Below are 115,343 nucleotides of genomic sequence, written 5' to 3'. Positions count from 1 at the left end.
TAAGGTAAAAACCTACACCTATCTAGATACCTTTATCTAATTTTATACTCAAGAAGCATACGCAATTCATTCACATACGAACGAGACCCCGTTACAATCAAACGGTCATCAAATTCAAGCTCCGTATCGCCATGAGGTACAATGGAATCTTTGCCTCTAAAGATTCGAACAAAAATCACATCTCCTGTAAACGGGAACTTACGAAGTTCCACCCCCTCATATTTAGGGTTACGCATATTGATTTGATAAAGTGCTGTTTCTTGATTCGTTAAGATATTTAAAATATTTGGCGATTCGATTAAAGCTTTTAGCAATGCCGTGGTAGATAACAGCACAGAAAAAACTTCAATGTTATTTTCTTTCATCTTTTCATCTAATACAGGACTTTCTACGCGGGCAATAACCCGTTCTGTACCATATTCTTTTGCAAATAGAGCAATGTCGCTATTTCTTTCTTCTTCCCCTGTTGTTACAACTAATACATCCGCATCTAAAATCCCCATACGCATTAAAGTTTCCTTACTATATGCATCGATGTCCACGATATTAAAAATGGAATCCGACGTACGGTTTTCAATTTTGTCCTGAGTAGGATGATAAATCGTAACATCATATAAATCAAGATCCATTTCTCGAATAACCGGGAGTGTAAATTGATTTGCACCGAGCATATTAACCTTCAGCTTTCTGTCACTGATTTCTGGCTTTGGAAACAGCTTTCTAAAGATAATAGGTGTAATAATACATGTAATAATCGCCACCAAAATCAGCGCACCGGACATTTGTGAATCAATAACACCAATATTTTCACCAACCGTTGCTGCCGCAATAACGAGTGATAAAGTCGATGTTAAAAGAAAACCCGATGCCAAAACGGTTTTCATATCATACCATTTTCTTAAGATTAACGCTGGGACTAGCTTGGATATCAACAATGCAATGAATAATAAAGGCATTAATATCAGCACTTTTTTATCACTGAACAATGACCAAACATCAAGCTTCACTCCTACCATCACAAAAAAGATAGGAATTAAAAATCCATAGCCAAACGAATCTAGTTTATGAACTAAGTTTTTGTTAGGAGCTAGAAGAGAAACGAGTGATCCCGCTAAAAACGCGCCTAAAATGTTTTCAACACCAATTGACTCCGAAAGGCCCACCAGAATGATAATGAGTGCAAATACGGCGCGCGTGTCGATTTGAATTGTACCTTTAGACATTGTTTCAAGAAACGATCGGTTTTTAAACTGCTTCCCTATGAAGTATAAAATCACTCCTACTCCAAATAAAATTAAAATCAACCACGTATTGCTATTTCCTGATTTATCATAGACGGAAGCAAATACGGCTAGTAAAATCATCGTGACTAAGTCCGCAATAACCGCAATCAATAAAATGGTTTGTCCAATCGGCTTTTTCATAATCTGTGCATCTTTTAATGTCGGCACTACTACTCCTAGTGAAATGGTAGAAATAATAAGCGTCATCAAAAAGGCATTATCAATAAAACCTGTCCATACAAAAACATAGGACAAAAATAGTGAAACGGCAAAGATAGCTGCAAACACTAGTATAGAAATGGAAAAAGCATTTGGCACCTTCGCTCCTGAAGCCTTTTTGTCTTTTGAATTTCCTCCAGCAAAAGCAGAAAAATCAATTTCTAAACCACTTAAAAACATCAAAAAGATAAAGCCTAGAGTGGAAAGTGTTTCAAGCCACATATCCTGCTCCACAAGGTCAAAACCACTTTTCCCTATAATTAATCCCATAATAATTTCAGCCACGACTACAGGTATAATGTTGAGTTTAAACCGATGCAACAGTATAGGCGTTAAAAAGGCCAAACTAATGACGATAACAAGTGATGTAAAGGACGCGTGCTGTTCCATTAGATCCCCCTCCTTTTACCTTCGCTATTTATAAAACGAAGACGTTAGTATTCAAAATTAAAGGTTAATCATAAAAGCTTGAAGGTTCTCTGTCAACTATATGAACTAATAATGAAAATCCGACATGATTACTCATGCCGAATTCTAACGTCCCTTCATTATTTTAAATAACTCATAAATGTTGTCGCTAGACCGAAGTAAATTAAAATACTGATAAGATCATTGATCGTTGTAATAAATGGTCCTGATGCGACTGCAGGGTCAATTTTGAACCTGTGCATGAGAAGCGGGATAAACGCTCCTGCAAGTGTAGCCACAATCAATGTTGAAAATACAGAGACGCCTACCAAAGCGCCTAAAATAAGATCTCCTTGCCAAATATAAACAATTAATACAACTAAAAGTCCGCATGATGCGCCCGTAATCATTCCGGTAGCTGCTTCTCGGATTAACAGCTTAAATTTGCTTTCTTCTTCGATTTCTCCCGTCGCTAGTCCGCGAACCGCAACGGCTAGTGCCTGTGTTCCTGTATTACCAGCCATACCGCCAATCAAAGGTATAAATACAGCTAAAATAGCTACTTGATTCAACGTATCTTCAAAACGTCCAATTAAACTCGCTGTCATCATTCCTAAAAACAGCAAAATGATAAGCCAAGGCAGCCTCTTTTTGGCCGCTACTAAAGGATTGTGGTCAATCGTATCATCTACATCACTAATACCGGCTAATTTAGAATAGTCATCCGATGCCTCTTCATCAAGAACATCCATCACATCATCAACCGTAATAATCCCGAGAAGATGCTGCTGAAAATCAACAACTGGAAGCGCAAGAAAGTTGTAATCGCGCATAATACGCGCAACTTCTTCTTGGTCTTCTGCTACTGATACGGATACGACTCGTTCATTCATAACTTCGCTTATCATCGTATCTTCATCTGCTATAATTAAATCACGAAGAGAAATAACACCTGCTAGATGCTTTTGTTCATCAATAACAAATACATAATAAATTGTTTCCGCTTCTGGAGCTTCCCTGCGTAGAATGTGCATGGCTGAATGTACGGTTTGATTTTCACGAATGGCCACAAATTCAGTCGTCATAATACTTCCAGCGGTATATTCCTCGTAATGAAGCAGCTCTTTAATTTCATCGGCTGCTTCTTCATCCATAATCGTTAAATAGCTCGCCATTTGTTCTTTATCCAATTCATTTAATACGTCAACGGCATCATCCGCCGACATTTTCGACAGCATGTCTGCTGCAAAATTGGGATGCATCTCTGAGAGAATTTCTTGATAATCTTCTTCTCGTATCTCTACATTTTCAAAGATATCCGCCATTTCTTCCGGAGATAACATCTCGTACAGCGCAAATCTAGAAGGCTCATCTAATTCTTCAAAAAATTGAGCTTGGTCATACGTATGCATATGTAAAAATTCTTCACGAAATGCATCGATTTCATTTTTTTCTAAAAGTGATAATAAATGTTCGGCGAACCATGCCTTTTCTTCTTTTTCAATTGAATCTGTCATGTCTTCAACCTCCCTGTCGCACAAAACTTATTTAACTTTATGATGAATTTTGTTTTTTTTCAACTCATAGCTCTTTACTCTTTTCCCAATAATATATAAGTTCTACACATAGTTTGCTCCATATAAGGGTAATTTTATATCGTCAAAGGAAAAACCTTTTAAGGATGTGGATAAAAGATGAAAGTAGATATAATAGGCGATATCCATGGGTGCTATGATGAATTAAAAGCGTTAACAGAAAAACTTGGGTATGAGTGGCAAGACGGGATTCCTGTCCACTCTGACGGACGGCGCCTTGGATTTGTAGGTGATTTAACAGACCGAGGACCTCATTCACTAAAAGTGATTGAGCTCGTATGGTCACTTGTAATAAAGCATCAGCAAGCTTACTACTGTCCAGGCAATCACTGCAATAAGCTATATCGCTTCTTTTGCGGTAACAAAGTGCAAATTACTCATGGATTAGAAACGACCGTTGCCGAGTACGAAGCTTTACCTTCAAGAGAACAGAAATTCATTAAAAAAAAGTTCATTGAGCTTTATGAACAATCACCTCTATATGTGCAGCTTGATCAAAACCAATTAATTATTGCTCACGCCGGTCTTAAAGCTGAATACATCGGCAGAACGGATAAAAAAGTAAAAACCTTTGTGCTATACGGAGACATTACGGGTGAAAAACATCTAAACGGCATGCCTGTCCGACGGGATTGGGCCAAACATTATAACGGAAAACCGTTTATCGTGTATGGGCATACACCCGTAGTAAAAGCCAGAAAAATTCATAATACCATTAATATTGATACAGGCGCAGTTTTTGGAGGGGCTTTAACGGCGTTTCAGTATCCTGAAAGGAATATTATATCGGTGCCTTCATCTATGCCTTACGTAGAGGAAAAATTTAATCACTTCGTGTAAAAAGAAAGTCGCTTTTCATTAAAAAAAGCGACTTTCTTTTACGATTTGAAGTTTCTGCATATCTGGCGGCAAAGGTGCTGTAAAAGACAAAGTTTTTTGTAAAAAAGGATGAAAAAAAGTGAGCTCATAGCTGTGAAGAGCTTGACGAGAAATAAGATGATTCGTTCCTCCATATAAGGTATCTCCAAGCAGTGGATATCCTTTATAAGCCATATGAACACGAATTTGGTGAGTTCTCCCCGTCTCAAGCGAAAGAGCAACTTCTGTAAAAGAAGAATACTGACGAAGCGCCGTATAGTGTGTAATAGCAAACTGCCCATCTTCTCTTACTTCCCGTTCGATGATACTTGACTCTTTTCGGCCAATCGGTGCCTCTATCGTTTCTTTGCCAACAAGCTTCCTATGAACAAAAGCTCGGTACACGCGTTTAATTTCATGTTCTTTTTGTGCTTTAGAGAATAAGTAATGAACGTGCCTATGCTTAGCGACAATAAGCAGCCCAGATGTGTCTCGGTCCAACCTATTTACAAGATGAACAGTCGAGTTAATGTTATTTTTCTCATAATAATAGAGCACAGCATTACTTAGTGACCACGTTAGATGTTCTCGAGAAGGTATACTTGGCATGTTTGGCTGCTTATTCAACACTAATATATACTCATCTTCGTATACAATATCCAAAGGTATAGCTTTAGGAAGAAGACTTTCACTTGCTTTTTCTGGTGGAAACGCCACCTTAATTTCGTCACCTTTTTGCAGAATATATCGAACCGTTGCATGCTTTCCATTTACTTCAATTGCTCCTCCTCTGAACTTAATGTCCGTCAGAGAAGCTTTGGAAATATCATGTTCTTTTAAAAATTCACGAACCGCTACACCCTCGAAAGAATGATCTACGGTCCAACTCAACGTAAAAACTTGTTTCATTCTCTTCCCTGCCTTTAATCATCACATACAAAAGAGTCTCTGACACGCTGCCAGAAAGGAAACGCACGAAAGCGAGCAAATCGAATTTTTTCGCTTGCTACCCGAAATTGAATCGACTTTACATCTTTATGTAAAAGAGTTAAATGATCAATGGTAATTTGAAAGTCTGCGTCGTTGACAGGCTTTAACAGCGCTGTATGATGTCCAGGAAGAACCAATGGAGAACCTATCGTACGGAACACTCGATTGTTAATAGAAGCCATTTCAGCAATTTGAATAGCTTGAAGCGAAGGATGTAAAATCGCGCCTCCAAGGGATTTATTGTAAGCTGTACTTCCCGAGGGAGTGGATACGCAAAGGCCGTCTCCTCGGAATGTCTCAAATCGCTGCCCTTTAATTTCCACATCCATTACTAAAGAACCTTCTACACTTTTTACCGTACATTCATTCAGAGCTAAGTATCGAGCTTCGCGTCCACCGTTGGTGTAGCGAATAATCACTTCGAGCAGTGGATACTCTACAGTCTGATAGGGTGTCTTTGCAATAGCAATCACCAGCTTCTCAATCTCATCAGGTGTCCAATCTGCGTAAAAGCCTAAATGGCCGGTATGAACCCCAATAAAAGCCGTCTTGTCAAGTCGGTTTCGATAGCGGTGAAACGCGTAGAGCAGCGTTCCATCCCCTCCTACTGACACTACAATATCAGGCTGGTTTTCATCATATTCTAAATGAAAATCTAATAAATACGTTTTCATTTTTTGCATAAGCGTATTTGATATTTGGTTGCCTTTTGATGTAATAGCAAATTTTATTTTCTCCACCTAATTCTCTCCCCCTATCCATCCAATGTACAAAGCTGTTGCTGAGTCATACCTAAGATTCTTCCGCTGATTCTTTTTTTCGTGAGAAAATAGCCTGAGCTTCTTGAATCTCACCTCGTATTTGAGACATTTCTTCATCGAGCTGAGTAGCTGCTTCAGAAGCACGCTGAAGTCGCTTTTTGATATTCTCAGGAAATTTCCCGCTGTACTTATAATTTAAAGAATGCTCAATTGTAGCCCAAAAATTCATAGCCAGTGTACGAATTTGAATTTCCACTAAAATTTTCTTTTCACCTTTAATTGTTTGAACAGGATAACATACGACCACATGATATGAACGATAGCCGCTTTCTTTTTTATGAAGAATATAATCTCTTTCTTCAATCAATTCAAAGTCTGTTCGCTGACGAAGAAGCTCTACGACCGCTTTAATATCGTCCGTAAATTGACACATCATACGGAGTCCCGCAATGTCCTGCATCTCTTCCTCTAAGCGATCGAGAGAAATTCCTTTTCGAGCCGCTTTATCCAAAATACTGGCGATAGGCTTTACTCGTCCCGTAACGAATTCAATAGGTGAATGCGTAGATTTCATATCATATTGTGAACGAATTCCTTTTAATTTCACCTTAAGTTCTTCAACGGCTTGTTTATACGGTGCTAAAAATAAATCCCAATGCCTGATCATTAATAACACCCCCCTTTTTTCTCTCTATTACTTATTTTCTTTATCTAAAAAAACTTCCTCTACCCTTGCTACCATCTCGTCTCCATAATTTACATTTCCTTCGATGTTACTGATGAGATAAGATAGCTCTTCTTTAACGGCTGATAGCTCAATTACTTTCTTATTAATTTCTAAAAATACTTTCATATCTTTATGTAAGACGTGCTTTAAATTTGCCCAAATATTATCACTAAGGCCAACATACATAAATTGATCATTAATATCTACAACATATACAAATGACATGTTATCTGAGTCAACAAGCATTTGTTTTGTATCTTCCAATTGTTCAATTTCCGTCTCAATAGGGTCTGCTTTTAAATGTAATTCATTTGATTTCATCACACAGGTAGTGATGTCAATTCGATTGTGCATAAATAAACTCCTTCCAACTATACAATTCGTTACTATTTTAACACATTCCAGGAACGTTTAATAAAGGTAAAACCTAAACAATCCGTATTTCTTCATTTTCCAAGTTCCCCATATGGATATTCCTGTTAGGAAATGTAGTTTGACTGTCTCAAAAAGTGTGATAAATTAAGATGGAAAGTGCCTTACCAAAAGACCTAAATTAAAAGGATGATTTCATTGAAACAAGAAATTGAAATTGAATTTAAAAATATAGTAACGAAAGAAGAGTTTGATCGTCTCCGCTCACACTTTCAACTAACTGAAGATCAGTTTGTCTCTCAAGAAAACCACTATTTTGATACACCTGCTTTCTCATTAAAAGACTGCGGGGCTGCCCTGCGAATTCGAAGCAAAAAAGATAAGTCCGTTCTCACGCTCAAACAGCCTCATCAAGAGGGTCTTTTAGAAACACATGAAGCATTAACAAATGAACAAGCTAAAGAATTGCGAGATGGCAGCGCCAAGATTCCGTCAACAATTCAACAGCTTATTACTGATTTACAAGTCGATAGCCATGCGCTAACTTATTTTGGCACTTTGTGTACAAGTCGAGCAGAAATTCCATATAAAAACGGGTTACTTGTACTCGATCATAGCTTTTATCTAGGTGCTGAAGATTATGAACTTGAATACGAAGTAACCGATGCCAATGAAGGAGCAAAATATTTTGAGCAATTGCTTACGGAGCTTGATATTAAAAAGAAACCAACGGAAAACAAAATTCGACGGTTTTACAAGCGAAAGTATACGTTAATGGATGGAGAATAAATTCATGAGCATGAATATTAACAATTACATGTCTTCCGTTCAATTTCCTGGAACTCAGCCATTTTCAGTTAACAACCAGATGCCAACAGCTAACGTGATGCTTGGTACAACTTTACTCTCTGTATTTGCTCAGCTTTTTCAACACTACGTCAATCAAGAGCCTCAAATGAGTACCAATCTTTACTTGAAGGCAGCGCAGATGTTTCCATCTACGGCGGTTCAAATGCAGTCCAAGCCATCTGTTTCTTCCTCAGGTAAGGCAGCGGCTTCAAATTCTGCCTTACCTGCACAAAAAAATGAAACGGCAAAGGCCAGTTCTCAGGATGTACAAACGATAATTACAGAAGCAGCTGCACGCTACCAGCTGGATCCTAAACTTATTCGTTCTGTTATTAAACAAGAATCAAACTTTAATCCATCTGCCAAAAGTTCTGTAGGAGCGGCTGGGCTTATGCAGCTAATGCCAGCAACCGCTAAAGCTCTTGGTGTAGAAGATCCGTACGACTCCAAGCAAAATGTATTTGGAGGAGCCAAATATCTTCGACAAATGTTAGATAAATACAACGGAAACGTGAAATTAGCATTGGCGGCCTATAATGCTGGACCAGGTAATGTTGATAAATACGGCGGAGTCCCCCCTTTTCAAGAAACGCAAAAATATGTAAATAAAATTATGTCTTCTTATCTTGTGTAAATGAGCCAAATCATTCACTACTCGAACATAGAATGGCTGTAGTTTGTCGAGGTTACACTATATAAATAGAAGGAAACGTTTGTGAAAGCATTCCTTTGTTTCTCATAATTAGTGATTCGCCACAGCATTATAGACTTTTCTTATGTAAAATTCCACTTTATCTCTTTTCCAGTAGAAGAAGTAAGCGGATAGTTTGAGTTAACGAAATGACACTGCTAAAATTAAGGAAAGTAAAAAACACCAAAGAGTTAAAACGTATATTTCTTATAACAAAGGAGTTATCAACATGAGAGAAAAAATCCACTCCCCTTACGAATTATTAGGCGGTGAACATACGATTTCAAAACTTGTTGATGCTTTTTATACACGCGTTGGAAAACATCCTGAGCTCGCGCCAATTTTTCCTGATGATTTAACAGAAACAGCACGAAAGCAAAAGCAATTTCTGACACAATATTTAGGAGGGCCTTCGTTATACACTGAAGAGCATGGTCACCCTATGCTGAGAGCTAGGCATCTTCCTTTTGAAATTACACCGTCAAGAGCCAAAGCCTGGCTGACGTGTATGCATGAAGCAATGGACGAAATTAATTTAGAAGGCCCTGAGAGAGATGAACTTTATCATCGTCTTATTTTAACTGCCCAACACATGATTAATTCACCGGAACAGACAGATGAGAAAGGATTTTCACATTGAGTAATCTAAATAGCCAATACCCATCCTTGCATCAGCTTTGTCAAGGTTCAAATAAAAAACCGCTTGAAATCTATGTATTTGTTGACCCTCTTTGCCCGGAATGCTGGGCACTCGAGCCTATTCTAAAGAAGTTACAAATAGAATATGGTCAGCTGTTATCCCTCAAGCATGTGCTTGGCGGAAACTTACAGCAATTAAATATTGGAGCACAGCAGAAATTTGAACATATTGCAAAATCGTGGGAGAAAACTGGAAGCCGCTCCGGTATGTCATGTGACGGCAATCTGTGGCTTGAAAACCCAATCGATACTCCTTACGCTGCATCAATTGCGATTAAAGCGGCCGGTCTGCAAGGAAAGAAACAGGGCATTCGCTTTTTGAGAAGACTTCAAGAAGTAGTATTTTTAGAAAAACAAAATGTTACAGAAGAATCTGTCTTAATACAATGTGCAAAACATGTGGGGCTAGATGTTGATGAATTTGTAAAAGATTTGCATTCAGATTACGCTGCGAAGGCCTTTCAATGTGATTTAAAAATCACGTCGGAAATGGATGTCGATGAGATTCCAACTCTTGTGTTCTTCAACGAAAAAGTTGAAGAAGAAGGCATTAAGATATCAGGATACTATTCGTACGAAACATATGTACACATCATTAAAGAGATGTTAGAAATTGACCCAGATCCAGCTTGTCTTCCGCCTCTTCGTTCATTTTTAAGCTATTTTCAATTTGTTGCTTCAAAAGAAGTTGCAGTTGTGTATGGTTTATCATTAGAAGAGGCTGAAAAGGAATTGAAAAAACTTCAGCTTCAGCAAGTGGTTGAGAGAGTTCCTGTCAAATACGGCACCTTTTGGAGAAGTACTGAAAAGAGCTGCTAATCATTAAATGTTGATACTTATCCTAAGCATCAACTAAACAAAAAAGACTTGGCTTTCGCCAAGTCTTTTCGTTTGTCTTAAGACAACAAGGGGATGGGAGAAATTTTTCACGGTCAAACAAAGGGGTATATGTTTGTTTTGTGATAAACTTCACGATTAATACTATAGCAAATTATGTCGACTTTTGGCAACCCCTTTTTTCAATTTTATTCACTTTTTTATAAAAAAACTTCATAAACAGCCAGATTCACTCATATAGTACAACCAATTATGCTTTTAATAGAGGTGTTAACTATGAAAATTGCTGGAATTACTCTAGGGGTTGTTATTCTTTTGGTTTCTTTTTTATTCTATATTTTATCTCTTATGCAACTTGTCCCTCTCATTATCGCAGGCCCTCTCTTATTTTTAGCTATCCTTATTATTTTCACATTGCTTAACAATCACAACAAGTTTCGAGGATTTAAAAAATGAAGCAGGATACAGCTCCTGCTTCATTTTAATTTTATTGATTTAATAAACGTTCCATTTCCGTTAATTTCTCTTCAAATACGGCTAGCGCTTCTTCAATAGGCTGAGATGTTGTCATGTCTACTCCTGCTTTTTTCAACACTTCAATTGGATAATCAGAGCTTCCTGACTTTAAGAAACCTACATAGCGCTCAACAGCTGCATTTCCTTCTTCAAGGATTTGCTTGCTTAATGCCGCTGCTGCACTGAACCCTGTAGCATATTGATAAACGTAGTAATTGTAGTAGAAATGCGGAATACGAGCCCATTCTAATCCAATCTCTTCATCAATCACTAAGTTGTCTCCAAAATACTTTTTATTTAAGTCATAATATAATTTTGTTAATAATTCAGGTGTAAGCGGCTCTCCGTTTTGAGCACGCATGTGCACATCATGCTCAAATTCAGCAAACATTGTTTGACGGAATACCGTACCGCGGAATCCTTCTAGATAATGGTTAAGCAAGTACAAGCGCTGCTTTTCATCATCAATTGTTTTTAGTAAATAATCGTTTAGAAGCGCTTCATTACACGTTGAAGCTACTTCTGCCACAAAGATTGAATAATCTCCGTAAGGATATGGCTGCGTTTTTCTTGTGTAATAACTGTGTACAGAATGGCCAAATTCATGGGCTAGTGTAAACAAGTTATTTACATTATCCTGCCAGTTCATTAAGATATAAGGATTGGTGCCATACGTTCCTGAAGAATAAGCACCGCTTCGCTTGCCTTTGTTCTCATGAACGTCTACCCAACGGTTTTCAAATCCTTCTTTTAACACGTTAAGGTAGTCTTCACCTAGTGGTTTCAGGCCTTTTAAAATATAATCTTTTGCTTCTTCATAGGTTACTTCCATTTTTACGTCTTTTACTAAAGGCGTATAGAGATCATACATATGAAGCTCTTCAATTCCCAATACTTTCTTACGTAAATCAATATATCGATGCAATAAATGCAAATTATCGTTCACTGTTTTAACTAAGTTATCGTATACTTCTTCTGGGATGTTATTTGTGCTAAGAGCTGAGTGACGAGCTGAATTATAGTGACGAACGCGGGCGCTAAAATTATCTTTCTTCACCGTGCCGCTTAACGTACTTGCAAACGTATTTTTAAATTTACCGTACCTTTCGTACACCGCTTTAAACGCTTCTTCTCGTACGCGGCGATCGCTGCTTTCTAGGAAACGAATATAGCGCCCGTGCGTAATTTCTACTTCTTCTCCATTTTCATCTTTAATGGAAGGGAATTCTAAATCTGCGTTGTTTAACATTCCAAACGTGTTGCTTGAAGATCCTAGCACTTCAGAAGCCTGAGCAAGAAGCGCTTCTTCGCTTTCTGATAAAATGTGCGGACGCTCGCGAGTAATTTCATCTAATGCATGAGCATATAACTTTAGCTCTTTATGTTCCGCCATGTATTGTTTAATTTTTGATTCTTCAATAGACAAAATTTCTGGTGTTACATATGATAGTGCACTTGCAATTTGGGTATAAAGTGTTTTGATGCGATCATTTAACCCTTGATAAAAAGAGTTAGTGGTATCTTGATCGTAGCGCATATGAGCATATGTATAAAGTTTACTAACGCGCATTGTGAGCTCGTCTTGCTCTTGAAGAGCGTCGTATAAAGTTTGAGCGGACTCTCCAAGTTTCCCTTTGAATTTTTCCATTTGCGGAATAAGAGCTTTTACTTCTTCAAATTCTTTTTCCCATGCGTCATCTGAAGCAAAAATATCCTCTAGTTTCCACGTATCTTCTACTTTTATCTCGCTTCTACTTGGTAACTTTTTCACTTTTGATTGTTCACTCATGGTCATCCCTCCATCTTTTTCTACCTGTCTATAACTGTTCGCTTTTTCTAAGGCGAATCCTTTTTATTTCTTTCGTTATTGTATGTTGTTTTAAAAGAATTAATCAAAAGTCAGTACGCTTTTGAAAAAAGGATTCTTTCTTAAGCGTACTGATTTTCAGTGATTATGTCACTTCTTTTGCTTGATTTAACCACCTTTTCATCATTTGTCCATCTTCTAAAAAAGCATCAGATGTTTGCTTTGGAATCGTGTAGGGCCTTCTGATTTTGTATACCCCAGAAGTTATATACGTTAGCATTCCTAGCCGGCATAATACCTCTATATACTCAAACAGGGGCTGTTCCACAGCGACAGGGGCCATTGGCAAAGACCGAAATACAATATGCCGCTTATGAATTCTGTAGAGCCATAGCCGGCCTAACTCTTTTTCTGTAACTAAATCCCCTACTTGCTTCTGCTGTATTAAATCGAGAAGCAGCCACGTCTGCCATATAATAGCAGACGTTTCAACCATGTATAAAGAAGGCAGCGGCATGCCTGCTTCTGCTGGAATATGGGAGGGAGGAATATTATTTTCATAAAGAGCGTGTAAAAAAGGCTGAAGCTTCTGAGTAGGATAGAGGATATAATGCGTTCGCCATGCCTTCTTTTTCTTTATCCACGAAGAGAAAAATTGAGGTTGTGTATGTGTAGAAAAAAGATCATGAAAGGTATGCTCGTGAGGAGAGAGCACGACAAGCTGTGCATAACAAATCTGAGATGAAAAAGGAATAAGATGTTCAAGTTTCAACAGTTGATTAGTAGAAGGTGAAAAATAAAGAAGTGTGGGCGTATAATCGGAAAGAGTAAGAAACTGCCACTCTTGAAAAGAAAGTTGATACATATAAGTGGATAAGCGCTTCATTCTTTTTGCCCCCATAATCCAAAGGGGCATATAATTTCCTTTCTCATAATGAATAGAACGTTTGGTTAGCGCTGAGGAAGATAAGGAAGCACATTGAAATTCGATTGCATATTTTTGCGAGGGCGTATCTACAAGAAGATCTGGACGCTGCATAATGTCAGGAAGATAACTTTCTAACTCGACTTCAAGATGAGAACTAAACCAGTGAAACAGCTTTCGTTTTCCGTCGAGATGATAATCTGTTTCACCTTCATGCTGAGCGACGCACGTTTTTTTCAGGTGCGCAAAATGAGGAATTTTTTTTGTACCTGCCTTTAACTGTACAGGGGATTGACAAGAGGGACAGTAGAACTGCTTTTCTTTTTTCCACAGCTTAAGCTGTTCAAGCGAAAAGCGCTGAGCTAGTGAAATGAGTCCTTCTTCTGTTTGGGCAACTAACAATCGTACATTTCTCCTTCCTATAATAGCGAGCTATATTCTTGTATTCGACACCTTTCTACTAAACCCTTTTCTTTAAGAAAAAAACCACATTGCACCGTACGCAATGTGGTTTACAACGATTATAATAACGGTGAAAGCAAACGGGCTGTTGATTCAAATAGCCGCTGTATAAATGGACGCTTTTCAAAGTCTTTAAAGTGAAGCTCACTCGTTTCTTCTAAATCTTGCATATATTCATATACGAGCTTTTGAGTACTAGCTGTACGATATAAAAAAGCATTTACTTCAAAATTCAAATGAAAGCTTCTCATGTCCATGTTAGCTGTTCCAATAGAGGCAATTTCTCTATCAACAATCACAATCTTGCTGTGCATAAATCCTTTTTTATACTCGTAAATTTTCACACCTGCTTCTAGCAGCTCCGGAAAATAAGAGCGTGATGCATGAAAAACAATTTTTTTATCGGGCTTCTGAGGTACAAGAAGCCTTACATCTATACCGCTTAAAGCAGCTACTTTGAGGGAAGTAAAAATATCTTCATCAGGTATGAAGTAAGGAGAAGCAATCCAAATGGACTCTTTCGCAGACGTAATCATCGAAAAAAATAAGTGTTTGATAATTTCCCACTCACGGTCTGGTCCGCCGGCAATCATTTGAACACCGCCGCACTTTTCCATATCAATGTCAATTAAATCAGGCGATAGATACGTTTGAGTAAGCATCGTCTGACCTGTCATATAATACCAGTCTTGCAAGAAAATAAGCTGCAATGAACGGACTGCCTCACCCTTCACCATCAAATGAGTGTCTCTCCAAAAGCCAAAATGCCGACTTTTCCCAAGATACTCATCACCAATGTTCAAACCTCCTACAAACCCAATTGTTCCATCAATGACTACAATTTTACGATGATTACGGAAATTGATTTTATTATTGAGAAATGGAAGTCTGACCGGCAAGAATGGAATCATTTCTACGCCCGCGTTTCTTAACTCGTGAATATAATGCGGTGAAAGCTGAAAACTGCCCACGGCATCATACAAGAAGCGTACATAAACTCCTTCTTGTACCTTCTGAATTAAAATATCTTTAATTTGTTCTCCTAAGTGATCATGTCGTACGATGTAATACTCTAAGTGGATATGATGCCTTGCATGCTTTAAAGATTCCATGATTTCGTGAAACGTCTCTTTTCCATTCGTCAATGCGCGCGTATCTGATGAAAAAGAAATTGGACTCTTGCCAAGCCTGACGGCTAGCTTCAGCATTTGCTTTCTACTGGTGCCCAACTGTTCAAAGTGATTTTCTAATATACCGGAATCTCTTTCCATCTTTAAAAGCACCTGTTCATCCAGCTTTGCTTTTTTAGCAAATAAACGCCGTTTTCGCGTATTGCGTCCAAATAACAAATAAAAAAAGAACCCTATTACCGGGAAACCGCCTAATACTACGAGCCACGTTAGCGTTTGAGTTGGATGACGGTTTTCTAATGAAATAACAAGACCGATGAAAACAACACTAATCGTAATTAAGATACTTAGCACGCCAATAAATTTACCGTCCCAATACCCTTTTGTAAAATAAAGCAAAGCAATAATACCAATAACAAAAATTAAAAGCTGTAATCTATTTTTCAACTTGTTTTCACCTATCCTAAAACCAATCTTTCATCATTAATAACAGGTCTCTATACCGTTATTATCCTCAAACTTGTTATTTTAACACTACACTTTCCCGTGTAGGAACCAGCCGCCTGCTTTTTCCACCTAAATTGTTCGATATGAGCGGAGAGCTTTTCCAAAAATGAAGACAAAACAAAGACCGATTTCATATACATGAAATCGGCTGCTATTATCGTAAAGGAAAATACTGCTTTACTTGTTCAAGTGCATTTTCACTGATTAATTCTTTTCCATATTCCATTAAACGATGAACTGTTACATTTGATTCATTTGCATATTCTAAAATGATACTTAAAATGTTATCAATTTCAGCTACAAAGTCTTCATCATCTGTAAACTCAACGTATAAATAATATTTTCCTTCAAACACGTACATGCTGTTGATGATATCATCTAACTCTAAATGGTGACTTAAGGAAATTAAATGTTCTAAGTCTTGAAAGCGTGCGACGAACTGTAGCCCTTCGTCTTCTATAATTTCTTCTTCAAAATCAGCTTTTTTATTTTGATTCGCTTGATGATCAAGCAACGCTTCAATTTTTCCATCTACAGGGATATCGATTTTATCATTTTCACCAACAGGTACTTCGAACTTTTGACCGTCTTTTGAAACTTGTGCTCTTGTTACAATAACCTCTAGCCCCTTCTCAAGCGCATGTACTTGAATCCAAAGAGGACCTTCTGCTACAAACTCTTCTTCTTGATGAATTTCGTCCATCATCTCCCAGAATAGCTCTTCACTGCGCTCTCGGCTAAACCAAATTTCATTGCGATCAAATCCACGTTCTTCAATATCTACGTAAGTGACAAAGAATTTTACTGTGTTTTCATTAATGCGTTCGATTTCCATTATCATCTCTCCCTTCGGAAAAATCAGTGAAGGTAATCCGGCCATTTCGAACATTACCCCTAAACGATGAAGGGACTATTTTACCCCCGTGTTAAAGCAATATTACATGTACTTTCTCACTTTGTAAAGCATTCTAACTTGGGATATACAAGCATACACTATTTGAGTGAACCTTGTATATCTATTTTATGACAAAATGCGAAAGAAAGGAAATAAAAAATACTCTGACAACTCATAGCCACCTTACACCTTACTTTGTTATATACATAATCTCTTTACCCTATGAACGCTTTTTGTTAAAAATGAACACAGATAAAGCAATATGAGCTACTTATCCTTACATATTGGGAGGGAAGACTATTGGATTTAGAATTAATAACCTCCATTCTTCTTATTATCGGTATCGATATTGTATTAGGTGGAGACAACGCTATTGTTATTGCCTTAGCAAGCCGCAACTTACCTGAATATCAGCGAAATAAAGCTATTTTTTTAGGGACTGGCTTAGCTGTGATCGTTCGCATTGTACTTACTATTTTAGCTGTTTATTTACTAACTATTCCTTACTTGCAGCTCATCGGCGGTTTTTTATTAGTGATCATTGCCTTTAAGCTTCTTGTATCAGAAGGTGATGATGCATCTTCAATCCGTGCAGGCGTGACATTAAGCGCCGCTGTAAGAACGATTGTATTTGCTGATATTGTAATGGGACTAGATAATGTAATAGCTGTAGCAGGCGCAGCTCATGGAAATATTATCTTGGTTGTTACCGGATTACTCGTATCCGTCCCCATTATTGTTTGGGGAAGCAAGCTCATTTTGTATTTGATGGAACGATTTCCCCTGCTCGTTTATGGGGGAGCAGCTATTTTAGCTTATACTGCTGGAAATATGATTGGACATGAAAAGAACTTACATTCATTCTTTGCAGCCCATACATCTCTAGGAACATTTATTCCATTTATAACAATTGCTGTTGTGCTGATAAGCGGCATGGTTGTTAATAGCTTTCGTTCAGCTAAACGATAAAGAAAAGGCCATACTAAACATTTTTATTTAGTATGGCCTTTTCTTTAGTTTAATGAGCACAGCAGTCTTTTATTCATAAAACACTTTGTACACTTAAAAAATAATCTCTGTGAGTAAAAAAAGAATAGATGGTACGAGTAAGCAACCAAGACCTGTATAAAATGTAGCTGTCATGGCTCCGTAAGGTACAAGTTTTACATCTGTCGCGGCTAAACCAGCTGCTACACCGCTCGTCGTCCCCATAACTCCTCCATAGATCATTGCTGTACGAGGGTTGTTTAATTTGATTTTCTTAGCAAATATCGGTGTCAAAATCATAACTGAAATGGATTTAATTAATCCTACAGCTATACTTAACGCGATAATATCAGAAGAGGCTCCAATCGCAGTTCCAGAAACCGGCCCCACAATATAGGTTACGGCTCCTCCTCCGATTGTGGTCAAAGCAACGGGATCTCTATATCCAAAACAAAGAGCAATAATTACACCTATTACAAAGGAATAGAAAACCCCAAAAAACAAGGCCGTAATCCCGCTGATTCCCGTTTTTTTGACTTCGCTAAAACTGGCGCCGAACGCAGTAGCAATAATGGCAAAGTCTCGCAGCATCCCTCCGCCCATTAAACCAATTCCTGAAAATAACTGTATATCAGAAATTCCTTTCTCTCCTCCTGTATTCACTCCACCGATATAAGCAAGGATTAACCCAAACATAATAGCAATAGCAGATCCATGAACTCTTCCTTTTGTTAATTTATCTGATAAAAAATAAGCAATATACATGACAATCCCAATAATAGCAAATGCCGTAATCAGCCCGTTATTTTCTAATCCTTCTTTAATCATATTCATCATTTTATCTGCTCCTTAGGTAAAATAGAAAGCTCTATTTCTTGTTCTTTCACCTTCGCTTTCTCTCCTATTCTGCTGATAAATGGTATGGATAAAAAGCCTACTACGACTACTACTACCCCTGCAAGAAGCGCCATGCCTCCTCCATCAAGAGCAGCTACAACATTTTGCTGTGCAGACATTGCTACCACGATAGGAATATAAATACCTCCCCAAAAAGCAATGCCTTCTTCGGATTTTACTTGGAGCTTATTTTTCTTCTTTAAATAATCCACCGCTAGTACAAGAAGAAGCATGGATACCCCTACTCCTCCAACGTTGGCTTCTACTCCCATCAGCCCTCCTAATGCGTCCCCTACAATTACCCCTATCAACATGCAAATAGACAGCAGCGCTACACCGAAGATTATCATATTACTTCCTCCCCACCCCATTATTGAAAGCGTTTACTTTATGGTTTAAAAATAGTGTAAAGGAAAAAAGTTGAATAACCTATGCATTTTTAGTTATATACTTATATCAAAAATGACATAATACAGTTTTTCTCTACTGTTCACTTTAGATTTATTCGAAAAAGAAATAAAAATCATGACATTTAGTCATGATTCTTATATGTATTCATGAGGCATACCGGAGCGTAGATGTTTAAAATAATCAATCACAAACTGCCTGAAGATTTGTTGTAAATCCGTCACATAGCCTCCATTGTTCCAAGCTAGAAAGATAGTACGTTCAAATGTTTCCTCTTCAATTTTCAGCAGTTTTACATCTTTTCCTGTAGAACCTCCCCAAGTTACTTCAGGAATAAAACCTATTCCTTGCTTTGCTCTAATCAAACCTCTTACTGTTGCTGGATCATCGCTTTCAAACGTAATTTGAGGTACAAAATTCTGTTCCTTACAAATTACATCCGTTATTTTCCTTAGCTCTTTCCCTTTCTTCAGCACAATGAATTTCTCATTTTTAAGTTCATTTAACTTTACACGTGATTGCTTGGCTAAAGGATGATCAAGAGGCACTGCAAGCAAAATCGATTCACGAAGCAAAGGAGTATGTTCGATCTGACGGGTTGTTAATGGAAAAGCTGAAATGCATAAATCAAAATCAGGCTGTGAATTGCTATTAGTCAAATGCTGCATCAGTCGAAAACGCACCTGAGGATATTGTTCACGAAACCTGCTTAATAGCTCTGGAAGCAAATGTGAACTAGCTAATACAACAAGGCGAATTTCTTCACATGGATCGTTCGACATATCCTTTAGCTCGTGCTTTGCATGTTCCAATGTTTTTAAAGCAAGTTCTACTTTGGCACAGAATGCTTTACCATATCGATTTAATTTAATGTATTTACCGTTTCGATCAAACAAACGAATGCCTAGCTCTTTTTCTAACTGTGAAATCGTTTTGCTGAGCGCAGGCTGAGATACGTACAGCTCTTCGGCCGCTTTACTTATATGTTCTAGTCTAGCAACTACTTGGAAATATTTTAGCTGTAAAAGCTCCAATCCGTTCACCACCACTTTTATATGTTTAGATACTCTCTTTCTTTACTAATTACATATATACTTCATTTTCCCTGCTATTTCGACAAAAAATAAGCAGCAGAGGCCATCTGGCTCCCTGCTGCTTATTTTTTATATACCAACTTCAAGCAAACGTTACTTGGTTGGTTTCTTATTTAAATCTTAAACAGACAAATATAAAAATTAACCATTCACAAGTCTTTGAGCTTCGCGAAGTTGGAAAGTACGCACTTTACGTGGTAAGAAACGACGGATCTCGTCTTCATTGTAACCAACTTGTAGACGTTTTTCATCAATGATAATCGGACGGCGCAACAAGCCAGGATTTTGCTGAATTAATTCATACAAATCTTGCAAAGGCATAGCGTCTACCTGAACGTCTAGTTTTTGGAAAGTTTTCGAACGTGTTGAAATGATTTCATCTGTTCCATCTTCTGTCATACGTAAAATTTCTTTAATCTCGTCGATTGATAACGGCTCTGAAAAGATATTACGCTCTGTATATCCAATATCATTTTCCTCTAACCAAGCTTTCGCTTTACGACAAGATGTACAACTTGGTGATGTATATAATGTAACCATTTACTCCTTCACTCCTTCTATCATAATCGGTCATAACATTTAAAACATGAACTGTAAATCATGTTGTTTTATACAAACTTCAACGAGTGTAAATATTTAATGACTGATAATGAAAATCGATACTACTTTATAATTACTTTTAAAAAATAATATCTATTTGCATTATACTATAAACTTCATCGGAATGATATACTTTTTGAAGTGAACTAGTACATTAGTTCGTTCCTTCACTGTCATTACTTTCATTGCCGATTTTCTTCATTATTTATTTACCACACTACTATTACGAATAAACCTGTAGATTAGTTTCATTTTTTTTATTATTTTTTTCTTTTACAAATTCCTCAAATTTTTCAGTCACTAAAAAAGCCTTGCAGAAGAACTGACATTCTGCAAAGCTTTTGAAATAACCTCTTATTTATTTAATAGCTGATGTGCTTTTTCCTCGTCTCATTAAGATAGGATACAGTAACAGCCCGATTACAAATAAGCCAATACCTAAGAAAAATGTTTTTAAATCAGCTGTCCCTGTCTTAATCACCCAAAGTGAATAAATAAGTGCTAACGAGGCAATGATTCCGTCTTTTACTCGCGATCCTTTAATCGTGTCGTACGTCTCACCCGTCACAATAAGCTTTAATTGATAAACTGTCGTCACGAAATAAGGAACTAAATAAGCGAGAGTAGCTACAACAATGGCGAAATTATAGGCTTGCGAAACTGTACCTGAAATAGTCGCAAACAAAAACAACTGTGTTAAGCCATTTGTTAATGTTAGTGAGCGGGCTGGACTATTGTTCTGATTTGTTTTAGCAAACCACTGTGGAAACAACCCTGATTTCGCTGCTTGATAAGGAACTTCTGCACTAACAACAATCCATCCAACAGTAGAACCTAATAAAGAAATAAGTGCTAAAATGGCCATTACGTAAGCACCTTTATGTCCAATCACCATTTCTAACGTATCTACCAAAGGTTTTTGAGACTGCTGAAGCTGAGCTGTTGAAAGAATCCCCATAGCTAGAAGCGTAATCCCCACATAGATAACCATTGAGATCAGTAATCCAAGCAGCGTTGCTTTCTTCACTACTTTTTGTGATTTTGCACGGTTAGATAACAGTACAGCCGATTCAATTCCGATAAACGCCCACAGCGTAGCAATGGCTGCCCCATTGACCTGACTTCCCAATCCTACATTTATACCTTTTGAATTAACAAATTCTGTACTGACCAGGTTGGATGCGCTAAATAGCGATAGCGCCACAACAATAAATAAACCGAATCCAATAATTTTAGCTGCCGTTGTGATAAAGTTAATATTACCGGCACTATTAATATCTCGCTGCAAAATAGCTTGAATTCCCCATAGGACAATAGAACATACTAAAAACGTAATGAATTTTCCAGCTTCTAATTGAAAATTTCCGACTGAAAATAAAATATCCTTACTCTCCATTACTGGAAAGAACGTTGTTAAATATCCCGCAAACGATATGATGACAGATGCTGTTGCAGCCCAGTTAGCTGCCCAATAGCCCCAAGCCATGCTATACCCTGCTACTTTACTTGCTTTAGGCGATGAAAAAAGATTTGCCGCATAACTTTGAGGCCCTCCTTTTAATTCGGGCTTTCTCATGACTAAATTCCCGAATACAAGAGCAATCATGAACACGCCAAGACCTGTTGCAATCCAAGCAAGTGTTGAACCGACTGGACTTGATACGTTTGCTAAATTAGAAGGAAGCATAAATACTCCGCCGCCTACCATATTACCAACTACAAAGGCTGTTAAAAACCAAAGTCCCCATTTTTTATCTTTCATTTGCTGTGTCTCCTTTTGCTTTCTAAAAGCTTAAACTTTTGAGATAGAAAGCTCGATGCTAATCTATTAACACGTAAAAATTATTTGTTTCTTCATTCATCTCTTCATTTGTTTAACAATATAATATATTAGCACACTAAAGCAAAAAGTTAAATAATAAATCCTTCATTTTCTTTTGGAAAAAAATGCGGCTGGGACACAACTACATCAATCTAAAGATGAATAAATGGGATATATGAGTTCTTATGGATCCCGCTTGTTACACCGCTGTGGAGAGTCTTCCCCTTGCCCTCCAATTCAATAGCTAGAAGCCCTACATACAGTAAACCTATGTTCACCATAAAAAAATCCGAACGAGTTGAATTCTTGATTAAGAATTCAACTCGTTCGGATCTTTCTTCAACGAAACTACTTTTGTCCGAGCTTTATTTTTTATCTTTTATGAAAACCTTTTGAATAGTAGACAACAATCAATAAAACAAACCATACCGGACCTACAATAAGGGCTATTCTTGTATCAGAGGAAAAGCCCATCACCACTACTACTCCCGCTAAGAAAGCAAGAGAGAGATATGATGTATACGGGAAAAATGGAAGCTTATATTTTAAATCACTTACTTGCTGATCGTTTAATCCCTTGCGGAAGCGAATTTGAGAAAGTAAAATAATTCCCCATGTCCAAATTGCTCCAATAGTGGCAATACTCGTCACCCATGTGAACACCTTATCAGGAACAACATAGTTTAAGCCAACTCCGATTAGCAGTACAACAGCTGAAGCAATAACTGCTGCACCAGGCACGCCGCCTTTTGTTAAGTTAGCATAGCGTTTTGGAGCTTCCCCGTGCTGAGCTAAATTAAATAACATACGGCCTGTACTAAAAATCCCACTGTTACAAGAAGATAAAGCCGCTGTTAACACTACAAAGTTTATAATCCCTGCTGCAGCGGGAATTCCAGCTTTATCAAATGTTAAAACAAATGGACTTCCTTGCGTTCCAATCTCTGGCCAAGGATAAATAGACATAATAACAAACAAAGCTCCGATGTAAAAAATCAAAATTCTCCACAGTACATTATCAATTGCTTTTGTTAGTGTTTTTTCCGGATTTTTCACCTCTCCTGCTGTTACCCCAATCATTTCAATACCAAGGTAAGCAAACATAACCATTTGAAGTGATAAAAGAACACCTTTCATGCCATTCGGGAAAAAGCCCCCGTGACTCCATAAATTACTGATTCCTGTTGCAATACCGCCATTTCCAATTCCAAAGATAATCATGCCTAGGCCCAGCACAATCATAAGGATAATCGTTACTACTTTAATAAGAGAAAACCAAAACTCTAGTTCGCCATATGCTTTTACAGCTAAAAAGTTAACCCCTGTCATGATAACGAGTGCTGCAAGTGCCCATATCCACTGAGGTACACCTGGGAACCAAAACTCCATATATACTCCAACAGCTGTAATTTCAGCCATACATGTAATAATCCACATAAACCAGTAGTTCCAGCCTGTTAAATAACCAGCAAGTGGCCCTAAATAATCGTTAGCATACTTACTAAAAGAACCGGCTACTGGATTTTGTACTGCCATTTCACCTAGCGCTCTCATAATAAAAAACATAATAAGACCACTGATTCCATACATGATAAGAATACCAGGACCCGCTAACCGAATAGCGGATGCAGAACCTAAAAACAGTCCAACTCCGATAGCTGCACCTAAAGACATTAAGCTAATATGTCTTTCCTCAAGTCCACGGCTTAATTCTTTTTCTTGCGTGTTCCCTTGCATAATTCTCTCTCCTAACATATCCATTTCATTTAATAGCGATAGCGGCTACGTGTATAGTATTAACTTATTTTTCAGCCAAATAATTCTAGGCAGTGTATGTACTAAAAATCTGATATTGCAAGTTTCACACCTATACTTTTACCGCTCTCACATCTATAAAATACAATATTAAAAAAACTTCACTTTGTTCATTTTATCAAAAATCACAAAAAATGCGATAGTTTTTTGTGATTTTCACAAATAAACTTACGATTGAAATATAATAAAAACCATTTTTTACATTATATGTTCTTACCCCCCTATAGTTATCTAAATATTAAGAATAATTAATTGATTATTCTTCTATATTTTCAATTATAGATGCTTACTTTTCCCTAAAAAGGGTAAAGATAAGATAACTGTTTAAACACTATTATGAACATCATCATGAAAAGATCAGTAGGAGGGTGCTATGAATTGGTATGAAAAACTAAGTCAATATTTTCCCATTGAAGAAATGAAATCAAAGAAGCATATCGAAACGCTTTTACAAGAACGCAGCGATATTTATCATAAAAACGAAGGACCTCATCACGTATTAATGTACGTGGAAACAGACCAATTTATCTTTATTGATTACCTCTTTGTTTCAAAAGACGCTCGAGGTCAAGGGCTTGGCGGTAAACTAATTGATGAGTTAAAACAGCATAACAAACCAATTATCTTAGAAGTAGAGCCTGTAGACTATAAAGATTCAGACTCAGCAAAACGACTGCATTTTTATAAACGTGCAGACTTTAAGCATGCTCAAACAATTGGCTATAACCGCCGGTCATTAGCTACAAATGAAATCAACCAGATGGAAATTCTATATTGGTCTCCTACCTCTGAAACAGAGGAAAGCATTTTAAATAAAATGAAAAAAACGTACGAGTTAATTCATACGTACAAAGACAAAGAAATATATGGTGCGTCTTATCAGCCGGCAGATCAAGTATTAAAAATTGACAAAAATCGTAAAGACGGCGATATCTTAGCAGATTTATAAAAAGAAGGTAGACGCATGTCTACCTTCTTTTTATAAATATTGAATTATTATTCAATACACAACATTATTAATCACTTATATTCCTTTAGTTATAAGATTTATACATAGATATTTTGTTTTAAATATAAAATTCTGAAAATTTTCAATAGTATTTTTCAATCCTTTACTGTATAATACCTGTAAAGCGCTAATGTTACTTGTTCTTACATGTTTTTTGCAACTTGAAGCTTAGTGTTCTTTGATAACTAAATAAAAAACGACCTCGTTGTGAGATCGTTTTTGTTATGTTGTATATGTGGCAAACTCTGCTTGAGAACAAGACACGTAGTGACCTGGAGATACTTCTCTAAGCTCCGGTTCTTCACCGTTATAGTCATGGATACTTGGATCATAAATTTTGCGCTGACGCGTTTTTTCACTGTCAGGATCGGGAAGCGGAATAGCTGAAAGTAACGCTTTTGTATATGGATGAACAGGGTTTCGATAAAGTTCATCACTTGGTGCAAGCTCTACAATCTTACCTCTGTACATAACGCCGATGCGGTCACTGATGTATTTTACCATTGACAAATCATGGGCGATAAATAAATATGTTAGTCCACGTTCACGCTGTAACTTCTTCATTAAGTTAACAACTTGAGCTTGTATAGACACGTCCAACGCTGAGATTGGTTCATCTGCGATGATAAAATCAGGTTCTACTGCCAGTGCTCTTGCGATACCGATACGCTGACGCTGGCCGCCACTAAACTCATGTGGATAGCGATTTGCATGTTCTTTGTTAAGCCCCACTGTTTCAAGAAGCTCGTGAACCTTTGCCATACGCTCCTTTCTCGTCTTAGCTAAACCGTGAATATCAATGCCTTCTGCTATGATATCTGCTACGGTCATACGAGGGTTAAGCGACGCATATGGATCTTGGAAAATCATTTGCATTTTACGATTGAATTTTTTAAGCTCTGAGCGAGATTTGCGACCATGTACATTTTCGCCATTAAATAGTACCTCACCGCTAGTAGCGTCATATAAACGAATAATCGTTCTGCCTGTCGTTGACTTTCCGCAACCGGATTCACCTACAAGCCCTAATGTTTCTCCGCGGAAGATGTCAAACGTCAGACCATCAACTGCTTTAATTGTTCCTTTACTTGTGAAAAAATGTTGCTTTAAGTCTTTAATCTCTAATAATTTATCTGTCATGTTATTCACCATCCTTCGCTACGAGTACAGGTGTACTGTATACATTATCAACTTTACGCATGCGGCGCTGAACTGAAGCAGGAGGCTCTACTTTTGGTGCATCGGGATGTAACAGCCATGTTTTCGCATAGTGCGTATCAGATATTTTGAACATTGGAGGTTCTTGCTCAAAATCAATTTTCATTGCGTATGGATTTCGCGCTGCAAATGCATCTCCTTTTGGAGGATTCGTTAAATCTGGGGGCGTTCCAGGAATAGCAGCCAGCTCTTCTTCTGCCTCGTTATCTAAGCTTGGCATAGAAGCTAGCAGTCCCCACGTATACGGATGTTTTGGATCGTAAAACACTTCATCCACTGTGCCCATTTCAACAATTTGACCAGCGTACATAACGGCTACTCGATCTGCTACATTTGCTACTACACCAAGATCATGGGTAATAAAGATAATAGAGGTATCCGTTTTTTTCTGAATGTCTTTCATCAACTCTAAAATTTGGGCTTGAATTGTTACATCAAGCGCCGTTGTTGGTTCATCAGCGATCAATAGCTTCGGATTAGAAGCAAGAGCCATCGCAATGACAACACGCTGTCTCATCCCGCCGCTGAATTCATGCGGATATTGATTCACACGCTGTTCTGGAAAAGGAATTCCTACAAGTGTTAATAACTCGACTGCCCGTTTTTTAGCTTCGGCTTTAGACACTTTGGAATGCTTAATTACGACTTCGCCAATTTGAGCCCCAACTTTCATCGTTGGATTCAAGGAAGTCATCGGATCTTGGAAGATCATACCGATATCTTTACCGCGAATAGCTTCCATTTCTTTATCCGTTTTCTTAGCTAAATCAATGCCGTCAAACAGCATTTCACCGCTTTTGATTCGGCCAGGAGGCATCGGAATAAGGCGCATGATCGTTTGTGAAGTTACACTTTTACCAGATCCTGACTCACCAACAATTGCTAAAGTTTCACCTTTATTTAAGTGGAAGTTAACGCCGCGAACAGCTTGAACTTCTCCGCCATATGTTTTAAATGATACAGCTAAATTTTTTACTTCTAATAAACGTGACATATGAGTCCACTTCCTTACTTACGTAGTTTTGGATCTAACGCATCTCGTAATCCATCACCAATTACGTTGAACGCTAAGATTGTTAAACAGATAAACAAACCTGGGAAAAATAAGCGCCAAGGATAGTATTCCAAAGCAGGTAAGCCTTCTGAAGCCATTGTTCCCCAACTTGCAAGCGGTGCCGGAACGCCTAGTCCCAAGTAGCTTAAAAATGCTTCTGTAAAGATTGCTGAAGGAATCGTTAGTGTCATTGTTACTAAAATTGGACCTGTTGCATTAGGAATAAGATGTTTAAATAAAATACGTTTTGTTGTTGCTCCTAATGTTTGTGAAGCCATTACGTACTCTTGGTTTTTCAACTGCAATACTTGTCCACGTACAATACGGGCCATGTTAATCCAGCCGGTAATGGTCATCGCCAAAATCATCGTGCCTAACCCTTGGCCAAGCATAACCATTAAAATAATAACGAGTAAAAGGTAAGGAACACCATATAAGATATCCGCAACACGCATCATTGTTTCATCCGTACGGCCGCCGCGGTATCCAGAGATGCTTCCCCAAACTACGCCAATGAATAAATCAATTAAAGCTGCTGCTAACCCGATAAATAATGAAATACGAGCGCCTTCCCACGTACGAGCAAAAACATCACGCCCTAATTCATCTGTACCGAACCAGTGCTCAGAAGATGGAGCCTGATTAGCATTCAGCAAATCATTGGTTGCATAATCATATTTCACCATCAATGGACCAAATATAGCCATAAAAACAAGGAGAACCATTAGTACTACACCAAACATAGCAAGCTTGTTTTTGCGAAAACGAATAAAAACATCTTGCCAGAATGAAAGACTCGGTTTTTCAATCTTTTCTGCCTGAGCGCGGTCAATCCCTGCTGTTTCAAACATTTTTTTAGGAATTTTTGGAAGTTGCTGCATAGTTACTCTCCTTTCTTAGCACCTGTAAGTTTAATTCGAGGGTCAATGAATCCGTATGCAATATCTACAAGCAAGATACAAAAAAGTAGTAAAATACTGTAGAACACCGTTACGCCCATAATCGTTGTATAATCTCGGTTTGAGATACTGAGTACAAAGTGTGAACCTAATCCCGGGATACCAAATATTTTTTCAATAACAAAGCTTCCCGTTAAAATCCCTGCTACTAAAGGTCCCATATAGGATACGACTGGAAGCATCGCATTTCGCATGGCGTGCTTAACTGTAATAACGCCTCTGCTTAAACCTTTTGCTTTCGCTGTACGAATATAATCATTGCTTAATACTTCAAGCATACTCGAACGAGTTAACCGTGCGATAAATGCCATAGGGGTTGAAGCGAGCGCGAGAGCTGGTAACACCGTGTGTGCCCAAGATTCCCAGCGTGCAACCGGAAAAATTTGTAGTTTCATAGCCAGAACGTATTGTAATACCGCTGCCATAATAAAACTCGGAACTGAGATTCCTAGAACTGCAATAACCATCGCCGTGTAATCTTGCCACTTATTATGTTTTAAAGCAGCAATAACACCAAGTACTACACCAATAGCAATTGCTATTAAAATAGCTTCCATCCCTAGCATGAATGAAACAGGGAATCCGCCGTTGATCAAATCGTTTACCGTTTGGCCTTTATATTTGAAAGATGGACCAAAATCCCACTTTAAAATTGATGTTAAATAATCAAAGTACTGATGGTACCAAGGCTGGTCTAAACCGTAATACTGATTTAGATTTTTTTGAATTTCAGGGGGAAGCTGCTTTTCTGATGTGAATGGACCTCCCGGAACAGCACGCATTAAGAAAAAGGTTGCTGTTACGATCAGCCATAATGATAGAAACATATAAATAAGTCGTTTTCCTATATATTTGAACACCCTGACACACCTCCATATTTTTACAAAATTCGCGCACAAGAAAGAAAAGTATATGGAGCACCAGGCCCCATATACCCTTTGTCACAATTGATGTTACTTACTCAAAATGAGCCCACTTAATCTGAATGTCTCCAAGTCCAGACATCACAACATCTTTCAGCTGCTTGTCTTGTACCCAAGCGTTTGTGTAGAAGTAGATTGGTGCCACTGGCATTTCATCCATGAAGATACCTTCTGCTTTTTTCAACATTGCCTGACGTTTTTTAGGATCTGTTTCTTTTTGAGAGTCAATTAATAACTTTTTATATTCTGGGTTTTCCCAGTTTGTATCATTGTTTCCGCCTTTTTTATCACGGAACAATTCTAAGAAGTTAATTGGATCGTTAAAATCTCCTAGCCAGCCCATACGTCCAACTTGATAATCTCCTTGGTGTAACTTTTCAATGTAAACAGCCCACTCAGAGTTGTCTAACTGTACTTTAATGCCAAGGTTTTTCTTCCACATATCTTGAACAGCTTGTGCAATTTTTGCATGTTTTTCATCCGTGTTGTATGAAACCTTAATTGCTGGTAGTTCTGAAGCATCTTTAAGGCCCATTTCTTTCAAGCCTTTTTCTAAATATTCTTTTGCTTTTTTCACATCATTGTCTTTGAAGTAACCTTTTTTGTTATCTTCAAACATTGTTGGTGGTACAGCCGCCATCGCTGGAACTGAACCGTCTTTTGTAATTTGTTCTGTAATACCTTTACGATCAATTGCATAAGCTAATGCTTTACGAATGTTCACGTTGTCTAAAGGTTTTTGTTCTGTATTAAACTTGTACCAGTAAGTACCTGCAATCTCTTGAATGTTTAATGAACCGTCTTTCTTTAATTCAGGAAGTGCATCAGCCGGTAATTGACCAGTAGGCATACCCGCCCAGTCTAATTCACCGTTTTTGAACATTGAAAGTTCAGTGTTGTTATCATTGATCATGTACATTTCAACTTTTTTAAGTTTTACAGCATCTTTATCCCAATAGTTTTCATTAGGAACTAACTCGATTTTGTCATTATGTTTCCAAGCTTTAAGCTTGAAAGGACCGTTTGACGTATAGTTTTCGCCTGCATTTGTGTACCATTTTTCATTTGATTCAGCAATTTTCGTATTCACTGGGAAGTACGTATAGAAAGCTGTTAATTCTAAGAAATATGGCGTTGGGTTTTCTAATGTTACCTCAAGCGTTTTATCATCTGTTGCTTTAACGGCAACATCATCTAATGAACCTTTTCCTTCATTGGCAGCTTGTGCATTTTTAACATAGTATAATTGATATGCATATTGAGATTCGTTTTTAGGATCTAACGCCCATTTCCATGCATATTCGAAATCTTTTGCTGTTACAGGGTCACCATTTGACCATTTTGCATCGTCGCGAATCGTAAACGTATATTTAGTTTGATCATCGCTGACCTTCACATCTTTCGCCATTGCATTTTCAGGTTTTCCATCTTTACCGATACGAGTTAAACCCTCAAATGTTTGTAATAATACGTTTGATGACGTTGAATCATTAGCTAAGCCTGGGTTTAATGAAAAAGGCTCAGTTTTAATGTTTACGCGAAGCTCTTGCTCTTTTTTCTTTTCGCCGCCATCACTGCTAGCATTTTCACTGCCACCAGATTCTTTGTTAAATCCACATGCAGCTAAAAACAAGCTCATTACAAGCAGCAAACTGAAAAGAATCGACAACCTTTTCTTCATTGCGTGTTACCCCCTATTAAATTTTGTTTGTGTGGCAACCATATTTTTTTGATATGCACTAATTTCTTAATCCTCTTTCAATACAAAATAATCAGTTATTTTTTCGCGTAGTAGAGCATTAAAGACCTCACTGCAAAATTATTCTTCTACTCTATGAAACTGTCATCAATTGTTTACATGCTGTAAATCCAATGTATGCGCTTAATATGTAGAAGACTCATTCATTACAAAATTCGCTAATTGAAACAAAACATTGTCTATTTTGTGTTTTCTGAAAAATTAAGAAATTGTAATACCTTTGTAAAAAATATGTTTGTTACGCCTATTATAAATATTTTAAAAATTTATTGCAATACTATTATTTAATGGTATTTTTTTGTCATGGGGGAAAAAACCTTATCTTATAAGGATTGTGCCTACTTGTCAGACTTCTAAAATCTTTTTTGTAGTATAGGTATTACGATAGTATTACAAAGCCATTAGAAATATTAAATAAAAGATTTTTACCAAATCCTCCACCAAATTTTCATCAAGAAATGCTTTAATTAAAAGGTTCTTGTCTTTTTTTGCCGCTGAAAAATTCCAGTAAATTGTCTTATAAAACTTTTTAGCGATAAGATGTTTAAATTCCTGCTTTTTCGCGTTATAATAACGAATAACTATATAATTAAAGCTGTGAAAAAGAGTAGTATGCAGAATTTTCATTTTCAGAGAGTTTGTGGCTGGTGAGAACAAACATTGAAACCTGCAGAATGGACTTTGGAGCTTTCAAGTGCAAAGCTTGAACGTTGACCTCAACGTTACATGAATAAAGATAGTTCACAATTATGTGTACTAATTAGGGTGGCAACGCGGTCCATTCGCCCCTAGCTTATGCTAGGAGCGGATGGGCCTTTTTATGTTGTATCCGTAAATTAGCATCATATATGTGCAGATGAAAGGAAGATTTGATGAAAACAATTTTTTCAGGTATTCAACCAAGCGGTACAATCACTTTAGGTAACTACATTGGAGCGATGAAGCAATTTGTTGAACTTCAACATGACTATAACTGTCATTTTTGTATTGTAGATCAGCATGCGATTACAACGCCTCAAGATCGTTTAGCACTTCGTAAAAACATTCGCAGCCTTGCTGCTCTGTATGTAGCGGTAGGAATTGATCCAGCAAAATCGACTTTATTTATTCAATCGGAAGTGCCTGCCCACACAGAAGCGGGATGGATGTTACAGTGCGTAGCGTATATCGGTGAACTTGAACGTATGACTCAGTTTAAAGATAAGTCCGCTGGAAAAGAAGCAGTATCAGCAGGATTACTAACTTATCCTCCATTAATGGCAGCGGATATTCTTTTATACAACACCGATTTGGTTCCAGTTGGGGAAGATCAAAAGCAGCATTTAGAATTAACGCGTGACTTAGCTGAGCGCTTTAACAAAAAATACAATGATATCTTCACTATTCCTGAAGTACGTATTCCAAAAGTGGGCGCACGCGTCATGTCTCTTCAAGATCCTACGAAAAAAATGAGCAAGTCCGATCCAAACCAAAAAGCTTTCATTACGCTTTTGGATGACGCTAAAACAATTGAAAAGAAAATCAAAAGTGCCGTAACGGATTCAGAAGGTATTGTTCGCTACGATAAAGAAAATAAGCCAGGCATTTCAAACTTATTAAGTATTTATTCGATCCTAGCCAATAAATCAATCGAAGACATTGAAGCGATGTACGAAGGCAAAGGTTATGGTGACTTTAAAGCTGACACAGCCAAAGTGGTAGCTGAAGCACTCGCTCCAATTCAAAAAAGATATTATGAATTAGTTGATTCTAGCGAGCTAGATGATATTTTAGATCAAGGTGCCGATAAAGCAAATGCAACAGCTAATAAAATGCTTCGCAAAATGCGAAACGCAATGGGAATTGGCCGTAAACGTTAAAAAAAACGACTGCTATGCAGTCGTTTTTTTTAATTAACTTTTGGCTCTTGTTCAATTTCCCAAAGTTTTTCAAAGAAAGGTTGTCCTTTTACTAAGCGCTCGCATAATAATTTATGCTTCGGTGACCACCCTGACTTCGTTTCATCGTATAGCTGACTCCACACGTCTTGAAACGGCATCTCTTGAATGTCTTCGTACTTCGTTGGATTCCACTCCGTGTACCAGTAGCGGATTTGAGCTGTATTTTTTGTGGTATGTAGCTGATCAAGTGCCATAAATAACAGCTGTTTTAGCTGACGTTCTTTACGTGTTAGTCCTCTCATCGTTTCAGGAGACGGTGAAAGAATATGATGCTCTTTTTTATTCAGCTCGTCTTCACTGAACTTATATTCTAGCTCTTCTTGATCCGCAATCATCTCATAGACTAACTGTTCCTGTCTTGGAATTAAGCGGCTTTTTCGAATCGGAATATGATATCCCATCGTATCAATTGCTAAAATATTCGTTCCATCTGTAACAATAAAACAATATTCAACCTGCGTGCGTTCATGATTTTTCCGAATGTATGCTTTCTGATAGACATCTTGTAGTAGTTGTTGAGGTAGCTCGGAAAGATCATTTTCAATGTAATGAAATAAAAGCGGATTTACTTTTAATAACGGTGCTTGATCGAGCAGTTCTACACAATCGTCTTTTCTCCACTCATGGAAATGACACACATTATAACCGTTTTCTTCGCCTTCAAACCAATTAACCCATACATCATGAAGATATAGCATAATTTACCCCTCACTTACTATCTGTTTGTTATCCATCAGTATAGGCAGAGAAAGGAATTTTTATTCCAAATGATGTTATTTTTCTAAAAATTAATTGTAAAATGCCTTCGTTTTTGGTCATTATTCAAATGCACTTGTTTCGAAGCTCAGATATAACGCCAGTGCTAATGATTGCTAAAGGCTTCATGAGCTATATTCACCCCTATAAGCAGAAAAAAATCCGAGTTTCTTCTATATTAATAGGTTTGTCAGGAGGTCTGACAAACCTAAAAAAATCTATCACACTTTTGTGATAGATTTTTAACGAAGAGATTTGGGATTCAAAGCATCTTTTAATCCTTCACCAATGAAGTTGATAGCTAGGATCGTAAATGTAATAGCTAAACCTGGCGGAACCCACATCCAAGGCTTATTCTGCAGCACATCTGATTCCCTTGCTTCTGTCAGCATATTCCCCCAGCTTGGCGTATCAGCCGGCACGCCAAAACCGATAAAGCTAATCGCTGACTCAAACACAATAAGGATCGCCATCTGCAAACTGGCTTGAACCACAATCGTTGAAAACACATTTGGCAGCAAATGTTTAAAGATGATTTTAAACGGGCTGCACCCAATGGAAACGGCTGAAAGCACATATTCATTTTCTTTTTCAGCCAAGACTTTGCTTCGCACCAGCCGGGCCGTACTTCCCCAGCTTAAGAAACTAACAACTAGGATGAGCGTCCAAACGCCTGAGATCTTTCCAATTAGGATTGTATTTAACACTACAACGAAAACAATTAGCGGAAAGTTTAATACAAAGTCTGTAAAACGCATTAAGAATTGATCCACTTTGCCTCCGTAATAACCCGCAATCGAACCAATAAGAGTTCCGATTAAAATAACGAGTGTTGTACAGGCAACTCCAATCAGTAACGAAGTTCTCCCTCCATACAATGTACGTGCAAATACGTCTCGCCCATTTGTATCCGTTCCAAACCAATGCTCACTAGAAGGCGCTGCATTCATCGCCATATAGTCGATACGTGTAATATCTGCTTTTGTAAGCAGCGGTGCAAAAATGGCAAGAAGCGTAATCACAATCATGAAAGCTAAACTTATCATGGCTAGTTTATTTTTAACAAACTTCTTTCGCGCAATCGCCCATGGAGAAAGGTTTTTAGGAGCTTTCATATTCACTTCTGGCTGTACATCTTTTTTCGTTACAATTTCCATACTTTCTCCTCCTAATCCAAACGAATACGCGGATCTGCTACGCCGTATAACAAATCAGCAACCAGATTCCCAACCAGTGTTAAAATTGAAAACAACATTGTAAGCGACATCATAACTGAGTAGTCACGAGTTGCTACAGAGTCAACAAACAATTTTCCAATTCCCGGATACGTAAAAATCGTCTCTGTAATGATAGAACCGCTAATGATTGTTACAAGATCAAACCCTAAAAACGTAATAAGCGGAATCATTGAGTTGCGTAGGATATGAACATTATAAATTTTAGATTCTTTTGTCCCTTTTGCTCTAGCAGTGCGCACAAAATCTTTGCGACTGTTTTCAATAATATCATTGCGCAAAAATTGGGTATACTGCGCGGTCGACATCAAGCCAAGAATCAGCGCGGGTAATATAACGTGATGAATTCTACTTTGAATAAATTCCCATGATCCCTCTTTCAATCCTACTTCAACAGAACCGCTAAATGGAAACCAACCTAACTGAAAGGAAAATAAATAAATGCCTACGATCCCTGCGATAAACGATGGAACCGCTAATGCAAAGTAATTATATCCTGCAATAAAGTTATCTGCTAAGGTATACGGTTTTCTTCCTGCATACATACCTAAAATAAATGCAAACACATACGTAATCAAAAGCGAAGTCAAAGCTAAAAAGATAGTATTAGGCATACGCTCTAAAATAATATCTAATGTCGGTAACTTATGAGTTGTTGACTTTCCTAAATCTCCTTGTGCCACTCCCTTTACCCAGTTCCAATATTGAACGTAGATAGGATCGTTATATCCTAGCTTATCACGCATTTCCTCAATGTATTTTGGATCTGTATTACTAGGGTTGATTTCTCCCCCAAAAGGGTCCCCTGGCATCATTTTTGCCAGGGAAAACACAACAAAGGAGATCAGAATCAACATTGGAATCATCCCTAAAATACGTCTTAGTGAGTATTGCAGCATCGTTGACTCTCCTTTACATGTAAAATACTTATTCCGTTACAGACCATTTCTCCGGATCTACAACTACCGTTGATGGATCTAGAGTTACGTTTTTCACACGCTTATTCACAGCATAAATATTGATATTTTCCCATAAAGGAAGTGCTGGCAGCTGCTCATTAAAGAATTTTTGCCATTTTACATATACATCTTTACGGTATTTATCATCAAATGATTTTTCACTCAAACCGTCTTTAAGCATTTCATCAGATTCCTTATTTACCCAACGTCCATAGTTCCATTCAGCATCAGAGCTCCATAATCCTGTAGGATCTGGATCTGAACCAGTGTCCCAAGAACCAAAGAACGCTTCTAACGCCTTATCGTCGTTATCTTTCATTTCATTGTACAAGTTAAATTCAACAAGTGAACCCGTTGCTAATTTTGTTTTAATACCAATATCATTCCATGCTTGCATAATAGCCTTCGCACGCCCCTCGAAGTTGGCTGGACCAGCATAGTGACCGAATGAAATCGTAAATGGTTTTCCGTTTGGATCTTCTACAAAACCGTCATTATTCTTGTCTTTATAACCAGCTTCAGCTAATAATTTTTTAGCTTTTTCAGGACTATACTTGTACTTTGTTAAATCTTTTTGGTCAGCAGCAATCCAGAATACAGACGGAATAACTGTGTTAGAAACAACCGCTTTGTCGTTCATAAATGCTTTTACCATTGCTTTTCTATCTATTGCATAAAGCAATGCTTGACGAAATTTTAGATCTTTGAACTTTTCGTAATCATCTACGTTTTTACCAGCTTTTTGATCACGATGTCCAAATCGTAGACCAATATACGAATAACTAGTTGATTTCCCTTCCAAAAAGTCTAAGTTTTCTGCTTTTTCAACTTGCCCTAGATCAGCTGGGCGAACATCCATAATGTCGACATCGCCTTTTTTCAATGCTCCGGCGGAAACAGATGGATCCAGTACTTTTACAACAACACCATCAAGGTGAGGTTTACCTTTCCAATAATCATCATTACGTTCCATTTGGACATATTCACTTGCTACTACTTTTTTCACTTTAAACGGTCCAACACCAATAGGCTCTTTACGAACTTGTTTGGACTCTGCAAGATCTTTTACAGCAATTCCTTCGTAGTACTTTTTCGGCATTGGATACGGCCATAGATTGTCTAAGTTATTTACACGAACTTCTTTAAACGTTACTTTAAATGTTTGTGGATCTACTACTTCAACTCCGGAAATAGAATCCGCTTTGCCGTCGTGATATTCTTGAGCGCCTTTAATGTGCTCAACGTTTACATAGCGTGGACCTGTATAGTCTTTATCGGCAATCGTTTCATACGTATATTTAAAATCATCTGCAGTTAATGGATCTCCGTTATGCCACTTAATCCCCTTTTTTAATTTAAACGTGTAAGTTAGTTTATCACCACTCACGTTCCAAGTAGCTAAGTCAGATTTAATTTTTAATTTCTTATCATAAGTAAAGAGACCTTCATTGATAAATTCTAAGATTTGGCTATCATATGCACTACCATACAATGCGTACTCAAAAAGCCCTTCCGGCGCTCCGTCAATCCCATACGTAATCGTTCCCCCATCTTTTGGCTTGTCTGTTTTTGCACCTTCAGTTTTTGTTTCTCCGCCTTCTTTATTACTAGAAGATGAAGAACTGCTTCCACCGCTGCATGCCGCTAGAAAAAGCGATAGCACAAGCAAAATGGAAACAAGTGATAAAAACGATTTCTTTTTCATCATGACGTTCCCCCTATTTAACTAATAATCTGTTCGTATGTAGCTTTTACGAGTTATATAAATGGCAAGCTACTTGATGGCCAGGTCTCACCTCCTTTAAGGCAGGTTTCGTTTGGCTGCACTCCGCCATTGCATGTATACAGCGAGGATGAAACGCACAGCCTTTTGGCGGATCAATTGGACTTGGCACATCTCCCTGTAAAATAATACGCTGTTTTTTCTTTCGCGGATCTGGTTCAGGTATAGCCGATACAAGCGCTTGCGTATAAGGGTGCAATGGCTCTGCGTACAGACTTTTCTTATCAGCAATTTCCACTAAACCGCCTAGGTACATAACACCGATACGATCACTCATATGTTTAACAACACTCAAATCATGGGCAATAAATAAAAAGGTTAGGTCGAATTCTTGTTGAAGTTCTTTTAGAAGGTTTAAAACTTGTGATTGGACAGAAACGTCGAGTGCCGATACCGGTTCATCAGCAATAATAAGTTTTGGACGAAGTGCAAGTGCACGTGCAATTCCAATCCGCTGACGCTGTCCACCGGAAAATTCGTGAGGATATTTATAGTATGCATCTTCCGGTAACCCTACTTTTGTAAGTAGATTCATAACTTCTGATTTTAATTGATTGGTTGATTTTCCTGTGAAATTCCGAATTGGTTCAGAAATAACATTTCCAACCATTTGCATTGGGTTGAGGGAAGCATAGGGATCTTGAAAAACCATTTGAAAATCTTGTCTAATTTTACGGAGAGAAGTTCCTTTTGCTTCTGTGATATCTTTACCATCGAAAATAATTTTTCCGCTAGTTGGTTCCAACAGTCTTAGAATCGTTCTTCCTGCCGTGGATTTTCCACAGCCAGATTCTCCTACTAGACCGAGCGTTTCTCCTTTTCGAATAGCAAAAGAAATACCGTCAACTGCTTTTACATCACCAATTTTCTTTCGGAAAAATCCGCCGTGAATAGGATAGTAGGTTTTTAAATGCTGAACTTCTAGCAATACATCTTTCACTGCTTTAGTCATTAGCTTGTCTTCACTCCTTTTGACGGATAGCTATTTTTATACAGCAGACATGCGACATCATGCCCCTGTGAATCCTGGCGAAGAACAGGCGTAACGGAACTGCAGTCTTCCATTGCATGAGGACATCGGTTAACGAAACGACAGCCTGTCCGCGGCATGTTTACAAGAGAAGGCACAATTCCTTTGATCGTATTTAATACTTCTACATCATCTTCCATGCGTGGAATTGAGTGAAGAAGCGCTTTCGTGTACGGATGTTTTGGGGCATAAAATAACGTATCAACATCTGTATGCTCCACAATTTTTCCGCCATACATGACAATCACTTCATCACACATCTCAGCAACTACTCCTAAATCATGTGTAATCATAATAATAGACATATCATTGCTTTCTTGAATTTCTTTTAGCAATTCTAAAATTTGAGCTTGAACCGTAACATCTAGGGCCGTTGTCGGCTCATCAGCAATTAAAAGTTTAGGCCGACAAGCTACCGCCATGGCAATCATGACACGCTGCCTCATTCCTCCTGACAGCTGATGCGGATATTCATCGATGAGCTTTTCGGATCTCGAAATACCAACGCTTTTTAAAAGCGCAATGCTTTTTTCACGCGCTTCCGCTTTCGATATATTCATATGGTTAAACAATACTTCCTGCAGCTGATACCCAATGGTTAACACAGGATTAAGGGATGTCATTGGTTCTTGGAAAATCATTGAGATATCTTTCCCCCGAACATCATTCATCTCATCTTCTGATAAGTGCGTAAGATTCTTTCCGTTAAATAAAACGCTTCCGCTTCTAATTTGACTATTTACTTTAGGTAATAGCCCAATGACGGATAAAGACAATACGCTTTTTCCACAGCCAGATTCTCCTACAACCCCTATAATTCGCTTTCGTCCGACTTGAAACGACACGTCGTCCACAGCATTATGCCAGGAATCATTAATGGAAAAAGCAGTTTGTAAATTTTTCACTTCTAGTAAAGGTGTTAATTCGACGGGCTTTTTATCCATTTATAGTGCACACCTCATTTTTCTAAAAATTGTTATATTTGAATAAGATATTATTACAATTTCATTACAAAATCAATATTTTTTGAAAATTAATTATATTTTTTATTTTTAAAATAATGATTTCTGAATATCTCTTCGGCAATTTAACGCATAAACCTCCTAATTTTTTGTTGGAAATAGGATAAAATTTACTATTTTTAACTTTAGGTATATAGAACTTGTTTTTTTACAGTTGGAACGCAGATTTTTTTAAGATAGTATTGGTGCTAAGAGGAAGCAGCTGGGTAGTAGTTAAAGTGTGAGGCTTCATACATGAAGTAACAAGATGATAACCAATATTGTAGCCCATCATTTCTGGATACCAATTTTGGCCGAATAACAGTTGATCATATTTCTTTTCGTCGGCGCGCAGATTGTAATAAGATTTAACATGCTTTTCCCACATTTTTTTAGCTTCTTCAATGGTATAATAATTTGTCCACGGAGCTAAATATTTTTTACCACAATACTCCTCTACAGCTCTTTCAGCTAACCCTTCCATCATCATAGCGTCTAACAAAGTAATCGTTTCATCAGATTTATTAATGGCTTTTAGCCTGCAAACGTGATGGTATTCATGGGTAAGCACCGCTAACATTTCTTCATCGGATGTATGACTTGTCATAAACACAAATAATTTATCGGTAAAAGCGACACCTGCTCTTCCATTAAATTCACGCTGCATTTTTCGATTTCTAGGATTGCTTGGAAGCACTAGCACCGCTACATCGGGCCCATTCCATGCTTTTTTAAGCTTCTCATAATGTGCTTTAACTTTCTTCCAAACCTGTCTTTTCTTCATTTCTTCTAATTCTTTTATAAACATTAAAGAAGGCGGACACATTCCATAGTTAAAAAGTAATTCCATATATTCTTTTTCTTTTAATTTCTTAAAATAGCGCGCAAGATAACGGCTTATTTCTTTCGGCTCTGTCCAAGTAGAAGTTGAAACAATCGGCATTTTTTCCCCTCACTTTCTTCTTCCTTTTGTTTCATGATATGTTCACAGCTACTCTTTTGGTTATTAAAAATAAAAAAAATTCTAGGCATCAGCCTAGAATTTTTCATTATGCTTCGTATTTTTTAAAGATGATTGTTGCATTGTGACCGCCAAATCCAAGTGAGTTGCTTAGCACCGCTTTTACTTCTTGCTTACGCGCTTTGTTTGGAATGTAGTCTAAATCGCACTCTTCATCAGGTGTTTGATAGTTAATTGTTGGAGGAAGAATACCGTCTTGAATTGCCTTCACACTAAAAATAGCTTCTACTCCGCCAGCAGCTCCTAACAAGTGGCCAGTCATTGACTTTGTTGAACTAATTGCTACTTTTTGAGCGTGGTCGCCAAATACTTCTTTAATAGCCATTGTTTCAAATTTATCATTGTATCCTGTACTTGTACCGTGAGCATTGATGTAATCAATATCACTTGGCTGTAGGCCTGCATCTTCAATCGCATGACGCATTGCACGAACGCCGCCTTCTCCTCCTGGAGCTGGCGCTGTGATATGGTGAGCATCTCCTGTTGAACCATAGCCCACAATTTCAGCATAAATACGTGCGCCGCGCGCTAGTGCATGTTCAAGCTCTTCAAGCACAATAACACCCGCACCTTCTCCCATAACGAAGCCGTCGCGGTCTTTATCAAACGGACGAGATGCTGTTGCAGGATCTGGATTTGTAGAAAGTGCTTTATTCGCACAGAAACCAGCAATAGATAAACGCGTGATTGGCGCTTCCGTACCGCCCGTCACCATCACGTCTGCATCTCCGCGTTGAATGACTTTAAACGCATCACCAATAGAGTTTGTACCTGTTGCACATGCCGTTACCGTACAAGAGTTCACGCCTTTCGCCCCTAAAGCAATCGAAACTTGTCCTGTTGCCATATCAGGAATCATCATCGGAATGAAGAATGGACTTACACGGCGGGCACCTTTTTCTAATAACGTTGAATATTGGTTTTCAAACGTTTCCATACCGCCAATTCCAGAACCAATCCAAACGCCGACGTTTGGAGCAATTTCTTCTGTAATAGTCAAATCCGCATCTTTAACAGCCGCCAATGCAGCTACCATTGCATATTGAGTAAAGCGATCCATCTTACGAGCCTCTTTGCGGTCAATAAAATCTTCCACGTTAAAATCTTTTACTTCAGCCGCTACTTTAGCCGGGAATTCATCTGCATCTAGTCTTGTTAAAGGACCAACGCCAGACACGCCTGCTACTGCGTTTTTCCAAGCTGTTTCTACGTCATTTCCAATTGGTGTAAGCCCACCAAGTCCTGTTACAACTACACGTTTTTTATTCATCGTACATTCATCTCCTTCAGTTGCTTTAAAAATGTAGTGTTATTTTCCCCATCTAATAGCAATAGCTCCCCATGTTAAGCCGCCTCCGAAGCCAACCATTACAATTAAATCATCATCTTGAATTTTCCCTGCTTCAAGCTCATGAACAATTGAAATTGGAATCGATGCTGCTGATGTATTGCCGTAGTATTGGATTGTTTTAGACATTTTTTCTTCTGGCAAGTCTAATCGCTGTCTTGCAGCTTCCATAATACGAATATTCGCTTGATGAGGTACGAGAAAATCAACATCCTCTTTTGTTAAACCTGCTTTTTCAATTACATTAACAGCAGATTCCCCCATTTGTCGAACAGCAAACTTAAATACTTCACGTCCGTTCATGACAATATGATCAAGCTCGTTTTGATACAAGTGCTTGCCTCCCGTACCGTCCGACCCTAGTTCAAAGGATAAAATACCTCGTCCTTCTGATACAGGTCCCATTACAACTGCACCTGCTCCGTCTCCGAATAAAACAGCCGTGTTACGGTCGTCCCAATCTGTAATCTTAGAAAGCTTTTCTACACCGACCACTAATATATGCTTGTAAGCATTGGTTTCAATAAATTGCTTAGCTGTAATCATGCCGTACATAAACCCTGCACATGCGGCACTCACATCGTAAGAAGCTGCTTTTTTTGCTCCCAATTTTTCTTGTAGCATACATGATACTGTAGGAAACGGTTGATCTGGCGTTACCGTAGCAACAATGATCATGTCAATATCTTCTGCCTCGACGTTAGCTTTATGTAAAGCTTCAACTGCTGCTTTATAAGCTAAATCAGATGTGTCCTCGTTATCGGCTGCAATTCGGCGCTCTTGAATACCTGTGCGCGTACGAATCCACTCATCTGATGTATCCATTACTTTTTCAAGATCTAAATTTGTTACAACTTTCTCTGGTACATAACGTCCAATTCCTAGAACACCAGCGTTCATATCAACCTCTCCTTTAAATAAAAGGCTTATATTCCTATAAAACCTATATCCGTCATTTCATTTATCGATTATATAATCAATTATTATGAGTTGGTACTAATTTTACTTCATTTTTTATTTTTTGTCTATATAGGTGTTCGTCCTACTCAGGTATCTATCATGCTACATATAGTAATCATACGGGACCCTCTTACTCTAGTATGGGACATTAGGTAAGAACTTACCCGCCATTAAAATAGTGAAAGGAATGAGTATCATGGCAAGAAGACAAAGAAATGAAGGTTTTTCTGATTTTATGTTTGGAGCTGGGCGCAGAAAATCAAAAGAAGAAAGAGAGCGAGAGGAGTGGGAACGATTATTTAAACAAATCGATGAAATTGTACTCGCCGTCGAAGAACTAGCTCCTCTTCTTAAACAGTTTGCCCCTTTAGTCGATTTATTTTCCAAACAAAAATAACAGCTCGGATTCTACCGAGCTGTTTTCTTTAGTTGTTTTCATTTTCAGCTAATGCATCTTGCTTGCCAAGCTCATAGGCATCGTTCATTACTTTTGTTAGTAATGTCAATACCGGCTGTACGTGTTCCATTGATAACTCAACGCCTGTTTCATCTAAGATCTGTTTTGCTTCTGGCAAGTACTTCATTGCAATTTGCATGAATTGCATATTTTGCTCTTCCATAGTGAAATCTCCTTTATTAAAAACATTTATTCCTCCTTATATTAGCGAATCTATTCTATAAGTACAACTTTCTCCTTTTAATGAAGAGGTAAAAAGAATGTTCTCATATGTTTTTTTTGCAGATAAATGCCTTCTTTAGCCGTTACTTTTGAAGAAAAATGCAGCAGTTCTTTCGCTTTCCTGCTGATTTCATATTTTTCTTGAGCCGCTTCCTCCTTCACCTCCATATGAGTAATGTTTGCTCCTGCGCTCCAAGGCTGTAACTTTTCTTCAACTAAATGAACCACTTCATATGAATATGCAGCAGTTTTACAGCGTCTAAGTGCACTGACGGCATCTTCAATATAAATAATAAAATCCGTGCCTTCCATAATGTCAAAAGCCTCTTCGTACCCGGCAATATTTTTGGAATAGCACATTGACAAAGGCTGCCAAGGTCCGTAAAGAGTCGGCGTTCTGACAATTATAATGGGCCATCCATCATCTTTATATTTTTCTATCATTCGCTCAAAATGAACGTATAGCCTTCCTTCACTACTGTCCGGTTCTGGAATCGTTGTTTCTTCAATCTTTCGCTGCTGGTCTCCAAATACGCGCATGGTAGAAACAAACACAAATCGAATGTTGAATTGACGGCATTTGTTAAGCGCTTGAATGAGCACTTGCTGCGCTTTTTGCATTTCTTGTCTTAAAAAATCAGGATGATAAAAGTCTCCTCCATCGAAATACGTAAAGTAGACAACATCCGTTTCTGAGGTAATCATATCTAATGACTCTCCTACTTCAGTCGATGCATAATTAGCGTTTCGCCCTAAGAAAAATTTCATCTCTTCCTGCAAATCATCTTCTTCTTTATGAGCAGAATGTGTATACCCTTTTACTTCTGTACCTTCATCTAAAAAAGCCATACATAAATGAAAACCAATAAAGCGGTTTGCCCCTATTACTACTACATTTCCCATATCGCTTCCTCCAATTCTTCATTCATCATTTATTTAACAAAAAGCTTAAATCCCTATAGTTATAGAGGGCACTCATTCCTTATTTCAAAGAAGCTCATCTGTAAAAGCATCATGAACTCTTTTTTCATTTTATCTCTTATACAAAAAGCCCCTATGATATGTATAATCATAGAAGCTTTGCTTATAACACTTTTTCATGCTGTTTATAAAATTGGAGAAGGGACCGTTCAAACAAATAGTTTTTTTCCGGTAAATAAAGTGAAAGCATAATCGGAGAGTGAAGTTCTTCACGATGTAGTTCATATTTTTTACTGTGTGCAATTGGATAATGAGTAGAGGCATTAGGCGCCGTCCATATCTTCACGGGCAGCGTTGATTTTAATTCTGTAACAGAAGGGTACTCCTTAATTAACTTTGATACTTGCTTCCGCTCCACTTTATAAGCTTGAGTCAAGTCCTTCGTGAATTGTTTATAAAAGAATTTATTGTTTTTTTCATGTTCTGCATGCGTATGAAGATCAATACATGGATTTAGTAAACCAGCTGATCGAACGAACGTATTCCCGTCATTTTCCATTAGCTGCAGCGCTAACAGAGCCCCCATTCCTTCAGCTAAAATATGAATTCGTTTATTTAAAATTTCTTGTTTCATTACTAAATGATAAAGTTGTTTTGCAAGGTGATATGCTTCAGGAGACCCCCAATGCCGGCCATATAAATTGGAATAAAATACTGTGTATCCTTCATCTTGTAAACATTGCAACAGCTGTGACCTTCCGCCGTGCTGAATCCATAAGCTAGTTGAACTTTCAACAAAATGATCTTTATCACCCAATACTAACACACCGAAACCATTCGGTCGTTCAGGGACATGTACGACATTCCATTGCGTATCTAAGCTAAAAAAGCGTCGATGTATCATAGCTCTTCCTCCGTAACTTACTAGTTGTTCCATACAGTGTATGATAGAACCATCAAAAAGCGCACTAGAATAATGCCTATTTCTGACTTATTGCTCTTTTGTTTCTGCATGGGAACACGCCCCTTATTTATTCATAAAAAATTCAATTTCTTATTTGACTGCTATATGCTAAAATGAAATCAAACTGTACTGTAAACGAGGTGAATAGAATGCGTGTCGTAATGGCTTTTGTTTGGGGCTTTTTACTAATGAATATGGCAGTGTACGTAATCTCTGCAATGACGGGCGGTACTTACAGTTTCGCAACCGCTTCCATCCTTGGAGTAGTTTTCACGCTAGTTGTAATTTTGATTGGAGAACTGGGTGTACCGAATAAACCAGCAAATAATCATCACTAAAAAGTGTTGGCTGTAAAGCCAGCGCTTTTTTTATCTTTTGGCATAAGCTCTTCTCAGCAATTTCTTTCGTTAACTCGTATTCAAAACGAATGATTGAAGCTTTTTTACATTTATATACATTCATAATCATTGATTATCCTAACCTTTAACTATATAATTTTAGAATAATCAAACTATTAATTATAGGAGTGAATACTGCTGTGACTAAAGAAAAAATTGGTTTTATCGGAACAGGCGTTATGGGTCAAAGCATGGCCGAGCATTTAATTGACGCAGGATATGAAGTCCTTGTTTATACGCGAACAAAAGCTCGTGCTCAAGCACTACTTGAAAAAGGGGCCAACTGGAAAGAAACCGTTCAAGAAGTCGCCGAACAATCTGATGTTATTATCACCATGGTAGGCTATCCTCACGATGTAAAAGAGATTTATTTAGGCAAAGACGGCATTATACATAATGCAAAGAAAGGCTGCTATACAATTGATATGACGACATCAAGCCCTATACTTGCTCGTGAGATTTATCAAGCAGCAAAAGAGAAGCACATTCATGCACTTGACGCTCCTGTTTCAGGAGGGGATATTGGGGCTCAGAAAGCAACATTAGCGATTATGGTAGGAGGGGATTCTGAAGCATTCTCTGCCGTTACGCCTATTCTTGAAAAAATGGGAACAAATATCGTTCTTCAAGGAAGTTCTGGTGCTGGTCAACATACAAAAATGTGCAATCAAATTGCTATTGCCTCTAATATGATGGGCGTGTGTGAAGCGATACTCTATGCTGAAAGAGCTGGGTTAGATCCAAACACCGTTTTAAAAAGTATTGAAACAGGAGCAGCTGGAAGCTGGTCGTTAAGCAATTTAGCTCCTCGCATGATTAAAGGAGACTTCGAACCAGGTTTTTATATTAAACACTTTATTAAAGATATGAAAATTGCCATTGAATCAGCTGAAGAAATGGAGCTGTATACACCAGGGCTAAAGTTAGCAAAATCGCTTTATGAACAGCTCGAAAAACAAGGCGATGATAATAAAGGAACACAGGCTCTGTATACCCTTTTAAAACAGCATGCCCTAACTGTATAAAAGCAGGCAGCTCATTACGAGCTGCCTGTTTTTATTAATGATTTACGCTTCATTTAACGAATTCATAAAACGACTGAATGCGAGCTGCCCTTCAGTGTTTTGTTTAAACACACCTGCATGTTCTAAAATAGTTGCAAAGACCAAACCGAGCTCTTGTTGGAGAATGCTTTGGACATTTTGCTCTTCAATATGTGGATATTTTTTCTCGATTTGTTCGGCCCATTTTACGTGTTTTTGCACTTGATCATGTCTGCTGGCTAACTCGTTCAGGTTATTCTGAACTAACCCTTTGGCCACTAGACTCATTTCGTCTTTCAAACGACCGGGTAAAACCGCAAGCCCCATTACTTCGATTAAACCTATGTTCTCTTTTTTGATATGATGAACTTCTGCATGCGGATGATAAATGCCACCTGGATGTTTGCCGTTTGTTCGATTGTTTCGCAGTACTAAATCTAATTCGTATAAATCCCCTCTTTTCCTAGCAATAGGCGTGACCGTGTTGTGAGGAGTTTGATCTGTAAAAGCTAAAATATCAGCACTTTGATCACTATATGATTTCCATTTCTTCAAAATGAAATCCGCTGCTTCTACTAATGGTGTAAGGTGCGAACTTTGAAGACGAACGACCGACATCGGCCAATGAACAATTCCAGCTTTCACGTCTGGATATGCTTTAAGAGAGAACAATTTATTTATTTTTGCTTTAGCCATAGGAAAATCATGATAGCCGCCTTGAAAGTGGTCATGAGTTAAAATAGATCCTCCTACGATGGGTAGATCTGCATTTGATCCTAAAAAATAATGTGGAAATTGTTCAACGAAGGCAAGCAGCCGCTTAAACGTTTGCTTTGAAATATGCATGGGTGTATGTTCACTCGCAAAAACAATGGCATGTTCATTATAATAAACATAAGGTGAAAACTGCATGTACCACAGCTCTTCCTGTAATTCCACAGGAATAATCCGATGATTTTGACGAGCTGGGTGGTTAATACGACCTGCATAACCAGCATTTTCTTTACAGAGCAGACACAGCGGATAGTTGCTTTCCTTCAATGATTTGCTTGCTGCAATTGCTTTTGGATCTTTTTCCGGCTTGGATAAGTTGATAGTAATTTCAAGTTCTCCAAAGTCAGTGTTTGTTACCCATCTTTCGTTTTTAGCAATTCGGTCTCTGCGAATATAGTGAATGTCTTTTGACAGCTTATAATAATAGCTTGTGGCTTTTTGGGGGCTTTGCTGATAGTGTTCATAAAATGTCCGATTAACCTCTGAAGGCATGCTTGCAAAGCATCCCATTATTTTGGTATCGAATAAATCTCTATACGTGATAGAATTCTCGGCGATTCGATTGTTTTCTGCAGCCCAATCAAGCATGTTGTCTAAAATAGCAGCTGGATGTTCCAGACGTTCTTCTTTGACTTCTACTATAATACATTCGTCGAGCTTTAACACTTCCAGCAGTTTATTTCTCACCACATCTATATCCCATTTTGTTAATAGATTCTTTTGTAAACCATATTGAATAAGTCGGGCGATTTCTTCATGAATGTTGACTGACATACACTCGTTCCTTTCTCTATCTGTGTTTTCTCTTATACTGCTTCTAATGTGAGTTCACGCGCTCCTTCTCCAACGGTAACCACATAAAATTCAGCTTCTAAACTCGTTTTCTCATAATAGGTATCCCTTACTTGTTCAATAAACCTATCAACCTGTGCTTTTTGTACGATGCTAATTGTACAGCCGCCAAAGCCTGCACCCGTCATGCGTGATCCAATCACACCTTCTTGCAACCAAGCTGCTTCTACAAGAGCATCTAGTTCTTTCCCGCTTACTTCATAGTCATCTCGCAGTGAGCAGTGCGATTCATTCATCAATTGACCAAACCCTTTTAAATCACCGTTTTGCAATTTAGCAACCGCTTCTTTTGTCCGTTCATTTTCATATACCGCATGTTTAGCGCGCTTACAATCTACTTCATTTTGTATCAAAAACTTGTACTTTTCAAATTGCTCTTTGGTTAAATCACCAAGCGAATTAATAGAAAGTGACGTTTGCAAATCTGACAGCGCTCTTTCACACTCCATGCGGCGTTCATTATATTTTGAGTCTGCCAGTCCTCTTCGCTTATTTGTATTAGAAATAACGAGCACAGCATCTGTTAATTGCAGCGGGCTATACTGGTATTCAAGAGTTTGACAGTTTAACAATACGGCTTGATTTTCCTTTCCCATTCCAATTGCAAACTGATCCATAATCCCGCAGCTTACGCCGATAAATTCATTTTCAGCTTGCTGCGCCATTTTTACAAGGTCCATCATATCAATATTCAATTCAAGAATTTTATTTAAAAGTACGCATGTGACTAACTCAATTGATGCTGATGATGAAAGCCCTGCTCCGTTAGGAATATTGCCAAAAAACAAGATATCAAAACCAAAAGGAAGATCATATCCGTACTTTTTAAAGGTGTCCATTACTCCTTTTGGATAATTAGCCCAATCATCTTCGGTTTTGTACGTTAATTGCTCTAAAGAGGATTCAATAACTCCTGCTTCAGAGAAGTTTTTAGAGTACATACGTATTTTTCGATCATGACGTTTTTGTACTACCGCATACGTTCCTATACTCAATGAACAAGGAAAAACATGCCCTCCATTATAATCAGTATGTTCTCCAATTAAATTGACACGCCCTGGCGCAAAAAAGCAGCGAATAGCTTCTGACGAATGAAATATTTGTTTGAACTCTTCGATTAATTTTCCCAGCATTTATTATCACCTATTTTAAGTAGTTTTTTGGAAACGGATTCATATGTACATTGTAAAGTCCATTTTTCTTTGCCTCAATGGTAAAATTACTATTGATAATCGGTACTTTTTTGCTTATCACTTTAAAAATGATTCTTTTGAATTGACGATGAACTACTCTTACGCCAAAAAGGTGTTATCTTTATGTAAGCCTTGACTTGCAAATGATATGAAAATAATAGATTTAGAGACATCCCCTAAAAATAATCACGATATTTTCAAAAAATTATAGAAAAATGAAAGCGATTACGTTAAAGTAAGAATTAAGTACTACTTTATTTCAAAAAGAAGGTGAAAATTTGCTCTCACATTTCCAAGCTCAAGAATATTCAACGTACGCATACAGGTTTTTAGAATCCCGCACAAATGTAGTTGCGCAGCTATGGTCTGTTGGGTGGGATGAAGTTTTCTCTCCCCTTTATAACTGGAGCGGAAATCAGCGAAAAGACGTAGGGAAATATATTTTTCAATACACGGTTTCTGGGTACGGAATGATTGAAATAGATGGACAAGAATATAAAGTGGATGCTGGGAAAGCATTCATCGTCAATATACCTGGAAATTATCGCTATTACTTACCAAAGGAAAGTGAAAACTGGGAGTTTATTTTTCTTACATTATACGGAGATGAAGTACAAAAATGCTGGGATTATATTCAGTCAACCCACTCCCCTGTAATACGGTTTCATCCTGAATCAGCACCTGTTCAGCTGCTTGCTCAAATATATAAGCGGGCAAGTGAAAAACATATAGCAGATCCATTTCATGCCTCAAGCTTATCTTACCGCTTTGTAATGGAGCTGTACCAATATATTAAAAGCATGGACAGTTTTACAGAAGATTGGCCTGAAAGTATTATTAGCTCTATTTTATTTGCCCGTAATCATTATCATGAAGAAATCGGTCCGGATGAAATGGCAGATGCAGCTCATTTATCTCGCTATCATTTTAGCCGGTTATTCAAACAAACGACTGGGATTACGCCGATTCAATACTTAACGAAGCTTCGCATTCAAAAAGCGGCCGAGCTATTGCATCAAACCAAGTACTCAATCGAAGAAATTGCTGAAAACGTCGGCTATGCAAATGCCAATTATTTAACAAAAGTATTTCGTAAAACGACCAATATGACACCCGGGCAGTATCGAAAAAGTGATGCATCCATTGATGAGCACTTTGCATTGCCAAAATAAAAACGACTTCCATAAAAGGAAGTCGTTTTTATTTTTTATCGGGAATTTCTACTACCACAGAACCTTTTTCGTAAATAAAAGTCAATTTTTTACCCGGGATAATCATATTTTCTAAAATATCTCGTGCAGCTTGAAGTGCAAACTCTGTCCGTTCTGCCTTTTCCTGCACTTCTTCATTTTCAGCTTGAAGATCATTTTTATCCAGCGCTCTTATTTTAGTTAATGCCTGATCTATAAAATCGTATGCTTCGTCATATATAAGCTCTATACGGTCCTTCATGTGCTCATTCATGCTCCTTTGCCCATTTTGTATTATCATAAATGAATTAGATATATTCTACAACCTAAAACTGAATAAGTTTTTACGCTTAGCTCTCACGTATTTTCTTTCATTTCTTTTCATTTTTTTTAAAAGAAGAGCTGCTTTTAATAGCAAAAAAAGACCATTCAATTTATCATGAATGATCTTTTTAGGAAACTTATACGCTGACAACAAACTCATCATCTTTTACATCAACTGTCACTTGACTATAATCTTCAATTTGTCCTGCAATTAATTCTCTGGCAATTTTTGTTTCAATATATTTTTGAATAAACCTTTTTAAAGGGCGAGCTCCGTATACCGGATCAAATCCGGAGGCTGCAATATAATTTTTTGCTTCTTCTGTTAACGTTAACGAAATATGACGATCGGATAAACGCTTTTCAAGCTGAACCAATAGCTTATCAATAATCCCTTTTACTTCATGAACAGTTAGCGGTTTGAATAAAATCGTGTCGTCTACTCGATTTAAGAATTCTGGACGAAAATGCTGTCTTAATTGAGCCATCACTTGCTCTCTGGCTTTTTCAGTAATCTCGCCTTCACTTGTTAAACCGTCTAATAAAAATTGAGAACCGATATTCGACGTCATAATAATAACTGTATTTTTAAAATCAATGACTTTTCCTTTTGAATCTGTTGCTCTTCCATCATCTAGTATTTGAAGGAGAACATTAAATACTTCGGGATGGGCTTTTTCAATTTCATCTAACAAAACGACTGAATAAGGCTTGCGTCTCACCGCTTCCGTTAGCTGGCCGCCTTCTTCGTATCCTACATAGCCAGGAGGCGCTCCTATAAGCCTAGAGACCGCATGCTTTTCCATGTACTCAGACATATCAATACGAACCATTTGTTCTTCACTGTCAAATAAAGAATGTGCCAGCGTTTTGGCTAGCTCCGTTTTTCCTACTCCGGTAGGTCCTAGGAAAATAAATGACCCAATCGGACGGTTCGGGTCTTTAATGCCTGCCCGTGCGCGAATCACAGCATCCGTCACTAAGGATACAGCTGCATCTTGTCCAATCACACGCTGCTGTAAAATTGACTCAAGCTTCAACAGCTTTTCTCTTTCCCCTTCAACTAGTTTTGATACCGGAATTCCCGTCCATCTTCCTACAATTTCAGCAATTTCTTCTTCTGTTACTTCTTCTCTTAGCAAACGGTTTTCTTGTGCTTTTTCAGCAGCTGTTTCTTCCAGCTGTTTTAGTTCTTTTTCAAGAGCTGGAATGCGTCCGTGGCGAAGTTCAGCTGCTTTATTTAAATCATATTTCCCTTCAGCTTCTTCTAGGTCTCGCTTCGCTTTTTCAAGCTGCTCCCGGACATCTTGCACCGTTTGAATCGACTGCTTTTCTTTTTCCCACTGCAGCTTCATTGTATCTGCACGTTCTCTTAAATCAGAGACTTCTTTTCGAATTGCCTCTAACCTTGTGATGCTTGCTTGATCTGTTTCTTTACTTAATGCCGCTTCTTCAATTTCAAGCTGCATGACACGTCGTGTAACTTCATCTAATTCTGATGGCATCGAATCAATTTCTGTTCGAATAGTTGCGCATGCTTCATCAATTAAATCAATTGCTTTATCAGGTAAAAAGCGGTCTGAGATATAACGATCAGACATAACCGCTGCTGAAACAATCGCTCGGTCGTGAATATTCACGCCGTGATGAATTTCAAATCGTTCTTTTAAACCACGTAAAATAGAGATTGTATCTTCTACTGAAGGTTCTTCAACCAGTACCTGTTGAAAGCGTCTTTCAAGCGCTGGATCTTTTTCAATATACTGACGATACTCATCAAGAGTTGTAGCTCCTATACAGTGAAGTTCTCCTCTAGCAAGCATTGGTTTTAAAATATTCCCTGCATCCATCGCTCCATCCGTACGGCCTGCTCCAACGATTGTATGAAGCTCGTCAATGAATAAAAGAATTTGACCGTTGCTTTTCTTAACTTCTTGAAGAACAGCTTTTAAACGCTCTTCAAATTCTCCCCTGAATTTCGCTCCTGCTACTAAAGCTCCCATATCTAATGAAAAGATGGTTTTATCTTTTAATCCTTCAGGCACATCTCGGCGAACAATACGCTGTGCTAGACCTTCAACAATCGCTGTTTTACCCACGCCAGGTTCTCCTATCAAAACTGGATTGTTTTTTGTTTTTCGCGATAAAATGCGGATAACGCGGCGAATTTCTCCGTCTCGTCCAATGACTGGATCAATGTTGCCTGCTCGTACTTCTGCTACTAAGTCTCTTCCATATTTAGCTAACGCTTCATATGTGACTTCGGGATTTTGACTTGTAATTCGCTGATTTCCTCGAAGGCTGGTAAGCACATCTTGCAGAGCTTTTTTTGTTATACCGTGACTTGAAAATAACTTGCCATATTCACTAGAAGACGGTTCCTGTGCTAATGCTAAAAAGATGTGCTCAACTGAAACGTAATCATCTTGCAAACGAGATGCTTCTTCTTGAGCTTTAACAAACAGCTGCTGAAGTTTATTCGTAATATAAACCTTCCCTGCTTCAGCACCACTTCCTGTAACGGCTGGTTTTTTCGCAAGCAATTGATTTACCTGCTGCTGAAAAGATTGATGATCTATATGTAAATGATCTAATATGCGAGGAGCAATACCATCTTGCTGATGAATGAGCGTATAAAGCAAATGAGCAATATCCACTTCCTGCTGATTTCGTTTAATAGCTTCGGACTGCGCTTCCATCACGCCTTCTTGCAATTTTTGGGTCATTTTATTTATATCCATTGAACATCCTCCTTCGATACATTTGACCTTTATTGACCTTTACTTCATTATACCCAGCAATAGGAAAACAAGTAAAGCCATTCAATTTAGAATGGCTTCTTTATTTTTTACTATTTAAGGCTTACGCATGTACGTCCAGTGGCGATCATCGTTGGCCGTCTCTGGAAAACGCTCTCCTGCTTTTAATTTAACCTTTTGAGGATTATTTACGTTACTTCCTGTTTCACCAATTTCAATATACACTCCGTTATTAGGAGCTTTTTGACCCGGTGTGAAATGACGATTTTGTCCCATTGTCCTGCCTCCTCATTCCTGAAATGAAATGTTCTCCTATACTATTCCCTTAAGATTTCTGTTTCATAATGGAGATGTTTTCATATTAGGCAGAGAAAAAGAGCAGACCTTTAGATCCGCCCTTTTATATTAATGAGTAAATTTGATAGCTTGTTCGATTTCAGTTTCTCCAGCTAGCATTTCAAACGTTTTTCCTATCGTAGCTTCTTCGTTTAGACATTCTACAAGCACGGCTGCTACATCTGCTCGGGGAATCGTCTGAGATTTATCTTCAATATCATTATTGATATCAATTTTCCCAGTAGCTTGATCATTCGATAAAGTTCCTGGTCGTACAATTGTATACTGTAGATTAGACTGCTTTAAGTATTCATCCGCTATCGCTTTCGCACGCAGGTAAAGCTGTAAGCCTTCTGGTCCTTGTTCAGGTGCGTCTGTTCCCATTGAACTTAACATAACAAAGCGCTTTGCACCTTGATTTTTTGCTTCATCAATGATATTTTTAGCGCCGTTTTGATCCACAGCGATTGTTTTTTCGTCTCCCGTATGTCCTCCAGAACCTGCTGCAAATATGACAGCGTCCATACCTCTTAAAGCATCTGAAACATCTTGCTCCAAGTCACCAAGCACAACGTTGGCACCCAGCTTCTTTAACGCGTCTGCTTGCTTTTCGTCGCGAATCATCGCATAAGCTTCGTGGTGCTTGCTGTTTGCAACTTTTTCTACCACTTGTTTTCCCGTTGTTCCGTTTGCTCCAACAACTAATACTTTCATCATAAATCACCTTTCGTTCTGTTTAGTATACAGTTGGTGTTCCCTCAATTAATTCCCTTTAAACAAAAAAACCCTTCTGATATTCTCAGAAAGGGTTTTTCTCTTAAGCTAAAATGGCTTGCAGCAAAGCTTTTTGTACATGCATACGATTTCCAGCCTGCTGAAAAACAACAGAATTTGGTCCGTCAATAATGCTTGCTGTTACTTCTTCTTCACGATGCGCAGGCAAACAGTGCAGAAATAAATAGTCTGACTTAGCATAGGCAGCTAGTTCTCCATTTACTTGATAAGGAGCAAATATTTTCAAGCGCTGCTGTGCTTCTTCTTCCTGTCCCATACTTGTCCATACGTCTGCATAAATAGCATCGGCATTTTTCACAGCCTCTACAGGATCTTTTGTAATCGTAACCTTCGCACCTGTTGTAGCAGCTATTTCATGAACATAAGCTGTTACAAAGTCTTTTGGCTCATATCCATCAGGGCATCCAATTGAAATATCTATTCCCATTTTTGCACAGGCAATCATCAACGAATGCGCTACATTATTTCCGTCTCCAACATAAGCTACTTTTAGCCCTTCAAATGATTTCTTGTGCTCGTAAATCGTTAATAAATCAGCTAGAGCCTGGCAAGGATGATAATCATCTGTCAAACCATTAATAACGGGAATGGATGCGTAATCTGCAAGCTCTTCGATCTTGCTGTGTTCAAACGTACGAATCATTATAGCATCGATGAATTCAGATAGTACGCGTGCTGTATCAGCAATCGTTTCTCCGCGTCCGATCTGTAAATCTTGGCTGCTTAAAAAGAGGGCGTTTCCTCCAAGCTGCATCATTCCCGCTTCAAATGAGACTCTTGTTCTTGTTGAAGATTTTTCAAAAATGAGCCCCAGCGTTTTTCCTTTTAACGATGTTACGATTTCACCATTTTTATGCTTTTCTTTCAGCTCAATGGCGCTTTCCAAAAGTGACATAATATCGTCTGATGATAAATCTTTAAGTGTAAGCAAATCTTTTCCTTTTAAATTCGTATTTACCGAGACTGTACTCATGATACTGTCACTTCCTTTTTAGTTTTTTGAAACCATTCTTGCAGTGATGAAACGTGATATTCATCGACTTGGAACGATTGAAAAAATAGCGAAGCCGTTTCTGCCTCCGTCATAACCATTAAACCGTGTTTTAATGCTGACATACGGCTTTCTTTATCTTCAGGCTGCAAGCTTACATATAATAAAGCTTCTTTCGTTTTTACCCATTCACTAACTTCTTTATCTTTAACAAGAGTTAAGCCGGCGCTTTGCACAAGTTCTTCAAGGCCCTGCGCTTCTCCGTTGATATACACTTCTGCAGCACCTTTTTTACTTAACACATACTGATGGAATACTTTTTTTGCTGCTTCTTCAATCGTTGAAGAAATCGCAATTCCTTCACCAGTAGACTTCATTTCCGGTCCAACAAGTGGATCAACTCCTGATAATTTACTTGTCGAAAATACTGGAAACTTGATAGTTGTGTAAGCTGGATCCGGCAATAAACCTAGCTTTTCACTAATTTCCGACAATGATTTTCCAAGCAATATTTGAGTTGATAGCGAAATAAGCGGCGTGTTGCACACTTTGCTTACTACAGGCACTGTACGGCTGGCACGCGGATTAACTTCCAGCATGTAGACTTCATCGTTGTAAATAACATATTGGATATTCATAATCCCTTTATATTGAAGTTTGTTTACAATTTTTTGAGCGTAGCTCACCATTTTCTCTTTATGTGCTGCTTCTACTGTTTTTGCTGGTAAAAGCGCATAGCTGTCTCCTGAATGAACGCCGGCTTTTTCAATATGTTCAACGATTGTCGGAATCAACACATCTTTTCCGTCTGCTACCACGTCAACTTCTGCTTCTTTTCCAGGGAAGTAAGCATCAATAAGCATTGGGAAATGAGACGCTTTAATAGCCGGTAAACAAGACTGAAGCTCCGTTTCGTTTTGAATTGTCAGCATTCCTTTTCCGCCAATCACGTAAGAAGGACGAATAAGTAATGGGAAGCCCATAGCTTTTGCTTTTTGTACAAGTTCTTTAGCGTCTTTCGCCATTTCACCTGGGATATGCGGAATATCACAGTCATCTAAGAGCTTATAAAACAGGTCACGATCTTCAAGTGCATCAATGACATCATTTGTAATCCCTAGTAAATTGACGCCAGCTTCTTCTAGCCCTTTAACAAGCGAAATAGCCGTTTGACCTCCGTATTGAACAATTACATCCGTTACATTTTCAGCATCAAGAACATTTAATACGTCTTCTACTGTTACAGGTTCAAAATATAAGCGATCTGCTACTTCAAAATCCGTACTTACCGTTTCTGGATTATTGTTAATTAAAATCGTTTCGTATCCTTCTTTTTCAAGAGCTAGCACACCGTGTACAGAACTGTAGTCGAACTCTACTCCTTGCCCGATACGAATTGGTCCAGAACCGATAATCGCAACTTTTTTATTGGTTGATGGTTCAATCTCACTTTCGCCGTAGTAACTAGAGTAGAAATAAGCCGTTGAAGATTCAAACTCGGCTGCACATGTATCCACCATTTTATAGCTTGGCGTAATATGTAGTGCTTTACGTTTCGCTCTTACGTCAAGCTCCGGCACATTCCATACGTTTGCTAGATACGCATCTGTAAAACCATGCTCTTTCACTTGCTTGAAGTGTTCAGCTGTAATCGAATCAAAACGCACTTCTTTTAAAGATGCTTCCATTTTAATCAGCTGTGCAAAGTGTGTTAAATAGAAATAATCAATTTGTGTTACTTCATGGATATACTCAGGCGTTGTGCCGCGGCGTAAAAGCTCAAGGATAACAAAAATACGCTCATCGCTTTGTTCGCTAAGCTTGCTTTTTAATTCATCCGTTGAAAGTTCTTGCAGTTCTTCTACTTCTAATCCTTGTAAGTCAATTTCTAAAGAAGATAATGCTTTTTGGAAGCTACGTGTAAAGTTACGGTCAATAGCCATTACTTCTCCAGTTGCTTTCATTTGCGTACCAAGCGTTCTTTCAGCGTAGAAAAACTTGTCAAACGGCCATCTTGGAAATTTCACTACTACATAGTCAAGAGCAGGTTCAAAGCTTGCATACGTGTCTCCCGTCACAGGATTTAATAACTCATGAAGCGTGTAGCCTACCGATAGCTTTGCAGCAATTTTAGCAATCGGATAGCCAGTTGCTTTTGATGCAAGAGCAGACGAACGGCTCACACGCGGATTTACTTCAATTAGATAATACTGCTTGCTTTTTGGATCAAGCGCAAACTGGATGTTGCACCCCCCAATAATGCCGAGCGATGAAATAATTTTAACTGAAGCAGAGCGAAGCATTTGATATTCCACGTCTGTTAACGTTTGAGAAGGAGCAACGACTACCGAATCTCCAGTATGAACACCTACGGGATCAATATTTTCCATATTACAAATGGTAATGCACGTATTGTTTACGTCGCGCATAACCTCGTACTCAACCTCTTTAAATCCGGCGATGCTTTTTTCAATTAAGCACTGAGTAATAGCACTTTCACGTAAACCTGACGCTGAAAGTTTTTCAAGCTCTTCCATAGAATGAGCAATTCCTCCGCCTGTTCCGCCTAACGTATAAGCAGGACGTACAATAACAGGAAAACCAATTTTCTCGGCAAAAGCTAGCGCTTCTTCTACTTTTGTAACAACTTCACTTTCCGGCACCGGTTCATTCAGTTCATTCATCAATGCACGGAACTCTTCACGGCTTTCACCTTTTTTGATTGATTCAATCGGCGTTCCTAAAAGCTTCACATCGTATTTCGGCAAAATGTTTTGTTCATGAAGCTCAAGGGCTAAGTTTAAACCCGTCTGTCCACCTAATGTTGCTAACAAACCGTCCGGCTTTTCTTTTGCAATAATTTTCTCCACGCAGTCTACTGTTAATGGTTCAAAATAGATTCGATCTGCTACGTGAGTATCCGTCATAATTGTAGCTGGATTATTATTGATTAAGATAACTTCATAACCTTCTTCTTTTAATGACAAGCATGCCTGAGTTCCTGAATAATCAAATTCTGCTGCTTGCCCGATTACAATTGGTCCTGATCCGATTACTAAAATCTTTTTTAACGTTTGGTCTTTAGGCATATACTTTTCCGCTCCCTACTTGCTGTACTTTCGTCATAAATTCATCAAAGATATACGTGCTGTCACTTGGTCCAGGATGTGCTTCTGGATGATATTGAACGGACATAACAGGAAGGTCTTTATGCATTAAACCTTCAACCGATCCGTCATTCACATTTTTAAATCGAACGTTTAATGGCGTAGACGTAATCGTCTGTTCATCTACGACATAGCTATGGTTTTGAGACGTCATACATACTTTGTTATTCGTTAAATCAATTACAGGCTGATTAGCTCCTCGGTGACCGAACGCCAGCTTTTTGGTTTGTGCCCCAAAAGCAAGCCCAATTAACTGATGTCCAAAGCAAATTCCCAAAGTTGGATACGATGAAATAATTTCTTTTAATTCATCCAGCTGACTGCTCACTTGAGTTGGATCTCCAGGTCCGTTTGATAAGACAATGCCATCCGGCTGCAGCTCTTTTACTTTTGAAGAGCTTGTAGAATAAGGAACAACTGTTACTTTGCACTCTCGATTTAACAGCTCTTGTAAAATTGATTTTTTATAGCCAAAGTCCATTAATACAACGTGTTTTTCACCGTTTCCGTAAGTAACAGGCTCTTTTGTTGATACTTCTTTTACTACATACCCATCGCATTCAGCAGTAAATGCTGGCGGCTCAGCAGATGTCGAAAAGGCAGATTGCATCGTACCTTCTTTTCGAATTCGTTTTACGACCGCTCTCGTATCCACATGTGTAATAAGCGGAATGTTCCATTTCTTTAAATATTGTTTAAAGCTGTACATCGCTTCGTAATGGAACCCTTCATCTGAACATTCGTATACGACAACGCCTGCTACGTGAGGCTTTTTGCTTTCATAATCTTTTTCATTGATACCATAGTTCCCAATCAAAGGGTACGTAAAGACGATAATTTGATCTTTGTAAGATGGATCAGTCACAACTTCTTGATAACCAGTCATTCCAGTAAAGAAAACAATTTCTCCTTCTGCCTGGTGCGTTGCTGTATGTTCAATGTGTCCGGCGAACGAATCGCCGTTTGCTAAGTGTAAATATCCGTTCATTGTGCATCCCTCTTCGAATAATTATTTATAAAACAGAATTTTTATACAAACATATTCAAAAAAATTTGTATTATGAAGTAATTTTTGTTTGGCTAAACGCTTCTTCAATGATATGAACCGCTTGGTCCAACTCTTTTTTTGTTACAGTTAAAGGCGGCAGCAATCGTACTACGTGCGGTCCTGCTCCCAGTGCTAGCAATCCTTTTTCACGCATAGCTGCAAGCAATGCCGACTGATGTTCCCCGCATTCAATTCCAATCATAAAACCTTTTCCGCGAACATCCGTTACAAATGAATAATCTGCTATGCTATTTTTCAAAGCATTGGTAAAATAAAGGCTTTTTTCTGTAACCTCTGCCAAAAATGCTTCATTAAAAATAATGTTTAAGGTTGCTTTGGCTGAAGCTAATGCAATTGGGTTTCCTCCAAAGGTTGTTCCGTGGGTACCGGGTCCAAACGCTTCTTTGAGGTAGCCTTTTCCAATCATTGCACCAACCGGCATTCCGCTTCCTAATCCTTTAGCTGCTGTAATAATATCTGGTGAAACGTTAAAATGCTGATAAGCAAATGGGTTTCCTGTTCTGCCGATTCCAGTTTGCACTTCATCGACTATAAAGAGTGCTTCGTTCTTTTTACACAGCTCTTGAATGGTTAATAAAAATGCTTCGGTTCCTGGAACCACTCCGCCTTCTCCTTGAATGACTTCAACCATAATTGCTGCTACGCTGTCGTCCATTTCTTGTTTTAATGCTTCTTCATCATTGTATGGCACGTAAACAAACTCATTAACAAGAGGACCGAAGCCATCATGAATTTTCGCCTGCCCTGTAGCTGTCATTGTAGCAAATGTACGTCCATGAAATGATTTTGTAAACGTAATAATTTTGTGTTTTTGTGTGTACTTGCGCGCTAATTTAATCGCCGCTTCGTTGGCTTCTGCACCGCTGTTACAGAAAAATACTGCATCACCGTTTGAGTGTTCCACAAGCTTACCTGCTACGTCTTCTTGAATCGATTGATGAAATAAATTTGACACGTGCCACACTTTATTTAACTGCTCTTCGACCGCTTTTTGAACATCAGGATGACGATGACCTACGTTACAAACAGCGATACCTGAAATAAAATCTAAATACTCATTTCCTTTGTTATCTATTAATTTTGTTCCTTGCGCCTCTTCCACATGGATATCAAACCGTTGATATGTTGGAAACAATGAACTCATCGCTATCTTCTCCACCTTTTCCACTATATTTAATTGCTGTACCAATAAGCTTCCCTTCCTTATCTAAAAATCCATCAGTTCCGCTAATAATATGAACTTCTTCAAGCAAAGGAGATAACGCATTTACCGCTGATGTTACTTTCGGAATCATTCCGCCGTAAATTACTTTTTCTTCAATAAGTGCATCAATCTCTGACTTTGTAAGCTCAGAAAGCAATGCTCCATCCTTTAACACACCTTTTACATCCGTTACAAACATCAGCTTTTCGGCATTTACTGCTTGTGCAACGGCTCCGGCTGCCACGTCAGCATTAATATTATAGCTATTACCTTCTTCATCTGCTCCAATGGAAGAAACAACTGGAATATACTGACTGTCGGTTAGTTGTTTTAATAATGTATCGTTTACGCCTTTTACTTCTCCAACATAGCCTAGACGTTCCACATCAATTGCCTCTGCTTTAAGCAATAATCCATCAATTCCTGATAGTCCTACCGCTTTTAAGTTCGATTTTTGTAGATCTTTTACAAGCTGCTTATTAACCTTGCCTGCTAATACCATCGTCACAACTTCTAATGCTTCTTTGGACGTTTTTCGAAGCCCATCTACAAATTCCGTTTCAATGTGAAGTTTGGTAAGCGTATCTTGAATATCAGGTCCGCCTCCGTGCACAACAATGATCTGATATCCATTTGCTTTTAACTGCTGAATGCTTTCAAAAAAAGCGCTTGTTAACTGATTGACAATGCTGCCTCCGCATTTTACAACGACGATTTTTTCATTGCTCATTTCACTCTCTCCTTACGTTCGATAACTGGCATTGATTTTGACATAATCGTAAGTCAAATCGCAGCCCCACGCTTTGCCGATCCCACTTCCCTGCTGTAAGTCCACATAGACTTCGACCGTATCATTTTCTAAATAAGCCTTTGCTTCTTCTTCACTAAATGAAACAGGCTGACTGTTTTTTAACATCTGGATATCACCTAACGAAACATTCACTGTTTCTGGATTAAGCGCTACTCCGCTGTATCCAACTGAACAAATAATTCGTCCCCAATTAGCATCGGCTCCATACATGGCCGTTTTCACTAGGTTCGAGCCCACAATTTGTTTAGCAATCACATTTGCTTCTTCGTTTGTATGGGCACCAGATACGTTTACTTCAATTAGTTTTGTTGCTCCTTCACCGTCGCGTGCAATTTGTTTGGCTAAATCTTCACACGTCAAGCGCAGTGCTTCATAAAACGAATTCCATTCAGGATGATCTGGTGTAAGCGACTGGTGATCAGCTTTTCCATTTGCTAAAACAACAACCATATCGTTGGTGGACGTATCACCATCCACTGTAATTTGATTAAAGCTTTTATTTGTAATAGAACCTAGCGCATCTTGTAGCACTGAAGCTTCAACCTTAGCATCCGTTGTGATAAAGCTAAGCATCGTAGCCATATTTGGGTGAATCATGCCTGATCCTTTCGCTGTACCGCCAATGGTGACTACTTTGCCGTCAATTTTTGTTTCATAGCAAGCTGATTTCATCACTGTATCTGTTGTTAAAATAGCCGTTTGAAATTCTTCTGCTTTTTCTTTGTTCGACGAAGGACTTAACAACCCAATGCCTTTCACGATTTTTTCCATATCTAGAAGCTCTCCAATTACCCCTGTAGAAGCTACCGCTACATGATGAGGTAGGATATTAAGCTTTTCTGCACATGTATTTCGCATTTGGTATGCATCTTTTAATCCTTGTTCTCCAGTACATGCATTTGCACATGCGCTGTTCACAACGATCGCTTGCAGCTTCTGCTCCACTGCTACACTTTCTTTTGTAACAGCTAAAGGCGCCGCTTGAAAGGCGTTAAGCGTGTAAACAGCTGCGCAATTAGCTGGCACATCGCTTACAATAACTCCTAAATCTTTTTTAGCATAACGTAAACCAGCGTGAACGCCGTCTGCTGAAAAACCTAGCGGCGTTACAATTGTACCGTTCTCTATTTTCTTTATCTTTTCTTTCGTTTGTTTAACCGTAATCACTATACGTTCCCTCCTGCTTTTATCGTGATTAGTGATGCTGTTGACTTTATGGGAAGACAGGCAGTAGCCCGATACCCGCTTGCTGTTCAAATCCCATCATGATATTGGCATTTTGAATGGCCTGACCGGCTGCCCCTTTAACTAAGTTATCAATGACAGAAACAATCGTGACACGCTTTGTTCGTTCGTCAAATGCAACACCGATATCGCAATAATTTGATGCACTTACTTCTTTAGTAGACGGAAATTCACCAGCTTTTCGAACGCGAACGAACGGGGTGTTTTGATATGTATCTACATATAGCTGATGAAGCTCTTGTACTGAGCTTTCTTCAGAAAGTTCAGCGTATATTGTACTCATAATCCCTCGCGTCATTGGAACTAAGTGCGTACTGAACGTAACATGGCCAATTTCTTCATCCCACTTTTCTAAAATAGATTCGATTTCTGGGATATGCTGATGTTGATTAACTTTGTATATTTTCATATTTTCATTGATTTCAGCATAATGAGCCATTTGCGAAAGACCGCGTCCTGCTCCTGAGATCCCGGACTTTGCATCAATGATAATAGAGTTTGATTTCACCATTTGTTTACTAACGAGGGGAGCTAGCCCAAGCAGTGTAGCTGTTGGATAACAACCCGGATTCGCAACGAACGTACTGCTTTCAACTTCATCTGCAAACCATTCTGATAATCCATACACAGACTGCTGTAAAAATGCTCCATCTGCGGCGGGCTTTTTGTACCATTTTTCATAAAGCGCTTCTGTTTTTAATCTAAAATCTCCAGATAGATCTACCACTTTTATTCCTTCTTCTATTAATTGAGGTACAAGTTTGCTAGAAACACCGGATGGAGTTGCTGTAAACACTAAATCTAATTCTTCAGCCATCTTCTTAGGGTTTATATCTTGCAGTGTATATACAGTATTAGAAAGGTGAGGATAAACTTCTGCTAGTTCCATCCCATCCTGAGAGGATGAATAAACTGCATAAACATGAAAATGTGGGTGATTCGCTAACAAACGAATCAGTTCTACTCCTCCATACCCTGTTGCTCCAACAATTCCTACCTTGTATTCTTTCATTTTAAAACTCCTTTTTCCACGTATCTATTTGAATTATTTATCATTATAATACCGTATAAAAATAAAATCAAATGAATATTTAAAAAATCCAATACTTTATTCTATATTTTTAAACATTTTTATTTATTCATAAGTTTTTATTTTTATAACTATCTTTCTATTTTTGTTTAGAAATTGTTCACAGATAGTTTTGGAAAACACTGGTTGTTTTTGTGTATAATAAGAATATCGATAAAATCATCCGTATGACATTTTTTTATACGGCTAGTGGACGTACAGCATATACAGACTGTTCTAACTTAATAGATTAATAAGTAGCAGTCGCAAAAATTTTAATTAAAAGGTGATAACATGATGAACATCACAACGGATTCTTTTTCGAATGAGCTGCAGCAATTTTTTATGAGCTTTGATCATAAAATTTCGTTTAAAAAAGGTGACTTTCTCTTTCAAGAAGGTTCGACTTCAACTCATTTATTTTTTATTACATCAGGGGCCGTGCAAGTAGGTAAAGTGACACCGGAAGGACGCGAGCTGACGCTTCAGCTCGCGAGTTCAGGAGACTTAGTCGGGGAAGTCATGCTGTTTTGCGGATCTACTCCCCATATGCTTCAAGCAAAAGCTATTGAACCTTGTACGGCAATCAGTATTCAAAAACGGGTGTTAGAAAACGAACTAGCACAATACCCTGCTCTTTCTATGGAGTACATGAAGTGGATGGGACTACAAATTAAACGAATGCAGACAAAATTTAGAGACTTAATTCTAAATGGAAAAAAAGGTGCTCTCTATTCTACTCTGATCCGCATGTCTAATAGCTTTGGAGTAATGAAGCCAGATGGTATTTTATTAAACGTAACGTTGACCAATCAAGAAATCGCCAATCTATGCGGGACATCTCGAGAAGTGGTCAATCGCATGCTCGCTGAGTTGCGAAAAAACGAAGTGATTTCAATGGCAGATGGAAAAATCATCATTCATAAGCTTTCTTTTTTAAAGAAAGAAATAGACTGTGAGGACTGCCCTGTGGAATTGTGCAGAATTGAATAAGAAAAAAGCCATCGTTGATGGCTTTTTTCTTATTGAACACCTAATGCAATTTTAGCGTAGCGCGTCATGCGATCTTTATCCCATGGCGGATTAAATGTGATATTCACTTCTACATTTTCTACTTCCTCAAGCGAAATTAATTGTTTTTTCACTTGTTCGCCAATCACACCAGCCAGCGGGCAGCCGATAGAAGTTAACGTCATCGTCACAATAACCGTGTTGTTTTCTTCCATTTCTACACCGTACACTAAGCCTAAATTTACGATATCAACGCCAAGCTCTGGATCAATTACTTCTTCTAGTGATTCCATGATTTTATCTTCTAACTGTTTATCCATATTCATTCTCCTTTCTTTTACTTCCGTAATTATCTTCACGTATTAAATATACCCTTAAACAATTTATCGTAAGCAATCAATAACTATGTCTTACACCGTAACAAGACAGCTTTTGCATGTCAATCGTTCTGCTTTGCTCCTAAGGAAAAGTTGTGTAAAATATGGGAATACAAGCATGAATATTAGTAGAATTCAATATAATCGTATAACTACTTTAATTTAAAAGGAGCCCTATATGAGAAACGATCAACACTTAATCGCCTTAGATCTGGATGGAACATTGTTAACGAATGAAAAAACCATTTCACCTACAACGAAACGGGTAATAGAAAAAGCCAAACAAGAAGGACATATTGTAATGATTGCAACTGGAAGACCTTATCGTTCCAGTGCTATGTATTACAGCCAATTAGATTTATCCACGCCTATCGTAAACTTTAACGGAGCGCTTGTCCATCACCCCCTTCAGCCTGATTTCGGCACGCATCACGAACCTTTAAACCGCCGCACTGTCCATGACATTGTGACAGCTATGCAAGACTATCGCATCAACAATATCATGGCAGAAGTACAAGATGATGTGTATCTTCATTTTGAAGATCGAAAATTAATGGATGTACTTAGCCTAGGGGATCCTAAATTACAAACGGGTGATTTGCGTCATACGCTGCAGCACGATCCAACGTCTATTTTAATTCACGCAGATGAAGAACATGTACAAGATATACGCTCTCACCTTTCAGATGTTCATGCAGAAGTACTAGAACATAGACGCTGGGGAGCACCTTGGCATGTCGTTGAAATTGTAAAAAAAGGACTTAATAAAGCTGTAGGTCTTGAGCGCGTAGCTAATCATTATCAAATTCCACGCGAACGAATTATTGCGTTTGGAGATGAAGACAATGATTTTGAAATGATTAAATTTGCAGGACACGGTATCGCCATGGAAAATGGTATTAGCGAATTAAAACAGCTAGCGCGTGAAGTAACAAAATCGAATGAAAATGATGGTATTGCTTATTATTTGGAAAAAACGTTAAATTTATAACTTAGCTTTTTTTGAAAAGCAAGGTAAATTTTTATCGCTATCATTTTTTTTATTTAGCACACACTATAACCGACACTTCTTAAGGTGTCGGTTTTATTTATATTACGAGGAGGAATTTATGATGGGCAGAGGCAATCGATCAAAACGTTTTGTGAAACAAGGTGCAGACGCAGTTCAAAAACATGATGAACGAATTCCTTATCATATGACTATGGCAGAGGCAGAAGCATTTCAAGCTCAGCAGCGCCAAACTCCTCATGGAGGACAGTAACTTATGAAAAATTCACTTTTTGGTCAAGTAAAAGATGCGATTCGAAATGCAGTATCCGGCCATTCAGAAGATCAGCTTCACCGTCAAAAGCACGGCAACGGTGAACTTGATATTTCAGAAGGTGTATTAAATAGCATTGCTTCTAACGCTTCTCCTGAGGAGCAAGAGCAGCTGAAGCAATTCCAAAACTCATTGCATCAAGCGTACGATACAGATCGAGAATCACATTCACAAGAGAAAAGCGCAGACATTACGTCTGATACGCTGTCTCATATCGTTCAGAATGCTTCTTCCGAAGAGAAGGCACAGCTTGAACAGCTTCAAAATACTTTAGAAGGCGGTCAGTCTCACGCTCACGGTAAAGCTCACACGTCCAGTGAAAGCGTAGCAGCTGACATATTATCTCATGCACAGCAAAATGCTTCTCCTGAAGAAAAGAGCCAGCTTGAACAGCTTCAAAGCACTTTAGAAGGCGGTCAGTCTCATGCTCACGGTGAAGCTCACACGTCTAGTGAAAGCGTAGCAGCTGATATGCTGTCTCATGCACAGCAAAGCGCTTCTCCTGAAGAACAAGCTCAGCTTCAGCAGCTTCAGAATACATTAGGAGCTGCTGGTCAAAATCATCAAACGTCTCAGGCTCATACGTCTGCAGCTTCTGATGAAAACATTGCAGCTGATATGCTGTCTCATGCGCAGCAAAATGCTTCTCCTGAAGAACAAGCTCAGCTTCAAGAACTTTCTAATGACTTAAAAGGTACACATTAATAAAAAAGGTCCAGGTAATGAATACCTGGACCTTTTTTAATCCTTGCGAAACAAACCAAAGATTCCTGTTGTCTGAACGATATTGGTAAATGCTTTAGGATCTACCTCTTTAATCACGCGTTCTAAGTCAAATAATTCATATCTGGTCAAAACAATCATCAGCATTTCTTTATCTTCGTTTGTAAAGCCGCCTTTAGCCGGTACCGCCGTAATCCCTCGCACGAGTTTGGCGTGAATCGCCTTTCTTAGCTCCACTCCTTTTTTCGTTACAATCATTGCTGTGAGTTTGACATGACGCGTATGAATAACATCAATGACGCGAGTAGTTGTATAAAGCGTCACAAGCGTATAGAGTGACTTCTCAGCACCATATAAAAGACCTGCTAGCACGATAATGATTGCGTTTAATACGAACATATAAGTGCCAATTGGTCGGTCTTTTACTCGAGACAAAATCAGGGCAATAATATCGAGCCCACCAGTTGAAGCTCCAAATTTTAATGTAATTCCCACCCCTACCGCTAAAATAACGCCTCCAAAAACTGCGTTAAGGATGATGTCTTTAGAAAGTGCTTGAATAGGAATAATTCCAAGAAACAAAGTTGTTGCAGCAACGCTGATAAAGCTGTAAACAGTAAATGACTTCCCAACTTTTTTCCACCCTAAAATAGTTACAGGAATATTTAACAACAACAGCAGCACTCCAGTGGAAATAGTAAAAGGTGTGTAATCTGTCACGATACTCGAAACAAGCTGCGCTACTCCTGTAAAGCCGCTCGAATATACATTAGCAGGTATCAAAAACAAGTTGAGCGTAAGCGCATTCAATAATGCTCCTACCAAGACGACTATCGCTTTTTTTGTTTCAAGCCACATATTCAAATGACCGACCTCCGCTTTTTTAAAACTTCTTACTCTCCTATACCCATTTATAAAATGAATAAAGTCAGCATCTTTAAAATAGTTAGTACATATAGTATGTACGATTTGGCAGAATTAAAAAAACTTATTCAAAAATTGTATTTTTCTCAAAGTGCTTATACACTAATACTATGTCGTATATAACGCTTCTCAATGTTTATACATCAAATTCATTTAATGTTTTATAAATGCAATTAGGAAGGTGACATTTATGTCAATTAAACTTTTAACCGATAGTGCAAGCGATTTGCCTTTATCCTTTTTTCAAGAAAATAACGTTGGCTTTTTACCACTTCGCGTAAGCCTGGATAATCAAGAATTTTTAGATCTACAAACAATTGAGCCAGCTTCTGTCTACGAAGCCATCCGTAAAGGCAAGATGCCAAAAACATCTCAAGCGGCTCCAACTACTATGTATGAAGTCTTTGAAGACATAGCTAAATCAGGTGATTCGTGCGTTTATTTAGCTTTTTCTTCAGCATTATCCGGTACATATCAAACAGCAATGATGATTCGAGAAGAACTCCTAGAAAAGTATCCCGATTTTCAATTAGAGATAATCGATACGAAATGTGCATCTCTTGGCCAAGGAGTAGTTACTTATTATGCAGCACAATTACTACAACAAAACCTCTCACTAGTAGAGATGACAGAAAAAATAAAGCAATACGCCCTGCATATGGAACATATTTTTACGGTCGATGACTTAGATTTTCTTGCTCAAGGAGGACGCGTGAGCAAAGCTTCTGCTTTTGTAGGAGGTCTGCTTAATATTAAGCCGCTGCTTCATGTGGAAGATGGAAAATTGATTCCAATCGAAAAAATCCGCGGCCGTAAAAAAGTATTTAAGCGCATGCTTGATGTAATGGAAGAGCGAGGAAAAAACCTCTCTTCTCAAACCATTGGAATTAGCCATGGAGATGATTTAGAAACAGCTCTTCAGCTGAAAGAGATGATTCAAGAACGTTTTGGAACCAAACATTTTATTATTAATATTATTGGTGCAGCCATAGGTTCTCACTCTGGCCCAGGGACGATTGCAGTCTTCTTTTTGAACGAAACCATCGAATAATTTAAAGAGGTCAGGGCATTCTAAAGGTACGACCAAAAAGGGGTGTATCATAATGCCAAAAACGAGCGATAACGATAAAAAAGCAAAAGATAATAACGCAAAGCTTCACGAAAAGAATCTGCAAGCTAAGCATAACCGTGAGCTTGGAAAACATTCATTTTCTAAAAAAACTGATCACTTATAAAAAGAAGCCGCTGAATTTTCAGCGGCTTCTCCTTTTAGTTTTCTTCTTTTTTAAAATATGTCCATCCTTCTTCTTGATAAACTTTTCCTTCTTTCATCAGTTTACCAAGCGCACGTTTGAACGCAGCTTTACTCATATTAAAGCGCTCACGAATATCTTCCGGATAGCTTTTATCCCAAAATGGCATAACGCCACCGCGGCTTTCCATGTAATCGTATAGTACTTGTGCATCTTCATCCATGCTTTCTTGCTTGCGCGGAAGAAGCGATACGTTTAGCGTTCCGTCTTCTTTTACATTAATTACGCGGCCTGTTACATACGTACCAAGCTTTGGTTCTTTGCGTCTCTCGCTTTCATGAATAAATCCAACATATCCTTCATCTGTCATAATAAATGAACCTACGCGCAGTACGCGATAGATGTATCCGCTCACTTCACGATTAAAAAGTTCGGGCGGAGCATCTAATGCCATTGCTTTCATCACATCGTCTGTAGCAATTTTTCCGTACATCTTACCGCGCTTTGAAATCTTCATTGTACAGTAAACCTTGTTTCCGACTTCTGGCCACAGATCTTCTAGCGCAGGTAAGTCTGTTGAACCAATTAACATATCTTTGTTCATGCCGATATTTACAAACACGCCCAAACCTGGATTAACATCTACGACCTCGACCCACTCATAAACACCTTCTTCAACAAGAGGTAAGTGCATCGTTGCCGTTAAGCGGTCATGCTGATCAAGGTATAGAAAAACTTCTACTTCTTCTCCTTCAGCAAGTTCTCTTGTTGTTTCATTTTTATGTAGCAAAATTTCTTCTTCACCCTCTGCTAACATATAACCAATCGGCGTTTCCCGGTTTACTGTTAAATACGCTTTCATCCCAGCTTCTACATTCATCGTTCTATCCATCCTTTATATAAATTAGTAGTGACTATTCCGTCACCACATACCTTCTCACTTTGCATCGAACAGCATTTTAAATTTCAAATCAACTTAAATGCATGCATTGTTTAAAAAAGCTGCTTCTATAGCTTACAACAAAAAGCATAACTTGTATTGTATCAATTACCGGCTCTCTATTCAATATCAGTTGTATACAGTTTGTGTTTTATTTATAATAAAAGAACAAACTCTTTACATATGGAGGTTACTATGGCTAAAGATAGTTCATTTGACATTGTGTCACAAGTCGATTTATCAGAAGTAACAAACGGCATTACCATGGCAACAAAAGAAATTAAAACCCGCTACGATTTTAAAGGCAGTAAAAGCGAAATCTCGCTTGAAAACGAAGAGCTTGTTCTTATTTCTGATGATGAATTTAAGCTTGAACAGTTAAAAGACGTACTGATCTCCAAGCTTATTAAACGCGGCGTACCTACACGCAATATCTCATATGGAAAAATTGAGAACGCCTCTGGAGGAACGGTTAGACAACGCGCCAAGCTAATTCAAGGTATCGACAAAGACAACGCTAAAAAGCTAAATACAATTATTAAAAATACCGGTTTAAAAGTAAAAAGCCAGATTCAAGATGATCAGCTTCGCGTAAGCGGTAAAAATCGTGATGACCTGCAGCAAATTATTTCAGCTATTCGCAGCGCTGATTTACCTATTGACGTACAATTTATTAATTACCGCTAAAAAATGGATGCTCCGGCATTCATTTTTTCTTTTAAAGCCTTTTTTTATTCATTCAGGCTTATTCCTATGCATAGATACACTTTCTTAACAAATACTAGTATACGCTTACATACTCATATTAATTAAGGAGTGTATACCAATGAATCAAAATCAAAAACAAAACTTCCCTCCTCAGCATCAGCAAACTCAGCCAGGTATTGAGAAAGATATGCATCCAATCCCTACCTCTATCGCTCCAGATTATAAGGCAAGCGGAAAATTACAGAACAAAGTAGCTGTTATCACCGGAGGAGACAGCGGTATCGGACGTTCTGTCGCTTATCATTACGCTAAAGAAGGCGCAAATGTTGTCATAACCTACCTTAATGAACACGATGATGCAAATGAAACCAAAAAACAAGTTGAACGAATGGAAGCTTCTTGTTTATTGCTTGCTGGCGATATAGGAGATGAGCATTTTTGTCAAGAAGTCGTCTCAAAGGCGATTCAGACTTTCGGAAAAATAGACATCTTAGTCAATAATGCAGCTGAACAGCATCCTCAAAAAAGTATTACGGATATTACGACTGAACAGCTTACTCGTACGTTTCAAACGAATATTTTTTCAATTTTTCATCTGACCAAAGCTGCATTGCCTCATTTAAAACAAGGAAGCGCTATTATTAATACAACGTCTGTGACAGCTTACCATGGACATGATCAGCTGATTGATTACTCTTCAACCAAAGGTGCTATCGTTGCTTTTACACGTTCTTTATCAGCTTCGCTCGCAACAAAAGGCATTCGCGTAAACGGCGTAGCTCCGGGACCCATTTGGACACCTCTTATTCCGTCTACGTTCGACGAACAGCAAGTTGCGACATTTGGGTCTAATACACCTATGAAACGGGCAGGACAGCCTTCTGAGCTCGGACCGGCCTATGTATACTTGGCAAGCTCTGATTCTTCTTATATGTCCGGGCAAGTTCTGCACATTAATGGGGGATCCATTGTAAACGGATAACATTTCTCTTCGGTCATTCATTTATTTTTATGTGGAAACACTATCAGAATTCAGCTATTTTTGTTTAAATAGAGATATGAACACCGCTAAAGGAGAGTATTTGAATGACCGATACATTAAGCACTCTTAAACATATATACGAAACCATTTTAAATAAAGTCGATGCCGGTATCCATGCGGTCGATGAAACAGGAAAAACTATTATTTATAATGAAAAGATGACAAAGATGGAGCTGATGGATGAACAAGACGTTTTACATAAAAACTTGTTAGATGTGTTTATGTTCAAAGAAAATCAGCAAAGCACGCTTGTACAGGCGCTGCAAAAAGGAAAAGAAACGGTTAACGTCAAGCAAACGTATTTCAACAATCAAGGACAAGAAATCACGACGATTAATAATACCTTCCCTATTTTAAAAGACGGGGTCATTCAAGGAGCGGTTGAAATTGCTCAGGACGTGACGAAACTAGAGCGTCTAATCCGGCAAAACATTAGGCAAAAAGGAAACACACGCTTTACGTTTGATAGCATCATCGGAAACAGTCAAGCGGTTCATGATGTGATTGAAGACGCCAAGCGCGCTACTAGAACTCCTTCTTATGTCTTAATTATTGGAGAAACAGGCACGGGAAAAGAACTGTTTGCTCAAAGCATACATAATGGCAGCAGCCGCTCTTCTGCGCCTTTTATTTCACAAAACTGTGCTGCGCTACCGGATAATTTAATTGAAAGCCTTTTGTTCGGTACGAAACGCGGAGCTTTTACAGGTGCAATGGATAATCCTGGTCTTTTCGAACAAGCGCAAGGAGGCACATTACTGCTAGATGAAATCAACTCGTTAAACCCAAATCTTCAGGCTAAGCTTCTTCGAGTGCTGCAGGAAAAAACCGTACGAAGAATTGGGGATACAGTGGACAAACCGGTTAACGTTCGAGTGATCGCGAACATGAATGAAGATCCAATCGATGCAATTGCAGAAAACCGATTACGCAAAGACTTATATTATCGACTTGGCGTCGTGACGCTTTTTATTCCTCCTCTTCGCAAACGAAAAGAAGATATTATTGAATTAACAAAGTTTTTCATCAAAAAATACAATGATTTGTTTCAGATGAATGTAAAAACCGTAGATCACCAAGTCATGTCTTCTTTTCTCTCTTATGACTGGCCAGGGAACGTACGGGAATTAGAACACATTATTGAAGGTGCAATGAACTTGGTAATGGACGAAGATGTTATTCACTATTCTCACCTTCCTTTCCAATACAGAACGAAGTTCCAGCTAAAGCAGCATGAACATTTTGAAAATAAAGCAAGCAGTGACGCACCTTCTTATACAAGCGCTTTTCACCCTTCTCTTCCTTTAAAGGAACAGCTGTTAGCGTTCGAAGCAGAATGTATTAAACAAACGCTTGAACAACACAGCCACAACATCTCAAAAAGTGCTAAGATACTAGGGCTGACCAGACAAAGCTTGCAGTATCGTATGAAACGATTAAACATCCGCTCTAAATAAAAAAGAAGTGCACTGTGCACTTCTTTTTTATTTTGCTTTATAAACCGGTGAATCCGATTGTTTTTGATCAATATTTTTCTTGATTCCTGCGTGATAATACACGTAGAGTACAATGATTAAAGGGACACCACAGTAAAGACCAATTCGTTGATCCGGAATAAAAATTAAGCTGATTAATACAAGTCCATACAAACAAAAACCTAGAATAGGAACGAACGGATAAAGCGGCGTTTTAAATTTCAATTCCTTTATGTCTCCTCCTTCCGCTAAAAAACGACGGCGGAACATAAATTGAGAGGCACAAATGGACATCCAAACAATAATGGTCACCATTCCTGAAATCGAAATAAACCAAAGATATACGGTTTCAGCAGCCACGACGCTTGTAATCAACGAGCACCCTGAAATAATCATTGTCACAATTAATGCGTTAATTGGAACACCTTTTGAAGATAATTTCTTCAAAGGTTTTGGCCCCATATTGCTGTTTGACAGTGACCAAAGCATACGAGAAGCAGCATAAACGCCGGAGTTCGCCACTGATAGAACGGCTGTTAAAATGACAAAGTTCATGATATCCGCTGCGTATGGAATGCCAATTTGATCTAATACGGCAACAAACGGACTTTCAATGACGCCTGCTGTTTTGTATGGCAGAATAGAGACTAAAACAAACATAGCTAACACAAAGAAAAACAGCGTTCTCCAAATGACGTTTCGAATAGATCTCGGCAACGTTTTCTCAGGACTTTCACTTTCTCCTGCTGCAATGCCGACAAGCTCCGTTCCTTGAAACGAAAAGTTAACCGTTACTAAAGTCAATAAAACTGCCAGTATTCCATTTGGAAAAAGACCTGCGCCTTGGGTGAAATGTGAAAGAAACGGGGCGGGTTCTCCTCCCTTGAAATCGATAAAACCAAAAACAGCAGCTCCTCCAATTAAAATAAATAGAATAATAGCCGTAACTTTAATACTCGAAAACCAAAACTCAGTTTCAGCATAGCTTCGAGCAGAAAGAGCGTTAATTAAAAATGTAATGACACCAAAAATCAAGCACCATGACCATATAGGTACATCAGGAAACCACCTCTGCATTAAAATTCCTGCTGACGTAAATTCAAGCCCCGTGGTATTTGCCCAGCTGAACCAGTACAGCCATCCAATCATAAAGCCTGTAGAAGGTCCTAAAAACCTTGTAGCGTATTCTTGAAAGGAACCTGAAACCGGCATTGCTACCGCTAGCTCTCCTAAACAAAGCATAACTAAGTACATGAGGAAGCCGCCTATTATATATGCAAGAATGGCTCCTCCCGGCCCTGCCTGGCTAATAGTAAAACCCGAACCTAAAAATAGGCCTGTTCCAATCACGCCTCCTAACGCAATCATAAATAAATGTCTGCTTTTCATTGTTCTCTGTAATTGGTTTTGTTCTGTATGTCTATTCATCGGTACCTCCGTTCTTCATTTTCTTATATGTGGTTTGTACAAGCATGCCTACTTTTTAGCATCTGAACAGTTGTTTCTTGAATCAACTTAGGAAGAACTCCGAACGAATAAGGCTTATACACTCGCTCTGTCCACTTATGTCCGTCTTTCCCATATACTCCTATATTGATGGACGGAATATTTAACTCTCGAATTTCACGGAAAGGAATCGCCCCTGCAATCCCCCACCCCGGAAAGTTACGTGTAAAAGCATCGATTTCCTCATCTGTCTCATGAAGAGATAAAAAGCTGCCATCCGCTAAGTAGGGAAAAAATTTTTTAAACTGAAACGTCTCTCCCGTCTGTTTTCCAACCTTCTCCACAGCTGCTTGTAAGGGATAAAGAAGCTGCTGATCTCTGCTTTCGTCTTTCTTCAAGTGATTATGAGGCAAGTAAGGCGGTGCAAAAAAGACAATTACGCGCGGACTTTGATGCGGATCTAACTTTTGAAGTTCTTCAATTACTTTAAAGCACCTTGTTCTAAGTTCTAAATGCGCATACTGTTCGAAAGCTCGTTCAATACAATCCTGAGCATTTATCCCTTTTTGATCCAATTCTTCCAGGTAATCTTCCAAACTCACAACATCCACTTTCCAAGACAAGTTTCGCTTTGGTAAATTCGTTCTCTGAACAAAAAGTTCGTAATAATCAGAAAGTTTTTTCTCCACTTTTTCACATGCTTCGATTGATAATCCAATTAATTGACTCATCACTTCTTTTGCCGTTCGTTCATAGATGAAATAGTTAAAATACAAATGACTGCTTACAGCAGTTTGCACATTATAAGCCTCTTTATTATCTCGTTGATACAGACAGGAAGGTGGCAGTACCAGCTCTCCTTCAATATTTTCAGCTAGATTAATATTGTTATGGATGCTTCCTGTAATCTCAGATGCAATCAAATTAGGATCTATACCAGCAAGCGTATCTCCTACGTGTACCTCCCTTCCGTAAATATAAAAACATGGAAGCAGTTTCCCAGCGGCTCCTGTATAAATATAGCGCGTGGAATCTCCATCGTAAAGAGGTGTAATAAAGTCGGTATTAATCGCTGCTACATATGAAAGATTTTTTTCTTTTTTCAAACGGTTCAGTTCAGAAACTGCAGAAATAATTCCAGCATGCTGGCTTTCCTCATCTGGGTTGACCATAAAAAGGACGTTTCCTTCTAATTTATTTGGATGCTTAGTAAAATGCAGCACATTGGCTAAATGTACAGCGATTCCACTTTGCATATCAACGGCTCCTCTTCCAAACATCCATTCACCTGAGCGAGCATCTCGCTGTACATCTTCATTAATGTTATGCGTAGAGAAATAGCGCTGAAGTTCTTCTGGATCTAATGCTATGTCTTTTAATGGACCAAAATCTTCAATGCCAACCGTATCTAAGTGAGCGTGATAAATCATTGTTTGAGCATTTTTTTTGCTGCCTTGAATAAAAGCAAATACATTTTTTCTACCTAGCGTATCGCCATTAACTTTCTGTTCCCAAACGTGGAGGGGATTTTCTTTGAAATAAGGAAAACTTTGAAGCGTGTTTTTAATGAAATCAGCAATCTTTACTTCGCCGCTTGTCCCATTGATACTTTTGATTTTCACTAACGCTTTTGTTAAACATTCAACTTGCTCTTCCATGCTTAGCTGTGAGAGTTGGATATACACTTCTATTCCTCCTGCCTATCAAATAAAAACGTTATTTAGCTGCATATGAATAAAAATAGTACGATATATACATATCGTACTATTTTTATTTATTTTAAACCGATTACTCAGCAAATACTTTTTCAATTCGTTCAATTGCCCAGTCTAACTCTTCTTTTGAAATCGTTAGCGGCGGAGCAAAACGAATAACCGTACTGTGCGTTTCTTTACAAAGCAAACCTTGGTCTTTTAATTTTTCACAATAAGGACGAGCTTCTTCGTGTAATTCTACCCCGATGAATAGACCTCGGCCGCGCACTTCTTTAATAACTGGATTGCTTAAGCTTTGGAGCTTCTGCTTGAAATAAGAACCTAATTCTAATGAACGCGCTGGAAGTTCTTCATCTTCAATTACTTCCAAAGCAGCTAATGATACGGCACAAGCAAGCGGGTTTCCTCCAAATGTTGAACCATGAGAGCCAGGGTTAAAGACACTTAAAATGTCTTCGTTAGCGACTACGCAAGAAATAGGGAAAACTCCTCCTCCAAGCGCTTTACCTAAAATCAGCATATCTGGTTCTACGCCTTCCCAATCACAAGCAAACATTTTGCCTGTACGCGCTAAGCCAACTTGGATTTCATCAGCAATAAATAGCACATTATGTTCTTTACATAAATCAGCTGCAGCTTTTAAGAAGCCTTCTGGAGGTAAAACGATACCTGCTTCACCTTGAATTGGCTCAATTAAAAATGCGGCTGTATTTGGTGTAATAGCAGCTTTTAACGCTTCTAAATCACCATAAGGAATGGTTTGAAGCCCTGGAAGCATCGGTCCAAAGCCACGTTGATATTCTGCTTCAGACGATAAGGAAACAGCTGTCATTGTACGACCGTGGAAGTTGCCCACACATGCGATGATTTGTGCTTGATTTTCAGCAACGCCTTTCACATCGTAAGCCCAGCGGCGTGCAGCTTTAATGGCTGTTTCCACCGCTTCTGCTCCCGTATTCATTGGAAGAGCCATATTTTTATTTGTTAATTTACAAATCTTTTCATACCATGGACCAAGCTGATCATTATGAAACGCTCGTGACGTTAACGTTACTTTATCAGCTTGACGTTTTAATGCTTCAATAATTCTTGGATGACGATGTCCTTGGTTAACAGCGGAATAAGCACTTAGCATATCCATATATTTATTATTTTCTGGATCGTGTACCCATACGCCTTCTGCCTTTTCAATTACAATCGGCAGCGGATGATAGTTGTGTGCCCCAAATTTTTCTGTTTGCTCAATGATTTTCACCGTTTTTTGTGTTTCAGTTGTCATATTTACTCCTCCTTATTTTCTAATTAGAATGTTTCAGATGTTGTTTTTGCTTGCATGTGAAGAACAAGATAATCCGGTCCGCCTGCTTTTGAATCCGTTCCTGACATATTAAATCCGCCAAAAGGCTGGTAACCAACAATCGCTCCTGTACATCCTCTGTTAAAATACAAATTTCCAACATGGAACTCTTCACGAGCGCGCTCAATATGCTCGCGGTTGTTTGATAATAAAGCGCCTGTTAATGCATATTCTGTATTGTTTGCAATCTCCATCATATGATCAAAATCTCGCGCTTTAGAGAATGCTACTACCGGACCAAAAATTTCTTCTTGCATGAGACGAGCTTTTTCATCTACATCCGCAAAAATAGTTGGCTGAATAAAGTATCCAGTTGAATTGTCTGCTTCTCCTCCCGCAACAAGCCGTCCTTCTTCTTTTCCAATTTCAATATACGATAATACTTTGTTATACGACGCCTCATGAATAACAGGTCCCATATAAGTTGAAACTTCTTCCGGGTTTCCAACGGTTAATGTTTTTGTTAGCGCAACTGCTTTTTCAAGCACTTCATCATACACATCTTGATGCACAACAGCACGAGAACCAGCGGAGCACTTTTGCCCTGCAAAACCAAATGCAGAGTATACAATTGAAGAAGCAGCTAAATCCAGATCCGCATCTTTGTCTACAACCACCGTATCTTTTCCGCCCATTTCAGCAATAACGCGTTTTAGCCATTTTTGGCCCGGCTGTACTTTTGCTGCTCTTTCGTAAATGCGGCAACCTACTGCGCGCGAGCCGGTAAACGAAACAAAACGTGTTTTTGGATGTTCAACTAAGTAGTCACCGATTTCAGGTGTAGCACCAGGAATAAAGTTTAATACGCCTTTCGGTAAACCTGCTTCTTCCATTACTTCTACAAATTTCGCTGCTACTACAGGAGTGGCATCAGCTGGTTTTAATAAAATCGTGTTGCCTGTTACGATAGCTGCTGCTGCTGTTCCAGCCATGATAGCTAACGGGAAGTTAAATGGTGAAATAATAATACCTACGCCAAGCGGAATATAATTGTACTGATTATACTCACCTTCTCGACTCTGTACTGGAGAACCATCTTTTAACGTCAGGACTTGGCGTGCGTAGTACTCTAAAAAATCAATTGCTTCTGCTGTATCAGCATCTGCTTCGTTCCAAGGCTTTCCTGCTTCTTTTACAAGATAACTAGAAAATTCATGCTTTCTGCGACGGATGATGGCCGCTGCACGGAAAAGAATATCCGCGCGATGTTCTACTTTCCATTTTTTCCACGTTTCAAAAGCTTTTAAAGCTGACTGCATCGCTTGCTCTGCTAGATCTTTATTTACTGTAGAGACATATCCAATCACTTCTTTTATATTCGCTGGGTTAACAGACGTAATTTTCTCTTCAGTTTCCACTTTTTCACCGTTGATCACAAGCGGGTACGTTTTGCCCAGCTGTGTATTTACATATGTTAATGCTTCTTGAAATTCCTTTTTATTGTTTTCGTCCTTAAAATTTGTAAATGGTTCATGAGAATAAGAAACTACCATGATATATACCTCCTAGTATGCAAATCTTTGTTTACTTTATAGTTATGCAAATAGCGTGCCAACTTTTAATAAAACTTTACAGCCTATTTGTCATCAAGGTTTTCACCACTTATATCATTCTTTCTTTTTGATAAAGAAAAAAATAATTTGCAGGTGTTTATTTTTTTTGCACTTCAAACGCCAATATATTTTGCATAAGAATATATTGAGACATACTTAAATCAACAGCTAAGAAGCAGCTACCTACGTTTACGCTACAAACGAAAAAATCCGAACGAGTTTGATTCTCCATCAAGAATCAAACTCGTTCGGATCTTCCTTCAACTACAATGCTTTTGTTCCAGCCTCTTTCTATTCGTTTATAAAGTTATCTCTTCGTCATTTGAATGGTTTTACAGGATTGTCTTTTAATCATTTTGTGAGGAACGCGCACTTGTTCTGCAACAGCATATGGCGTTTCAATCTGCTTAATCAAGCAGCGTACAGCCTGATAACCAAGTTCAAAAATATTAATATCAATAGATGTGAGAGCAGGTCTAGCCATTTCGGCGATCAGAACATTATTAAAACTGACAATCGAAATGTCTTCAGGAACCGAAATCCCCATTTCATCCAATGTATTTAAAACGCCTAATGCCATTAGATCGTCTGCTACTACCAGAGCCGTTGGACGTTCTTTTAGAGATAAAAGTTCGCAAACAGCTTCTTTTCCTCCCTTCTGTAGAAATTCTTCATGAATTACATACTCGTCCCGGTAAGGAATGTTTGCTTTTTGAATCGCTTTATCATAGCCTGTTAAACGGTCAATGGTAACGACTAATTCAAGACTTCCGCCAATAAAAGCAATACGCTCATGTCCAGATTCAATTAAATATTCCGTCGCTTCTTTTCCAGCTTTAAAATTATCATTATCAACAAACGTGATGCTTTCACTATGTTTAAACGGCTTTCCAATAACTACAAATGGCACGCTCTGTTCTTGCAAATAAGAAAGTACTTGATCATCAACTTTGGAGTACAGCAAAATTAATCCATCCACTCGTCTTCCCTGTACCATTTGAACAACTTCTGCAAAAATCTCTTCTTCCGTTTCTCCAGTGGACATATAAATCGCTCTTTTGTTTTCGTGAGCTCCGGTGCTGATTCCTCTTAGCACTTCGGGAAAGAATGGATTCTGAAACACCTTGTCTGCTGAGCTCGGCATCACTAGGCCGACTGCCTCTGTCGTTTGATTTGCTAGACTTCGCGCAATAATATTTGGGTGATAACCAAGTTCTTTCATAGCCGATCGCACGCGCTGTTTTGTTTTTTCACTAATTCTTGAGCTGTCTGCAATGACGCGAGATACCGTCGAAGGGGCTACATTTGCTAAATTTGCCACATCTTTTATTGTTACACCCATAATTCCACCTCTTAATTATGTTTTCTTCATTAATACTTATCCAATATAATTTGACAACTACGACGCGCTGTCCTTTTTACGAGATTGAGAAATTTTCTTTTCTTTTCTTCTTTTTGAAGATGCTTTGTACAAAAAGATGCCAAATCCCGTATAAACAGCAGCAACCGCTGCGATATATCCAATATTAAACCCTGACTTTTTCACTACTTTATATACATTTGTGGTCTCAGGCTCCAATGAAATGTTGTATACATCGTCAACGGGTCGTATAATTCCTTCCGTTATTAACCCTCTTAGTTCATTTTCTTTTCCAACTTTTTCAAGCGGGACATTAATGGCCGACGTTTCCTTTGTATTATTAATCACAACAAACGTCGTTTCGTCCTTATACCTTCTCTTGTATACAGCCACACCTTTTTGCTCAGACACAAGGGTAAAGCTTCCTTTTCGAAGAGAAGGCGACTTTGCTCTAAGTTCAGACAGTTTTTTTAAATGATCTATAATATCGGGATTAGCTAAAAAATTCATCATGCCATAATTTTCTGCTCCCTTTCCCCCATTCAGCGCAATTTCCGTTCCATAAAAAACGATTGGTACACTCGGCGAAGTATAAAGATAGGAAAGCCCTTGCTTTGTTCGGGCTCCAGGATGATTTTCACTCTTTAATGCTTGTGCTGTAAAACGTGTGCTATGAACATCATCTAAAAAATTGGCTAAAGGCTGATTACTTTCTTTTCCCCACTTGTCATACAACATTTTCTGCGGACGATTAGTACCGCTAAACGTAGCAGCAGTGGCTTCGGCTAGCGTTCTATCTACAAGCAAATCTACTCCTAACGAATCAGCCTGCTCATTTTTTTTTAATGGTTGCCCGTTTATTTCTCCTATTAATAGAAAAGAAGGATCCATGCTTTTTAGCGTCTTAGAAAAGGATGAAATAAATGCAGAAGGAGCTTGATCGATATCTTTAACGTAATATCCGTCAATATCTGCTTGTTTGCTCCACCAAGCAGCATTTTTAATAAGGTATTTCTGCACAGCGCTTTCTTTTAAATTAAGGTGAGGCAATGCTTTAATTACTTCGTTATCTGTACCCGATTCATTACTTATCCATGTTTGTTTTTCTTTATCTGCTACCCAGGGATGATTGTTACTGATTGTCAAAGGAAATTCGACCATAATTTTTATATTGCGCTCATGTGCTTTCTTCACAAGATTTTGTAAGTCTTTTAACGTTCCAAAATGATCGTCTATTTTATAATGGTCGGTCACCGCATATCCATGATAGCCTGTCTCATCATTTTCTATAAAAGGAGTTAATAAAACAGCGGTAAATCCCATCTCTTGAATATAGTCTAACTTTTGTGCTATTCCCTGTAAATCGCCTCCATAATAGGCATCTGAACGTTCATAGTTAACATTTCGATCATTCTGTTCACTTCCGTTATAAAAACGGTTGATCATCAATGAGTATATTACCTCATCACGTATATCTTTATGATCTTGCGCTGAGGCACTGCTTCCAAAAAGCAATAATAGTATAAGCAGCATACTTGTCCTTTTCCATTTCATCTATTCCCCTCCTATAGACGAACTGTTTCAAACTCACTTTTGTTTCCATTATAACGTTAACGCTTACATTATTGTTAAATAAGTTGATAAAAACAAAAAAAGTGATTAAAAGTTTTTACTTTTAATCACTTTTTTCCATCTATATACTGCTATACCGTCTCATTTACGTTCGAGATATGAGGTTTATCCGATACTTTAACAACTTTATTTAATCGATCAATCAATCCAACACCAAATTCAGGATGAAGGTTACCATCTTCTGTCGCTACGAAACTTTCACGAAATTCGTATGCGGATGAACCGTGTTCAGCAAAATCTAAACTAGCAATTTCTTCTTGGCTGAGACTTTTTTCTTATTTACATAATAGTTAACGTTTTCATATCTTTTCAAAAAAAAGTAACGCAAAGGAAAAGTAATTCCTTTGCGTTACCCCGTAGAAATAGATGTCATAATTTTCTTTTTCACTTGGCTTGTGACAAAGTGCTTTTCTGTAAATACGTCATAATTTTCTTTTCGAATTTTATCAAGAATCGCTCGGTATAAATGCGCCGCTCCTGTAAGAGGCAAACGAGAAGCGACCGGATATTTATGAATCGACTGAAGTCCTTTTATATAATACATCTCCGCTTCTTTGGCCAGGTGCTCCCACATCTCTATAAATTCAGAAGTGACCCACCGGTTCTCTAATAGCATGCGCGTATATCCGTAAGAATTCATAAAATCTTTCGGTAAATAAATGCGCCCTCGCTCTAAGTCTTCCCCAACGTCTCTTAAAATGTTGGTCAGCTGCATCGCAATGCCTAATGCAACTGCTTCTTCTTCTAATTCTTTATGAGTAGTTGGAGCTAAAATCGGTAAAAGCATTAACCCTACCGTACTCGCTACATGATAAGAGTATGTTTTCACTTCATCAAGCGTATCGTATTCTTTTTTTACTAAATCCATTCTCTGGCCGGTAATCATATCATCAAACGCTTGAACATTCATCTCATATTGTTCAAATACATTGCGCAGAGCTACCCACATGGCGCTTTCGTTTAATAGTTCTCCATTTTTAAATCGGGCAAATTCTGATTCGAATTGCTGCAGCTCTATTTCAGGGTTGCATCCTTCATCTACAATATCATCGACTTGACGGCAAAATGCATATACTGCCCATACTGCCTTTCTTTGTTTTGACGGCAGCATGGAAAAAGCTTTGTAAAACGTTTTTGAGTTTTCTTTAATAATTTCTTCACACTGATTGTACGCTTTGTCTAACGAAATGTTCATCATATAGGACCCCTTTCTCTATTAAAGGATAAACCATCATTTCCTTATGGCTTACAAGATCTTAAGAAAGCTTTGCAACCGTTTGAACAGATGATTGTTCAATAAGATGATCAGCTAACATTTTTGCCCCTTGCATAACAATTGGCACGCCTCCGCCTGGATGAATAGATGCTCCGACCGCAAAAACATTTTTATATTCGTACGGCTGGTACTGGGGTCTGAATACGCCTGATTGAAATAGCTCAGGAGCAATACCAAAGCTTCCTCCTTCGTAAAGTCCAAATGCTTGAGCATCATTTGGCGTGCGTACTTTTACCCACTCTATTTTTTTACGAAGCTCTTCAAACCCTTTTTCTTCTAAAGTTCGAATGATTCCATCAACAAAACCTTGCTGATTGCTCCAATCAATGTGGTCACCTGATGGAACCGGTATAAGTGCATATAGCACACTTTTCCCTTCAGGGGCTAACGATGGATCAATAACAGAGGGATTAAATGTATAAATAGCGGGATCTTCAGGAATCATTTTATGCTTAAACACTGATTCCATATGTTTAGCTAAATCATTGCCCATAAAGTATTGATGCACATTGTGATGATCATATTTTCTCTTCAAACCAAGATAAAGCAATAGACAGCTGGACGAAGGCACATACTTCTTTTCTTTTTTTCGAGCAATTTTCGCCATATTAGGAAAGTCGCCATTTAAAACAACTTGATCAAATGGATAAAGTTTTTCGTCAACAATAACCCCTTCCGTTTTGTCTCCTGATATAGAAAGCTCTTGAACCGCCTTATTCAAATGAATGTTTACACCTTGCTCTATCAGCGCCTTTTCAAGAAGTGGCACAAGACTTGCGTATCCGCCTTTTACGTAATAGATGCCATGAGCATGCTCACTGTAAGGAACAAGGGAATAAATAGCTGGCGCCGAATAAGGATTTCCTCCAATATAGAGAGATTGCAGGGAATAGGCATCTACTAGACGCTCATCACGGAAATACGTTGAAACAAATTTTCTCATTGATTTATTTGCATCCATTTTTTTTAATGCCTTGATGTTTTGCCATGTCCAAAAATCTCGTTTATTTACAAATGTTTTTTCCAAAAATGCCTTACTTCCTAATTCAAATCGCTTTTTTAATTCAGTCATAAAACGCCGGTAGTTTTGCTGTTCGCCTGGGAACAAACGGCTAATTTCCTCTAACTGATCTTTTTCAGTCGCTTTTTTTGTATAGGTCGTACCGTCTGGAAAATGAATATCATAAAGTGGATCACAGCGTATTAGTTCATATTGAGAAGCGGAAATGCCTGCTTCATCTAAAATACGTTCAAGCATTAAAGGCAGTAAGACAATCGTGGGACCTTCATCAATTTTATAACCGTCTTTTTCTACAAACGCCAACCGGCCGCCAAGCTTGTTTTCTTTTTCGAAAATATCAACAGAAAATCCTCGTTTGCTTAATAACAAAGCGGTAATCAAACCGCCTATGCCGCCTCCAACAATTGCTGTTCTCATAATGCACTCCCCATTTCCTTCATGGTTTTAAACGGCTCATTCAGTAATTGTCCGTCTCTTTTTAAGATGAGCTTTGTCGTAATGCGAGATGATTCCAGAATAGTTGGTAGACCGCTTCCTGGATGAGTTCCTCCTCCAACTAGCCAGCAGTTTTCTAATTCTTCAAATTTATTATGCGGACGCAGCACCATCATTTGAGTGAGCTGATGTCCAAGGTTAAACGTCGCTCCTTTATAGACCAGCACGTCTTCTTCCCACTGCTTTGGTGAAATGATTTTTTCAACTTCAATATGACTCTCTAAATCCTTGAAACCCGTTTTCTTTTCTACAATTTTTAATACTGCATCCCGAAAATCTTTTTGTTTTTCATCCCAGTTTACACCGCTGAAATTATTTGGAACCGGGGCTAAAATATAAAGAGCAGACTTTCCTTCTGGTGCTAAAGTTGGGTCTGTTACACCTGGGTTTTGGATGTAGATAGAAGGGTCCTCTGAAAGAGCTAGCGTTTTTGTGATCTCTTCTACATTTTTTTTATAATCTTCAGCGAACACAATCGTGTGATGAGGCAGATCTTTGTACTGTTTGTCTATGCCTAGATAAATCATGAAAGTAGAACAAGAGTATTTTTTCTTTTCAAGTTTTTTAACTGCATATTTTTTAAGGGTACCTTCATCTATTAAATTCGTCATGGCATGAGCAAAATCTCCATTGATAATGACGTCGTCTGCCCCTATTTGCTCTCCATTTTCTAGAATAATTCCTTTTACTCTCTTATTTTCAATCCATAGTTTTTGGACACCTTGGTTTAAGTGGATGTGCCCTTGATGTTCTTCCACTACTTTTGCCATTGCTTGAGATAGTTGGTTTACTCCTCCTATTGGATGGAAGATACCGTAAGCGTGTTCCATAAACGATAAAATAGAAAAGGCTCCTGGACATTCCCAAGGGGACATTCCCAAGTACTTCGATTGAAAAGTAAAAGCTAATTTCAATTTCTCATCGGTGAAATACTTGCCAAGTACATCATAGAGCGTTTTACCTAAGGATAAATGCGGCAGTGCTCGAATTGCTTCAGGCTTTAAATAGTGATGAAAACGATCCATCTCGCCCTGCAATAAAGGCAGCAAAGCCGCCATCTTTGCTTCGGTGTCTTTCATAAAGCGCTCATAGCCTTCTCCGTTTCCTGGGTATAAACGTTCGATTTCTTCTTTCATCTTTTTATGGTTATCCGTCATCTGAATCTGCGCATCATCGAAAATAAGCTCATACATGGAATTTAGACGCTTTAAGTCCATATATTCATGCGCATTGCGATTAGCAGCTTGAAATAATTCTTCAAAAATCTGTGGCATGCTCAAAAATGTAGGACCCATATCAAACGTATAACCCGACATTTTAATCGCTGAATTTCGCCCGCCCACGTATCCTTGCTTTTCATATACATCTACTTTATAGCCATGACTTGCTAACAGCATCGCTGCCGCTAGTCCTCCTGGACCTGCTCCAATCACGATTACGTTTTTTTGCATACATACACTCCTAACCCTATACAATAGTTATACAAACATTATACAAAGCTTTATTATTAAACACAACGATAAACTGCTTGTCTTTATTCGAATCATAAAATTATCAATAAATTACCAATAACTAAACCATTAAAATATGACGTTTGTACTATTTTTCCAGGGTTTCAGTACACTTTCCCTTTATTCGGTGCTTTCAAGCTTTTATTTTATATCTATGTAAAGTTATACAAAAATAGACTGCGGTCTTCTTCTCTAGTTAAACGTACAAAAAAGAGAAACAGATGACTTTATTTCATAAAAAAAAACCCTCTGTACTGAGAGGGTTCTGTCATTCCACAATTTGAATATTATTGTGATTAAACCAGACGTGAATTTGAGCTAGATGAGCTAGTAGCTGAGGTCCTGTCATTAATTGACCAAACCACGGTGCTTTAAATCCTTCTCCGCCTGTATCAATAATATGCTTTAACTGTTGCTTATCAAAAAATTCATAAAGAGGTGACTGTTTATCTTGTAAAAGAGATTGAAGCCATACAGTTACAGCTTTTGTATAAGCTGGGTTATGCGTTTTAGGATAAGGGCTTTTCTTGCGATAAAGAACGTCATGAGGCAAAATTCCTTCAAGCGCTTTTCGTAAAATCCCCTTCTCTTTATTGCCCGTCATTTTCATCTCCCACGGAATATTCCATGCATATTCCACAAGGCGATGATCTGCAAAAGGTACGCGTACTTCTAAGCTCGCGCCCATGCTCATACGATCTTTACGATCTAATAAAGTTGTCATAAACCAAATCTGATTTAAATAAAACAGCTTTCTCCGCTGCGCATCTTCTAACGATTCACCTTCTAATTCAGGCACTTCCTTTAATGTTTCTTCATATCTTGCACGCACATAATCTTCTAACTGTAATTTCTTTCTCCATGAACTTTGCAGCAAATCAATTCGAGCGTCTAATGAACGCATCCACGGGAAGGTATCCGAAGACAAATCATGTTTTCGGTGAAACCACGGATATCCTCCAAAAATTTCATCCGCACATTCTCCTGATAAGCTCACAACAAAATCTTGTTTGATTTCACGGCAAAACCAAAGCAGCGATGAATCTACATCAGCCATTCCAGGAAGGTCTCTCACCTCTACAGCCTCTGTTAAATGCTGCACAAGGTCCTCCGTTGAAATAATGCAGCGGTGATGATTTGTTTGAAACGTATCCGACATGAGCTTGATATAAGTTCCATCAGAATTTGGCTGAAACTCATTTGCTTTAAAAAATTTATCATTATCTTCATAATCGATAGAATACGTATGAAGAGAGCCCTTGCCGCTTTCTTTGAACGCATTTGCAGCAATTGCTGTAATGGCACTTGAATCTACTCCACCTGATAAAAATGTACAAACCGGGACATCCGACACTAGCTGTCTTACAATCGCGTCTTGCACTAAAAATTTAACTTTTTCTGTAGTTTCACCTAAATCATCTGTATGCTGCTCACTTTTCACGTTCCAGTATCGCCAAATTTTCAACCCGTTACGAGTAAGTGTGAGCGCGTGAGCCGGGCGCAATTCATTTATTTCTTTAAATACGCCGTGGCCGGGAGAACGAGAAGGTCCTAAGCCAAACACTTCTGCTAATCCATCTAATCCTACTTCCGCTTTCACCTCAGGATGAGCTAATATCGCTTTTAATTCCGATGCAAATTGAATTCCACCTTCATAAGATCGATAGAATAAAGGCTTCACTCCCATTCTGTCGCGTGCTATAAATAACTTTTCATTGGCTTCATCCCAGATTGAAAAAGCAAAGATACCGTTAAAATGATCTACGCATGATTCTTTCCATTCTATATAAGATGTTAAAAGTACTTCCGTATCTGAATGTCCCTGAAATTGATAACCTCTTTTTAGTAATTCTTTCCGAATATCTTCCGTGTTGTAAAGCTCTCCATTATAGCAAAGCGTATAGAGCTGTTCATTTTTTTCTCTTGTCATGGGCTGTCTTCCGCCTTGAGGATCTACTACAACTAAGCGTTTGTGCCCAAAAGCAACATGCTGCTGTGTCCATACGTTGGTGTCATCAGGACCTCTTTTCGATAAAGTGTCAGCCATTTTTGTTATTGTTGCTGTTTCATTTAAAAGCGATCGCTTTAAGTCGACCCAACCCGTTATACCACACATCGTTTATCATCCTTTCTTTCACGCTCTTGTTTATGAATGAAATAATGCCATTGTATGCACGCAATAGTTACAGTTGAATTGTCCTTATATTTTATTTTCACTTTCGAGTTATAAAGAGAGCTTTTTTAGGCAATAAAAAAATATGGATAAATTTCACACGGAGGTTTGATTATGAATCATTATTTTAAACAACAAGCTCTGAACAATCAGCCGCGTTCCTTCGTGATTGGTACGGTTGAATGTGTTGATTCACAGTGGATTTTCTTTGAAGATGAAAGTGACGAAGCTTCCATGCTCCATGAAGTAATGGATGATACCTTAGAACTTCTTATTGATACACGCTGGGAAAAAGCCATTATGGTTGATGACCGTCAAATAAAGCTTCACGATGGAACGTATTTATTGCGAAATGGGGATAAGCTAAGACTGACTAAAAAGCTACCTTATGCATACGAACAGCTTCTTCAATCACTACCGAAAGAGACCTTTTTATCATTCACTCAGCACTTAAATTCATTAAAATTCTCTCTTTATGATTGTATTTACTGTCACAACACATTATGTTTTTTACCGACAGACGGTGATACAAAAGGTGCTAATTTTATCATTTATGACAATGAGGAAAAAATTTGTGCCGTTCAGCATTTATTCGAACGAGGCACGCATCACCTAGATCGATTTGAATATACCGTTAATGATGGAGAACGTTCAATGAATCTTTTTTTAGATTAAAGCAAAAGAAAAAGCTATCTTATCCAAGATAGCTTTTTTCTTATCCTAGTACGACATATCCGTAATAGAATACTAAGATAAGCGCAATTACAAGCACTCCCCAGGCAACGCCTGTACGCTTTCTTTTTTCAGTACGAACAAGTACCATTTCCATTCCCACAAGCACTAACACTCCGGCAATTCCTTTAATGAGCGCTGCGCCTTGAAAATGGTACCAAGCTGCTAACATATGCAGACCTGATACTAATACTAATAAGTATAGGAGTCTCGCCACCATATGTAGGATTTTTTGACCTTTAGCTTTACCTGCTCGATGTAAAATCAACGAAACCACAAACGAGATAATTAATAATGTCCAAAGCGTTACATGAATATGTAGTGGAGCCATTCATCTCACGTCCTTTCTGAAAATATCATATCATGAAAACCTTTCCTTCACCAATAATATAAGGAAGGAAAAGGATTTTTAGCGGCTGCGTCCATAAGTAGCATACCGAATGAATTTTTCAAGGGGTCCATCTGAAAATAGGCTCATCCATATCCGGCTTCCCAGCAGTTGAATAAAAATGATAATCCCCGCAATAGCCAAGCCTTCTACAATTGAAATATGTCCGTAGTATCCTAACCCATATGAGTAAAAAAGAAATGTGCATACAATGGACTGGACAATATAATTAGTTAAAATCATTCTCCCCAAAAGGGCAAATGGCTGCATGACTTTTTGAATAGATACACTTCGCATAGCTAATGCGACCAACGTTACAATAAAAATTGCTCCTGCCGTTCCTCCGATTGTATCGTGAATATACGATGTCGCTACATTGTGATCTAAAACATACGGCAATACAGATGATGCTGCATACACGATGAATGAAATAAGACAAAGCCACTTTGTCTCCACTATATATTCTTCTATTTCTTCGAACCACTCGCTTTTTGCCATAAAACCGCCTAATAAAAACAGTGGAAATAGCGATAAAAACAGAAAAGGAACCGTATTTAAATTATACGCGTAGTACCAATCAAGCAAGCGCTGATGAAAGATTGACGCAAAACTTCCGTGTCTATATGCTTGAAGCGCCTGGTCAATAATAGGCTGGTGAATTCCCGCTGCTGTCTCTCCTTCGTTAACAAAAGCCGCTGCTGTTAAAATAACAATCATAATCACAGCATAAATGCTAAATATTCCGATTCCCCACGCTAATAACACTTCTTTCTTTGCTTCTTGAAAAAATAGCATCATCAAAGCGAAGAAGCTGTACATCACAATCATATCACCGTGCCAAATAAATAAAGCATGAATAGCACCAACAAGAAGCAAAGCCGTGATTCTTCGTACATAAAAAGGAGTAAAGCTTACTTGCCTTTCGTATGTACGCTGGAACATTTTCATAAAACCAAATCCAAACAAAATAGCGAGCAGCGCGTAGCCTGTCTGCCCTACAACTACATCAACTAATCCATTAGCAACATAATTCATTCTTGAACCGTCTAACAAATTATGGTCGTAATAGGAAGCAGGTGAATAAAAATTCGGCATGTTCATGAGCAAAATACCAATAAGCGCGATTCCTTTTAATACATCTGCTGCCTCAATGCGCTGTTCTTTATCAGCTGCCTTCATTTTGAAACGTTTCATTCTTTCACACCTTACATTATTTCATTATTGCTTTCACATTATATCGAACGCAAAAGTTTTTCTTCAATGTTTACTATTTCCATTCCTCTCTTTAATGTTTTGCTTACTTTCGGCATATAGATAAAGAAAAAGCATTAATCACCTTTTTGTCTAGGCTTCATATGCTGTTACTAGACTAAATTAAAAGGGTGTTTGCCTATGCCTGCCATTGTTGGTGTTGTTAATCTTAACAGTGTTGGTTCAGCCAGCGTCTTTCATATTGGAGATGTTTATACAATAGCCCCTATTTCCACTGCTAAAACATTTGCTGGCGCAGGTTCGTTTAATACAGGTGACGGATTATATGTTGTGAATCAGCAGAGCTCAACCAATACGTCAGACAATGACGTAAATGATCAAAATGTCGCTGGAAATCTATAATAGAAATGAAGCTCATACAGGAGGATGCTTATGAACTTTTATGTGAATCAAAGTATCTGTATTCAAAGTATGAAAATCAGTGCTGTAAGTAACTCTTCGGTACTTCAAATTGGAAGCGTCGGTGTCATTAAACCAAACTCAAATCTCTTTAATACAGGAGGGTTTACAGGCGCTGCACCTACTGAAACAAAAAAAGGCATTCTTGGATCTGTTTCCCCTTCTACCTTTACTCCCGGAACCGGCGCGGGCACTGCCCCAGCTCCTTTCTCACAGTCGTTAACTCCCCCAGTTCGAGACAACGACTGACATGTTACAACCTTCATCGCCATATGTATATATATAACTATTTTCTTTATCAGAAGATAAGGGAATCGAGGTGATTGAAGGTGGATAACATGGACTATATTCAGCAGGTACATCAGTATGTTCAGCAAATGTCTTCGTATATTGAGCAGCAAGAAGGACGCATTGCTCAGCTTGAAAAAAACGTACAAGAACTTCAGAAAAAAATAAAAGAGTTAGGTGAACAGCCACCTATTAAAATTGATAAAATTGAATATAAATTTGAACAGTTAAAAATTGATTCATTAGATGGAACATTAAATATTGGATTAAACCCTCTTACGCCTGATAATTTAGAAGATATCATTATCAATGAGAAACCAGAAGTAACGTTTTCGCAAGAAGCTCAGCCACAAGGGCAGCCGCCTCAAGGTGAGCAGCCGGGACAACCCGGAGGTCCTGGACCACAAAATCCTAGCTTAAAACCATTGGACCGCCAGCTAGAAAAACAGTGGGTCTCTGATATCCACGAAACGATTTTAGCTGAGCTTAATCAATATGGATTTTCTATGGTTCAACATGTGCTTGATGAGCGCTCGATGATGATTGATGAATCGTACTACGAGTTTATTTTAGAAGATATTAAAAAGCAGCTGCAGCAGCGGATTACTTTTTATATACAGCAAGTTCAGCCGGAAGAAATGGAACGAAATTTTGAACAAATTAAACCTCAAATTATCGGTAAACTTTATGAAGATATGAAAAAAGGAATTGATGCATTTTTAACGTATTTACCTGAATCTTTAAAGAAAGGTGGACCCCCTTCATGAACTTTAACGTTGTAAACCGCGAATTGCTTGTTGGAGACGTTAGTATTACAGGCGTATCTTCTTCTTCTCTTTTTTTAATTGGTGATGCCAATTACATCTCTCTATCCTCAACATTTGATACGCCGGCTGAATCTTTGATTATCGGCCCTTATGTTCCACTATCGTTATCATAAAGGAGCTTACCTATGCTTTCACGCACATCTTCTGTTAATTATATAGAAATTAATTCCTTGTCGGCGAGCTCCTTTTGCCAAATTGGAGATTCAACAGAAATTCATCTACTTAATAAAGCTTTAGCTGATCGGAGACAGTATCCGTTTTTCTACGGTCGAGAAGGAAACTTTGATGATTACGCTATCTTTAATGAGCCTATTCCTCATGGCGATCACGAACCTATTCCCGTTCAAACATGGAATGAAATACCTTTGATCCGCGTTAACAGAATTGATATAAAAGGGTGCTCATTCTCGTCAGTTATTCATATTGGATCAACGTGTAATGTTTATGCAGAAGCCCGCATTAAGCATATTCGCGAACTGATCAACGATGAACCTTCAAAGGAAGCTGAAACAGGAACATCAAGCAGTGCTTCTTCACAAGCTAGCAGCAGTGAGCGAACCTTTTAAAAAGCTGCTCATATACTAAATTAATATCACGAAAAAAGGGTGTGAATCTCATGCCAGCAATAATTGGACCCGTTAGTATCATGAGCGTCGGAGGCGGTGTCGTAACGTTTGGAGATACGTTTTATGTTTCTCCAAAAAGTTCCGCTAAAACAGCGTCAGGCTCTGGTTCTTTAAATACAGGTAACTTTGTTAATACAAATAACGGCATTTCAGGAACAAATACGTTAGATCCAGATTTATTCGATCAAAATATAGCAGCAAACGCTTAAAAAAACCCCTTATCTTTGCTACTAAAGCAGATAAGGGGTTTTTTATTCACTTGGATTTTCGGCTGTTTGATTTCTTTGTTTTAGGTAATTTAGAAGAAGGCTGTTTACGAATCCATTTAATAAAAGAGCTAATTTTAGAATCAGCTTGTAATAAAGAAATCGTATTAAGACGAATGGCTAATTCATCATTTGTATATAATGCATGAATTTGTTTATGACACGGAATACATAAGTTTGCCGTTGGTTCAAACGCTCCGCCCATTTCCTTTGGCGTTAAATGATGTACGGTCGTCAAGACCTCCTGCCTTCCGCATAATTCGCATGTTCCTATCCGCCTGTCTTTTTTCTTCATATAGATTTCCTTCCCTATAAAGTTTCTACTCTTACACTAGTTCCTTTGCCAGAAGGCTCGGATGGCTCAACAATCAAACGTTTTGGCAGACGAGCGCGAAGTTCTTGAACGTGACTGATGACTCCAATTGATAAATTATTTGATTGAAGCTTTTCAAGCGCTGTAACAACCGTATCAAGAAGCTCTCCATCAAGTGTTCCAAATCCTTCATCTAAAAAGAAAAACTGCAGTGGATATTCTCCTCTTAGCTGAATTTGTGCAGATAATGAAAGGGCTAAAGCCAGCGAAGTTAAAAACGTCTCTCCACCAGATAAAGTTGAAACCGGACGTTTTACGCCTCCATTGGCATCATCTCTCATAATAAAGCCGCCTTGGGAATCAACTTCAATGGCATAACGCTGACGTGTTAATATACCCAGACGCTCTGAAGCATCTCGGCTAACGGACATCAGCTGTTCTTCAGCAATATATTCCACGAAAGCATTTCCTTTAAATACTGTTTGAAGCTTTTGATACTGTTCAAATAACGCTTGTTTTTCTTCACGGTCTTGTTCAAGCACTAAAAATCGCTCATGTCGTTCTTTAACGCTTTTTAACGTTTGCTCAGCTGCTCCCTTGAGCTGAACGGCTTCTTTCACAGCCGCTTTTATATCATGAAGCAGCTGCTGAGTTTCTTCAAATTGCTGCTCTTCTATGGACTGGTGATTCAGCTGGATATTTAACTTTTCAATTGATGACTTCATCTGTTTTATGTTGTCCCAATAAGCCTGGACAGTTTCATCCAACAATTTCATCTCATCATGTGATAACAAAGCTTGCTGAACTTCTTTTCCTTCGCTGAATAAAGAATTCCCTATAGCTTCTTCCCATTTTTCAGCTGCTTTTTTATACTGCATATAAGCTGTTTCTAGAGATTCGCTCGCTGCTTTTTCATCCATTTGCAGCGTTTGATACGCTTTTTGAACAGTCTGCCAATGTTGATATGCCTGCTGTTCATTCGTCTCTAACTCCCCAAGTAAAAGAAGTGTTTTTTGCAACGCCTGTTCAATATCTTCTTGATCTGTAAGCGTACGCAAGCGTTCAATTTGCGAGTGAACAAGAGATTGTTTATGAGACAGCATTGCTTTTAATTCTGTAAATTCTTTTTCGCCCGCATATTTCTCTTCTTTTAGACGTTCGATTTTCTTTTGCTGATTTTCAAAAAATACGCTGCTTTTTTCAATTCGAGCCTTTATTGTCTGCTCTTCTTTTTCTCTTTCAGTCAGCCTTTCATTAATTTTTTCCATCTCTTCAAATACAAAGGAAGGATAGTCTTGTTGAAAAGCTTCTTTTCCTTCTTGTAGCACCTGTTTTTGCTGATTTACTTTCCCTTCTAATTCAGCTTGTTCTTTTTGATAATGAGCAAGCTCTAATTCAATCTTTTCAAGACTTTGCTGGACCTTTTGTATCTGCCCGAGAATTGCTTGCTGTTTTTCACTTACCTGCAAATAATCCTGCTCAAGAGATTTGATTTCAACTTCTATTTTCTTAGCATAATGCCCAAAGGCATCTGTATCCATTTCTCCTAAAGCAGGAACTTCGCCAGCTTCGTTCATAAACTCAGCTAACTCAGGTATTTTTTCAACAAGAGGTTTAGCTAGCTGTTCAAGCTGCATTTTGAGCGAAGAATAGCTAAATCGCTGTTCACGCAATTGATTAACTTGATCTTCGAACTGATCCGCTGATTCAGTTGTGATTTCATCTTCATGTTGGTGTAATACGGGGTTAGGGTGATTCTCAGAGCCACAAACTGGACAAGGCTCACCTTGGGTCAGCTGCTCAGCTAATTGATGAGCCAGACGGCGCGACCATTCTTTTTCTTTGCGTCTTTTTAGATCGCTCATTAAACGATCTGCTTGTTGAAAAAGCTGCTGAAACTCTTTTTCCCGCTCACATACGGTGTGATACAAGCCTTGAATATCTGAAAATAACCCTTTACTTTGTTCTATTGTTTGCTGATGTCTCTCTTGGTGTGTTTGTTTTTGTGTGTGCAAATGCTTAAGCTGTTCGGCTTTTTCTTTATACGTTTTTTGACCTTCATCTAGATTTTTTTTATCGTTATTCCATACTTGATAACGATAAAACGCTTGCTGAACTGCCTGCCGATAATCAGGTTGAATTTCCACTTTTGTTAATGCTTCTTTTAACTCTTTTTGAAGAGTCAAGCCTTGCTGATACCGCTTATCTGCTTCCATTAATTCATCATTTTTCGCTTGAAGTGCCTGCTGCTTTTGCTGAAGAGAAACTTCCGCTTCTTTTATTTCTTGCTGTCCTTCTTTAATTTGTTTTTGAAGATCAGAAGCTTGTTGAAGCTGTTCTTTTTGAACAACTAATTTGGGCTGCTGTTCATTTTTTTGTAAGCGAGCCTGCTCATATAAATTATTTGATCGCTTATATTCCTCACTTTTTTGAACAATTTGTGCTTTTAATTTTTCTACTTTATCTTCGTAAAGCTTCTGCTGCTTTTCAGCTTGTTCAAATGTTTCTAAATAGGGAAAAAGACGTTCTGCCTGCTGAGCTTTCGTCACCACATCTTGCTTTTGTCTAATCTCCTCTTCCTGCTTAGAAGCATGCACTAGTTTTTCTTCTATCAGTGCTTTTTCCTGCTGCGCTTTCCAAAGAGACGCCTGCTGATCGTATCTTTCCTGCAAATCAGACGCTTCTTTTTCTCGTTTTTCCAAAAGTATAATGCTATCACTTACAAGCTGCTCCGCTTCCGTTACTTTCTCTGTTGAAGCGTCACCTAATCCCGTTTGTTCTGCCGTGATTTTATCTAGGTCTGTCTTTAGCTGCTGAACTTGATAGCGTATTTTCTTACTAAGCTGATCTCCGTACTGCTCGAGATTAAAAAGACGCTGAAGCATTTGACGACGCTCCGTTCCTTTTAACGATAAAAACTCCGCAAATTTTCCTTGCGGTAATACAACAGCTCTTGTAAAATCATCAATTGTTAAACCAAGAAGCTCCTGTACCTGCTGGTTTACATCATTTGTTTTATCTGCTAATACGTACGTTTCATCTTCGATTTCAATCAATCGACTTGAAGCTGATTTTACACGAAGCTCATCAGTCCGTTTAAAGCTTCGTTCAACAGTATAGCGTTTTTTATGACTAGCGTTTTCCAGCTCGAACGTAAACGATACTTTCAGTTCATTTTCCCCGTGATTTAAAATTCCTTGTGTATTATTGGCTGCACGCTCTACTTTTCCGTATAAAGCTAGTGTAATGGCATCCAAAATGGAGGATTTCCCGCTTCCTGTAGGACCAAATATTCCAAACACACCGCCTGAACACAGCGCTTCAAAATCGACAGTTTGTTTTTCTCTAAAACTGTGAAGCCCCGAAACGGTCAAGTTAATAGGTTTCATTTTTCATCCTCCTTTTCCGATACTTCTTCATCGTTAATCAAGGTTAAAAACAGTTTGACTAATTCAGTATCAGGTGCCCCTCCGCCGGTTTGCCTGCTGTAGAACTTTGTAAACAGTTCTTCGATCGGCACTTCGCGCTGTGAACTTGTTTCAAGTGCTAGTTTTTCTGCTTTGAATACCGGACGGATATGAATAAAGCCTGGATGAAGCTTGCGAAGGCGATGGATTTCTTCTAGTGAAAGTGCATCTTCTACGTGAACTTCTAAATCAACCCATGCCTGCGTATCTTTTTGCTCATCAAGCCACGTATATACTTCTGACAATCCGTTTTTCGCTTTCCAACGTGTCAAAGGCTTTCCGCTGGATAATGGAATTTCAGTCATCTCAATCTCTTTTCCTGGCTTAGCGTCTAAAATGGTAACGGACTTTGCATAGCCTGACTCTGAAAAACTATAGGCAAGAGGTGAACCGGAATATCTTGCAAAGGTGCTGGCGCGATTGATCATTTGCGGGCGATGCAAATGTCCTAATGCTACATATTGAGCATTAGCAGGTAAACTAGTTGCCGCCACCGTATAAGCTCCTCCTACTTCAATTGGACGTTCTGAGTCCGTTGAACTTCCGCCTGCTACGTAAATATGACTCATGGCAATATTAACGCTATCTGTGGTGAACTGCTCACTCATTTTGTCGAAAATACCTTTTACTCTGGCATCATATGAGTTTCGAAGAACCAGCTCATCATTTTCTTCTGCTAACAGTTCCTTTAACCTTGATTCAGATGGGTAAGGAAGAGCCGCAACCTTTAACATTTCATCTGATGTAGGAATGTAAATGCCCTCTACATCGGTAGTAGGCAAACCAAGAAGCGTAATATTTTGATGAACAGCTAATGGAGAAGCCGCCGACAGCCGATCTGGGTTATCATGATTACCTGCAATAACAATAATCGGACGTTTTCCATTGTTGCTCAACCTAGACATACTTTCGTAAAAAAGCTGCTCTGCCGCTGCTGGAGGGTTAACCGTATCAAAGGCATCTCCCGCCATAAGAATAGCATCTATCTTTTCTTCTTCCACAATGTCTGCCAGTTCATCTAAAAACTGTGCTTGCTCAGCCAGGCGGCTTCGACCTTCTAACGTTCGCCCCAAATGCCAATCCGCTGTATGTAATAAACGCATGTCACTCTCTCCTTATTGGTGAAAAAGAAGAAGACTATCGCCTTCTTCTTTTTTTATATTTCAACAGCATGTCCACCATCTAAAAAGTACAGATAGCGATGCTGCACAGGTTGTTTTACAATCCGCTCAATGGCCTTTGCGTAAAGCTCTAACTGAATGCGGTATCTGTCAATTAGAAATGGTTTTGCTCGTTCAAAATCCCCTTGAAAACGATCCGAAATGTTATCGGTTTTAAAATCAAGTAAAACGAGGCCTTCTTCCGTTTCATACAAACAATCAATAATACCTTGCACTAAAATTGTTTCGTCTTCCTGCTCCCAATGATCATAGATTTCTTTAGCGGAGACACCTAAACTAAAAGGCATCTCTCTATAAACCGTGCGAGCCGTTCGAATACCTTGTGCAATGTCACTGTCTAAAAAGTCTGCTACATCATTTGCATCAACAGCATCCGCTTGTTCTTGCGTCAATAATTCTTTGGTAACCATTGATTGAATAAAGTCTTGAACCATTTCAAGGGTATAAGCTTTATTTAATGGAAGCTGCTGCATAACGGCATGTGTAGCTGTTCCTCTTTCAGCTCCTGTGAGAGATTTCTCTTGAAGAAACAGCGGACGATTTTCAAGAGGTGCTTTAGATCCCCGAACGAGATCGTCGCTTCCACCTGCGTCCGTCAGCTGCTGCTGCCTTTTTAGTTCAGAAACAGATTGCTTCGAACGATGAACGGAAGCTACACGATAATCATAAGACCAATTTAAGCGTCTATACACTTCGTCTTTATAATCGCTCGATTCTGAAACTGGCTCATGCTTTTGAAGAGCGTTTAAAAGCTCTTCATGATGCTGCTGCTCTTCAAGAGGCTGTTCGGCTAAATCACCTGCTAATAACGTTGAAAGTTTCCAGCTTGAAGCATGCTGATGAATCATCTCAGCCGGCTGGACCTCTCCTTCAACCATATGACTAACATTTTGGTGACGAATTAAAGAAGGTCCAATCCAGTCTAAATAACATTTTGCATCTCTTCTCACGTGAGCTGGAAGCGTCCAATCTTCATGTGCCATAACGGAGCTCCATTGTCTGAGCTTTTCTGGTGCATCTTTTACTGTTCCAACTAAAATAAGTTTTTCTTTCGCACGCGTCAAAGCTACGTATAATACCCGCATCTCCTCTGCCATGCTTTCTTTTTTCATTTTTTTCTTCATGGTCTGCTGAAGAAGAGTAGGGTACGTAATACGCAGTTTTGGATCAATATATTTAGATCCAAAACCTAGTTCCTTATCGAGTAAATATGCTTTATTCAAGTCCATTAAGTTAAACTGACGAGCAAGACCAGCTACAAAAACAACAGGAAACTCAAGACCTTTACTGCTGTGGATCGTCATCAAACGCACCACATCTTCTTGTTCTCCCAGTGCTCGAGCAGCTCCTAAATCGTTCCCTCGGTCCTGCATGCGTTCAATAAAGCGTAAAAATCGAAACAGACCTCTAAATGAAGTTGCCTCGTACTGTCGAGCGCGATCGTAAAGAGCACGTAAATTGGCTTGACGCTGTTTCCCGCCAGGAAGTCCGCCAACAAATTCAAAGAAACCCGTATCGCGGTAAATTTGCCATACCAGTTCTGACAAAGAGCTTTGTCTAGCTTGTGTTCTCCATGCTTTTAACTGCTCATAGAAATACTTTACTTTATCGCGAAGTTCTTCATCATCTGAAACCGCTAAGTACGTTTTTAACGCATCGTAATACGTTCCTTTCTTTTGCTCTGCTCTCAGTGTAGCTAACTCTTCATCTGAAAGCCCTACTACCGGTGAGCGAAGAACAGAAGCTAACGGAATGTCTTGATGCGGGTTATCTACTACTTTTAATAAAGACATCATAATCATCACTTCAGTAGCATCAAAATAACCTGTTGATAAATCGGCATAAATGGGCACGCCTTCTTGCTTAAATTCATCCATAATCTGCGCAGCCCAAGGCATGGAACGAAGCAAAATAACAAAGTCACGATACGTCACATTTCTCATGATATCGAGCTTGCGATCATATATTTGAAAGCGGTTTTGAACGAGTTCTTTGATTTTACGCGCCATTGCTCTTGCCTCTAACTGAGCCGTTTCAAGCTCTGCTTCTGAAAAAGCGACGAGAGAAGAATCCGATTCTTCTTCCCCTCCTTCTTCTGCATTTTCTTTTGCAATGAGCAGAAGCTCCGTTTCCATTCCTTCCACTTTTGGATACGATGCTCCTAATTTTAAAGAAGCATCATCGTCATATGCAATTTCTCCTACTTCTTCATCCATCAGCTGATTAAAAATAAAGTTTGTAGCATCAAGCACTTGAGAACGACTACGGAAGTTTTTATTCAAATCGATACGTTTTCCGAACTGGCGACCATCTTGTGTAAAGCGCTTGTACTTTGTTAAAAACAAAAATGGCTCCGCTAAACGAAAGCGGTAAATGGATTGTTTTACATCTCCAACCATAAATAAATTCCCTTGTTCTTCACTATCTCTCGTCACTAATTTAATCAGTGTTTCTTGAACCATATTTGTATCTTGATATTCGTCAACAAGCACCTCTTCAAACTGAGTACGATATTTTTGGGCAATGGACGAAGGCTTAAGCACTCCATCTTCTTTTACACTCAAGATTTGCAGGCAATAATGTTCTAAATCAGAAAAGTCCACTAACCCTTTCTCTTTTTTCATATTTTCATATCGTTCACCGAAGCGCTGAACTAAAAAGATTAGCGTTTCAATAACGGGTTTCATTTTCTCAAAATCAGCCATGTAGCCGTGCAAAGGCCTAGAAAACAAATCAGCATGAAGTTTTTCAAGACTTGTTTTAGCTTTTTTGCGAAGCTCTCCGAAATCATCTAAAAGCTGCGAGTCGTATGCTTCTCCTTTACATGGCTTTAAACGAGTAAAATTCAAATTCTGCATTTCCTCATGCAAATCAGCAAAAGAATGCTTAGAAGCGCTGATCAGCCGATGAATTTGAGCCAGGTCTTCCTCTGCATTAACGGCGCGAGGAGCAGGCCCTCCTGGCAGCTTTGTTAACTCTAAGCCCTGTTTTAAAATCGACTCAATGCCCATCAGCTGCGTTGTTACTTCTTGTAAAAGAAAAGATAGAAACGGAAGTGAATCAATAGAAGAGTCTTCTGTCACATCATATTGACTCACGATCATTTCAAGCCAGCCGTTTGGGTCAGGGTTAGATCTTGCAAAGTCATACAGCTTTCTTACCATAAGCTGAATATCTAAGTCATTTCTGTCACTTGTATAACGATCAATTAAATCAAAGAATCGCTCGTTCTGTTCAATACTGTACTGTTCTTCAAACAATTCTTCTAATACTTCTTCACGCAGAAGATCCGCTTCCGTATCATCTGCAATCCGAAAACCAGGGTCTACATCGATCAAATAATAATACGTTCGAATGACTTCTAAACAAAAAGAATGGAGCGTAGAAATCGACGCACGGTTTAATAAATTAAGCTGTCTGCGCAAGTGCAAAGAAGATGGATTCTTTTTTAACTCTTTTTCCAATGCTTCTCCAATTCGATTTCTCATTTCGGCTGCAGAAGCATTTGTGAACGTAGCAACGAGTAATCTATCAACATCGATTGGCTCATCACCCATCGTAATCTTTTTAATAATACGTTCAACTAAAACCGCTGTTTTTCCTGAGCCAGCCGCCGCGGCTACTAATATATCTTGACCGGATGAAACAATGGCGTTCCACTGATCATCCGTCCACTGGGAGTCGGCCGGTTTTACGTGTATATCTTCACTCATCTCGTTTGGCCTCCTCTCGAATTTTATCTAAAATAACACTTTGACTCTCTGTACTAAGCTGACGATATTCGTTGTTTTCCATTGATTCATCGAACTGACAAATTGAGCGGTATTCACAAAACGCACATGGTGTTTTATCTTTTAGTTTATAAGGCGAAATATCAATTTTCCCATTTGTAATCTCTGTACCTGCCTCCACAAATTTACCTCGCACATACTGACGGAGATGTGTAAAATCTTCTTCGCTGGCAACCGAAGAATTGGAATAAAAGCCCCCTGTCTTTTTAATGCCAGCTGATATAACCTGTGAGTGCCCTGATTCTAACGTTTCGTCCATTAACCTTACTGCTTCCTCGTCTCCTACAAGCAGTCCCTTCATTTTAAACTTCTTGAAGATTTCAGCTTCAATTTGATCAGGCTGTAATGCTTTAGTACTGTTGATCATTGGATTATGAACGTGGAAATAAAGAACGCCAGCAGGCAATGCTCCTCTATTATCATGAAGAAGCTGTTCAGCATACGTCACGACTATGTCTAAATAAGCTAAAATTTGAAGAGATAAACCGTAGTACACTTCCACTAAGTTTAATGCTTTATCGCTTGATTTATAGTCGACAATACGCAGTAAAAGTCCTTTTGAGCTTTCCGCTTTATCTACCCTGTCAATTCGGCCAACGAGTTCCATCGTATGGCCATTTGGCAGTGTGAACTGCATAGAAGGCAGCTCTGCACTAGGTCCAAATCCAAGCTCCAATCCAACAGGAACAAAGCCGCTCATCTTAGCGTGCTCACTTAACACAAGCGACGCACGTTCAATAATTTGCTGCAGCTTATGTGTTAAATAGTGGTGGCGATTCGAGCTCAATAAAATCTCATTTTGCAAGCGCGGAGCAAGTTCATGCACTGCAGCCGTAGAAAGCTGCTGACAGTCTTTTCTCGTTAAGTTCTTCCATTCTTTTTGACCGCCGCGAAGTTCGTCTGAAATCATTTTCAACGCCGCGTGAAATAACTCGCCTATGTCAGGAGCCGCCAATTTGAAAACTTTTCGTTCTTTAAGCTTGAGCCCGTGAGAAGCAAAATGTGCATATGGACAGGCTTCAAATTTTTCCATTCTCGATACGCTTGCTTGAATATGCTTTCCATACAGACGTTGACTCGTTTTCTTTGTTAAGCGTTTTGCTTCATTTTTATAAAATAAGCTGCTTAGTACTTTCCCACTGTATGAGTTCCAATCTGGATTTTCCACATAAAAATTATACACATCCCACCAAGCGGAACTCATCGGATAATGGCGTTTCCATCCTTGCAGCTGGCTGGCTAAATGCGCGATGCTTGTTAAAGGATTTGTGATATAATCAACTTGCTTTTCTTCTTCTAAATCTGTAGGTTCCGTCATTAACAGCTTTTCCTGCAGGAGCGGAAATAGCTCTTTTACTCGATTAATAACGAGTGAAGGCAGCATGGTCTTCCCTTCCTCATTGGCAAGAGGATACGAAACATAAAGTTTTTCCGAAGAGCTAGAAAGTGCTAAATAAATGAGAAATTGTTCGTCAAACAGCTTTTGTCTTCCAGTTGGCGCAAGTAATAAACCTGATTCAAGCAGCTGCTCTCTCTCCTTCTCAGATAACAGGCCATCGCTTTTTGGTTTAGCTGGAATCACACCATCATTTACACCTAACACAAAGCTTGCTTTGATATCGGATAAACGCGAACGCTCAAAACTTGCCACAACCACTTGATCCAGTGCAGGCGGAACAAGTGCAAACTGCATGCTGTCAAGCCCTGTCTCAAATAGATCTGCGAACAAAGAAATCGATACTTTCTCTTCTCCCATCATTTCAACAAACTGATCAAATAAGTGAAGAATTGCTTTCCATACCTGCTCGTGCTCTCTGGCTTCCTGAAGCTTTCCTTCTTCTTCACATCGATTGCGCAGCGCTTCTATCTTTTGTGGAATATCTAAATTCGTTAAAAAACGATAGAGCGCTTCTGCTTTTTCTTTTCCTATTTTCCCTTGTTTTAATTTTTGCTGAAGCGAATAAATAGGAGGAACAATCATATTTTTTAATTCATTTATTTTTTGCTCAAAAGCAAGCTCTTCGTCCGTTTTCCCAAGGTTCATGTCTTCAAGTGAACGATATTTTCTGTAGGTAAATGGTTCCTTGCTCGTCCACTTAGATCCTTGAATACCGTAAGCAAGTACATAGTTTTCTAATTCATCCATCTCTTCGCGAAGCTGGTGCACATCAGATGACAAAGGAAATAAAAGATCTGTTTTCACTACTCGAAAGATGGTTTCATATCGCCATGACCCGCTTACCACTTCTAAGACTGAGCGAACAAATTCAACGAGTGGATGGTGAAACATCGCTCGCTTTTGGTCAATAAAGTACGGAATTTCATAATCTTGAAAAATGGTTTGAAGCAAGTCATGGTAGTCTTCTGCATTTCTAACAATCAAGGCAATATCACGATAGCGATAGCCGCGATCGCGCACAAGTGAAAGCACTTCTCTTGCAATCCCTTCAACTTCTGCTCTTCGGCTAACAGCCGGCAGAAGCTGAATGTTCTCGGGCTCTGACTGAAATTCCGGCGTTGGCCGTTCATCATAATATCGTTCTAAATAGGCAAGCTCTGGACTGTTTTGATGCCTTTTTTGTTCGTTAAATACGATTGGCTCTTGAATCTCTATCCCGTTTTCAGCCGCAAGGCCCATTAGTTCTTGGTACGTTTCGCTCGTTAATCGAAACAAGTGCAAGTCATTTGGAATAAAATCTTGATATGAATAATCAGAAGTCACCGCTATTTTTACTTCTCTACAAACTTTCATCAGCTCTACTAATACGGTTAATTCTTGAGGAGTATAGTGATGAAATCCATCCACATAAATCGTTGCTTGAGCAAGGTAGGCAGAAGACGCTACTTTTTCACTCAGCAGCTTCAAATAATCTTCCCCATCTACATATTTCGTCATCAGCTGTTTTTCTAATTCTCCGTAAATGAGATGTAAATCATGTAATTTATCAGCAAGAACTTTCTCATCTTCTGCTTGAAGCTTTTTCTTCATCTCTTCGAGAGACGGGGCATCTACTGTGTACTGTTTAAATTCTTTAACCATTTTTTCTAGTTCTTCAATAAACCCTGCTTGTTCTGAAGAATTCGCAAACAGTCGAAGCTCTTCCTTTTGATGTTCGATAATTTTTTTAAGCATCATATGAATACCTGTTTGATCCACATGATAGCGGCTAATACCTCCCACTTCTTGCAGGATACGCCATGCAAGACGTGTAAAACTATAAACTTGAGCACGCATCATGCCTTCTAACCCAGGTGTTTGAACAAGCGCATACTCCGACTGAAATGTCATCTGTTCAGGTACAATATAAATAAGTGGATGCCCAAGCGGAGCATTTAACAGCTCTTGGCGCATGCTATTTAAAAGATATTCCGTTTTCCCGCTTCCTGAACGTCCTAATAAAAACTGTAGCCCCACGTTTTCACCCCTTCATTTTTTTCTCTATGTTTTCATTTCTTTAAGTACAAAATGGATAAACGCCACGTAAACACGTGACGCAGTCGTCAAAATTTTATAGTGATCATCATCTAAATCTCTCTATCTCTCTCCTTATTATTTTACTGAACTTGCAGACAAAATTCCACTTTGCCGATATGTGAAATGCTGGATGCAACAAAAAAACTTTTCAGTAGTCAAAAGACCACTGAAAAGTTTTAGAAAAGCGAATTATTTTCTACTTTTACATCATGATTCCACCATCTACATGAAGTGTTGTACCGTTAATATAGTTGGACTCATCAGATGCTAAATACAGATAAGCATAACCAATGTCAGAAGGCTGACCTAATCTTTGTAAAGGAATAGTGGATTTCATTTGATCAATGATTTTGTCTGGCATCGCCTTCACCATATCCGTCTCAATAAACCCGGGAGCTACAGCGTTTACATTAATTCCTTTTCGTCCCAGCTCTTTAGCCCATGTTTTTGTCATTCCTACTACGCCTGCCTTTGTCGCCGCATAGTTTGTTTGACCAACATTTCCATATACGCCAGATACCGAAGATGTGCTAATAATTTTCCCTTTACCTTGAGCAATCATATGCGGTACCACTGCTTGTGTACAGTGAAAAACGCCTGTAAGGTTTACGTTGATTACTGCTTGAAAATTTTCAACTGATAATTTGGTTAGCATTCCATCTCTGGTGATACCTGCATTGTTAATTAAAATATCTATTTTAGAGTAGTGTTTCACTACTTCTTCTACCATTGCATCTACACTCTCTCGATCCGCTACGTTCACTTGAAAAAATGCTACATCTCCGCCTTCTTCTTTTAGCTGAGCTGCTCGTTCTTCTCCAGTTTTTGCATCGTAGTCAACCATAGCGACCTTTGCACCCTCTTGTGCGAATATTCGAGAAGCTTCGAACCCTAATCCATTTGCTGCACCCGTAATAATTGCCACTTTATCTTTTAATCTCATGTCACCCGCGCTATAAGACGCTTACTAACAACGATTAATCAGCAAGTCGCTTGAATCTTAGTAGCGCATTCCCCTCCTCAAAACGACGCCAAGCACGTCTTAATGATCATTCGGTGCTTTTCTAGTAATGATCCCTCTACTTACATCTTAGTAGCCAAGCTCAAAAATCATTCATATAATTTTTAAGAAAACGTTTTGAAATACATGAGGTGATAATACATGTTGAGAAAAAACATGTATATTTCTAGAAAACAAAGGGTTCATTACTTAGGTGCAACTAGGAATAGACGTCTAATTTATTCCCAGTTTTTTCTTTTACTTTAGCATATTTCTCACAATTGATAAACAAAAAACTTGTTCATTACTGGACAGATACTCTGTATATGCATTGTTCTGCCAACCGAATAAACAGACAAATAACTTCTTTAAGAAAAATTTTAAGATCCTTTCAAAAATGCTGTTGTATCCCTATAAGAAAAGGCTTTTCTATAGTTTACAATACCCCTTTTGGCTGTATGTATAACAAAAGACTACCTATTAAAAAGCAGTCTTTCATCACTATTTGTTATATATAAACAAACTATTTGTCATACTGTTTCACTTTAGATTTTTCATTTAATCTTCGTTCAATTTGTTTTCCAACAAGCCATAGAACAAAAATGATGACCAAAACAAGTACTGCTTTTAGAGGCTGTTTCACAAATGAAACAAAATCGGCCCCAATAAAGCTCATCATAAATATCATCACCATTTTACCGGCTAATACAGCAAGCATAAACTGAGCCATACTAACACGTGATAGTCCTGCTACTACATTAATTGCCGAAGACGGGGTAAAAGGGAAACAAAGCATAATAAACAGCGGTCCGAACCCGTGTCTTTCTACCCAAATCATAATCTTTCGAATTTGCGCATGCCGGCTGATGAAATGTAAAAACCTCGCCTGTCCATATTTTCTAAAAATCAAAAAGACAAGCAGTGATCCAACGCAGCTGCCAACCCATGAAATTAAAAAACCTAACCATAAGCCAAAAGCAGCAGCATTGGCCATTACAAACGCAAAAAGCGGCAAGATGGGGATGAACGCTTCTAAAATAGGCAACAGCAGCCCTGGAATGATTCCAAATGATTGATATTGTTTTAATAACTCGAGGACGCCGTCTAATGTCAAATAATGCTTTAATGTTTCAAAATCCATCGAATGTTCTCCTTATTTAAACAACTGTGCTACTTTTCACTTATTGTACTACTTTCCTTTACCAAACAAAAGTTTTACAGCGTTTTACCTTTCCTGTTCTTTTACGTTTGCCATACAGCCTTTATTTGCACACACATTTTTGGTTGAACAGCCATGCACTTTTTACTGAGACTGTTTTAAATAACGTTTAAACCAGCTTGTTAAATATTTTAGTCTTGCCGTTCGTAAATTAGGCTTACCGCTTCTAGAAAGTTCATGATTAGACTGGGGAAAACGAATAAATTCTACTTCCTTGTCTTTTCTTTTCAGTGCCACATAAAGCTGTTCAGCTTGTTCAATTGGACATCTATAATCCTGTTCGCTATGCAAGATTAACAGCGGTGTTTTAACGTTCTCCGCTAAACGAAGCGGCGAGTGGTTCCAAAGTTTTTCCGGATTTTCATAAATATCAGCTTTTAATTCCCATTCGGTAAAATAATAGCCAATATCACTAACGCCGTAAAAACTTGTCCAATTTGAAATAGACCGTTGCGTTACCGCTGCTTTAAATCGATTTGTACTTCCTACAATCCAGTTTGTCATAAACCCTCCGTAGCTTCCTCCTGTTACGCCAAGCTTATCTTCATTAATATAAGAGTAGCGCTTAACTGCTTCGTCGGTCACTGCCATCAAATCCGTATAATCCATGCCTCCGTAATCCCCTCGAACCGCATCTGTAAATGCTTGACCATATCCTCTGCCGCCTCTTGGATTAGAAAAGAGGATATTGAACCCTTTTGATGCAAGTACTTGGAATTCAAGCATAAATGTATGACCATACATAAGATGCGGACCTCCATGGATTTCTAAAATGGTTGGAGATACATCATTGGTAGCAGCAGCTTTTACTACCCAACTGTGGATATGTATACCGTTCGTAGAAGTCGCGTAAAAAGATTCTGCTTGTGTGAGCTGCACATGCTTTAAAAATGAGTCATTAACGTTTGTCAGCTTCACTAATTCCTCTGTTTTTAAATTTAGAGAATAAAGATCTCCGGGACGTGTAAATGTACTGATTGCCACGATAGCTTCCTCACAATTTGGAAGAACAGATATCCCATATACGTGAGCATTATCCATAAATACAGGGTCTAACTTTCCATTCACATTTCCTTTATATATGCCTACAGACCCCTTTTCACTTACGACAAAATAAAATTCTTCATTACTGCCCCACATAATTCCCGATGCGGTTCTGCCAAAGTGCAAATCTCCTGCTACCATATCTCCTACTTCTAAGTCTATACCAGCAGTGATACAAGCTGTTTTTTGGTTAGAGATCTGATAAATGTATATGTCATTCATTGAAGCTGATCCATATGTACGTTCATTTCCAATGTATGCTATGTATGACCCATCCGGTGACCACGAAACTTGATGAAAATATCCTGTTTCTCCTGTAATAGATGTTACTTTTTTAGTATCGCGATGCAAAATAAACACGTCCATAGTTAATGATAAATCCGGATTCTCTCCTCGGCTGCTGCAAAATACAATTGAGTTTGTATCAGGGGACCAGCACCCAACAGAGTGATGATAAGGTCCATCCGTTAAAAACGTCACTTTTTTGTTTTTAAGTTTAACGACGGCAACTTGAGCATATTCACCTTTTAAATAACCGCTGGCATCGGATTTGTACAATAGACGCTCCACTTCGTAAGGCTGAGGATATTCATGATTTTGTTCAACTCTTACAGCTTTTTCTCCTACTTTTGTAGAAAACATGATTTCGTCACTATAAGGAGACCACACCGGATTACTAACGCCTTTTTCAAGATCTGTGAGTGCTTCTGCTTCTCCTCCTGCCACTGCTAATAGGTAGAGCTGAACGGCTTGACTGCGATCGGATAAAAAAGCAATCCACTTGCCGTCCGGGGACCAGGCGGGAGAATGATTATTTCCTTTGTAGTACGTTAATTGCTTAGTTTCTTTCGTTTCAAGATCTAACATAAACAGCTGCGTTTCATACGCATTTTCTATTTTCTTCGTTTTTCGAACCGTATAAACTACACTTTTTCCATCTGGAGAAATCTGAGGATTATAAACAGACTTCAATTCATACAAATCCTCTATCATTACCGTACGCTTTTTTAAATCATTCAATTTCTTCGCCCCCAAGGATTCATTTTTAAATCAAATAGTCAATCGATAAAAACGAAAATAGCGTTTCCCTCTTACTTTATCATTTCTAAAAATAAAAATCTAAAAATTTAGAAAATTAGTTGTTTTTTCTTCTTTTAATCTATATAATAATAAAAAGGGTGCAGAGGTGATGAGGTATGAACAATGAAAAATCGTACACGGAAATGATGAAGTCCCTCGCTCGCAAGAAAAAAGTAATTGATACTGTGAGTATGTTGGATGTTTATATCGAAATGGTAATTGATGAATCGCTTTTTAAGCGTCAAAAAGAACTGTTAGAAACAAACATTAACACGGCATTAGATCAACGTGATGAAATTGCTTTTTATGAGTTATCAGCACAGTACCAATCCCTGCTTCAAACATCTACTTAATATTTTAAGAACTTAATTCATGTTAATGATTTATATGTACGTTTAACAGGCAGATCCTTTCTTCTCAGGAAGAACAGCTGTCTGTTAAATCGTGTTTACTACATAAAAAAAGATTCTTACATCTGTAAGAATCTTTTTTAGTAGAATCTTTCCTATGAGTGGACGTAACCGACCATTCCACTCATAGATTTTTTTGTTATTTATGCGTCTGAAACTGCTCTTCTTCTGTGGAACCTTTTAAAGCTGTTGTAGAAGAAGTCCCACCAGAAACTACTTGTGCCACTTCATCAAAATAACCCGTTCCTACTTCACGCTGATGTCTTGTAGCTGTATATCCATTTACTTCACTAGCAAACTCTCTTTCTTGTAACTCTGAATAAGCTGCCATTCCTCTTGTTTTATATCCTCGTGCCAGCTCAAACATGCTATGGTTTAAAGCGTGGAAGCCAGCAAGCGTAACGAATTGGAACTTGTAGCCCATTTTTGCGATTTCTCTTTGGAATTTTTCAATCGTTTTCTTATCTAATTTTTTCTTCCAGTTGAAAGATGGTGAACAGTTATAAGCAAGCATTTTACCTGGGAATTTTTCATGAATAGCATCTGCAAATTTTTGTGCTTGTTCCAAGTTTGGTGCAGACGTCTCACACCATACTAAATCAGCATACGGAGCATATGCTAAGCCACGAGCAATAGCTTGATCGATTCCCGCTCTCGTACGATAAAAACCTTCAGCGGTGCGTTCACCTGTAATAAACTGGCGATCTACAGGATCAACATCACTTGTAATTAAATCAGCGGCATCAGCATCGGTACGAGCAATCAGAAGTGTTGGAACACCCATTACATCAGCAGCTAGACGAGCAGCAATCAAATTTTTCACAGCGGTTTGAGTTGGAAGCAATACCTTGCCGCCGAGATGACCACACTTTTTCTCAGAGGATAATTGATCTTCAAAGTGTACGGCAGATGCTCCCGACTCAATCATTCCTTTCATGAGTTCAAATACATTTAACTGTCCTCCAAACCCTGCTTCTGCATCTGCTACAATTGGAGCAAAGTAATCGATATCCCCTTCTCCTTCTAAATGCTGAATTTGATCGGCACGCTGGAGCGCTTGATTGATTCGTTTAACAACATGCGGCACGCTGTTTGCCGGGTATAAACTTTGATCAGGATACATGTTTCCTGAAAGATTTGCATCTGCAGCTACTTGCCATCCGCTTAAGTAAATTGCTTTTAATCCTGCTTTTACCTGTTGTACTGCTTGATTCCCTGTTAAAGCTCCTAATGCATGAACGTATGGCTCTGTTTTTAATAAGTTCCAGAACTTTTCGGCTCCTCTTCTAGCAAGCGTGTGTTCAATATCAATGGACCCTCTTAGCCCAATGACTTTTTCTGCAGAATATGGACGTTCAATTCCTTTCCAACGCTCATCGCTTTTCCAGTTCTCTTCAAGGTTTTTTACACGAATGTCTTTCATTCTTTATACCCCCTAATGAATTTAAAATTCTATATTCATAAAAATATAAAACGCAGCAGTTAGAATATGTCTGTTTCATGATGAAGTAAATTAGCAGTTTGCCATAATATTAGCAAGAACGTAGATGAAATAAGTAAGTAGTTGAAGGACATGTAGCAAGACTTAGCTGAGGTGAATATACGCTGAAAATTTAGACTGCTATCTTTTCAATCACAAATAACTATTCCTCCCTATTGTTATAAAACAGTTTTTATTTTACATACGTTATTATATAACAGTACTTCCGAAAATGAAACCTCCTTTTAGAATTTTTTTCCTACTCGCAAGGAGGCTTTTCTATTAATACCTACGTATAAAAGGCTTCATATATCCTTTACTTTTTCTTATATCACTTATTCATTTCTTTCATACTTCTCAACAAATGAAATTCTTTCCAGTATTGTTGGGTGACCATATCGGAAAATCTTCACTAAATACGGCGGATTTACCTGGGACAGTCCTGATTTCGTTAAGTCCTGAAACGTTTTAATAGCAGCTTGCTTATCTCCTGTTAGGTTCATAGCGTACGTGTCAGATTGAAGTTCATGATGACGCGACTGCATATTTGTTAACGGACTCACAGCAAATGTAAGAATAGAAAAAATAAGTAGAATAAGCGGTAAAGAATTTAAATCACTAAGAGAAGTAATTTTTAATGCTTTCCCCCATCTCTTAATCACAAAGCCGGCTAAATGTTTCGTTAGCCATAGGCCTACGATCGATAAAACTAATGCTGAAGCAATCCCCACATAAATATGTTTCTTTACATAATGACCCATTTCATGCGCCATGATAAACAAAATTTCACGTTCCGTTAATTTATTAAGAGTGGTATCCCATAACACAATTCTTGAATTAGAACCTATTCCCGTCACATATGCATTAAGGGAGTTCGTTTTTTCAGACATGTTTACTTCATATACATGCTTAGCAGGTATATGAGCTTCGTCTGCTAAATGTAAAATTTTCGTCTCCAGCTCTTTATTCTTTAATGGATAAAAATCGTTATATAACGGATCGATAACCACCGGTTGAATAAACGTCAAAAATAGCGTAAATGGAATAGATACTAGCCATGCATACAGCCACCATCTTTTTGAAAACTTACGAATGAATGCATATAACACAGCAATCACTAAAAACATGGTGGCATAGTTTACCCAAAAATCTGTAAAAAGATCTTTCATCCATCCTTGGAAAGGTTGCGTCGTAATATGATAAGCTGTTGAAAGCTTATAGCTAATCCAGTCCATAGGGAAAGAATAGATCAGCAGCAGAACGGATAACCAAAATACATAAATAGCAGTTTGGAGAAGACTGAAACGGCTGACGTCTTTAGACCACTTATTAACTTTCTTAGACACACCTAACACTAAAATTAAAATAAACCCTAGCCACTCATATGGAATTCGGATAAAAAAGAGCGCATCTCTAATTTTTGAATATTTTTCGGTTAACATAAGTTCTCGTCCATTCATAAACGTAGCCGGGTCTACGCTGGTGCCTTTTAATGATTGTGGAATAGAGGTATCGCTTATATAGAATAAATACACCCAAATACACGCTCCATACACAAGAAAAACTCCGATGGACCACCAAACAATTTTTTTCACGCATTCCCCTCCTTTTGTACAAACAGTATGCCGCTATTACTATTGTAGGTTTTTTTTCGGAATTTAGAACAAGCGTTTATAGATGTGCTATAAGAAATGCAATTTGGGGCGAGGAAATCATAGAAAAACGGAAAATAAAGTTTAGACAAAAGAATAAACTCTGTTTACAAACAAAAAAAGCAGTTTGCATATGCAAACTGCTTTTAAGATGACCCGTACGGGATTCGAACCCGTGTTACCGCCGTGAAAGGGCGGTGTCTTAACCGCTTGACCAACGGGCCAG

Annotated in this window: 100 protein-coding genes, 1 tRNA gene and 1 other annotated feature; of the genes, 29 read left to right on the top strand and 72 right to left on the bottom strand. The window is 38.4% G+C overall.

The window, feature by feature from the left end:
- Window positions 1–32: 32 nt before the first annotated feature.
- On the bottom strand, window positions 33–1,892 hold the full coding sequence (locus POF52_RS16675; protein WP_258356978.1) for a monovalent cation:proton antiporter family protein: 1,860 nt from the start codon (window positions 1,890–1,892) through the stop codon (window positions 33–35).
- 158 nt (window positions 1,893–2,050) lie between these two features.
- A complete protein-coding gene (mgtE, locus tag POF52_RS16670) occupies window positions 2,051–3,427 on the bottom strand; it encodes a magnesium transporter (protein ID WP_271993488.1) in 1,377 nt (458 codons plus the stop codon).
- 177 nt (window positions 3,428–3,604) lie between these two features.
- Between mgtE and prpE the strand changes: the two genes are divergently transcribed.
- Window positions 3,605–4,345 (top strand): bis(5'-nucleosyl)-tetraphosphatase PrpE, encoded by a 741-nt coding sequence (prpE, locus tag POF52_RS16665; protein WP_043980458.1) that lies wholly within the window; start codon window positions 3,605–3,607, stop codon window positions 4,343–4,345.
- A gap of 18 nt (window positions 4,346–4,363) precedes the next feature.
- Here prpE and POF52_RS16660 read toward each other — a convergent pair whose 3' ends face one another.
- The 4 genes from POF52_RS16660 to POF52_RS16645 all read right to left on the bottom strand — a co-directional run bounded on the left by POF52_RS16660 (window position 4,364) and on the right by POF52_RS16645 (window position 7,195).
- Window positions 4,364–5,272: an RluA family pseudouridine synthase gene (locus POF52_RS16660; protein ID WP_271993487.1), complete on the bottom strand. Its 909-nt coding sequence runs from the start codon at window positions 5,270–5,272 to the stop codon at window positions 4,364–4,366.
- 14 nt (window positions 5,273–5,286) lie between these two features.
- On the bottom strand, window positions 5,287–6,084 hold the full coding sequence (locus POF52_RS16655) for an NAD kinase (protein WP_025749877.1): 798 nt from the start codon (window positions 6,082–6,084) through the stop codon (window positions 5,287–5,289).
- 61 nt (window positions 6,085–6,145) lie between these two features.
- Window positions 6,146–6,781: a GTP pyrophosphokinase gene (locus tag POF52_RS16650; protein WP_271993486.1), complete on the bottom strand. Its 636-nt coding sequence runs from the start codon at window positions 6,779–6,781 to the stop codon at window positions 6,146–6,148.
- 27 nt (window positions 6,782–6,808) lie between these two features.
- Complete coding sequence (locus POF52_RS16645; RefSeq protein WP_013055436.1) at window positions 6,809–7,195, bottom strand: hypothetical protein; 387 nt, start codon at window positions 7,193–7,195, stop codon at window positions 6,809–6,811.
- 216 nt (window positions 7,196–7,411) lie between these two features.
- Here POF52_RS16645 and POF52_RS16640 point away from each other — a divergent pair, with 216 nt between their 5' ends.
- The 4 genes from POF52_RS16640 to POF52_RS16625 all read left to right on the top strand — a co-directional run bounded on the left by POF52_RS16640 (window position 7,412) and on the right by POF52_RS16625 (window position 10,271).
- Window positions 7,412–8,002, top strand: a complete 591-nt coding sequence (locus POF52_RS16640) for a CYTH domain-containing protein (protein WP_013081770.1) — start codon at window positions 7,412–7,414, stop codon at window positions 8,000–8,002.
- 4 nt (window positions 8,003–8,006) lie between these two features.
- Window positions 8,007–8,696, top strand: coding sequence for a lytic transglycosylase domain-containing protein (locus POF52_RS16635; protein ID WP_271993485.1), 690 nt, complete (start codon window positions 8,007–8,009; stop codon window positions 8,694–8,696).
- Window positions 8,697–8,982: 286 nt separating this feature from the next.
- Window positions 8,983–9,393 (top strand): globin domain-containing protein, encoded by a 411-nt coding sequence (locus POF52_RS16630; protein WP_013081768.1) that lies wholly within the window; start codon window positions 8,983–8,985, stop codon window positions 9,391–9,393.
- Window positions 9,394–9,419: 26 nt separating this feature from the next.
- Window positions 9,420–10,271 carry a ClpXP adapter SpxH family protein gene (locus POF52_RS16625; RefSeq protein ID WP_013081767.1) on the top strand — a complete coding sequence of 284 codons (852 nt, stop codon included), beginning with the start codon at window positions 9,420–9,422 and terminating at the stop codon, window positions 10,269–10,271.
- Window positions 10,272–10,776: 505 nt separating this feature from the next.
- On the opposite strand, the gene pepF is transcribed toward POF52_RS16625, so the two are convergent.
- The 4 genes from pepF to mecA form a co-directional block, all read right to left on the bottom strand.
- A complete protein-coding gene (pepF, locus tag POF52_RS16620) occupies window positions 10,777–12,594 on the bottom strand; it encodes an oligoendopeptidase F (protein WP_271993484.1) in 1,818 nt (605 codons plus the stop codon).
- A gap of 163 nt (window positions 12,595–12,757) precedes the next feature.
- Window positions 12,758–13,939 carry a competence protein CoiA gene (locus tag POF52_RS16615; RefSeq protein ID WP_271993483.1) on the bottom strand — a complete coding sequence of 394 codons (1,182 nt, stop codon included), beginning with the start codon at window positions 13,937–13,939 and terminating at the stop codon, window positions 12,758–12,760.
- Between the two features lie 119 nt (window positions 13,940–14,058).
- Window positions 14,059–15,576: a cardiolipin synthase gene (gene cls / locus POF52_RS16610; RefSeq protein WP_013081764.1), complete on the bottom strand. Its 1,518-nt coding sequence runs from the start codon at window positions 15,574–15,576 to the stop codon at window positions 14,059–14,061.
- Between the two features lie 214 nt (window positions 15,577–15,790).
- Window positions 15,791–16,471 carry an adaptor protein MecA gene (mecA, locus tag POF52_RS16605; protein WP_013055427.1) on the bottom strand — a complete coding sequence of 227 codons (681 nt, stop codon included), beginning with the start codon at window positions 16,469–16,471 and terminating at the stop codon, window positions 15,791–15,793.
- A 360-nt stretch (window positions 16,472–16,831) separates the two neighbouring features.
- Here mecA and POF52_RS16600 point away from each other — a divergent pair, with 360 nt between their 5' ends.
- Window positions 16,832–17,500: a TerC family protein gene (locus POF52_RS16600; RefSeq protein WP_271993482.1), complete on the top strand. Its 669-nt coding sequence runs from the start codon at window positions 16,832–16,834 to the stop codon at window positions 17,498–17,500.
- Between the two features lie 93 nt (window positions 17,501–17,593).
- Here POF52_RS16600 and madM read toward each other — a convergent pair whose 3' ends face one another.
- The 6 genes from madM to POF52_RS16570 form a co-directional block, all read right to left on the bottom strand.
- Complete coding sequence (gene madM / locus POF52_RS16595; RefSeq protein WP_013081762.1) at window positions 17,594–18,355, bottom strand: malonate transporter subunit MadM; 762 nt, start codon at window positions 18,353–18,355, stop codon at window positions 17,594–17,596.
- Window positions 18,352–18,765: a malonate transporter subunit MadL gene (gene madL / locus POF52_RS16590; RefSeq protein ID WP_013055424.1), complete on the bottom strand. Its 414-nt coding sequence runs from the start codon at window positions 18,763–18,765 to the stop codon at window positions 18,352–18,354. The genes madM and madL overlap by 4 nt, the downstream gene beginning before the upstream one ends.
- A 195-nt stretch (window positions 18,766–18,960) precedes the next feature.
- Window positions 18,961–19,857, bottom strand: coding sequence for a LysR family transcriptional regulator (locus tag POF52_RS16585; protein ID WP_074893875.1), 897 nt, complete (start codon window positions 19,855–19,857; stop codon window positions 18,961–18,963).
- 201 nt (window positions 19,858–20,058) lie between these two features.
- Complete coding sequence (gene spxA / locus POF52_RS16580) at window positions 20,059–20,457, bottom strand: transcriptional regulator SpxA (RefSeq protein WP_013055422.1); 399 nt, start codon at window positions 20,455–20,457, stop codon at window positions 20,059–20,061.
- A 418-nt stretch (window positions 20,458–20,875) separates the two neighbouring features.
- Entirely contained in the window at window positions 20,876–22,279 is a 1,404-nt protein-coding gene (locus POF52_RS16575; protein ID WP_271993481.1) for an amino acid permease, read from the bottom strand.
- Window positions 22,280–22,711: 432 nt separating this feature from the next.
- A complete protein-coding gene (locus tag POF52_RS16570) occupies window positions 22,712–24,076 on the bottom strand; it encodes an amino acid permease (RefSeq protein ID WP_271993480.1) in 1,365 nt (454 codons plus the stop codon).
- Between the two features lie 451 nt (window positions 24,077–24,527).
- On the opposite strand from POF52_RS16570, the gene POF52_RS16565 reads away from it, so the two are divergent.
- The gene (locus POF52_RS16565; protein ID WP_013055419.1) at window positions 24,528–25,103 is read left to right on the top strand and encodes a GNAT family N-acetyltransferase; all 576 of its coding nucleotides are present in this window, start codon (window positions 24,528–24,530) and stop codon (window positions 25,101–25,103) included.
- 282 nt (window positions 25,104–25,385) lie between these two features.
- Here the strand turns inward: POF52_RS16565 and POF52_RS16560 are convergent, their stop codons facing one another.
- From POF52_RS16560 to POF52_RS16540, 5 genes are all read right to left on the bottom strand, one after another.
- Window positions 25,386–26,303 (bottom strand): ABC transporter ATP-binding protein, encoded by a 918-nt coding sequence (locus POF52_RS16560; protein ID WP_020465427.1) that lies wholly within the window; start codon window positions 26,301–26,303, stop codon window positions 25,386–25,388.
- A gap of 1 nt (window position 26,304) precedes the next feature.
- Window positions 26,305–27,375 (bottom strand): ABC transporter ATP-binding protein, encoded by a 1,071-nt coding sequence (locus POF52_RS16555; protein WP_016763049.1) that lies wholly within the window; start codon window positions 27,373–27,375, stop codon window positions 26,305–26,307.
- A gap of 14 nt (window positions 27,376–27,389) precedes the next feature.
- Window positions 27,390–28,316: an ABC transporter permease gene (locus POF52_RS16550; RefSeq protein ID WP_271993479.1), complete on the bottom strand. Its 927-nt coding sequence runs from the start codon at window positions 28,314–28,316 to the stop codon at window positions 27,390–27,392.
- A gap of 2 nt (window positions 28,317–28,318) precedes the next feature.
- Window positions 28,319–29,254 (bottom strand): ABC transporter permease, encoded by a 936-nt coding sequence (locus tag POF52_RS16545; protein ID WP_013055415.1) that lies wholly within the window; start codon window positions 29,252–29,254, stop codon window positions 28,319–28,321.
- A 97-nt stretch (window positions 29,255–29,351) separates the two neighbouring features.
- Entirely contained in the window at window positions 29,352–30,998 is a 1,647-nt protein-coding gene (locus tag POF52_RS16540) for a peptide ABC transporter substrate-binding protein (protein WP_013081756.1), read from the bottom strand.
- A 666-nt stretch (window positions 30,999–31,664) separates the two neighbouring features.
- Window positions 31,665–31,869, top strand: a binding site (T-box leader).
- A 76-nt stretch (window positions 31,870–31,945) separates the two neighbouring features.
- Between POF52_RS16540 and trpS the strand changes: the two genes are divergently transcribed.
- Window positions 31,946–32,935 carry a tryptophan--tRNA ligase gene (gene trpS / locus POF52_RS16535; RefSeq protein WP_026106503.1) on the top strand — a complete coding sequence of 330 codons (990 nt, stop codon included), beginning with the start codon at window positions 31,946–31,948 and terminating at the stop codon, window positions 32,933–32,935.
- A gap of 29 nt (window positions 32,936–32,964) precedes the next feature.
- On the opposite strand, the gene POF52_RS16530 is transcribed toward trpS, so the two are convergent.
- The 9 genes from POF52_RS16530 to POF52_RS16490 all read right to left on the bottom strand — a co-directional run bounded on the left by POF52_RS16530 (window position 32,965) and on the right by POF52_RS16490 (window position 43,049).
- On the bottom strand, window positions 32,965–33,714 hold the full coding sequence (locus tag POF52_RS16530) for a YjbA family protein (RefSeq protein ID WP_016763046.1): 750 nt from the start codon (window positions 33,712–33,714) through the stop codon (window positions 32,965–32,967).
- Window positions 33,715–34,014: 300 nt separating this feature from the next.
- Window positions 34,015–34,929, bottom strand: coding sequence for an oligopeptide ABC transporter permease (opp4C, locus tag POF52_RS16525; RefSeq protein ID WP_013081753.1), 915 nt, complete (start codon window positions 34,927–34,929; stop codon window positions 34,015–34,017).
- Between the two features lie 11 nt (window positions 34,930–34,940).
- Window positions 34,941–35,906, bottom strand: coding sequence for an oligopeptide ABC transporter permease (gene opp4B, locus POF52_RS16520; protein WP_013055410.1), 966 nt, complete (start codon window positions 35,904–35,906; stop codon window positions 34,941–34,943).
- Window positions 35,907–35,934: 28 nt separating this feature from the next.
- The gene (gene opp4A, locus POF52_RS16515) at window positions 35,935–37,674 is read right to left on the bottom strand and encodes an oligopeptide ABC transporter substrate-binding protein (protein ID WP_176585108.1); all 1,740 of its coding nucleotides are present in this window, start codon (window positions 37,672–37,674) and stop codon (window positions 35,935–35,937) included.
- Between the two features lie 43 nt (window positions 37,675–37,717).
- Window positions 37,718–38,701: an ABC transporter ATP-binding protein gene (locus POF52_RS16510; RefSeq protein ID WP_013081750.1), complete on the bottom strand. Its 984-nt coding sequence runs from the start codon at window positions 38,699–38,701 to the stop codon at window positions 37,718–37,720.
- On the bottom strand, window positions 38,701–39,723 hold the full coding sequence (locus POF52_RS16505; protein ID WP_271993478.1) for an ABC transporter ATP-binding protein: 1,023 nt from the start codon (window positions 39,721–39,723) through the stop codon (window positions 38,701–38,703). Before POF52_RS16505 ends, POF52_RS16510 begins: the two co-directional genes overlap by 1 nt.
- A 226-nt stretch (window positions 39,724–39,949) precedes the next feature.
- Window positions 39,950–40,723 carry a DUF2268 domain-containing protein gene (locus POF52_RS16500; RefSeq protein ID WP_271993477.1) on the bottom strand — a complete coding sequence of 258 codons (774 nt, stop codon included), beginning with the start codon at window positions 40,721–40,723 and terminating at the stop codon, window positions 39,950–39,952.
- Between the two features lie 106 nt (window positions 40,724–40,829).
- Window positions 40,830–42,071 carry a beta-ketoacyl-ACP synthase II gene (gene fabF / locus POF52_RS16495; protein WP_013055405.1) on the bottom strand — a complete coding sequence of 414 codons (1,242 nt, stop codon included), beginning with the start codon at window positions 42,069–42,071 and terminating at the stop codon, window positions 40,830–40,832.
- Between the two features lie 39 nt (window positions 42,072–42,110).
- Entirely contained in the window at window positions 42,111–43,049 is a 939-nt protein-coding gene (locus POF52_RS16490; protein ID WP_013081747.1) for a beta-ketoacyl-ACP synthase III, read from the bottom strand.
- A gap of 256 nt (window positions 43,050–43,305) precedes the next feature.
- Between POF52_RS16490 and POF52_RS16485 the strand changes: the two genes are divergently transcribed.
- Window positions 43,306–43,506, top strand: coding sequence for a hypothetical protein (locus POF52_RS16485; RefSeq protein WP_016763038.1), 201 nt, complete (start codon window positions 43,306–43,308; stop codon window positions 43,504–43,506).
- Between the two features lie 28 nt (window positions 43,507–43,534).
- Here the strand turns inward: POF52_RS16485 and POF52_RS16480 are convergent, their stop codons facing one another.
- From POF52_RS16480 to POF52_RS16470, 3 genes are all read right to left on the bottom strand, one after another.
- Window positions 43,535–43,729 (bottom strand): ComZ family protein, encoded by a 195-nt coding sequence (locus tag POF52_RS16480; RefSeq protein ID WP_013081746.1) that lies wholly within the window; start codon window positions 43,727–43,729, stop codon window positions 43,535–43,537.
- Between the two features lie 77 nt (window positions 43,730–43,806).
- On the bottom strand, window positions 43,807–44,691 hold the full coding sequence (locus POF52_RS16475) for an NAD-dependent epimerase/dehydratase family protein (RefSeq protein ID WP_016763037.1): 885 nt from the start codon (window positions 44,689–44,691) through the stop codon (window positions 43,807–43,809).
- A gap of 181 nt (window positions 44,692–44,872) precedes the next feature.
- Window positions 44,873–45,613, bottom strand: a complete 741-nt coding sequence (locus POF52_RS16470; RefSeq protein ID WP_013081744.1) for a hypothetical protein — start codon at window positions 45,611–45,613, stop codon at window positions 44,873–44,875.
- 209 nt (window positions 45,614–45,822) lie between these two features.
- On the opposite strand from POF52_RS16470, the gene POF52_RS16465 reads away from it, so the two are divergent.
- A complete protein-coding gene (locus tag POF52_RS16465) occupies window positions 45,823–46,011 on the top strand; it encodes a YjzD family protein (protein WP_013055400.1) in 189 nt (62 codons plus the stop codon).
- 200 nt (window positions 46,012–46,211) lie between these two features.
- Window positions 46,212–47,096 carry an NAD(P)-dependent oxidoreductase gene (locus POF52_RS16460; protein WP_271993476.1) on the top strand — a complete coding sequence of 295 codons (885 nt, stop codon included), beginning with the start codon at window positions 46,212–46,214 and terminating at the stop codon, window positions 47,094–47,096.
- Window positions 47,097–47,138: 42 nt separating this feature from the next.
- Here POF52_RS16460 and galT read toward each other — a convergent pair whose 3' ends face one another.
- Window positions 47,139–48,662: a UDP-glucose--hexose-1-phosphate uridylyltransferase gene (gene galT, locus POF52_RS16455; protein ID WP_271993475.1), complete on the bottom strand. Its 1,524-nt coding sequence runs from the start codon at window positions 48,660–48,662 to the stop codon at window positions 47,139–47,141.
- A gap of 32 nt (window positions 48,663–48,694) precedes the next feature.
- Window positions 48,695–49,873, bottom strand: coding sequence for a galactokinase (locus POF52_RS16450; RefSeq protein ID WP_271993474.1), 1,179 nt, complete (start codon window positions 49,871–49,873; stop codon window positions 48,695–48,697).
- Between the two features lie 338 nt (window positions 49,874–50,211).
- On the opposite strand from POF52_RS16450, the gene POF52_RS16445 reads away from it, so the two are divergent.
- Window positions 50,212–51,105 carry an AraC family transcriptional regulator gene (locus POF52_RS16445; RefSeq protein ID WP_271993473.1) on the top strand — a complete coding sequence of 298 codons (894 nt, stop codon included), beginning with the start codon at window positions 50,212–50,214 and terminating at the stop codon, window positions 51,103–51,105.
- Window positions 51,106–51,133: 28 nt separating this feature from the next.
- Here POF52_RS16445 and POF52_RS16440 read toward each other — a convergent pair whose 3' ends face one another.
- The 11 genes from POF52_RS16440 to argC form a co-directional block, all read right to left on the bottom strand.
- Window positions 51,134–51,385 (bottom strand): hypothetical protein, encoded by a 252-nt coding sequence (locus POF52_RS16440; protein WP_014461601.1) that lies wholly within the window; start codon window positions 51,383–51,385, stop codon window positions 51,134–51,136.
- Window positions 51,386–51,584: 199 nt separating this feature from the next.
- Window positions 51,585–54,188 (bottom strand): ATP-dependent chaperone ClpB, encoded by a 2,604-nt coding sequence (clpB, locus tag POF52_RS16435; RefSeq protein WP_271993472.1) that lies wholly within the window; start codon window positions 54,186–54,188, stop codon window positions 51,585–51,587.
- A 114-nt stretch (window positions 54,189–54,302) separates the two neighbouring features.
- Entirely contained in the window at window positions 54,303–54,482 is a 180-nt protein-coding gene (locus tag POF52_RS16430) for a YjzC family protein (protein WP_013055394.1), read from the bottom strand.
- A 129-nt stretch (window positions 54,483–54,611) separates the two neighbouring features.
- Window positions 54,612–55,256, bottom strand: coding sequence for an SDR family oxidoreductase (locus tag POF52_RS16425; protein WP_271993471.1), 645 nt, complete (start codon window positions 55,254–55,256; stop codon window positions 54,612–54,614).
- 103 nt (window positions 55,257–55,359) lie between these two features.
- Complete coding sequence (argF, locus tag POF52_RS16420) at window positions 55,360–56,310, bottom strand: ornithine carbamoyltransferase (protein WP_271993470.1); 951 nt, start codon at window positions 56,308–56,310, stop codon at window positions 55,360–55,362.
- On the bottom strand, window positions 56,307–59,417 hold the full coding sequence (locus tag POF52_RS16415) for a carbamoyl phosphate synthase large subunit (protein WP_271993469.1): 3,111 nt from the start codon (window positions 59,415–59,417) through the stop codon (window positions 56,307–56,309). The genes argF and POF52_RS16415 overlap by 4 nt, the downstream gene beginning before the upstream one ends.
- Window positions 59,410–60,483, bottom strand: a complete 1,074-nt coding sequence (locus tag POF52_RS16410; protein WP_013055390.1) for a carbamoyl phosphate synthase small subunit — start codon at window positions 60,481–60,483, stop codon at window positions 59,410–59,412. Before POF52_RS16410 ends, POF52_RS16415 begins: the two co-directional genes overlap by 8 nt.
- Before the next feature lie 70 nt (window positions 60,484–60,553).
- Entirely contained in the window at window positions 60,554–61,708 is a 1,155-nt protein-coding gene (locus tag POF52_RS16405) for an acetylornithine transaminase (protein ID WP_271993468.1), read from the bottom strand.
- Window positions 61,674–62,498 carry an acetylglutamate kinase gene (gene argB / locus POF52_RS16400; protein ID WP_271993467.1) on the bottom strand — a complete coding sequence of 275 codons (825 nt, stop codon included), beginning with the start codon at window positions 62,496–62,498 and terminating at the stop codon, window positions 61,674–61,676. Before argB ends, POF52_RS16405 begins: the two co-directional genes overlap by 35 nt.
- Before the next feature lie 12 nt (window positions 62,499–62,510).
- On the bottom strand, window positions 62,511–63,743 hold the full coding sequence (gene argJ, locus POF52_RS16395; protein ID WP_373685875.1) for a bifunctional ornithine acetyltransferase/N-acetylglutamate synthase: 1,233 nt from the start codon (window positions 63,741–63,743) through the stop codon (window positions 62,511–62,513).
- A 49-nt stretch (window positions 63,744–63,792) separates the two neighbouring features.
- A complete protein-coding gene (argC, locus tag POF52_RS16390; protein WP_271993466.1) occupies window positions 63,793–64,836 on the bottom strand; it encodes an N-acetyl-gamma-glutamyl-phosphate reductase in 1,044 nt (347 codons plus the stop codon).
- Window positions 64,837–65,187: 351 nt separating this feature from the next.
- On the opposite strand from argC, the gene POF52_RS16385 reads away from it, so the two are divergent.
- Window positions 65,188–65,886 (top strand): Crp/Fnr family transcriptional regulator, encoded by a 699-nt coding sequence (locus tag POF52_RS16385; protein ID WP_047931019.1) that lies wholly within the window; start codon window positions 65,188–65,190, stop codon window positions 65,884–65,886.
- Between the two features lie 29 nt (window positions 65,887–65,915).
- Here POF52_RS16385 and POF52_RS16380 read toward each other — a convergent pair whose 3' ends face one another.
- Window positions 65,916–66,224, bottom strand: a complete 309-nt coding sequence (locus tag POF52_RS16380; protein ID WP_013055384.1) for a metal-sulfur cluster assembly factor — start codon at window positions 66,222–66,224, stop codon at window positions 65,916–65,918.
- 235 nt (window positions 66,225–66,459) lie between these two features.
- Here POF52_RS16380 and POF52_RS16375 point away from each other — a divergent pair, with 235 nt between their 5' ends.
- From POF52_RS16375 to POF52_RS16365, 3 genes are all read left to right on the top strand, one after another.
- Window positions 66,460–67,272, top strand: a complete 813-nt coding sequence (locus POF52_RS16375; RefSeq protein ID WP_271993465.1) for a Cof-type HAD-IIB family hydrolase — start codon at window positions 66,460–66,462, stop codon at window positions 67,270–67,272.
- A gap of 118 nt (window positions 67,273–67,390) precedes the next feature.
- Window positions 67,391–67,543 (top strand): hypothetical protein, encoded by a 153-nt coding sequence (locus POF52_RS16370; protein WP_013055382.1) that lies wholly within the window; start codon window positions 67,391–67,393, stop codon window positions 67,541–67,543.
- 3 nt (window positions 67,544–67,546) lie between these two features.
- On the top strand, window positions 67,547–68,308 hold the full coding sequence (locus POF52_RS16365) for a DUF3813 family protein (RefSeq protein ID WP_271993464.1): 762 nt from the start codon (window positions 67,547–67,549) through the stop codon (window positions 68,306–68,308).
- Window positions 68,309–68,344: 36 nt separating this feature from the next.
- Here POF52_RS16365 and POF52_RS16360 read toward each other — a convergent pair whose 3' ends face one another.
- Window positions 68,345–69,184: a YitT family protein gene (locus POF52_RS16360; protein ID WP_271993880.1), complete on the bottom strand. Its 840-nt coding sequence runs from the start codon at window positions 69,182–69,184 to the stop codon at window positions 68,345–68,347.
- A gap of 256 nt (window positions 69,185–69,440) precedes the next feature.
- Between POF52_RS16360 and POF52_RS16355 the strand changes: the two genes are divergently transcribed.
- Complete coding sequence (locus POF52_RS16355; protein WP_271993463.1) at window positions 69,441–70,301, top strand: DegV family protein; 861 nt, start codon at window positions 69,441–69,443, stop codon at window positions 70,299–70,301.
- A gap of 52 nt (window positions 70,302–70,353) precedes the next feature.
- Window positions 70,354–70,485: a DUF3941 domain-containing protein gene (locus POF52_RS16350; RefSeq protein WP_013055378.1), complete on the top strand. Its 132-nt coding sequence runs from the start codon at window positions 70,354–70,356 to the stop codon at window positions 70,483–70,485.
- Window positions 70,486–70,519: 34 nt separating this feature from the next.
- Here the strand turns inward: POF52_RS16350 and POF52_RS16345 are convergent, their stop codons facing one another.
- A complete protein-coding gene (locus POF52_RS16345) occupies window positions 70,520–71,383 on the bottom strand; it encodes a CvfB family protein (protein ID WP_013055377.1) in 864 nt (287 codons plus the stop codon).
- 255 nt (window positions 71,384–71,638) lie between these two features.
- On the opposite strand from POF52_RS16345, the gene POF52_RS16340 reads away from it, so the two are divergent.
- The 3 genes from POF52_RS16340 to POF52_RS16330 all read left to right on the top strand — a co-directional run bounded on the left by POF52_RS16340 (window position 71,639) and on the right by POF52_RS16330 (window position 74,650).
- Window positions 71,639–72,130 (top strand): YajQ family cyclic di-GMP-binding protein, encoded by a 492-nt coding sequence (locus tag POF52_RS16340; protein WP_013055376.1) that lies wholly within the window; start codon window positions 71,639–71,641, stop codon window positions 72,128–72,130.
- 139 nt (window positions 72,131–72,269) lie between these two features.
- Window positions 72,270–73,133: an SDR family oxidoreductase gene (locus tag POF52_RS16335; protein ID WP_016763019.1), complete on the top strand. Its 864-nt coding sequence runs from the start codon at window positions 72,270–72,272 to the stop codon at window positions 73,131–73,133.
- A gap of 104 nt (window positions 73,134–73,237) precedes the next feature.
- Window positions 73,238–74,650, top strand: coding sequence for a sigma-54 interaction domain-containing protein (locus tag POF52_RS16330; protein WP_271993462.1), 1,413 nt, complete (start codon window positions 73,238–73,240; stop codon window positions 74,648–74,650).
- A gap of 27 nt (window positions 74,651–74,677) precedes the next feature.
- On the opposite strand, the gene POF52_RS16325 is transcribed toward POF52_RS16330, so the two are convergent.
- The 10 genes from POF52_RS16325 to asnB all read right to left on the bottom strand — a co-directional run bounded on the left by POF52_RS16325 (window position 74,678) and on the right by asnB (window position 90,150).
- Window positions 74,678–76,096, bottom strand: a complete 1,419-nt coding sequence (locus POF52_RS16325) for an amino acid permease (protein WP_176585125.1) — start codon at window positions 76,094–76,096, stop codon at window positions 74,678–74,680.
- Window positions 76,097–76,119: 23 nt separating this feature from the next.
- A complete protein-coding gene (locus POF52_RS16320) occupies window positions 76,120–77,799 on the bottom strand; it encodes a M20/M25/M40 family metallo-hydrolase (protein ID WP_271993461.1) in 1,680 nt (559 codons plus the stop codon).
- 103 nt (window positions 77,800–77,902) lie between these two features.
- Window positions 77,903–79,108 (bottom strand): ornithine--oxo-acid transaminase, encoded by a 1,206-nt coding sequence (locus POF52_RS16315; protein ID WP_271993460.1) that lies wholly within the window; start codon window positions 79,106–79,108, stop codon window positions 77,903–77,905.
- A 23-nt stretch (window positions 79,109–79,131) separates the two neighbouring features.
- A complete protein-coding gene (pruA, locus tag POF52_RS16310; protein ID WP_271993459.1) occupies window positions 79,132–80,679 on the bottom strand; it encodes an L-glutamate gamma-semialdehyde dehydrogenase in 1,548 nt (515 codons plus the stop codon).
- 367 nt (window positions 80,680–81,046) lie between these two features.
- The gene (locus POF52_RS16305; RefSeq protein WP_013055369.1) at window positions 81,047–82,081 is read right to left on the bottom strand and encodes a LacI family DNA-binding transcriptional regulator; all 1,035 of its coding nucleotides are present in this window, start codon (window positions 82,079–82,081) and stop codon (window positions 81,047–81,049) included.
- Window positions 82,082–82,138: 57 nt separating this feature from the next.
- Window positions 82,139–83,653 carry an alpha-amylase family glycosyl hydrolase gene (locus tag POF52_RS16300; protein ID WP_271993458.1) on the bottom strand — a complete coding sequence of 505 codons (1,515 nt, stop codon included), beginning with the start codon at window positions 83,651–83,653 and terminating at the stop codon, window positions 82,139–82,141.
- Between the two features lie 427 nt (window positions 83,654–84,080).
- Window positions 84,081–84,929: a phytoene/squalene synthase family protein gene (locus POF52_RS16295; protein WP_271993457.1), complete on the bottom strand. Its 849-nt coding sequence runs from the start codon at window positions 84,927–84,929 to the stop codon at window positions 84,081–84,083.
- 58 nt (window positions 84,930–84,987) lie between these two features.
- Window positions 84,988–86,445, bottom strand: coding sequence for a phytoene desaturase family protein (locus POF52_RS16290; RefSeq protein ID WP_271993456.1), 1,458 nt, complete (start codon window positions 86,443–86,445; stop codon window positions 84,988–84,990).
- Window positions 86,442–87,974 carry a phytoene desaturase family protein gene (locus POF52_RS16285; RefSeq protein WP_271993455.1) on the bottom strand — a complete coding sequence of 511 codons (1,533 nt, stop codon included), beginning with the start codon at window positions 87,972–87,974 and terminating at the stop codon, window positions 86,442–86,444. The genes POF52_RS16290 and POF52_RS16285 overlap by 4 nt, the downstream gene beginning before the upstream one ends.
- 328 nt (window positions 87,975–88,302) lie before the next feature.
- Window positions 88,303–90,150: an asparagine synthase (glutamine-hydrolyzing) gene (gene asnB / locus POF52_RS16280; protein ID WP_176585133.1), complete on the bottom strand. Its 1,848-nt coding sequence runs from the start codon at window positions 90,148–90,150 to the stop codon at window positions 88,303–88,305.
- Window positions 90,151–90,321: 171 nt separating this feature from the next.
- On the opposite strand from asnB, the gene POF52_RS16275 reads away from it, so the two are divergent.
- Window positions 90,322–90,882 carry a DUF2777 domain-containing protein gene (locus POF52_RS16275; RefSeq protein WP_074893849.1) on the top strand — a complete coding sequence of 187 codons (561 nt, stop codon included), beginning with the start codon at window positions 90,322–90,324 and terminating at the stop codon, window positions 90,880–90,882.
- Window positions 90,883–90,922: 40 nt separating this feature from the next.
- Here POF52_RS16275 and POF52_RS16270 read toward each other — a convergent pair whose 3' ends face one another.
- Together POF52_RS16270 and POF52_RS16265 are read right to left on the bottom strand one after the other, a co-directional pair.
- Window positions 90,923–91,270, bottom strand: coding sequence for a DUF1516 family protein (locus POF52_RS16270; protein ID WP_013081713.1), 348 nt, complete (start codon window positions 91,268–91,270; stop codon window positions 90,923–90,925).
- 78 nt (window positions 91,271–91,348) lie between these two features.
- A complete protein-coding gene (locus POF52_RS16265; RefSeq protein WP_271993454.1) occupies window positions 91,349–92,521 on the bottom strand; it encodes a DUF418 domain-containing protein in 1,173 nt (390 codons plus the stop codon).
- Between the two features lie 198 nt (window positions 92,522–92,719).
- Between POF52_RS16265 and POF52_RS16260 the strand changes: the two genes are divergently transcribed.
- The 6 genes from POF52_RS16260 to POF52_RS16235 all read left to right on the top strand — a co-directional run bounded on the left by POF52_RS16260 (window position 92,720) and on the right by POF52_RS16235 (window position 94,948).
- Window positions 92,720–92,941, top strand: a complete 222-nt coding sequence (locus POF52_RS16260) for a spore germination protein (RefSeq protein ID WP_013055358.1) — start codon at window positions 92,720–92,722, stop codon at window positions 92,939–92,941.
- A 30-nt stretch (window positions 92,942–92,971) separates the two neighbouring features.
- A complete protein-coding gene (locus POF52_RS16255) occupies window positions 92,972–93,247 on the top strand; it encodes a spore germination protein GerPB (RefSeq protein ID WP_016763006.1) in 276 nt (91 codons plus the stop codon).
- Between the two features lie 89 nt (window positions 93,248–93,336).
- A complete protein-coding gene (gerPC, locus tag POF52_RS16250) occupies window positions 93,337–94,053 on the top strand; it encodes a spore germination protein GerPC (protein ID WP_271993453.1) in 717 nt (238 codons plus the stop codon).
- Window positions 94,050–94,226 (top strand): hypothetical protein, encoded by a 177-nt coding sequence (locus POF52_RS16245; protein WP_013055355.1) that lies wholly within the window; start codon window positions 94,050–94,052, stop codon window positions 94,224–94,226. The genes gerPC and POF52_RS16245 overlap by 4 nt, the downstream gene beginning before the upstream one ends.
- Window positions 94,227–94,238: 12 nt before the next feature.
- On the top strand, window positions 94,239–94,679 hold the full coding sequence (locus tag POF52_RS16240) for a spore germination protein GerPE (RefSeq protein ID WP_271993452.1): 441 nt from the start codon (window positions 94,239–94,241) through the stop codon (window positions 94,677–94,679).
- 50 nt (window positions 94,680–94,729) lie between these two features.
- Entirely contained in the window at window positions 94,730–94,948 is a 219-nt protein-coding gene (locus POF52_RS16235; protein WP_013081708.1) for a spore germination protein, read from the top strand.
- A 46-nt stretch (window positions 94,949–94,994) separates the two neighbouring features.
- Here POF52_RS16235 and POF52_RS16230 read toward each other — a convergent pair whose 3' ends face one another.
- The 8 genes from POF52_RS16230 to POF52_RS16195 form a co-directional block, all read right to left on the bottom strand.
- Window positions 94,995–95,300 (bottom strand): HNH endonuclease, encoded by a 306-nt coding sequence (locus POF52_RS16230; RefSeq protein WP_176585137.1) that lies wholly within the window; start codon window positions 95,298–95,300, stop codon window positions 94,995–94,997.
- A 14-nt stretch (window positions 95,301–95,314) separates the two neighbouring features.
- Window positions 95,315–98,707, bottom strand: coding sequence for an AAA family ATPase (locus tag POF52_RS16225; RefSeq protein ID WP_271993451.1), 3,393 nt, complete (start codon window positions 98,705–98,707; stop codon window positions 95,315–95,317).
- Window positions 98,704–99,888 (bottom strand): exonuclease SbcCD subunit D, encoded by a 1,185-nt coding sequence (locus POF52_RS16220; RefSeq protein ID WP_271993450.1) that lies wholly within the window; start codon window positions 99,886–99,888, stop codon window positions 98,704–98,706. The genes POF52_RS16225 and POF52_RS16220 overlap by 4 nt, the downstream gene beginning before the upstream one ends.
- Before the next feature lie 53 nt (window positions 99,889–99,941).
- Window positions 99,942–103,679: a helicase-exonuclease AddAB subunit AddA gene (gene addA / locus POF52_RS16215; protein WP_271993448.1), complete on the bottom strand. Its 3,738-nt coding sequence runs from the start codon at window positions 103,677–103,679 to the stop codon at window positions 99,942–99,944.
- Window positions 103,672–107,172, bottom strand: coding sequence for a helicase-exonuclease AddAB subunit AddB (gene addB, locus POF52_RS16210; protein ID WP_271993447.1), 3,501 nt, complete (start codon window positions 107,170–107,172; stop codon window positions 103,672–103,674). Before addB ends, addA begins: the two co-directional genes overlap by 8 nt.
- A gap of 262 nt (window positions 107,173–107,434) precedes the next feature.
- Window positions 107,435–108,175, bottom strand: a complete 741-nt coding sequence (gene fabG, locus POF52_RS16205; RefSeq protein WP_176585142.1) for a 3-oxoacyl-ACP reductase FabG — start codon at window positions 108,173–108,175, stop codon at window positions 107,435–107,437.
- 580 nt (window positions 108,176–108,755) lie between these two features.
- Complete coding sequence (locus tag POF52_RS16200; protein WP_013081701.1) at window positions 108,756–109,373, bottom strand: TVP38/TMEM64 family protein; 618 nt, start codon at window positions 109,371–109,373, stop codon at window positions 108,756–108,758.
- A gap of 162 nt (window positions 109,374–109,535) precedes the next feature.
- Complete coding sequence (locus tag POF52_RS16195) at window positions 109,536–111,515, bottom strand: S9 family peptidase (RefSeq protein WP_271993444.1); 1,980 nt, start codon at window positions 111,513–111,515, stop codon at window positions 109,536–109,538.
- A 176-nt stretch (window positions 111,516–111,691) separates the two neighbouring features.
- Here POF52_RS16195 and POF52_RS16190 point away from each other — a divergent pair, with 176 nt between their 5' ends.
- The gene (locus tag POF52_RS16190; RefSeq protein ID WP_013055344.1) at window positions 111,692–111,928 is read left to right on the top strand and encodes an IDEAL domain-containing protein; all 237 of its coding nucleotides are present in this window, start codon (window positions 111,692–111,694) and stop codon (window positions 111,926–111,928) included.
- Window positions 111,929–112,124: 196 nt separating this feature from the next.
- Here POF52_RS16190 and aceA read toward each other — a convergent pair whose 3' ends face one another.
- The 3 genes from aceA to POF52_RS16175 form a co-directional block, all read right to left on the bottom strand.
- Window positions 112,125–113,408 carry an isocitrate lyase gene (aceA, locus tag POF52_RS16185; protein WP_271993437.1) on the bottom strand — a complete coding sequence of 428 codons (1,284 nt, stop codon included), beginning with the start codon at window positions 113,406–113,408 and terminating at the stop codon, window positions 112,125–112,127.
- Window positions 113,409–113,800: 392 nt separating this feature from the next.
- Window positions 113,801–115,060, bottom strand: a complete 1,260-nt coding sequence (locus tag POF52_RS16180; protein ID WP_271993435.1) for a M48 family metallopeptidase — start codon at window positions 115,058–115,060, stop codon at window positions 113,801–113,803.
- A gap of 209 nt (window positions 115,061–115,269) precedes the next feature.
- Window positions 115,270–115,341: transfer RNA gene (locus tag POF52_RS16175), tRNA-Glu, on the bottom strand.
- Between the last annotated feature and the right edge of the window lie 2 nt (window positions 115,342–115,343).

The sequence above is a fragment of the Priestia sp. AB genome, from assembly GCF_028369225.1.
Lineage (GTDB): Bacteria > Bacillota > Bacilli > Bacillales > Bacillaceae_H > Priestia > Priestia megaterium.
This window is presented reverse-complemented; position numbering and strand designations above follow the sequence as displayed.

Coding starts and splice junctions, on each gene's coding strand:
- POF52_RS16330 (WP_271993462.1), top strand. CDS start 73,238: ATGACCGATACATTAAGCACTCTTAAACATATATACGAAACCATTTTA.
- gerPC (WP_271993453.1), top strand. CDS start 93,337: ATGGACTATATTCAGCAGGTACATCAGTATGTTCAGCAAATGTCTTCG.
- POF52_RS16335 (WP_016763019.1), top strand. CDS start 72,270: ATGAATCAAAATCAAAAACAAAACTTCCCTCCTCAGCATCAGCAAACT.
- POF52_RS16255 (WP_016763006.1), top strand. CDS start 92,972: ATGAACTTTTATGTGAATCAAAGTATCTGTATTCAAAGTATGAAAATC.
- POF52_RS16560 (WP_020465427.1), bottom strand. CDS start 26,303: ATGACAGATAAATTATTAGAGATTAAAGACTTAAAGCAACATTTTTTC.
- argC (WP_271993466.1), bottom strand. CDS start 64,836: ATGAAAGAATACAAGGTAGGAATTGTTGGAGCAACAGGGTATGGAGGA.
- POF52_RS16675 (WP_258356978.1), bottom strand. CDS start 1,892: ATGGAACAGCACGCGTCCTTTACATCACTTGTTATCGTCATTAGTTTG.
- madM (WP_013081762.1), bottom strand. CDS start 18,355: ATGATGAATATGATTAAAGAAGGATTAGAAAATAACGGGCTGATTACG.
- POF52_RS16295 (WP_271993457.1), bottom strand. CDS start 84,929: ATGATGAACATTTCGTTAGACAAAGCGTACAATCAGTGTGAAGAAATT.
- POF52_RS16405 (WP_271993468.1), bottom strand. CDS start 61,708: ATGAGTTCATTGTTTCCAACATATCAACGGTTTGATATCCATGTGGAA.
- POF52_RS16380 (WP_013055384.1), bottom strand. CDS start 66,224: ATGGATAAACAGTTAGAAGATAAAATCATGGAATCACTAGAAGAAGTA.
- spxA (WP_013055422.1), bottom strand. CDS start 20,457: ATGGTTACATTATATACATCACCAAGTTGTACATCTTGTCGTAAAGCG.
- POF52_RS16370 (WP_013055382.1), top strand. CDS start 67,391: ATGATGGGCAGAGGCAATCGATCAAAACGTTTTGTGAAACAAGGTGCA.
- POF52_RS16650 (WP_271993486.1), bottom strand. CDS start 6,781: ATGATCAGGCATTGGGATTTATTTTTAGCACCGTATAAACAAGCCGTT.
- POF52_RS16290 (WP_271993456.1), bottom strand. CDS start 86,445: ATGAGAACAGCAATTGTTGGAGGCGGCATAGGCGGTTTGATTACCGCT.
- argB (WP_271993467.1), bottom strand. CDS start 62,498: ATGAGCAATGAAAAAATCGTCGTTGTAAAATGCGGAGGCAGCATTGTC.
- POF52_RS16340 (WP_013055376.1), top strand. CDS start 71,639: ATGGCTAAAGATAGTTCATTTGACATTGTGTCACAAGTCGATTTATCA.
- POF52_RS16300 (WP_271993458.1), bottom strand. CDS start 83,653: ATGAAATGGAAAAGGACAAGTATGCTGCTTATACTATTATTGCTTTTT.
- POF52_RS16645 (WP_013055436.1), bottom strand. CDS start 7,195: ATGCACAATCGAATTGACATCACTACCTGTGTGATGAAATCAAATGAA.
- POF52_RS16570 (WP_271993480.1), bottom strand. CDS start 24,076: ATGCAAGGGAACACGCAAGAAAAAGAATTAAGCCGTGGACTTGAGGAA.
- POF52_RS16630 (WP_013081768.1), top strand. CDS start 8,983: ATGAGAGAAAAAATCCACTCCCCTTACGAATTATTAGGCGGTGAACAT.
- POF52_RS16355 (WP_271993463.1), top strand. CDS start 69,441: ATGTCAATTAAACTTTTAACCGATAGTGCAAGCGATTTGCCTTTATCC.
- POF52_RS16240 (WP_271993452.1), top strand. CDS start 94,239: ATGCTTTCACGCACATCTTCTGTTAATTATATAGAAATTAATTCCTTG.
- POF52_RS16470 (WP_013081744.1), bottom strand. CDS start 45,613: ATGATACATCGACGCTTTTTTAGCTTAGATACGCAATGGAATGTCGTA.
- POF52_RS16275 (WP_074893849.1), top strand. CDS start 90,322: ATGAATCATTATTTTAAACAACAAGCTCTGAACAATCAGCCGCGTTCC.
- POF52_RS16375 (WP_271993465.1), top strand. CDS start 66,460: ATGAGAAACGATCAACACTTAATCGCCTTAGATCTGGATGGAACATTG.
- POF52_RS16260 (WP_013055358.1), top strand. CDS start 92,720: ATGCCTGCCATTGTTGGTGTTGTTAATCTTAACAGTGTTGGTTCAGCC.
- POF52_RS16360 (WP_271993880.1), bottom strand. CDS start 69,184: ATGTGGCTTGAAACAAAAAAAGCGATAGTCGTCTTGGTAGGAGCATTA.
- aceA (WP_271993437.1), bottom strand. CDS start 113,408: ATGAAAGACATTCGTGTAAAAAACCTTGAAGAGAACTGGAAAAGCGAT.
- POF52_RS16540 (WP_013081756.1), bottom strand. CDS start 30,998: ATGAAGAAAAGGTTGTCGATTCTTTTCAGTTTGCTGCTTGTAATGAGC.
- POF52_RS16345 (WP_013055377.1), bottom strand. CDS start 71,383: ATGAATGTAGAAGCTGGGATGAAAGCGTATTTAACAGTAAACCGGGAA.
- POF52_RS16500 (WP_271993477.1), bottom strand. CDS start 40,723: ATGCCGATTGTTTCAACTTCTACTTGGACAGAGCCGAAAGAAATAAGC.
- POF52_RS16200 (WP_013081701.1), bottom strand. CDS start 109,373: ATGGATTTTGAAACATTAAAGCATTATTTGACATTAGACGGCGTCCTC.
- POF52_RS16440 (WP_014461601.1), bottom strand. CDS start 51,385: ATGAAGGACCGTATAGAGCTTATATATGACGAAGCATACGATTTTATA.
- opp4A (WP_176585108.1), bottom strand. CDS start 37,674: ATGATGAAAAAGAAATCGTTTTTATCACTTGTTTCCATTTTGCTTGTG.
- addA (WP_271993448.1), bottom strand. CDS start 103,679: ATGAGTGAAGATATACACGTAAAACCGGCCGACTCCCAGTGGACGGAT.
- POF52_RS16505 (WP_271993478.1), bottom strand. CDS start 39,723: ATGGATAAAAAGCCCGTCGAATTAACACCTTTACTAGAAGTGAAAAAT.
- POF52_RS16530 (WP_016763046.1), bottom strand. CDS start 33,714: ATGCTATATCTTCATGATGTATGGGTTAATTGGTTTGAAGGCGAAGAA.
- argF (WP_271993470.1), bottom strand. CDS start 56,310: ATGAGTACAGTCTCGGTAAATACGAATTTAAAAGGAAAAGATTTGCTT.
- mecA (WP_013055427.1), bottom strand. CDS start 16,471: ATGGAAATCGAACGCATTAATGAAAACACAGTAAAATTCTTTGTCACT.
- POF52_RS16245 (WP_013055355.1), top strand. CDS start 94,050: ATGAACTTTAACGTTGTAAACCGCGAATTGCTTGTTGGAGACGTTAGT.
- POF52_RS16550 (WP_271993479.1), bottom strand. CDS start 28,316: ATGCAGCAACTTCCAAAAATTCCTAAAAAAATGTTTGAAACAGCAGGG.
- POF52_RS16425 (WP_271993471.1), bottom strand. CDS start 55,256: ATGAAAGTATTAGTTGTTGGAGCAAACGGAACAACGGGAAAACAAGTG.
- POF52_RS16415 (WP_271993469.1), bottom strand. CDS start 59,417: ATGCCTAAAGACCAAACGTTAAAAAAGATTTTAGTAATCGGATCAGGA.
- POF52_RS16480 (WP_013081746.1), bottom strand. CDS start 43,729: ATGGAAGAGCAAAATATGCAATTCATGCAAATTGCAATGAAGTACTTG.
- POF52_RS16575 (WP_271993481.1), bottom strand. CDS start 22,279: ATGAAAGATAAAAAATGGGGACTTTGGTTTTTAACAGCCTTTGTAGTT.
- POF52_RS16190 (WP_013055344.1), top strand. CDS start 111,692: ATGAACAATGAAAAATCGTACACGGAAATGATGAAGTCCCTCGCTCGC.
- POF52_RS16465 (WP_013055400.1), top strand. CDS start 45,823: ATGCGTGTCGTAATGGCTTTTGTTTGGGGCTTTTTACTAATGAATATG.
- POF52_RS16660 (WP_271993487.1), bottom strand. CDS start 5,272: ATGAAACAAGTTTTTACGTTGAGTTGGACCGTAGATCATTCTTTCGAG.
- POF52_RS16555 (WP_016763049.1), bottom strand. CDS start 27,375: ATGTCACGTTTATTAGAAGTAAAAAATTTAGCTGTATCATTTAAAACA.
- POF52_RS16220 (WP_271993450.1), bottom strand. CDS start 99,888: ATGCGTTTATTACATACAGCGGATTGGCATTTGGGGCGAACGTTAGAA.
- POF52_RS16230 (WP_176585137.1), bottom strand. CDS start 95,300: ATGAAGAAAAAAGACAGGCGGATAGGAACATGCGAATTATGCGGAAGG.
- POF52_RS16510 (WP_013081750.1), bottom strand. CDS start 38,701: ATGACTAAAGCAGTGAAAGATGTATTGCTAGAAGTTCAGCATTTAAAA.
- POF52_RS16350 (WP_013055378.1), top strand. CDS start 70,354: ATGCCAAAAACGAGCGATAACGATAAAAAAGCAAAAGATAATAACGCA.
- POF52_RS16265 (WP_271993454.1), bottom strand. CDS start 92,521: ATGAAACGTTTCAAAATGAAGGCAGCTGATAAAGAACAGCGCATTGAG.
- POF52_RS16315 (WP_271993460.1), bottom strand. CDS start 79,108: ATGACAACTGAAACACAAAAAACGGTGAAAATCATTGAGCAAACAGAA.
- POF52_RS16565 (WP_013055419.1), top strand. CDS start 24,528: ATGAATTGGTATGAAAAACTAAGTCAATATTTTCCCATTGAAGAAATG.
- POF52_RS16365 (WP_271993464.1), top strand. CDS start 67,547: ATGAAAAATTCACTTTTTGGTCAAGTAAAAGATGCGATTCGAAATGCA.
- POF52_RS16305 (WP_013055369.1), bottom strand. CDS start 82,081: ATGGGTGTAACAATAAAAGATGTGGCAAATTTAGCAAATGTAGCCCCT.
- POF52_RS16430 (WP_013055394.1), bottom strand. CDS start 54,482: ATGGGACAAAATCGTCATTTCACACCGGGTCAAAAAGCTCCTAATAAC.
- fabF (WP_013055405.1), bottom strand. CDS start 42,071: ATGAATAAAAAACGTGTAGTTGTAACAGGACTTGGTGGGCTTACACCA.
- POF52_RS16225 (WP_271993451.1), bottom strand. CDS start 98,707: ATGAAACCTATTAACTTGACCGTTTCGGGGCTTCACAGTTTTAGAGAA.
- asnB (WP_176585133.1), bottom strand. CDS start 90,150: ATGTGTGGTATAACGGGTTGGGTCGACTTAAAGCGATCGCTTTTAAAT.
- POF52_RS16410 (WP_013055390.1), bottom strand. CDS start 60,483: ATGAACGGATATTTACACTTAGCAAACGGCGATTCGTTCGCCGGACAC.
- POF52_RS16475 (WP_016763037.1), bottom strand. CDS start 44,691: ATGGGAAATGTAGTAGTAATAGGGGCAAACCGCTTTATTGGTTTTCAT.
- fabG (WP_176585142.1), bottom strand. CDS start 108,175: ATGAGATTAAAAGATAAAGTGGCAATTATTACGGGTGCAGCAAATGGA.
- POF52_RS16485 (WP_016763038.1), top strand. CDS start 43,306: ATGGCAAGAAGACAAAGAAATGAAGGTTTTTCTGATTTTATGTTTGGA.
- opp4B (WP_013055410.1), bottom strand. CDS start 35,906: ATGCTGCAATACTCACTAAGACGTATTTTAGGGATGATTCCAATGTTG.
- POF52_RS16385 (WP_047931019.1), top strand. CDS start 65,188: ATGATGAACATCACAACGGATTCTTTTTCGAATGAGCTGCAGCAATTT.
- pepF (WP_271993484.1), bottom strand. CDS start 12,594: ATGAGTGAACAATCAAAAGTGAAAAAGTTACCAAGTAGAAGCGAGATA.
- clpB (WP_271993472.1), bottom strand. CDS start 54,188: ATGGATATAAATAAAATGACCCAAAAATTGCAAGAAGGCGTGATGGAA.
- opp4C (WP_013081753.1), bottom strand. CDS start 34,929: ATGGAAATTGTAACGAAAAAAGATGTACAGCCAGAAGTGAATATGAAA.
- mgtE (WP_271993488.1), bottom strand. CDS start 3,427: ATGACAGATTCAATTGAAAAAGAAGAAAAGGCATGGTTCGCCGAACAT.
- POF52_RS16285 (WP_271993455.1), bottom strand. CDS start 87,974: ATGCAAAAAAACGTAATCGTGATTGGAGCAGGTCCAGGAGGACTAGCG.
- pruA (WP_271993459.1), bottom strand. CDS start 80,679: ATGGTAGTTTCTTATTCTCATGAACCATTTACAAATTTTAAGGACGAA.
- POF52_RS16450 (WP_271993474.1), bottom strand. CDS start 49,873: ATGCTGGGAAAATTAATCGAAGAGTTCAAACAAATATTTCATTCGTCA.
- prpE (WP_043980458.1), top strand. CDS start 3,605: ATGAAAGTAGATATAATAGGCGATATCCATGGGTGCTATGATGAATTA.
- POF52_RS16325 (WP_176585125.1), bottom strand. CDS start 76,096: ATGAATAGACATACAGAACAAAACCAATTACAGAGAACAATGAAAAGC.
- madL (WP_013055424.1), bottom strand. CDS start 18,765: ATGATAATCTTCGGTGTAGCGCTGCTGTCTATTTGCATGTTGATAGGG.
- POF52_RS16235 (WP_013081708.1), top strand. CDS start 94,730: ATGCCAGCAATAATTGGACCCGTTAGTATCATGAGCGTCGGAGGCGGT.
- POF52_RS16635 (WP_271993485.1), top strand. CDS start 8,007: ATGAGCATGAATATTAACAATTACATGTCTTCCGTTCAATTTCCTGGA.
- galT (WP_271993475.1), bottom strand. CDS start 48,662: ATGTCAGTCAACATTCATGAAGAAATCGCCCGACTTATTCAATATGGT.
- POF52_RS16270 (WP_013081713.1), bottom strand. CDS start 91,270: ATGGCTCCACTACATATTCATGTAACGCTTTGGACATTATTAATTATC.
- POF52_RS16490 (WP_013081747.1), bottom strand. CDS start 43,049: ATGAACGCTGGTGTTCTAGGAATTGGACGTTATGTACCAGAGAAAGTT.